Source organism: Herbiconiux sp. FW305-C-125, assembly GCF_058783455.1.
In genome coordinates this window covers 1-111,832 of record NZ_JBYSYO010000013.1, presented here as the reverse complement: position 1 = coordinate 111,832, position 111,832 = coordinate 1, and the positions used below count along the sequence as shown (strand labels likewise).

General features: G+C 69.8%; 107 protein-coding genes and 1 tRNA gene (1 of these 108 cut by a window edge). 63 read left to right on the top strand and 45 right to left on the bottom strand.

The window, feature by feature from the left end; all coding sequences use genetic code 11:
• The 4 genes in view from AC3WLB_RS22135 to AC3WLB_RS22120 are tightly spaced (at most 31 nt apart) and all read left to right on the top strand, a layout consistent with a single transcriptional unit that may run on beyond the window.
• Positions 1 to 681, top strand: the end of a protein-coding gene (locus AC3WLB_RS22135; protein ID WP_492509765.1) for a dipeptide ABC transporter ATP-binding protein. The gene continues 1,893 nt to the left of window position 1, outside the view; 681 of the gene's 2,574 nt are visible here — the last part of the coding sequence; its start codon lies beyond the left edge, outside the window; it ends in the stop codon at positions 679 to 681.
• 15 nt (positions 682 to 696) lie between these two features.
• Positions 697 to 2,274, top strand: coding sequence for an alpha-L-arabinofuranosidase C-terminal domain-containing protein (locus tag AC3WLB_RS22130; protein ID WP_492509763.1), 1,578 nt, complete (start codon positions 697 to 699; stop codon positions 2,272 to 2,274).
• Between the two features lie 31 nt (positions 2,275 to 2,305).
• Complete coding sequence (locus AC3WLB_RS22125; RefSeq protein WP_492509761.1) at positions 2,306 to 2,971, top strand: RraA family protein; 666 nt, start codon at positions 2,306 to 2,308, stop codon at positions 2,969 to 2,971.
• The gene (locus AC3WLB_RS22120) at positions 2,968 to 3,726 is read left to right on the top strand and encodes an SDR family NAD(P)-dependent oxidoreductase (protein WP_492509759.1); all 759 of its coding nucleotides are present in this window, start codon (positions 2,968 to 2,970) and stop codon (positions 3,724 to 3,726) included. The genes AC3WLB_RS22125 and AC3WLB_RS22120 overlap by 4 nt, the downstream gene beginning before the upstream one ends.
• Before the next feature lie 8 nt (positions 3,727 to 3,734).
• Here the strand turns inward: AC3WLB_RS22120 and AC3WLB_RS22115 are convergent, their stop codons facing one another.
• The 4 genes from AC3WLB_RS22115 to AC3WLB_RS22100 all read right to left on the bottom strand — a co-directional run bounded on the left by AC3WLB_RS22115 (position 3,735) and on the right by AC3WLB_RS22100 (position 7,000).
• Positions 3,735 to 4,481, bottom strand: a complete 747-nt coding sequence (locus AC3WLB_RS22115) for a FadR/GntR family transcriptional regulator (protein ID WP_022896205.1) — start codon at positions 4,479 to 4,481, stop codon at positions 3,735 to 3,737.
• A gap of 125 nt (positions 4,482 to 4,606) precedes the next feature.
• A complete protein-coding gene (locus AC3WLB_RS22110) occupies positions 4,607 to 5,467 on the bottom strand; it encodes an alpha/beta hydrolase (RefSeq protein WP_492509757.1) in 861 nt (286 codons plus the stop codon).
• A 16-nt stretch (positions 5,468 to 5,483) separates the two neighbouring features.
• A complete protein-coding gene (locus AC3WLB_RS22105; RefSeq protein WP_492509755.1) occupies positions 5,484 to 6,233 on the bottom strand; it encodes an alpha/beta fold hydrolase in 750 nt (249 codons plus the stop codon).
• Positions 6,234 to 6,367: 134 nt separating this feature from the next.
• A complete protein-coding gene (locus AC3WLB_RS22100; RefSeq protein WP_492509753.1) occupies positions 6,368 to 7,000 on the bottom strand; it encodes a TetR/AcrR family transcriptional regulator in 633 nt (210 codons plus the stop codon).
• Positions 7,001 to 7,143: 143 nt separating this feature from the next.
• On the opposite strand from AC3WLB_RS22100, the gene AC3WLB_RS22095 reads away from it, so the two are divergent.
• The gene (locus AC3WLB_RS22095) at positions 7,144 to 10,389 is read left to right on the top strand and encodes a BTAD domain-containing putative transcriptional regulator (protein ID WP_492509751.1); all 3,246 of its coding nucleotides are present in this window, start codon (positions 7,144 to 7,146) and stop codon (positions 10,387 to 10,389) included.
• 93 nt (positions 10,390 to 10,482) lie between these two features.
• Positions 10,483 to 11,370, top strand: a complete 888-nt coding sequence (locus AC3WLB_RS22090; protein ID WP_492509749.1) for an NAD(P)-dependent oxidoreductase — start codon at positions 10,483 to 10,485, stop codon at positions 11,368 to 11,370.
• A 15-nt stretch (positions 11,371 to 11,385) separates the two neighbouring features.
• On the opposite strand, the gene AC3WLB_RS22085 is transcribed toward AC3WLB_RS22090, so the two are convergent.
• From AC3WLB_RS22085 to AC3WLB_RS22010, 16 genes are all read right to left on the bottom strand, one after another.
• Positions 11,386 to 12,273: an NAD-dependent epimerase/dehydratase family protein gene (locus AC3WLB_RS22085; protein ID WP_492509747.1), complete on the bottom strand. Its 888-nt coding sequence runs from the start codon at positions 12,271 to 12,273 to the stop codon at positions 11,386 to 11,388.
• Positions 12,261 to 13,394 (bottom strand): mandelate racemase/muconate lactonizing enzyme family protein, encoded by a 1,134-nt coding sequence (locus AC3WLB_RS22080; protein WP_492509745.1) that lies wholly within the window; start codon positions 13,392 to 13,394, stop codon positions 12,261 to 12,263. The genes AC3WLB_RS22085 and AC3WLB_RS22080 overlap by 13 nt, the downstream gene beginning before the upstream one ends.
• The gene (locus AC3WLB_RS22075; RefSeq protein WP_492509743.1) at positions 13,391 to 14,551 is read right to left on the bottom strand and encodes a substrate-binding domain-containing protein; all 1,161 of its coding nucleotides are present in this window, start codon (positions 14,549 to 14,551) and stop codon (positions 13,391 to 13,393) included. Before AC3WLB_RS22075 ends, AC3WLB_RS22080 begins: the two co-directional genes overlap by 4 nt.
• Before the next feature lie 58 nt (positions 14,552 to 14,609).
• Positions 14,610 to 15,437, bottom strand: a complete 828-nt coding sequence (locus AC3WLB_RS22070; protein WP_022898538.1) for an ABC transporter permease — start codon at positions 15,435 to 15,437, stop codon at positions 14,610 to 14,612.
• A complete protein-coding gene (locus AC3WLB_RS22065) occupies positions 15,434 to 16,171 on the bottom strand; it encodes an ATP-binding cassette domain-containing protein (protein WP_022898537.1) in 738 nt (245 codons plus the stop codon). The genes AC3WLB_RS22070 and AC3WLB_RS22065 overlap by 4 nt, the downstream gene beginning before the upstream one ends.
• Before the next feature lie 95 nt (positions 16,172 to 16,266).
• On the bottom strand, positions 16,267 to 16,899 hold the full coding sequence (locus AC3WLB_RS22060; RefSeq protein WP_492509741.1) for a helix-turn-helix domain-containing protein: 633 nt from the start codon (positions 16,897 to 16,899) through the stop codon (positions 16,267 to 16,269).
• A gap of 25 nt (positions 16,900 to 16,924) precedes the next feature.
• Positions 16,925 to 17,905 (bottom strand): acetylxylan esterase, encoded by a 981-nt coding sequence (locus AC3WLB_RS22055; RefSeq protein WP_022898535.1) that lies wholly within the window; start codon positions 17,903 to 17,905, stop codon positions 16,925 to 16,927.
• A gap of 8 nt (positions 17,906 to 17,913) precedes the next feature.
• A complete protein-coding gene (locus AC3WLB_RS22050) occupies positions 17,914 to 18,864 on the bottom strand; it encodes a sugar phosphate isomerase/epimerase family protein (protein WP_492509739.1) in 951 nt (316 codons plus the stop codon).
• Positions 18,861 to 20,417, bottom strand: coding sequence for a GMC oxidoreductase (locus AC3WLB_RS22045; protein ID WP_492509737.1), 1,557 nt, complete (start codon positions 20,415 to 20,417; stop codon positions 18,861 to 18,863). The genes AC3WLB_RS22050 and AC3WLB_RS22045 overlap by 4 nt, the downstream gene beginning before the upstream one ends.
• Positions 20,414 to 21,718 carry a carboxylesterase family protein gene (locus tag AC3WLB_RS22040; protein ID WP_492509735.1) on the bottom strand — a complete coding sequence of 435 codons (1,305 nt, stop codon included), beginning with the start codon at positions 21,716 to 21,718 and terminating at the stop codon, positions 20,414 to 20,416. Before AC3WLB_RS22040 ends, AC3WLB_RS22045 begins: the two co-directional genes overlap by 4 nt.
• Complete coding sequence (locus AC3WLB_RS22035) at positions 21,715 to 22,875, bottom strand: ROK family transcriptional regulator (protein WP_492509733.1); 1,161 nt, start codon at positions 22,873 to 22,875, stop codon at positions 21,715 to 21,717. The genes AC3WLB_RS22040 and AC3WLB_RS22035 overlap by 4 nt, the downstream gene beginning before the upstream one ends.
• A 34-nt stretch (positions 22,876 to 22,909) precedes the next feature.
• Positions 22,910 to 23,758: a carbohydrate ABC transporter permease gene (locus AC3WLB_RS22030; RefSeq protein ID WP_492509731.1), complete on the bottom strand. Its 849-nt coding sequence runs from the start codon at positions 23,756 to 23,758 to the stop codon at positions 22,910 to 22,912.
• A complete protein-coding gene (locus AC3WLB_RS22025; protein WP_492509729.1) occupies positions 23,755 to 24,690 on the bottom strand; it encodes a carbohydrate ABC transporter permease in 936 nt (311 codons plus the stop codon). The genes AC3WLB_RS22030 and AC3WLB_RS22025 overlap by 4 nt, the downstream gene beginning before the upstream one ends.
• A 3-nt stretch (positions 24,691 to 24,693) precedes the next feature.
• Entirely contained in the window at positions 24,694 to 25,989 is a 1,296-nt protein-coding gene (locus AC3WLB_RS22020; protein ID WP_492509727.1) for an extracellular solute-binding protein, read from the bottom strand.
• Positions 25,990 to 26,180: 191 nt separating this feature from the next.
• On the bottom strand, positions 26,181 to 27,950 hold the full coding sequence (locus AC3WLB_RS22015; protein WP_492509725.1) for a sulfatase family protein: 1,770 nt from the start codon (positions 27,948 to 27,950) through the stop codon (positions 26,181 to 26,183).
• Between the two features lie 65 nt (positions 27,951 to 28,015).
• A complete protein-coding gene (locus AC3WLB_RS22010; RefSeq protein ID WP_492509723.1) occupies positions 28,016 to 29,038 on the bottom strand; it encodes an alpha/beta hydrolase in 1,023 nt (340 codons plus the stop codon).
• Between the two features lie 231 nt (positions 29,039 to 29,269).
• Here AC3WLB_RS22010 and AC3WLB_RS22005 point away from each other — a divergent pair, with 231 nt between their 5' ends.
• The 4 genes from AC3WLB_RS22005 to AC3WLB_RS21990 all read left to right on the top strand — a co-directional run bounded on the left by AC3WLB_RS22005 (position 29,270) and on the right by AC3WLB_RS21990 (position 33,235).
• Positions 29,270 to 30,712 (top strand): MFS transporter, encoded by a 1,443-nt coding sequence (locus AC3WLB_RS22005; RefSeq protein WP_492509790.1) that lies wholly within the window; start codon positions 29,270 to 29,272, stop codon positions 30,710 to 30,712.
• Between the two features lie 86 nt (positions 30,713 to 30,798).
• Complete coding sequence (locus tag AC3WLB_RS22000) at positions 30,799 to 31,467, top strand: nucleotidyltransferase domain-containing protein (protein ID WP_492509721.1); 669 nt, start codon at positions 30,799 to 30,801, stop codon at positions 31,465 to 31,467.
• Between the two features lie 11 nt (positions 31,468 to 31,478).
• Positions 31,479 to 31,874, top strand: coding sequence for a hypothetical protein (locus AC3WLB_RS21995; protein ID WP_022895549.1), 396 nt, complete (start codon positions 31,479 to 31,481; stop codon positions 31,872 to 31,874).
• Positions 31,875 to 31,915: 41 nt separating this feature from the next.
• Positions 31,916 to 33,235, top strand: coding sequence for an alpha-amylase family glycosyl hydrolase (locus AC3WLB_RS21990; protein WP_492509719.1), 1,320 nt, complete (start codon positions 31,916 to 31,918; stop codon positions 33,233 to 33,235).
• Between the two features lie 52 nt (positions 33,236 to 33,287).
• Here the strand turns inward: AC3WLB_RS21990 and AC3WLB_RS21985 are convergent, their stop codons facing one another.
• Positions 33,288 to 33,467: a hypothetical protein gene (locus tag AC3WLB_RS21985; protein WP_022898881.1), complete on the bottom strand. Its 180-nt coding sequence runs from the start codon at positions 33,465 to 33,467 to the stop codon at positions 33,288 to 33,290.
• A 108-nt stretch (positions 33,468 to 33,575) separates the two neighbouring features.
• Between AC3WLB_RS21985 and AC3WLB_RS21980 the strand changes: the two genes are divergently transcribed.
• The 4 genes from AC3WLB_RS21980 to AC3WLB_RS21965 all read left to right on the top strand — a co-directional run bounded on the left by AC3WLB_RS21980 (position 33,576) and on the right by AC3WLB_RS21965 (position 35,802).
• The gene (locus AC3WLB_RS21980; RefSeq protein WP_492509717.1) at positions 33,576 to 34,004 is read left to right on the top strand and encodes a tautomerase family protein; all 429 of its coding nucleotides are present in this window, start codon (positions 33,576 to 33,578) and stop codon (positions 34,002 to 34,004) included.
• A gap of 4 nt (positions 34,005 to 34,008) precedes the next feature.
• Positions 34,009 to 34,572 (top strand): TetR/AcrR family transcriptional regulator, encoded by a 564-nt coding sequence (locus AC3WLB_RS21975; protein ID WP_492509715.1) that lies wholly within the window; start codon positions 34,009 to 34,011, stop codon positions 34,570 to 34,572.
• Positions 34,573 to 34,669: 97 nt separating this feature from the next.
• Positions 34,670 to 35,074: a hypothetical protein gene (locus AC3WLB_RS21970; protein ID WP_492509713.1), complete on the top strand. Its 405-nt coding sequence runs from the start codon at positions 34,670 to 34,672 to the stop codon at positions 35,072 to 35,074.
• On the top strand, positions 35,071 to 35,802 hold the full coding sequence (locus tag AC3WLB_RS21965; RefSeq protein ID WP_492509711.1) for a DUF72 domain-containing protein: 732 nt from the start codon (positions 35,071 to 35,073) through the stop codon (positions 35,800 to 35,802). The genes AC3WLB_RS21970 and AC3WLB_RS21965 overlap by 4 nt, the downstream gene beginning before the upstream one ends.
• Positions 35,803 to 35,817: 15 nt before the next feature.
• Here AC3WLB_RS21965 and AC3WLB_RS21960 read toward each other — a convergent pair whose 3' ends face one another.
• Entirely contained in the window at positions 35,818 to 36,069 is a 252-nt protein-coding gene (locus AC3WLB_RS21960) for a hypothetical protein (protein WP_492509709.1), read from the bottom strand.
• Between the two features lie 14 nt (positions 36,070 to 36,083).
• Positions 36,084 to 36,635, bottom strand: a complete 552-nt coding sequence (locus tag AC3WLB_RS21955) for a Dps family protein (protein ID WP_492509707.1) — start codon at positions 36,633 to 36,635, stop codon at positions 36,084 to 36,086.
• A 129-nt stretch (positions 36,636 to 36,764) separates the two neighbouring features.
• Between AC3WLB_RS21955 and AC3WLB_RS21950 the strand changes: the two genes are divergently transcribed.
• The 3 genes from AC3WLB_RS21950 to AC3WLB_RS21940 are packed head-to-tail and all read left to right on the top strand — an operon-like array spanning position 36,765 to position 40,244.
• Positions 36,765 to 37,655 (top strand): SDR family oxidoreductase, encoded by an 891-nt coding sequence (locus AC3WLB_RS21950; RefSeq protein WP_492509705.1) that lies wholly within the window; start codon positions 36,765 to 36,767, stop codon positions 37,653 to 37,655.
• Positions 37,655 to 38,455 carry an SDR family NAD(P)-dependent oxidoreductase gene (locus tag AC3WLB_RS21945; protein ID WP_492509703.1) on the top strand — a complete coding sequence of 267 codons (801 nt, stop codon included), beginning with the start codon at positions 37,655 to 37,657 and terminating at the stop codon, positions 38,453 to 38,455. The genes AC3WLB_RS21950 and AC3WLB_RS21945 overlap by 1 nt, the downstream gene beginning before the upstream one ends.
• Complete coding sequence (locus AC3WLB_RS21940; RefSeq protein WP_492509701.1) at positions 38,442 to 40,244, top strand: glycoside hydrolase family 15 protein; 1,803 nt, start codon at positions 38,442 to 38,444, stop codon at positions 40,242 to 40,244. The genes AC3WLB_RS21945 and AC3WLB_RS21940 overlap by 14 nt, the downstream gene beginning before the upstream one ends.
• Here the strand turns inward: AC3WLB_RS21940 and AC3WLB_RS21935 are convergent.
• On the bottom strand, positions 40,156 to 41,301 hold the full coding sequence (locus AC3WLB_RS21935; RefSeq protein ID WP_492509788.1) for an NAD(P)-binding domain-containing protein: 1,146 nt from the start codon (positions 41,299 to 41,301) through the stop codon (positions 40,156 to 40,158). The two genes, AC3WLB_RS21940 and AC3WLB_RS21935, sit on opposite strands and share 89 nt — an antisense overlap.
• A gap of 148 nt (positions 41,302 to 41,449) precedes the next feature.
• On the opposite strand from AC3WLB_RS21935, the gene AC3WLB_RS21930 reads away from it, so the two are divergent.
• The 4 genes from AC3WLB_RS21930 to AC3WLB_RS21915 all read left to right on the top strand — a co-directional run bounded on the left by AC3WLB_RS21930 (position 41,450) and on the right by AC3WLB_RS21915 (position 44,127).
• Positions 41,450 to 41,734 carry a hypothetical protein gene (locus tag AC3WLB_RS21930; RefSeq protein WP_492509699.1) on the top strand — a complete coding sequence of 95 codons (285 nt, stop codon included), beginning with the start codon at positions 41,450 to 41,452 and terminating at the stop codon, positions 41,732 to 41,734.
• A 543-nt stretch (positions 41,735 to 42,277) separates the two neighbouring features.
• Positions 42,278 to 42,544 (top strand): hypothetical protein, encoded by a 267-nt coding sequence (locus AC3WLB_RS21925; protein WP_492509697.1) that lies wholly within the window; start codon positions 42,278 to 42,280, stop codon positions 42,542 to 42,544.
• Positions 42,545 to 42,784: 240 nt separating this feature from the next.
• Positions 42,785 to 43,276: a VanZ family protein gene (locus tag AC3WLB_RS21920; RefSeq protein WP_492509695.1), complete on the top strand. Its 492-nt coding sequence runs from the start codon at positions 42,785 to 42,787 to the stop codon at positions 43,274 to 43,276.
• Between the two features lie 41 nt (positions 43,277 to 43,317).
• Positions 43,318 to 44,127: a TrmH family RNA methyltransferase gene (locus tag AC3WLB_RS21915; RefSeq protein WP_492509693.1), complete on the top strand. Its 810-nt coding sequence runs from the start codon at positions 43,318 to 43,320 to the stop codon at positions 44,125 to 44,127.
• A 73-nt stretch (positions 44,128 to 44,200) separates the two neighbouring features.
• Here AC3WLB_RS21915 and AC3WLB_RS21910 read toward each other — a convergent pair whose 3' ends face one another.
• Positions 44,201 to 45,133 (bottom strand): Ppx/GppA phosphatase family protein, encoded by a 933-nt coding sequence (locus AC3WLB_RS21910; RefSeq protein ID WP_492509691.1) that lies wholly within the window; start codon positions 45,131 to 45,133, stop codon positions 44,201 to 44,203.
• 65 nt (positions 45,134 to 45,198) lie between these two features.
• Here AC3WLB_RS21910 and AC3WLB_RS21905 point away from each other — a divergent pair, with 65 nt between their 5' ends.
• From AC3WLB_RS21905 to AC3WLB_RS21895, 3 genes are read left to right on the top strand one after another with little or no spacing between them, the layout of a single operon-like run.
• On the top strand, positions 45,199 to 45,645 hold the full coding sequence (locus AC3WLB_RS21905) for a MaoC family dehydratase N-terminal domain-containing protein (RefSeq protein WP_022898868.1): 447 nt from the start codon (positions 45,199 to 45,201) through the stop codon (positions 45,643 to 45,645).
• Positions 45,642 to 46,076 (top strand): MaoC/PaaZ C-terminal domain-containing protein, encoded by a 435-nt coding sequence (locus AC3WLB_RS21900; protein ID WP_022898867.1) that lies wholly within the window; start codon positions 45,642 to 45,644, stop codon positions 46,074 to 46,076. Before AC3WLB_RS21905 ends, AC3WLB_RS21900 begins: the two co-directional genes overlap by 4 nt.
• Positions 46,073 to 47,239, top strand: a complete 1,167-nt coding sequence (locus AC3WLB_RS21895) for a UDP-N-acetylmuramate dehydrogenase (RefSeq protein WP_492509688.1) — start codon at positions 46,073 to 46,075, stop codon at positions 47,237 to 47,239. Before AC3WLB_RS21900 ends, AC3WLB_RS21895 begins: the two co-directional genes overlap by 4 nt.
• A 31-nt stretch (positions 47,240 to 47,270) precedes the next feature.
• Here AC3WLB_RS21895 and AC3WLB_RS21890 read toward each other — a convergent pair whose 3' ends face one another.
• On the bottom strand, positions 47,271 to 48,020 hold the full coding sequence (locus tag AC3WLB_RS21890; protein ID WP_492509687.1) for a GntR family transcriptional regulator: 750 nt from the start codon (positions 48,018 to 48,020) through the stop codon (positions 47,271 to 47,273).
• A 197-nt stretch (positions 48,021 to 48,217) separates the two neighbouring features.
• Between AC3WLB_RS21890 and AC3WLB_RS21885 the strand changes: the two genes are divergently transcribed.
• From AC3WLB_RS21885 to AC3WLB_RS21850, 8 genes are read left to right on the top strand one after another with little or no spacing between them, the layout of a single operon-like run.
• On the top strand, positions 48,218 to 49,297 hold the full coding sequence (locus tag AC3WLB_RS21885) for a substrate-binding domain-containing protein (RefSeq protein ID WP_492509685.1): 1,080 nt from the start codon (positions 48,218 to 48,220) through the stop codon (positions 49,295 to 49,297).
• Between the two features lie 35 nt (positions 49,298 to 49,332).
• The gene (locus AC3WLB_RS21880) at positions 49,333 to 50,886 is read left to right on the top strand and encodes a sugar ABC transporter ATP-binding protein (protein ID WP_492509683.1); all 1,554 of its coding nucleotides are present in this window, start codon (positions 49,333 to 49,335) and stop codon (positions 50,884 to 50,886) included.
• Positions 50,883 to 51,854, top strand: a complete 972-nt coding sequence (locus AC3WLB_RS21875; protein ID WP_492509681.1) for an ABC transporter permease — start codon at positions 50,883 to 50,885, stop codon at positions 51,852 to 51,854. The genes AC3WLB_RS21880 and AC3WLB_RS21875 overlap by 4 nt, the downstream gene beginning before the upstream one ends.
• Complete coding sequence (locus AC3WLB_RS21870; RefSeq protein ID WP_492509679.1) at positions 51,851 to 52,891, top strand: ABC transporter permease; 1,041 nt, start codon at positions 51,851 to 51,853, stop codon at positions 52,889 to 52,891. Before AC3WLB_RS21875 ends, AC3WLB_RS21870 begins: the two co-directional genes overlap by 4 nt.
• Entirely contained in the window at positions 52,884 to 53,786 is a 903-nt protein-coding gene (gene lsrF, locus AC3WLB_RS21865; RefSeq protein WP_492509677.1) for a 3-hydroxy-5-phosphonooxypentane-2,4-dione thiolase, read from the top strand. Before AC3WLB_RS21870 ends, lsrF begins: the two co-directional genes overlap by 8 nt.
• A gap of 5 nt (positions 53,787 to 53,791) precedes the next feature.
• Positions 53,792 to 55,438: a glycerol-3-phosphate dehydrogenase/oxidase gene (locus AC3WLB_RS21860; protein WP_492509675.1), complete on the top strand. Its 1,647-nt coding sequence runs from the start codon at positions 53,792 to 53,794 to the stop codon at positions 55,436 to 55,438.
• 18 nt (positions 55,439 to 55,456) lie between these two features.
• On the top strand, positions 55,457 to 56,950 hold the full coding sequence (locus AC3WLB_RS21855) for an FGGY-family carbohydrate kinase (RefSeq protein ID WP_022896521.1): 1,494 nt from the start codon (positions 55,457 to 55,459) through the stop codon (positions 56,948 to 56,950).
• Positions 56,947 to 58,914, top strand: coding sequence for a bifunctional aldolase/short-chain dehydrogenase (locus tag AC3WLB_RS21850; RefSeq protein ID WP_492509673.1), 1,968 nt, complete (start codon positions 56,947 to 56,949; stop codon positions 58,912 to 58,914). Before AC3WLB_RS21855 ends, AC3WLB_RS21850 begins: the two co-directional genes overlap by 4 nt.
• 34 nt (positions 58,915 to 58,948) lie before the next feature.
• Here AC3WLB_RS21850 and AC3WLB_RS21845 read toward each other — a convergent pair whose 3' ends face one another.
• On the bottom strand, positions 58,949 to 59,605 hold the full coding sequence (locus AC3WLB_RS21845; protein ID WP_492509671.1) for a PadR family transcriptional regulator: 657 nt from the start codon (positions 59,603 to 59,605) through the stop codon (positions 58,949 to 58,951).
• A 91-nt stretch (positions 59,606 to 59,696) separates the two neighbouring features.
• On the opposite strand from AC3WLB_RS21845, the gene AC3WLB_RS21840 reads away from it, so the two are divergent.
• Positions 59,697 to 60,662, top strand: coding sequence for an ATP-binding cassette domain-containing protein (locus AC3WLB_RS21840; RefSeq protein ID WP_492509669.1), 966 nt, complete (start codon positions 59,697 to 59,699; stop codon positions 60,660 to 60,662).
• A gap of 3 nt (positions 60,663 to 60,665) precedes the next feature.
• Entirely contained in the window at positions 60,666 to 61,418 is a 753-nt protein-coding gene (locus tag AC3WLB_RS21835) for an ABC transporter permease (RefSeq protein ID WP_492509667.1), read from the top strand.
• Positions 61,419 to 61,423: 5 nt separating this feature from the next.
• Here AC3WLB_RS21835 and AC3WLB_RS21830 read toward each other — a convergent pair whose 3' ends face one another.
• The 7 genes from AC3WLB_RS21830 to AC3WLB_RS21800 all read right to left on the bottom strand — a co-directional run bounded on the left by AC3WLB_RS21830 (position 61,424) and on the right by AC3WLB_RS21800 (position 68,069).
• Positions 61,424 to 62,089 carry a response regulator gene (locus AC3WLB_RS21830; RefSeq protein WP_492509664.1) on the bottom strand — a complete coding sequence of 222 codons (666 nt, stop codon included), beginning with the start codon at positions 62,087 to 62,089 and terminating at the stop codon, positions 61,424 to 61,426.
• On the bottom strand, positions 62,086 to 63,243 hold the full coding sequence (locus tag AC3WLB_RS21825) for a sensor histidine kinase (protein WP_492509662.1): 1,158 nt from the start codon (positions 63,241 to 63,243) through the stop codon (positions 62,086 to 62,088). Before AC3WLB_RS21825 ends, AC3WLB_RS21830 begins: the two co-directional genes overlap by 4 nt.
• Positions 63,244 to 63,306: 63 nt before the next feature.
• A complete protein-coding gene (locus AC3WLB_RS21820; protein ID WP_492509660.1) occupies positions 63,307 to 64,191 on the bottom strand; it encodes an ABC transporter permease in 885 nt (294 codons plus the stop codon).
• A complete protein-coding gene (locus AC3WLB_RS21815; protein WP_492509658.1) occupies positions 64,188 to 65,084 on the bottom strand; it encodes an ABC transporter ATP-binding protein in 897 nt (298 codons plus the stop codon). Before AC3WLB_RS21815 ends, AC3WLB_RS21820 begins: the two co-directional genes overlap by 4 nt.
• 123 nt (positions 65,085 to 65,207) lie before the next feature.
• The gene (locus tag AC3WLB_RS21810; protein WP_492509656.1) at positions 65,208 to 66,407 is read right to left on the bottom strand and encodes a pyridoxal phosphate-dependent aminotransferase; all 1,200 of its coding nucleotides are present in this window, start codon (positions 66,405 to 66,407) and stop codon (positions 65,208 to 65,210) included.
• A 10-nt stretch (positions 66,408 to 66,417) separates the two neighbouring features.
• Positions 66,418 to 67,038, bottom strand: coding sequence for a MarC family protein (locus AC3WLB_RS21805; RefSeq protein ID WP_492509654.1), 621 nt, complete (start codon positions 67,036 to 67,038; stop codon positions 66,418 to 66,420).
• Positions 67,035 to 68,069, bottom strand: a complete 1,035-nt coding sequence (locus AC3WLB_RS21800; protein ID WP_022896509.1) for an AI-2E family transporter — start codon at positions 68,067 to 68,069, stop codon at positions 67,035 to 67,037. The genes AC3WLB_RS21805 and AC3WLB_RS21800 overlap by 4 nt, the downstream gene beginning before the upstream one ends.
• Before the next feature lie 150 nt (positions 68,070 to 68,219).
• On the opposite strand from AC3WLB_RS21800, the gene AC3WLB_RS21795 reads away from it, so the two are divergent.
• The 8 genes from AC3WLB_RS21795 (at position 68,220) to AC3WLB_RS21760 (ending at position 73,971) form a co-directional block, all read left to right on the top strand.
• Positions 68,220 to 68,292 (top strand) — tRNA-Trp (locus AC3WLB_RS21795).
• Positions 68,293 to 68,320: 28 nt separating this feature from the next.
• A complete protein-coding gene (gene secE, locus AC3WLB_RS21790; protein ID WP_022896508.1) occupies positions 68,321 to 68,593 on the top strand; it encodes a preprotein translocase subunit SecE in 273 nt (90 codons plus the stop codon).
• Positions 68,594 to 68,635: 42 nt separating this feature from the next.
• A complete protein-coding gene (gene nusG, locus AC3WLB_RS21785) occupies positions 68,636 to 69,538 on the top strand; it encodes a transcription termination/antitermination protein NusG (protein WP_083890265.1) in 903 nt (300 codons plus the stop codon).
• A gap of 113 nt (positions 69,539 to 69,651) precedes the next feature.
• Positions 69,652 to 70,083, top strand: coding sequence for a 50S ribosomal protein L11 (gene rplK, locus AC3WLB_RS21780; RefSeq protein WP_022896506.1), 432 nt, complete (start codon positions 69,652 to 69,654; stop codon positions 70,081 to 70,083).
• 14 nt (positions 70,084 to 70,097) lie between these two features.
• Positions 70,098 to 70,787, top strand: coding sequence for a 50S ribosomal protein L1 (gene rplA, locus AC3WLB_RS21775; RefSeq protein ID WP_022896505.1), 690 nt, complete (start codon positions 70,098 to 70,100; stop codon positions 70,785 to 70,787).
• Between the two features lie 270 nt (positions 70,788 to 71,057).
• A complete protein-coding gene (locus AC3WLB_RS21770; RefSeq protein WP_492509650.1) occupies positions 71,058 to 72,200 on the top strand; it encodes a cell wall-binding repeat-containing protein in 1,143 nt (380 codons plus the stop codon).
• Positions 72,201 to 72,290: 90 nt separating this feature from the next.
• The gene (locus tag AC3WLB_RS21765; protein WP_492509648.1) at positions 72,291 to 72,833 is read left to right on the top strand and encodes a GNAT family N-acetyltransferase; all 543 of its coding nucleotides are present in this window, start codon (positions 72,291 to 72,293) and stop codon (positions 72,831 to 72,833) included.
• 118 nt (positions 72,834 to 72,951) lie between these two features.
• Entirely contained in the window at positions 72,952 to 73,971 is a 1,020-nt protein-coding gene (locus AC3WLB_RS21760) for a cell wall-binding repeat-containing protein (RefSeq protein WP_492509646.1), read from the top strand.
• A gap of 74 nt (positions 73,972 to 74,045) precedes the next feature.
• Here the strand turns inward: AC3WLB_RS21760 and AC3WLB_RS21755 are convergent, their stop codons facing one another.
• Positions 74,046 to 75,071 (bottom strand): NADP-dependent oxidoreductase, encoded by a 1,026-nt coding sequence (locus AC3WLB_RS21755; protein ID WP_492509644.1) that lies wholly within the window; start codon positions 75,069 to 75,071, stop codon positions 74,046 to 74,048.
• Positions 75,072 to 75,288: 217 nt separating this feature from the next.
• Here AC3WLB_RS21755 and AC3WLB_RS21750 point away from each other — a divergent pair, with 217 nt between their 5' ends.
• Positions 75,289 to 76,143, top strand: a complete 855-nt coding sequence (locus tag AC3WLB_RS21750; protein WP_492509642.1) for a DUF998 domain-containing protein — start codon at positions 75,289 to 75,291, stop codon at positions 76,141 to 76,143.
• Between the two features lie 34 nt (positions 76,144 to 76,177).
• Here AC3WLB_RS21750 and AC3WLB_RS21745 read toward each other — a convergent pair whose 3' ends face one another.
• Both AC3WLB_RS21745 and AC3WLB_RS21740 read right to left on the bottom strand, forming a co-directional pair.
• Complete coding sequence (locus AC3WLB_RS21745) at positions 76,178 to 76,951, bottom strand: alpha/beta fold hydrolase (RefSeq protein ID WP_492509640.1); 774 nt, start codon at positions 76,949 to 76,951, stop codon at positions 76,178 to 76,180.
• Positions 76,952 to 76,964: 13 nt separating this feature from the next.
• A complete protein-coding gene (locus AC3WLB_RS21740; protein WP_492509786.1) occupies positions 76,965 to 77,591 on the bottom strand; it encodes a YqaJ viral recombinase family protein in 627 nt (208 codons plus the stop codon).
• A 145-nt stretch (positions 77,592 to 77,736) separates the two neighbouring features.
• Here AC3WLB_RS21740 and AC3WLB_RS21735 point away from each other — a divergent pair, with 145 nt between their 5' ends.
• Both AC3WLB_RS21735 and AC3WLB_RS21730 read left to right on the top strand, forming a co-directional pair.
• Positions 77,737 to 78,504, top strand: coding sequence for a response regulator transcription factor (locus AC3WLB_RS21735; RefSeq protein WP_492509638.1), 768 nt, complete (start codon positions 77,737 to 77,739; stop codon positions 78,502 to 78,504).
• A 49-nt stretch (positions 78,505 to 78,553) separates the two neighbouring features.
• Positions 78,554 to 80,035 carry a sensor histidine kinase gene (locus tag AC3WLB_RS21730; protein WP_492509636.1) on the top strand — a complete coding sequence of 494 codons (1,482 nt, stop codon included), beginning with the start codon at positions 78,554 to 78,556 and terminating at the stop codon, positions 80,033 to 80,035.
• On the opposite strand, the gene AC3WLB_RS21725 is transcribed toward AC3WLB_RS21730, so the two are convergent.
• Entirely contained in the window at positions 80,013 to 81,515 is a 1,503-nt protein-coding gene (locus AC3WLB_RS21725) for an ArnT family glycosyltransferase (protein WP_492509634.1), read from the bottom strand. The genes AC3WLB_RS21730 and AC3WLB_RS21725 overlap by 23 nt on opposite strands.
• 150 nt (positions 81,516 to 81,665) lie before the next feature.
• Between AC3WLB_RS21725 and AC3WLB_RS21720 the strand changes: the two genes are divergently transcribed.
• The 3 genes from AC3WLB_RS21720 (at position 81,666) to rplL (ending at position 83,050) form a co-directional block, all read left to right on the top strand.
• Positions 81,666 to 81,830 carry a hypothetical protein gene (locus tag AC3WLB_RS21720; RefSeq protein WP_492509632.1) on the top strand — a complete coding sequence of 55 codons (165 nt, stop codon included), beginning with the start codon at positions 81,666 to 81,668 and terminating at the stop codon, positions 81,828 to 81,830.
• 266 nt (positions 81,831 to 82,096) lie between these two features.
• Entirely contained in the window at positions 82,097 to 82,612 is a 516-nt protein-coding gene (gene rplJ / locus AC3WLB_RS21715) for a 50S ribosomal protein L10 (RefSeq protein ID WP_022895933.1), read from the top strand.
• A 48-nt stretch (positions 82,613 to 82,660) separates the two neighbouring features.
• Positions 82,661 to 83,050, top strand: a complete 390-nt coding sequence (gene rplL / locus AC3WLB_RS21710) for a 50S ribosomal protein L7/L12 (RefSeq protein WP_022895934.1) — start codon at positions 82,661 to 82,663, stop codon at positions 83,048 to 83,050.
• Between the two features lie 50 nt (positions 83,051 to 83,100).
• Here the strand turns inward: rplL and AC3WLB_RS21705 are convergent, their stop codons facing one another.
• Entirely contained in the window at positions 83,101 to 83,667 is a 567-nt protein-coding gene (locus tag AC3WLB_RS21705; RefSeq protein ID WP_492509629.1) for a TetR/AcrR family transcriptional regulator, read from the bottom strand.
• A gap of 56 nt (positions 83,668 to 83,723) precedes the next feature.
• On the opposite strand from AC3WLB_RS21705, the gene AC3WLB_RS21700 reads away from it, so the two are divergent.
• Positions 83,724 to 84,113 carry a DUF952 domain-containing protein gene (locus AC3WLB_RS21700; protein WP_492509627.1) on the top strand — a complete coding sequence of 130 codons (390 nt, stop codon included), beginning with the start codon at positions 83,724 to 83,726 and terminating at the stop codon, positions 84,111 to 84,113.
• Here the strand turns inward: AC3WLB_RS21700 and AC3WLB_RS21695 are convergent.
• Positions 84,070 to 85,095 carry a LacI family DNA-binding transcriptional regulator gene (locus tag AC3WLB_RS21695; protein ID WP_022895937.1) on the bottom strand — a complete coding sequence of 342 codons (1,026 nt, stop codon included), beginning with the start codon at positions 85,093 to 85,095 and terminating at the stop codon, positions 84,070 to 84,072. The two genes, AC3WLB_RS21700 and AC3WLB_RS21695, sit on opposite strands and share 44 nt — an antisense overlap.
• 243 nt (positions 85,096 to 85,338) lie before the next feature.
• On the opposite strand from AC3WLB_RS21695, the gene AC3WLB_RS21690 reads away from it, so the two are divergent.
• From AC3WLB_RS21690 to AC3WLB_RS21640, 11 genes are all read left to right on the top strand, one after another.
• Entirely contained in the window at positions 85,339 to 86,658 is a 1,320-nt protein-coding gene (locus AC3WLB_RS21690; RefSeq protein ID WP_492509625.1) for an ABC transporter substrate-binding protein, read from the top strand.
• 129 nt (positions 86,659 to 86,787) lie between these two features.
• Positions 86,788 to 87,918: a carbohydrate ABC transporter permease gene (locus AC3WLB_RS21685; protein ID WP_022895939.1), complete on the top strand. Its 1,131-nt coding sequence runs from the start codon at positions 86,788 to 86,790 to the stop codon at positions 87,916 to 87,918.
• Complete coding sequence (locus AC3WLB_RS21680; protein ID WP_022895940.1) at positions 87,915 to 88,898, top strand: carbohydrate ABC transporter permease; 984 nt, start codon at positions 87,915 to 87,917, stop codon at positions 88,896 to 88,898. Before AC3WLB_RS21685 ends, AC3WLB_RS21680 begins: the two co-directional genes overlap by 4 nt.
• Before the next feature lie 67 nt (positions 88,899 to 88,965).
• A complete protein-coding gene (locus AC3WLB_RS21675; RefSeq protein WP_492509622.1) occupies positions 88,966 to 89,403 on the top strand; it encodes an SRPBCC domain-containing protein in 438 nt (145 codons plus the stop codon).
• Between the two features lie 84 nt (positions 89,404 to 89,487).
• Positions 89,488 to 91,359, top strand: a complete 1,872-nt coding sequence (locus AC3WLB_RS21670; RefSeq protein WP_492509784.1) for an ABC transporter ATP-binding protein — start codon at positions 89,488 to 89,490, stop codon at positions 91,357 to 91,359.
• Between the two features lie 86 nt (positions 91,360 to 91,445).
• A complete protein-coding gene (locus AC3WLB_RS21665; RefSeq protein WP_492509620.1) occupies positions 91,446 to 93,587 on the top strand; it encodes an adenylate/guanylate cyclase domain-containing protein in 2,142 nt (713 codons plus the stop codon).
• Between the two features lie 10 nt (positions 93,588 to 93,597).
• Entirely contained in the window at positions 93,598 to 95,031 is a 1,434-nt protein-coding gene (locus AC3WLB_RS21660) for a mechanosensitive ion channel domain-containing protein (RefSeq protein ID WP_022894988.1), read from the top strand.
• 151 nt (positions 95,032 to 95,182) lie between these two features.
• Positions 95,183 to 97,192 carry an LAVTG motif-containing sortase-dependent surface protein gene (locus AC3WLB_RS21655; protein ID WP_492509618.1) on the top strand — a complete coding sequence of 670 codons (2,010 nt, stop codon included), beginning with the start codon at positions 95,183 to 95,185 and terminating at the stop codon, positions 97,190 to 97,192.
• 247 nt (positions 97,193 to 97,439) lie between these two features.
• Positions 97,440 to 98,807 (top strand): cystathionine beta-synthase, encoded by a 1,368-nt coding sequence (locus AC3WLB_RS21650; protein WP_492509616.1) that lies wholly within the window; start codon positions 97,440 to 97,442, stop codon positions 98,805 to 98,807.
• 30 nt (positions 98,808 to 98,837) lie between these two features.
• The gene (locus AC3WLB_RS21645) at positions 98,838 to 99,998 is read left to right on the top strand and encodes a cystathionine gamma-synthase (RefSeq protein ID WP_492509614.1); all 1,161 of its coding nucleotides are present in this window, start codon (positions 98,838 to 98,840) and stop codon (positions 99,996 to 99,998) included.
• Positions 99,999 to 100,004: 6 nt separating this feature from the next.
• On the top strand, positions 100,005 to 101,273 hold the full coding sequence (locus AC3WLB_RS21640; RefSeq protein ID WP_492509612.1) for a D-arabinono-1,4-lactone oxidase: 1,269 nt from the start codon (positions 100,005 to 100,007) through the stop codon (positions 101,271 to 101,273).
• A gap of 22 nt (positions 101,274 to 101,295) precedes the next feature.
• On the opposite strand, the gene AC3WLB_RS21635 is transcribed toward AC3WLB_RS21640, so the two are convergent.
• Both AC3WLB_RS21635 and AC3WLB_RS21630 read right to left on the bottom strand, forming a co-directional pair.
• Entirely contained in the window at positions 101,296 to 101,877 is a 582-nt protein-coding gene (locus tag AC3WLB_RS21635; protein WP_492509610.1) for an adenylate kinase, read from the bottom strand.
• Complete coding sequence (locus AC3WLB_RS21630; RefSeq protein WP_492509608.1) at positions 101,874 to 102,626, bottom strand: TetR family transcriptional regulator; 753 nt, start codon at positions 102,624 to 102,626, stop codon at positions 101,874 to 101,876. The genes AC3WLB_RS21635 and AC3WLB_RS21630 overlap by 4 nt, the downstream gene beginning before the upstream one ends.
• A 122-nt stretch (positions 102,627 to 102,748) precedes the next feature.
• On the opposite strand from AC3WLB_RS21630, the gene acs reads away from it, so the two are divergent.
• Both acs and gabT read left to right on the top strand, forming a co-directional pair.
• Complete coding sequence (acs, locus tag AC3WLB_RS21625) at positions 102,749 to 104,815, top strand: acetate--CoA ligase (RefSeq protein ID WP_492509606.1); 2,067 nt, start codon at positions 102,749 to 102,751, stop codon at positions 104,813 to 104,815.
• 121 nt (positions 104,816 to 104,936) lie between these two features.
• Positions 104,937 to 106,298 carry a 4-aminobutyrate--2-oxoglutarate transaminase gene (gene gabT / locus AC3WLB_RS21620; protein ID WP_492509604.1) on the top strand — a complete coding sequence of 454 codons (1,362 nt, stop codon included), beginning with the start codon at positions 104,937 to 104,939 and terminating at the stop codon, positions 106,296 to 106,298.
• Positions 106,299 to 106,310: 12 nt separating this feature from the next.
• Here the strand turns inward: gabT and AC3WLB_RS21615 are convergent, their stop codons facing one another.
• The 3 genes from AC3WLB_RS21615 to AC3WLB_RS21605 all read right to left on the bottom strand — a co-directional run bounded on the left by AC3WLB_RS21615 (position 106,311) and on the right by AC3WLB_RS21605 (position 110,210).
• Entirely contained in the window at positions 106,311 to 107,402 is a 1,092-nt protein-coding gene (locus AC3WLB_RS21615) for an NADH:flavin oxidoreductase/NADH oxidase (protein ID WP_492509602.1), read from the bottom strand.
• 73 nt (positions 107,403 to 107,475) lie between these two features.
• Positions 107,476 to 108,807: a low temperature requirement protein A gene (locus tag AC3WLB_RS21610; protein ID WP_492509600.1), complete on the bottom strand. Its 1,332-nt coding sequence runs from the start codon at positions 108,805 to 108,807 to the stop codon at positions 107,476 to 107,478.
• 98 nt (positions 108,808 to 108,905) lie between these two features.
• Positions 108,906 to 110,210, bottom strand: a complete 1,305-nt coding sequence (locus tag AC3WLB_RS21605; protein ID WP_492509598.1) for an aspartate aminotransferase family protein — start codon at positions 110,208 to 110,210, stop codon at positions 108,906 to 108,908.
• Between the two features lie 105 nt (positions 110,211 to 110,315).
• On the opposite strand from AC3WLB_RS21605, the gene AC3WLB_RS21600 reads away from it, so the two are divergent.
• Positions 110,316 to 111,832: PucR family transcriptional regulator (locus AC3WLB_RS21600; RefSeq protein WP_492509596.1), on the top strand; the 1,517-nt coding region annotated here is incomplete at its 3' end.

Below are 111,832 nucleotides of genomic sequence, written 5' to 3'. Positions count from 1 at the left end.
ACCATCGGCCGCGCCATCCTCGGCCTAGCACCGGTCACGGGGGGTGGCATCTGGTGGGATGGCGAGAGCATCGCGCACGCCTCGCGCACCCGACGGCGGGCGCTCAGCTCGGACATCCAGGTGGTGTTCCAAGACCCCTACAGCTCGCTCAACCCCGCCATGGCGGTGGAGGACATCCTCGTCGAACCGCTGCTGATCGACCGGGGGGTCAGCCGCATCGAGGCGCTGGCACAGGTACGGAGCCTGCTCGGTGCCGTGCACCTGCCGCAGGACGCCGGTCGCCGCCGGGCACGGGAGTTCTCGGGCGGCCAGCGTCAGCGCATCGCGATCGCCCGGGCGCTGTCCCGGTCACCCCGACTGGTCATCTGCGACGAGGCGGTGAGCGCTCTCGATCTCTCGACTCAGGCCAGCGTGCTCGACCTGTTCGCCGAGCTCCAGGAACGCACCCAGGTTGCCTACCTCTTCATTTCGCACGACCTGGACGTGGTGCGGCACATCGCGGACCGCACGGCCGTCATCCAGCGCGGCGAACTGGTGGAGGTGGGCGACAGCGAAGACGTGGCCTCGAACCCCCGCGACCCCTACACCCGCCGGCTCGCCGCCGCCTCCCCCTACCCCGACCCGATCATCCAGGCCGAGCGCCGCGAACGGCGCAACGCCGACCTCGCCGGCACTCACTGACAGAAAGGCGCCTTCATGGCCGAGAACACAACCACCGCCACCGTCACCGTCGACGCCGCCGGTACCGGCTCAGCGATCTCACCGCTCATCTTCGGCGCGATGATCGAGCACTTCGGTCGCACCGTCGATCCGGGCATCTGGGATGCCGAGCGCGACATCCCTCGGTCCGACACCAAAGCCGCCATCGAGGCGATGGGCGTGCGTGCCCTGCGATATCCCGGTGGATGCTTCTCCGACACCTATCACTGGCGCGACGGCGTCGGCCCGAAGGCCGAACGCCCCCTCGTCTCGGAGACCTTCTGGACGACCGTGACCCAGCGGATCGGCGGTTTCGGCACCAGCTCGACCTTTGCCTCGACACCGGAGGACATCGGCCGGTTGATCGGTCCGCCCGAGCCGAACCTCCTCGGCACGGACGAGTTCCTGCAGTATTGCCTCGATGTCGACGCCGAGCCTTTCCTCGTCGTCAACATGGGCACCGGCACGCCCGAAGAGGCTGCTGAATGGGTGCGCTACTGCAACGTCGACCGCCACTCGCCGCGGCCCGTGACCTGGTGGTCGATCGGGAACGAGACCTGGGGCCCGCACGAGTTCGCGCACTCGGCTCCGGATCTCTACGGGCGCCGGGTGGTGGAGTTCGCGACGGCGATGCGTGCCGTCGATCCCGCGATCAAGCTCGTGGCCGTCGGGCTGCCGATGAACGAGGCCGGTGGCGTGCTGTTCGACGAGGAGCCCGGGGGCATGGCACCCTACCCCGCGAGGGAGTGGAACCGGGCCGTGCTCGAACAATGCGCCGAGGTGATCGACCTGCTCTCGGTGCACTGGTACTTCCCGGGCATGATCGAGCGACCACTGGCCTCCATCGACGACCTCCGTCAGCTCACCACCTCCCCGCAACTGCTCGCGGACGTGTTCGACACCACGATCCGCTTCATCGACGAGGTGGCCGGCTCGGACCGGCGGATCGACATCTCCTTCGACGAGTGGAACCGCATGGTGACCTTCGACGACCATCTCTCGACGAACCATCCGCTCGGCAACGCCGCCTTCTTCGCGGGCTGCTACAACGCACTCGTCGCCCACGCCGACCGGGTGCCGATCGCCATTCTCAGTCATCTGGTGAACTGCCTCGCGCCCATCCAGACCGATGACGACCGTCTGTTCGTGACCGTGTCGTTCCTGGTGGCGCAGCTGTACGAGAAGCATGCCTCCGGGCAGGCGCTGCCGATTGCGGTCGACAGCGCGCGCATGCGCGTTCCCGCGCTCGAGGGGGTCGAGAACAACGGCATGAACCCGCCGGTGCTGCGCACCGACCGCGAGGCCGACGTGATCACCGCCGCGGCCACCCGCGACGGCGACCACAGTGCCCTCTTCCTGGTGAACGCCGATCCCGAGGCCGAGCACGACGTGCGGGTGCGGGGTTGGGGCACAGGATCCGCACGGCTGCGGTGGATCAGCGGACCGGATGTCTGGGCGCAGAACGACCTCGATCACCCCGACGTGCTCCAGCTCCGGGAGAGCGCACTCGACATCGACGGCGACGAGTTCGTGGTGCGCGTGCCGCGCGCGGGCGTTCTGGCCGTGGTGCGATGAGACGCCGGAACACGCAGGAAGGACCAGCGCGATGACGATGGAACAACACGATCAGGAACGCTTGGACGCGATCCGGTCGGAGCTCTACACCCCGGTGGTCGGAGACATTCTGGATGAGCTCGGATACCGGCGGCAGTTCTTGCCGCCGGTGATCCACGCCATCCTTCCCGGAATGACCGTGGTAGGCCGCGCCATGCCGGTGCTCATCGCCGATGTCACCGGCCCTCAGCAGAAGCCGTTCGGCCGGCTCACCGAAGCGCTCGACCAGCTGGCGCCGGGCGAGGTGTACCTGGCGCAGAACGCCTCCATGCCGTGCTCGGCCTGGGGTGAGATCCTCACCGCGACGGCGCGCCAGCGCGGCGCCGTCGGCGCCGTGGTCGACGGCTACCACCGCGACACCCCGCGCGTGCTGCAGCAGGACTTCCCCGTATTCAGTCGCGGTGGCTACGCTCAGGATGCGGGCGTGCGCGCGTCGGTGCTCGACTACCGCTGCCGCATCCGGATCGGGGACGTGGAGATCGAGCCAGGTGACATCGTGTTCGGCGACATCGACGGCGTCGTCGTGATTCCTGCGGCAGTGGAGCAGGAGGTCGTCGAACGCGCTCTCGTGAAGGCGCGCACCGAGAACGTCGTGCGCGATGCGATCGAGGGCGGAATGAGTTCGACTGAGGCTTTCAGCACGTTCGGAGTGCTGTGACCGCGCCGACCTTCCCCGATCTCGAGGGCAGGACCGCGCTCGTCACGGGATCGACGCGCGGCATCGGCGCCGGGCTGGCGGATGCACTGCAGACGGCAGGTGTGCGCGTGCTGCGTCACGGTTCACCACAGCACGCGCCTCCCTACGGCGACGGCGTCGCCTCGATGCTCGTGGCCGACCTCGCCACGGCGGGGGGCGTGGCCGACCTGGTCACGGCGGTGCGGCAGCGCACCGATCAGCTGGACATCGTGGTCAACAACGCCGGCGTCGAGATTCCGGGCGATGCCGGTGCCGAGGCGCTTCTGCGCACCCTCGCCGTCAACCTGGTCGCCCCGGTTCTGCTGACCCGCGGCCTGGCGCCGCTGCTGAGCGCAAGCGGGCGCGGTTCGGTGATCAACATCACGAGCATCCACGACACCGTCGCCTACGCCGGCAACGTGGCATACGTGGCATCGAAGGCGGGCCTCGAGGCCGCGGGTCGCACTCTCGCCCTCGAACTGGCCGCAACGGGTATCCGGGTCAACTCCATCGCCCCGGGTGCGATCGAGACCGACATCAACCGGGAGGTCATCGACCAGATGGGCCGTGCCCGGTTCGAATCGTGGGTGCCGCTCGGGCGTGTCGGAGCCATCGACGATCTCGTCGGCGCTGTGCTCTACCTCGCCTCCGACGCGTCGCGATACGTCACCGGATCCCGCTTGCTGGTCGACGGTGGCTACAGTCAAGCGCTCTTGCGGTACCGTCTGGACGAGTAGCGGCGTCGTCAGGCGGCGGGGAATCCTGCTCGTGGGGCGAGGTCGCGTTCGCCGCCGCGAAGGGATTCTTCGAGGCCGATGCGAGCCTGCCCGAGGTGATCGGACATCGCTCGGGCGGCGGCGTCTTCGTCACCCTGTTCGATCGCCTCGAAGATGGCGCGGTGCGCGTCGACGATTGCGGTGAGCCCACCGCCCTGGCTCACCCAGCCGTTCCAGACCCTGCGCCGCAGCCGGGCCAGCAGGGGCTCGAGCGATTCGAGGGTGAGCTCGCACAGGTCGTTGTCGGCGCATCGCGCGACGGCGGCGTGGAACGCGACGTCGGCTTCGTGCAACTCGTCGGCCTCGCGCGACTTCGAGAGTACGTCGAGGGCGCTCTTCAGGGCGTCGACCGACTCGGCCGTGCGATTGCGAGCAGCCAGGCGGGCGTTCCCGACCTCCACGATCTCGCGGAACTGCTGCAGTTGCTGGTCGTCGATGGCCGCCCCCAGCACGCGCAGGCTGAAGAGCCGGCTGAGGTGGGACGAGTTCGGCGTGGCGATCGTGCTCTCGCGGCCCTGCTGTCGTTCGAGCAGACCGATGGCGGCAAGTCCGGCCACCGCCTCCCGCACCACGGGGATGCTCACGTCGAGCATCTCGGCCAGTTCACCGCTGCCGGGCAATCGGTCGCCCGCCTTGAGATTCCGCTCCGAGATCAGCTCGATGATGGCTTCCGTCGCTTGATCGGTGAGCGAGTTCCGCTTGATCGATTTAGGCATCGCCCGTCCTTGGTCAGCTCTGCGTGGGCACCCACCCCCTCAGGTTACCAACTCCTCAGATATCTTGTCGTCGGTTCTCGTTACGACGCCCAGTGCGCGCTGACGCCGCCGGTCGGCCGGCGCCCCTACTCCGCTCGGTGATCCGCTGACGCGAATCGGCGGATGAAGGCCAGGGCGGTGTCGGCGACCTCCCGCCATCCGGAGTCGATGATGAGCGAATGACCACGGCCGGGAATGATCGCGAGCTCGGTCGGGCCGACGTTCTTCTGCTGGAGGCGGTACTCGTTCTCCACGACCGCCTGTGGCACCGTGTTGTCCTCGGCGCCGGCGATCAGGAGCAGAGGTCCCCGGTCGTGATTGTCGGTGATCACCCTGGTCTCGGCGAACGGGTTGAGATTGGCCGTGGCCGCCTGGAAGATCGGCACACTCGACGCGGGCACATGGAACTCCTGGTAGAGGGCGCGCCCCTCCGCCTCGCTGATGGCGTTCGACCAGCCGTACGCGAACTGCTCCCAGGTGAGAGTGACACCGTGCCGGGTGTGGTTGAAGCGCAGCAACGCGGGCGCGGCCGCCTTCAGCGCGGCGGGCGGAAGGGCCGTCACGCCCTTGAACTGCGCAGGATCGATGGCTACCGTCACGGCATTCCTGGATTCGCCGGCGAGCTTCTGGGCGATGAGTCCGCCGAAGCTGTGGCCGATCACGACGGGCGCTTGGTCGAGGGCCGCGATCGCCTCCGCGTAGTGCTCGGTGACCTGCTTGACCATCTTGCCGGCGAACGCGTCCGGATCTGCCTTGGCTTCGGCGACGGTGTCGGGGTCGTCCGGCCAGCCGGGCGCGATCGTGGCGTAGCCCTGCTCCTCGAAGAGGTCGCGCCAGGCGCGCCAGCTGCTGGAGAGGAGCCAGAGACCGTGCACGAACATCACGGGTGTCTTGCGCGAGCTGTTCGCGGCGGCGACCTCATCGAGTTCGGCGGTGGTGAGAGGCATGTGCTCGTCCTCCCCGTCAGCTCTGCGCGGCGGTGCTGCTGGTCTGCGCGGTGAGGCTGCCGGCCAGGGCGCGCTCGATGACGTCGGCGACGTCCTGCGGGTTGGTCTGCATCACGAGGTGCGGCGCCGCGAGTTCGACGATCTCGGTGAAGTCGCCCCGCGTGTAGCCGAAGCGTTCGACATCGGGGTTGATGGTGTGATCGTTCGCCGACACGATCCCCCAGGCGGGCTTGGTCTTCCAAGCCGCCGCGGGAGCCTCTTCCGAGAAGACCGACGCGGCGAGCGGACGCTGGGAGACCGCGAGCACTTCCGTGATCTTCGTATCGAGGCCGGCCGCGAAGATGGCGGGGAACGCATCGATCTTCACCGAGACATCCGACCCGTCCTCCTGGCCGGCGATCGGGAACGGGGTGAAGACGAGGTTCGCGATGAGCTCCGAATCCGGGAAGCCGCCTTGGAGCTTCGCGATGGTCTCGCCGGCGTCGAGCGCGTACCCGGAGACGTAGACGAGGCCGACGACGTTGGCCGCCTCCCCGGCGATCGTGATGACCGCTCCGCCATACGAGTGGCCGGCGAGCAGCACCGGGCCGTCGATCTGCTCGACCAGCGCTCGGATGGAGGCGGCGTCGGCGATGAGGCTCCGGTTGTACGCAGGGGGTGCGAGGACGGTGTGTCCCCGGTCGAGGAGCAGGCGCGTGACCGGCGCCCAGCTGGCCGCGTCGGCGAATGCGCCGTGGACGAGAACGATGGTGGGGGTGGTGGACATGATGATCTTCTCTCGGTGATACCGCCGCGGCGGTGGTGGAGCCGGCGGACGACCTTCGTGCATCCGGGGCCGGTGGCCGACACCTGGAACGCTAGGAGGTGCCTGTTGACACCGAGTGATCGATTTGTTGACGTCTACTGTCGGGGCGTCAGGATGGCGGATTCGACCCGTTCGAGAAGCCACTGCTTCGCTCGATCGATTCCCCAGCCGAAGGTCTCCGACGCGAGCATGAGCTGGGGATTGCGGAAGTGGAAGTAGATCATTCTCGCCGCGTCGGTCACGGAGACACCGTCGGCGAGCTCCCCGACATCGGCGATGCCCTTCGTGATCGTCTCGAGGGCTTCGGTGTGCCGGCGGTCGGCGATGTCCAGGAACGTCTTCGCCGGTGTCGAGCTGGCCGCCGCGCGCTCGACGATTCGCATGATGTCGCCGGCCTCGGCAGCATGGGCGACGTACCCGTCGGCGAGAATACGCAGTTTCTCGCGACCGGTGCGGCCCGCTGCGGCGTCGCCGATGATGCGACCGACCGTGGGGCTCGTGGTCCAGATGTCCATCAACGTGTGCAGAAGACCTTCTTTACCGCCGCACTGCGCGTAGACCGTGGCCGGAGAGACCCGGGCTGCGCGGGCGATCTGGGCGACGGTGGTCTGCTCGTAGCCCTGCTCGGCGAAGAGCCGGCGGGCAGCGGCGACGACGTCGCGACGGGTCATCTCGGCGTACTCGTCGCGCCTGGTCTGAGCGGCGGCGGGTTCGATCGAGTCAGGCATCGTCGATCACCGCCCGCCCGTCTTATCGAAACTCCACTGGCTGGAGTCATGCTCCAGGCTTTAGAGTGTACCTTGACACCACGCCAGCGCGCACCCGGCCGAGGGTGATTGCGGACTGGACCGGTCCCACCAGGGAGACGTCGATGACCGTCGAGTTGATCACCGAAAGCATCGATGATGTGAATCGCGGCAGCGCGCCGACGACCCTGCGCCTGCAGGTTCTAGGCCCCCTCCGGCTCTGGCGGGGTGACACCGAACTGAGCGCCGGACCTCCTCAGCAGGCCGCTCTCCTCGGGATACTGCTCGCCCGCGAGGGCCGCCCCACCGGGACGGACGAACTCGTCGCCGTGCTGTGGGGGGAGCAGGCCCCGACGAGCGCGCTCAACGTGCTGCACAAGTACATCGGAGCGATTCGTCGCATCCTGGAACCCGATCTGCCTCCGCGTGCCCCCGGCAGGTACTTGACCAAGCTGGCGAGCGGGTATGTCTGTGCGTTCGGGCCGGGTGTTCTCGACCTCACCCGCTTCCGGCAACTCGCGGGTCGTGCTCGATCCGCACGTGCCGGCGGCCGGGCTCCGGCGGCGCTCGCCGGTCTGATCGACGCGGTGGCGCTGTGGAACGGTCCGGTCGGCGACGGGTGGGCGCAGGGTATCGATGCCGCCCCCATCTTCTCCGCGCTGAACGAGGAGTTCTTCGAGGCCTGCGTCGAGCTTGCGGCCACCGCCGATTCGCTCGACGAATCCGCTCGCGCGCTGCCCGCGTTGCGGAGGGCCGCCGCCATGGCTCCCCTGCACGAACCGGTCCAGGCCGCACTCGTGACGCTCCTCGGGCGGGTCGGGCGGAGAGCCGAGGCTGTCGAGGTGTTCGGCACCGTGCGCCGGCGGCTCGCCGACGAACTGGGTATCGACCCGGGCGCCGACCTGCGGACAGCGTTCCAGGGAGTGCTCGGTCCCACGTCGAACCGACGCGGCGGGGAGCCGGCCGTGGCATCACCCGCGGTCGCGCCGGTGCGGCCGGATCCGGCGGACCCGGCGGATTCGGGCAGCGGGGACAGGGGCGCAGAGCCCCGCCTCGTCGGCCGCACTCAGGAACTGCTCACCCTGCGGAGCGCCCTGCGACCGGCCTGGACCGGCGGCCGGGCGGTGATCGTGGTCGAAGGCGACGCCGGAGTGGGTAAGAGCCGAATCATCGAATCGCTGGCGCAGGACGCGTCGGCGCAGGGTGCCCTGGTCGTCTGGGGCCACTGCCTTCAGGGCGACGGTGCGCCGGCGATGTGGCCGTGGGTGCAGCTCGCCCAGGGATTGCTGGATGCGCTCCCCGAAGCCAGAGGCGCGCATTGGCTCTCCCAGGGGCTCGGTCCGCTTCTCGGGGCACAGCTGGGCGACACCGGTGCCGGCCCCGACAGAAACGCGAGACGACGACTCATCGAGCAGATGGTCGGCGTGATCGGCGAATGCGGCGCCGACCGTCCCGTGGTGCTCGTGCTCGACGACATCCAATGGGCGGAAGCCAGCTCGCTCCAGGTACTCGACTCGGTCGTGGAACGGCTTCCGGGCGGCGTCGCCGTCATCGCTGTTCTGCGAGCCCGGTGCGCGGCCCCGAGCCACGAGCTGATCCGCACCCTGGCGACGATGAGTCGAACCTCCGGACACCGGCGGGTGTCGATCGGCGCATTCACGCCGGCCGAGGTCGGTGAGCTCCTGCACAACGAGACCGGGATCCGGCCGGCGGACCACATCGTCGATGCGATCCATCAGCGCACCGCGGGCAACCCGTTCTTCGTTCAGGAGCTGGCGCGACTGCTGGGCGCTGCAGGCGTGGGCAGCATCGAGGCGGCGACCGGCAGCGGCGTTCCGCTCACGGTCCGCGATGTCGTGCGCGATCGTCTCGCCGCGGTGAGTGCCGACACGATCGCGCTGCTCGAGGTTGCAGCGCTGATCGGACGTTCGGTCGAACTTCTCCTCCTGGCCCAGGCGACCTCCCTCGACGTCGCGACCTGCCTCGAGCGGCTCGAACCGGCGCGCGAGCTCGGTCTCATCGAACCGGTGGCCGACGATCCGTTCTGCTACCGCTACACCCACGACCTCGTGCGCCAGGCGGTGTCGGAGGGAATCGCGGCCTGCCGCCGCTCAGCCGTTCACGGGGGCATCGCCGACGCGATCGAAGCCGGGGCGTTGCGCGACGAATCCGCCGTCGAGCGGCTGGCCCACCATCTCTGGGCCGCCGGGCCCGTCACCGACCCGGAGCGCACTGTCTCCGCGCTCCTCGCCGCCGGCACCAAGACCCTGACCAAGACCTCGCTCCAGGCCGCCGAGCGCCACCTCACGGCCGCGGTGGAGATGGCGCGCAAGTCGTCACTGCCCCGGCTCGAGCTCGCCGGTCTGTCGCAACTGATCGCGGTCGTCGGCATGCGCTCGATGTACGGCGTCGCGTCCGTCAGCCTGCTCGAGCGGGCGGAGCACGTGGCGCGGAGCCTCGGGGATGAACGGCTGGCGACCGGATTCCTCTACTCGCGGTGGGCGGCGTACGGGCAAGACCTCCAGCTCGAACAGAGCGCCGTGCTCGCCGAGCGGCTCGAGCGGCTCGCTTCGACCTCGAACGACCCTGTCGCCGTCACGTTCGGCGTGGCCGCCGCCGGTATTCATCGTTGGTGCGTCGGCGAGATCGGGGAGTCGTTCCGACGCCTGGACACCATCAGCCATGCCCTCGTCCCGAAGACCGATCCGGGTGCCGGGGCGCCGGTCACGGACGGTGTGCAGCTCATGGCCGCCGGTATGTTCGCCGAGATCGCCGGGTATCACGGAGACCTGGAGCGCGCCGACCACCTGTTCGCGAGCATCCGGGCCGCCGCCGGGCACGACCCGTACACGCTCACCGTTGCCACCGCTTTCGAAGCGAGAACCGCGGCGGTCGCGGGTGATGCGCTCGGCGCCCTTCGGGCAGCCGAACAGGGCATAGCGGCGGATCCGGAGTTCTCGTTCGTCTCTCTCGGCACCTACCTCAGGCTCGCGCGCTGGTGGGGGCGGGCGATGACCGGACTCGATCCGGCCGACGCCGCGCGCAACGCCGATCAGCTCATCCGCAGCAACCTCAGCAAACCGGCACGGACGTGCATCTCGACCTGGCTCGCCCTGCTCGCCGAGATGCATCTGGCTGCGGGCTCACCGTCCGCGGCTGCCGCCGCACTCGACCGTGCGGATGATGCGCTGAACGCCTATGGGCAGAGGTCTGCTGAGGCACTCGTCGTTCTGGTCCGGGCCGAGCTCGCGAAAGCGGTGGGCGATCGCCGCTCGGCCGGCGAGGCGGCTCGCCGGGCGTACGCGCTGGCTCGGCGCCGGGAGGCGAACCTCTTCGCCGATCGCGCCGAGCGGCTCCTCACCGAGCTGTAGACCTCGCGGGGTCTCGCAGGCCCACCGGACGGCGATCGCACCCGCCGACGTGAACTATATTGATGATGTCAATATTTTCGACGAGGGTGGCGCATGAGGAACGAGACGGTGGCGGTTCTGGGACTGGGGACGATGGGGCGCGCGTTCGCGACGAACCTCGCGGCCGCCGGGTTCGCCGTGTCCGGGTACAACCGCACCCGTCGCGCCGATCTCGAGGGGCTCGACCTGCCCGTGAGCACCGAGGCGGCGACCGCCGTCGCCGGCGCGAACGTGGTCATCTCGATGCTGACGGATGCCGCGGCAACCTCGTCCGTGCTCCTCGCCGCCGACACGCTCGCGGCGCTGGCGCGGGGTGCGATCGTCGTCAACACCGCCACCATCGGGGTCGCCGAGGTGGGCGAGCTCGCCCGCGCACTTGCCAAGGCCCGACCGGATCTCGTGTTCGTCGATGCACCGGTCTCCGGGAGCAAGGGACCGGCCGAACAGGCGGCGGTCACCATCCTGGCGTCGAGCAACGCCGACGACGCGACGCTCCGGGCCCGTCTGGCGCCCGTCTTCGGCGCGATCGGCCGGCGCACCGTCTGGCTCGGCGCCACGGGCGCCGGCAGCGCGATGAAGATCGTCGTCAACACCTGGCTCGTGCACGTCATGCAGGGTGTCGCCGAGACCGCGCTGCTCGGCGCGAAGCTCGGCATCGACCCGGAGGCGATCGCCGACACCCTGCGCGGCGGACCCCTCGACACCCCCTACGCCGCCGCGAAGCTCCGCAAGATCGGGGCGGGCGACTACTCGGCCGAGATGGCCCTGAGCCTGGGCGCCAAAGACGCGCGCCTGGCCACGGCGGCGGGGGCGGGACTCGACCTGCCCGCCTCCGAGCTCATCGCGGCGTTGTGGAGCGAAGCCGGCGCATCCGGAACCCCGCTCGCGGGGCGGGATGTCTCGGTTATTTACGAGGCCCTGCGCACCAACCCGAAGCGATGAAGCGGATGCGGGCGCTCAGCCCCGCGCCCGCCCGTCGTCGTCGAGATGGTCGCGCCACGACCTGGTCGGCACCCAGCCGAACAGCTCGCGCGCCTTGCGCGAGCTGATGCCCGACGCGTCGACACGATCGAGCTCGCCGACCGGCACCTCGGGGTGCAGCCGGGCCATCGCGGCGGCGAGGTCGCGGCCGCCGATGTTGTCGGCCGCTGCCGCATAGACCACCTCGTGCCCTGGCGTCTCGGCCGACACGGCGAGCACGATCAGGTCGGCGAGGTCGGCCACGTCGATGTACGCCCAGAACACCGCCGTCGGCAGGTCGGGGTCGTCGAAGAAGGGGCGCAGGTTCGCCTCGTAGCTCGAGGGCGTGAGCACCCAGGTCGGCCGGATCGAGACCGCCGTGGCATCCGACCGCCCGACGAGCCCGTCGCAGAGCACTTCGGAGACACGCTTCGAGAGGCCGTAGGCGTCGTGCGCGAGATCCGGATGCGTCTCGTCGATCGGGCAGGCGAGCCCTGTGAACGGGCGGGTCGCCCAGGTCATGCCCGACACCGAGTCGCTCGAGAGGTTGACGAAGCGGCGCACCCCCGAGTGCGCGGTCGCCTCGACGACGTTGAAGGCCGCGGTGACGTTGGTGAGGAAGACGGTGTTCGGGGTGTTCTTCGACGGCTCGGGGATGCCGGCCGCGTGCACGACCGCATCCATGCCGCGCACGACGGCGAAGGCATCCGCCCCGTTCGTGAGGTCGGCCTGCACATAGGGCACGGCGTTCGACTCGTCGGCGTCGTAGACCGGGCGCACGACGTCGGTCGCACGCACCTCGTGACCCGCCGCCACGAGCGCGGCGACGGCGGCACGGCCGACCTTGCCGCGCGCTCCGGTGACGAGGACTTTCAGGCCTGCCATGCGCGATGCGCCTCCTCGATCACGGACTCGTCGACCTCGATGCCGAGGCCGGGCCCCGATGGTACCGCGATGCGGCCGTCGACGATGGCGTCGATGCCGAAGCCGGCTTCGGCCGCGACGCGGTTCATCACGGGCGACAGGTGGAACGGGTACTCGATCACGTCGACCCCGGCGACGGATGCCGCGACATGCAGGTTCGCCGCGAACGAGATCGGGCCGCCGTGCAGGTGCATCACCACCCGCGCCCCCTTGAGCCGCGCGGTGCGGGCGAGCAGGTGCGCCTCGCCGATGCCGCCGCAGATCGAGGCGTCGGGCTGGATGACCGAGATGCCGGTGAGCTCCATCGCGTCGAGTGCGTACTCGGTGCCGAAGAAGTGCTCGCCATAGGCGACGGGCACGGGAGAGGAGCGCACCACCTGGGCGATCGCGCCCAGTCGGTAGCTCTGCACCGGCTCCTCGAACCAGCCCACCCGCAACTCGCCGAGCCGCGCTGCGATCTCGATCGACTCGGCCACGGTGAAGAACTCGCTGCCGTCGACCGTGATCTCGATCGTCTCGTCGATGCGGTCGAGCTCGCGGCGAAGATCGCGGAGTACCCGCAGGGAGTTCCGCCAGTCGGTGCCGATCCGCATCTTCACGATCGAGACGCCGCGGGCGAGCAGTGGCGAGAGCAGCGAGAGGTGCTCCGACGCCTCGCGCGAATCGAGGAAGTGGCTGTTGCCGGCGTACACGCGCACCGAGTCCTTGACCCGGCCGAGCATGCCCGAGACGGAGAGCCCGCGCGATCGCCCCTCCAGGTCCCGGAGCGCGATGTCGATCGCGCTCCGGGACTGGGCGGCACTGAACTGGTCGCCGAGGGTGCGCCGGGTGGCCCAGTGCACCTCGTCGAGTGCGCTCACCGCCTCACCGAGCTCCTTGCCGACGACGGCCGGCGCGTAGATGTCGTCGACGATGGCCTGCAGGATCGACGGATGCGAGATGCCGAAGCAGTCGCAGCTCTCGCCCCAGCCCACCAGGCCGTCGTCGGTCTCGATCTTCACCACGAAGTACGACATCGACGAGTAGTCGGTCGTCATCCGGAGCGGGAGCGAGGTGAGGGAGGTGATGCGCACGGGGGTCACTTGCCTTCTGCGTAGCTGATCGAGGGGTCGAGGAACTCGTTGGTGTAGATGTCGTCGGCGGTGAGTCCGTCGGCGACCTCCACGTCGGTGCCGGCGTAGATGCCCTCGAGCAACTCGGTCATCCGGGTCATCCGGTCGGCGTCGAAGGAGCCGAAGACTCCGTCGGTGCCGTCGGTCACGAGGGCGTCATTCTGCATCACGTCGTGCACGTAGGCCGCGGCCTCGGGCGAGATCTGGAAGAACTGGTCGATCTGCACCAGGTAGTCGGAGATGGCCTTGTTGAGCGCATCCGGCGATTCCATGTAGTCGATCTGGGCGCGCTGCATGGCCGGCACGAGCTGCGCCAGGCAGTCGGACTGGGCCTCGACCACGTCGGGCTTGCCCGACCAGGCTGCGGGGTAGATGTCGTAGCCCGAGTCGGCGATCAGCAGCGAGTCGACGTCTCGGCCGTAGTCGGTGAACTCGTGCTTCAGGCGATAGGGCTCCTGCGTGATGTAGCCCTGCAGCACAACCGGCTCCCCGGCGACCAGGCGCGTGACGGAGCCGTCGAACGAGCCGTCGACCTGGTCGGCGCGCACATCGCCCTGGGCGATGAGGTAGTCCATGTAGGTGGCGCCCTGGAAGTAGAGGACCGTGGCGTCGCTCTTGCCGACGGCGGCGAGGTCGGCGAAGTCGTACTTCGTCGGGTCCCAGAGCAGGATCTGCGGGTTCTTCTGCAGGGGGGTGAAGACCGCCTTGGTCGGCTGATCCTTCGAGAGTTTGACCGACTCATCCGTGTCGATCATCGCGAGCATGATCGAGTCGTCGGAGTAGAGCAGCGCGGTCGACTGCTGGAAGCCGATGAACGGCCCGCCCGCGCGAACCTCGATGGTGATGTTCGGATCGGCGATGGCCGGGCCGGAGTAGATGCCGGCATCCGCGTCGATCGTGGCCTTCGCGGGGTCGATGAGGGCGTAGGCGGCCGAGTGCTCGGGCTCGGGGAACCAGTTCGTCTGGAGCACGACGGTGGACGGGCAGGCGCTCAGCGCGCCGTCGCCGCCGGCCGCCTCGGCGTCCTGCGCCGCGGGGGCTGAGCTGCTGCAGGCCGAGAGCAGCAGCAGACCGGATGCGGCTGCGGCGGCCAGGGCCGTGACGCGGGTTCGAGTGCGCTGGGGCATGGGTGTCTCCTTGGAGGGTGTCGGGATTGCAGGGGGTGGTGCAGGGAAAAGGGTTCGGCTAGCGGCCGTCGGGCCGGTACCAGGAGCCCACGAAGAGGCGGCCGAGCAGCCCGAAGACCCAGAACGCGACGAGCCCGAGCAACGAGGCCAGGATGATCGCGCCGTAGAGCATCTCGCCGTTCAGCTGGTTGCGGTAGGTGTCGATCACGAGGCCGATGCCCGAGTCGCCCTTGCGGAAGAAGAAGTCGGCGACGATCGACCCCACCACCGCCATGCCGGCCGAGATGCGGAGGCCCGTGAACAGCGCGGGCAGCGCCGCCGGGAACTGAAGCTTGGTGAGCACCGTCCAGCGGCTCGCCCGCTTCAGCGTGAACAGTTCGCGCATCTGCGGGCTCGTGGACTGCAACCCGAACAGGGTGTTGGTGATGATCGGGAACAGGCTGATCAGCACCACGACGAGGATGCGCGACTCGAACCCGTAGCCGATCGCGAACGCGATGAGCGGCACGATCGCGAGGATCGGGATGCTCTGCAGCGCCACCGCGTAGGGGAAGAGCGTGATCTCGACCCACTTCGCCTGGCTCATCAGCACCGCGGTGACCACGCCGATCGCGGTCGCGATGGCGAGTCCGACCATCGCGATCACGGTGGAGGTCCAGAGCGGTCCCAGCAACGCGAAGAGGTTCTTCGGGGTGAGGAAGGCGTCGATCAGCACCTCGTGCGGCATCGGCAGGATGAACTGCCGGCTCGGCGAGAGCAGGAAGGCGCTCGTGACGTACCAGAGCGCGATGAAGACGAGCGCGAAGGCGATCGGCAGGATGACGGTGAGCGAGCGGCGGCCGGTGCGGGGCCGGCGCGGCACGGGTGTTCCGACTCCGGCGGTCATGCCATCGCCCCTTTCAGGCAGTGCGAGATCTCGGCGGCCAGCTCGGCGAACTCGCTCGAGTAGCGCACCTCCTCGCCGCGTTCGTCGCCGAACGGCACGGCGAACTCGCCGATCACGCGACCAGGGCGGGCGCCCATCACGATCACCCGCGTCGCCATGTAGACGGCCTCGGGGATGGAGTGCGTGACGAACACACCGGTGAAGCGCTCGCGCACGAAGAGATTCCGCACGTCGTCGTTGAGGCGCTCGCGGGTGAATTCGTCGAGCGCGCCGAACGGCTCGTCGAAGAGGAAGAGCTCGGGCCGGTTCACCAGGGCTCGGGCGAGGGAGACGCGCATCCGCATGCCGCCGGAGAGCTGGTGGGGCCGGTGGCCCTGGAACTCGGTGAGCCCGACCACCCCGAGCGCGTGGTCGACTCGGGTGCGCGTCTCCTCGGCGGTCAGGTGGTCGAGTTCGGCGAACAAAGCGACGTTCTTGCGCACGGTGCGCCAGGGCAGCAGGGTGGCGTCTTGGAAGACGTAGCCGATCTGGCGGGTGTCGACCGTGGTGCGGCCGCCGGTGGAGGCTTCGAGGCCGGAGGCGAGGCGGAGGAGGGTCGACTTGCCGCAGCCCGAAGGCCCGAGCAGCGCGATGAACTCGCCGCGGTCGATCGTGATGTCGACATCGCTCAGGGCGACGGTCCCGTTCGGGAACGTCATCGAGACGTCATCGAATGTGACGATGGGCTGGGGCACAGATCCTCCGAAAAATATTGATGTGCTCAATATCCTGAGGGTGTTGTGTTACCCAGACGTTACGCGGGCGTGAAGAAATATTGCCCGCATCAACATTACGCGAGCGTGTCCCGATGCAGATCGGGCGCGTCGCCGGCCTGGGTCACGAGCAGTCGCGCCGGCCACAGCCCCTTCACGCGCCAGCGGTGCTTCACGCCTCCCGCGAAGTAGAGCGTGTCGGCGGGACCGAGCACGTGCATCCCGTCGGCGGCGAGGTCGACCTCGATCGACCCCGCGATCACGTAGATGAACTCCGGATGCGGATGCTCGTAGTACTCCTCGAAGTCCGGCAGCCGCGTCACGAACTCCATCGGGTACATGGCGCGGGCGCCCGCGACCAGGGCCTTCGCCTGGCCGGTGTCCTGGCTCACCATGGCCCCCTCGTCGGCGCGCACGAGACTCACCCGCTCGGACTCGATCTCGGCGTGCTGCGCCTGATCCGCCGATCCGCCCGGCGAGGACAGCAGCACCGGGGTGGCGGTCTCGAGGGCCTGCGCAATGCGGTGCAGCGACGCCATGCTCGGGCGTGCGCGACCGCGCTCGATCTGGCTGAGGAAGGGCTGCGACAGCCCCGTCAGGCTCGCGAGCTTCACGAGCGTCAGCCCGTGCTCCTTGCGCCGGGCGCTGATCTTGCGCCCCAGCTCGGCCATCATGCCGGCGTCGGCGGCCTCCGGGTCGATTTCGGGCATAGCCCCACGATAGCCAAGGAGGCCACTACACTCCGGCGTGCTCGTCGCCGAAGAACGTGCGCAGCCAGCGCTCCTGCACGACCCAGTGGTGCTCGCCGCCGCCCTCGTGCTCGTTGAAGGGGTACTCCACCATCTCCATCGGCCCGCCCCAGGCGTTCGCCGCGGCGAAGACCGTCGAGGGCGGGCAGACCGGGTCCATCAGGGCCGACGCGAACAGCGCCGGGTTCGTCGCGCGGCGCGCGAAGTTCACGGCGTCGAAGTAGGAGAGGGTGCGGAACGCCTGGGTCTCGTGGCCGCGGTGCACCGCGAGGTAGCGCACGATCTCGGCGTAAGGGTCGGTCATCGCCATGCCCACGGCTCGCTCGAAGTGGCAGAGGAAGGGCACGCTGGGGAGGGTGGCAAGGATGCCGGGCACCAGTCCCGAGACCGCGATCGCGAGACCGCCGCCCTGGCTGCTGCCGACCAGGGCGACGTCGGCGGGGTCGACCAGGTCGAGGCTCCGCAGGGCGTCGACCGCCCGCACGGCGTCGGTGTAGAGCCGGCGGAAGTAGTAGAGGTCGGGGTCGAGGATGCCGCGGGTCATGAACCCGGGCACCGCGGCCGGCATCTCGCCCCGGTCCGGGGTCTCGCCGCCGCTGCCCCAAGCGCTGCCCTGGCCGCGCACGTCCATGAAGAAGTGTGCGTACCCCGCCGCCGCCCAGCGCAGGCGCTCGTGCGGAAGCCCTCGGCCGCCACCGTAGCCGTTGTACTCGATGATCAGCCCCCGCGCCGTTCCAGGTGGCAGGTTCAGCCAGCCTTTGATCGGCTCACCGCCGAACCCGGGGAACGAGACGTCGTAGGTGTCGACGAGCGACATGCCGGCGTCGACCCTGGTGGACACCACGGCGGCGTCCACCGCGCGCGACTCGGCGAGGGTCGTCGCCCAGAAGTCGTCGAAGTCGGCGGGCTCGGCGACGTCGGGCCGGTACTGCCGGAGCTCGGCGAGGGGCAGATCGAGAAAGGGCATCGTTCTCCTCAGCTGAGTGTTTCTGCGGCCCACTGCCGCGACCGGCGGGCGCTGTCCCGCGGTGACATCGTCGGCCGGTCGATCTCGATGATCAGCCAGCCGTCGAACGACGACGGGAGCGCATCGAGGATGCCGGCGAGATCGAGCCGGCCGAGGCCGGGCTCCCGTACGATTCCGCGTTCCATGGTCGCCGCGTAGGGAGCAGGATGGGCTCGGCTGTCGGCGGCGACGGCCAGATCGATGTCCTTGAGGTGCAGGTCGACGATGCGGCCGGAGTGCCGGGCGATCATGGCGGCCGGATCGATGCCCGCCCAGGCGAGGTGACCGACGTCGAAGGAGGCGCCGAGCATCCGCTCGTCGATCGCTCCGAGCATGTGCTCGATCTCGGCCTCGGTCTCGATCCAGGTGCCCACATGACTGTGCAGTCCCGCGCGCACGCCCTCCTGCTGCAGGATGCCGGCGGCCTCGGCGAGCACCTCGGTCACGCGGTCGAGCCGGTCGGCACGGAAGTCGGCCCCCACCGCCGCGCTCCGCATCGTGCGCGCCAGGTGCGGCGCCCACACCAGCTCGGGCGCCAGGAAGACCGTGGCGAGGCCGAAATAGTTCGTCTCCTCGGCTTTGCGGCGGATGCCGTCGAACCAGCGCACCCACTCCGGGTTGCCGGGGCGCAGCGTCAGCCCGTGGTCCTCGGGCAGGCGCGCCACCGCGTAGCCCGGCGCCGGGCGGAGCCGCGCGGCGGCGAGCATCCGTTCGTAGTCCTGCAGTGTCTGGTGCGGGAGCACCTCGAGCATCACGTTCTCGAACCCGGCGTCGCGGATCTCGGCCAGCACCCCCGGGTAATCGTCACGGAACCCGGGTTCGTTCAGGAGCCAGCGGTCGATGCTCGCCGGATCGGTGGGGTCGCGGGGGATGTTGAACCACGGGATCGCGTTGAACGCGACGCGCGCCGGCCGCCTCACGCCGGCACCTCGGCCTCGATTCGGCCGGCCGCTGCCCCTGACCCGAGTCGCTCGGCGATGGCGCGCGCGGCGCGCACGGCCGTGATCACACCGGTCAGGGTGGCGTTGCAGACGACGGGCGTGGGGATGACGCCGTTGCCGGCCAGGTAGAGGTTCTCGAACCCCCACACCCTGCCTGCCGGGTCGACCACGCTCGCGCCGTCGTCGACCGGCCCCGAGCGAACGGTGCCGGTCTGGTGCAGCGACGAGCCAGGGGGCAGCACAGCGAGCTCCGTCTCCGGGTCGAAGTCGCCGAAGCCTCGGGCGATCTCCTCGGCCCGCGCCTTCGCGCCGTCGATGAGGGCGCGGTCGGCCGGGGAGTACGTGAACTCGACGGCCACGCGCGGCAGGCCCGCCGCATCCGTCTCGGTGTCGGAGAAGACGAGCCGGTTCGCGGGGGAGGACTCGACGGGGGAGTACACCGAGATGCCGAGCGAGTAGGCGAGCGGCCGGTCGCCGTCGTCGCGGAAGACCGTGCCGGTGAGCTGGCCGTGGAACGGCTGACGAGCGTCGTCGTGCGGCAGCCACAGCGCGTCGGTGGCGAACTCGCCCGGCCGTGCCTGCGGCAGCTCGTCGAGGCTCAGCCCGAACCGATCGAGGTCGATCAGCACGCGGCTCGTGATGAAGGCGTGCTCGTTGAGGTAGCGGCCGAGCGCGGCCGGGCGGATGCCCGACGCGAACAGCAGCTGAGGAGTGCGGATGGCATCGGCGCACACGACGGTGACGCGCGCCGTCAGCTCCCGTTCGGTGCCGTCGCGCGGGTCGCGCACCCGAACGCCCCGCACCTCGCCGTCGGCGTGCAGCAGCTGCGTCGCGAGGGCGTTGTCGAGGAGGGCGAAGCCGTCGTCGTCGCCGGTGGCGAGCGGCGGGAAGATCTCGCTCGGCCCGATGCGGAGCGCCGAGCCGTCGGCCTGCGACCGCACCGCCATGGGCATGGGCTGCGCCGGGCGCGCGCCCTCTGCGTCGAACTGCGCCCGGAGCATCCGCAGCACCTCGGTTCCGACCCGGGTCGGGCCGATCGCCGCCGGGCTGACCGCGAGGATGCGGCGGGCCGTGTCGAGGTTGGCCGCCCACTGCACCGGGTCGCCGTCATCGAAGCACTCGTCGCCGGCCGGCGACGGGGTGGCGGCGGTCCAGTGCACCCCCATGCCGCCCACGTTCCAGGAGAGGGCGGCGGCGGGCATCGCGGCGGCGTCCTCGCCGAAGGCGGCGAGGCGGTAGATGCCGGGTTCGGCCGAGGCGATGCCGTCGTCGAACCCGGCTGCGAGCTCGGCGCCGGCGTACATCGCCTGGATGCCGGAGGACACCCGCGCGTTGTACCGGCCCCACACCGCGGGGTCGGGGCTGTCGTGCAGGTGCAGGCCCGGCACGTCGCCCACCTCGGGTGCGCCGTCGATCATCAGGATGCGCGCGCCCGGGAGCGCTTCGCGAGTGAGGCGAGCGACGCTCGAGCCCATGATCCCGCTTCCGACGATGAGGAGGTCGACGTCGGAGTCGTTCGGATGCGTGGTCATGCGGGTGGTACCTCGGAACTCTCGGTGGGGCTGGATGACGAATAGACGTGGATGGAGTCGGCTGCGGCGGAGCTGCGCGCCCAGCCGGGGTCACGCCCTTGGACGAAGCGCGCGAAGTCGTCGAGCATCCGGCGGGCCGGTCCCGCCGGAACATCGCGGCCGAGAGCGGACTGCGCCGCGCCGGTGGTGCCGAGGAAGAAGGGCACGTCGATGCAGTGCCCGGCGGTGCCGCGCACGGGGCTCACCCAGTCGAAGCGGTACCGCCAGGTGCCGGCCGGGGCGGCGGCGCGGGCCAGCACGGCGCGGGTGCAGGAGGCGTGGATGAGCGCATCCGACAGCGGGTCGTCGGCGTCGGTGGTCGGGACGGGCGAGAACTCGTCTCGCGTGCTGCCGAGGAGGAGCGGCTTGTCGAGGCCGTGCGCGGCGAGGCCCGCCGGGATCGGCAGGGGGAGGAGTTCGTCTCCGTGCACCGGGGCGAAGGCGAGTTCCGCGCGCCCGAACGTCTCCGCCGCCAGGGCGACCGCCGCGGATTGCAGGTCGAGCGCAGGTACGCCGGCCAGGTCGTCGAGGGGCACCCCGCACCGCTCGGCCACGCGGCGGGTGCGCTCCGCTGCCTGACCCGGCGTCGCGGTGTGATCGACCGGCGACAGCGCGATTGCCCGGGCGAACAGGGGCTCTGCCGCGGGAGCCGCGAGGAGCGTCAGCACCGCGCCCGCACCGGCGGACTGCCCGGCGACGGTGACCCGTTCAGGGTCGCCGCCGAAGGCGCGGATGTTCTGCTGCACCCAGCGGAGGGCGCAGAGCCAATCCGACAGGGCGGCGTTGGTTCCGGATGCCGTGCGCCCGAACCCCTCGACGCCCAGCCGGTAGGCGATCGACACGAACACGATGCCGCGGCGGGCGAGCGCCGATCCGTCGTACCAGGGGCTCGCCGCGGAGCCGGCGACGTAGCCGCCGCCGTGGATCCAGACGACCACGGGCGCGCTCGGGCCGGGCCGGTTCTCGCCCAGCGGGGTGAAGACGTTCAGGGTGAGGATGTCGTCGCCGCTGTCGATCGACGGCTCCGGGATGACGGTTTCGGCGTAGGGCCGCCCGCGCTGCGGAGTGGCGCCCCACCGCGTCGCTGCGAACTCGCCCGGAAACGGCGCTCGCGGGCGCGCGGGCGTGAAGCGGAACTCGCCCGCCGGTGTCTCGGCGTACGGGATGCCCCGGAAGACGCCAACCTCGTTGTCGCCGTCGCCGTCGCCGACACGGACACCGCGCACGGTTCCGGCGGCGCAGCTCACCACTGGATCGTTCATGATGCGCCGAACAGGCTCTCTTCGATGGTGTCGAGCGAGGTGCGCATGGCGCCGAGGAGTACCGCCTTGTCGCCGAGCTCGGTCAGCCGGATCTGGGTGTCGGGACTCGTGCGCGCCGCGAACTCCTGCTCGAGGGCGGTGACGAGCGGCAGTCCGATCTCGCTGAAGGCGCCGCCGACCACGAGCACCTCGGGCGACAGCAGACAGGCGATGGCATGGAGCCCCGGCGCGAGGGAGGCCGCGAGCTCGCGCACCTGCACCAGGGCGTCCTCATCGCCCGTTCGAGCCCGCTGGGCGAGATCGAAGGCGCGGATGCCGTCATCCGACCGAGGCGAATCCAGTGCGAGGAGCGGATTGGGGGCCATCGACTCGCCCAGCCCGTAGACCGGCTGCGCCCAGTAGACCTCACCGGCCTGCCCGTGCAGACCCCGGTAGAGCTTGCCGCCGATCACGATACCCACACCCACCCGGCGGCCTTCGGCGAGCACGTACACGTAGTCCGAGGCGGCCTGAGCGCCGCCGCGCCAACCCTCGCCGATCGCCGCGAGCTTGGCGTCGTTCTCGGTCATCACCGCGCACGGGAAGAGATCGGCCAGGGCGCCGGAGACCGAGAACCCCGACCAGTCGACGACACCGGGACCGGTCGCGCCGACGGCGCCCTTCAGCTCGACGATGCCGTCGTCTTTCACGACGCCCATCGTGGAGACCGTGGCGGCCGCGACCTTGCCCCCGTCGATGCCCGTGGTGCGGTACAGCGCGGTCACCGCGTCGCGCACACGCTCGAGGCGTTCGGAGCGGGTCGTCGCGGCACTCACGCGTTCGGTCCACGAGCCGAGCGGCCGGCCGTAGAGGTCGCAGACCATGACGTCGACGCTGTCCTGCGCGATCTGCACCGCCACGCCGTAGGCGTGCTGCGCCTCGAACGCGAAGGTGCGGGCCGGGCGGCCGGCTCCGCCCGCCTTGGTTCGGGCGATCTCCGAGGCCTGCCCGTTCGCCACGAGCTCGTCGAGGATGAGTTCGACGGTGCGCCGCGACAGACCGGTGCGCTCGGTCAGCTCGGTCAGGGTGGCCGACCGGTGCCGGTGCAGCTCCCGCAGGGTGGTGGCCGTGTTGAGTCGTCGCATGGTGGCGGGGTCGACCGGTCCGACTGTGCTCATGACGCTTCATCCCTTCGTTCGAGGCGGTGCCCGATCATTTCAGCCCGACCGATGCAATGCCCTGGATGAAGTATTTCTGCAAAGCGAGGAACAACAGCAGCACGGGCAGCAGCACGAGCAGCGAGCCGGCGAGCAGGATGCCGTAGTCCACCGTCTCGGTGCCCTGGCTCATGGCCGACAAGGCGACCGGGAGGGTGTAGCGATCGGAGGTCTGGGCGACGATCAGCGGCCAGAGGAAGCCGTTCCAGGAGGCGAGGAAGGCCAGCAGGGCCTGGGTGGCGATCGCCGGGCGCGACAGCGGCAGGAAGATGGTGTGGAACAGGCGGAACTCCCCGGCGCCGTCCAGCCGCGCCGCCTCGAACAACTCGTCCGGGATCGACTCGGCGAACTGCCGCATGATGAAGACCTGGAGGGGCAGGACGAGCATCGGCAACGCGATGCCGGCCAGCGTGTCGATGAGTCCGAGTTTGGCGACCACCACGAATTGCGGCACGAAGATGGCGGTGAACGGGATCATCATCGACGCCAGGATGGCGCCGAACACGATCCGCTTGCCGGAGAAGTTCAGCTTGGCCAGGGCGTACCCCACCATCGAGGCGAGCACCACGTTGCCGAGCACGACGGCCGCGGCCACGATGACGGAGTTCAGTCCGTAGCCGAGGAAGCTTCCGTCGGCGAGCAGGGCCGAGAAGTTCTCGAACGTCGGATTGCTCGGGAACCACGCGCCCGGATCGGCGAGAATCTCGCCCGTGCTCCGGAAGGCGCCGGCGAGCACCCAGAGGAAGGGCGCCAGCACCACCACGAGAGCCACGCAGAGGACGGCGTAGAGCGCCCCGACGCGGAAGCCGGAGGCGAGTTTTCGAGTCGATGTCGTCGCGCTCATCGGTCCTTGTTTCTCAGGAGGCGGAACTGCACGACGCTCAGGACGGCGACGATCAGCACCATGACGTAGGAGGACGCGGCGGCCAGGCCCAGGTTGCCGAACCCGAACTGGTCGAAGGTGAACAGTCCGAGCGTCACCGTCGAGTCGAGCGGTCCGCCGTCGGTGAGGAGGTAGGGCACCTCGAACACCTGCAGGAAGAAGATGCACAGCAGCACCGACACGAGCAGTGTCGTGGGCCGCAACATCGGCCAGGTGATGGAGACGAGGGTGCGCCACCGGCCGGCGCCGTCGAGGGCGGCCGCTTCGTAGACATCCTCGGGGATGGCCTGGAGGCCGGCCAGGTACAGCACCATCGCCGTCCCGAAGTTCAGCCAGATGCCGAGCAGGAGGATGACGGCCAGCGCGACCGAGGGATCGCCGAGCCAGTTGGGACCCGCGATGCCGACGAGTTCGAGCATCGAGTTGACCGGGCCCCGGGCGTTGAAGGCGTACTGCCAGATGGTGGCGACGGCCACGATGTTCGTGACGACGGGCACGTAGAACGCGGCGCGGAAGAAGCGTCGGAACTTGGGGATGCCGCTGTTCAGGGCGACCGCGAGGAGGAAGCCGATGACGAGGGTGATCGGCACCCCGACCACCACGTAGATCGCCGTGTTCGCGATGGAGCGGAGGAACCGCTGATCGCCGAACAACTCGACGAAGTTCGCCAGCCCCACGAAGCTCACCTGGAACGGGTTGCGGAGATCGGTCGAGCGCATGTCGGTGAACCCGACCACGAGCGAGATGAGGATGGGGGCCGCCGTGAAGATGAGGAACACCGCTATGAACGGCAGGCTGAGTATCCAGCCGGCGGAGTTCTGCCGGCCCGTCACGCCCTGCTGGGAGCGCCGGCGGGCCGGCGCTCCCAGCAGGGGTCGGTGGGACTGGAGCATCGACTACCGTCCGACGCCGATGCTGTTCGCCTGCGACTGGGCCTCGGCGAGCACGTCGTCGACGGAGGCTCCGCCTCGGATCAGTTTCTCGGCCTGACCACCGAGCATCTTGGTGATCTGGTCCCAGGTCGAGACGCTCGGCGATGCGCCGGCCGTGGCCATCTGGGTGAAGAACGGCTCGAGGTACGGGTCGCTCGTGAGCCCGCCCTTCTCCCAGGCGGAGGTGCGCGGCGGAAGGCTGCCGAATCCGGCGTACTGCTCCAATTCGGTGTCGACCTGGCCGAGGTAGCGCACGACCTTCCACGCGGAGTCGGCGTTGTCGGAGGACTCGGAGACCGTCCATCCGCCACCGACCAGCGTCCCGATGCTTCCGCCCGGGCCGGCCGGCAGCACGGAGACCCCGAGGTGCTCGTCGACCCACTGCTCGCTGGCCGCCTGCTTGAGCTGGGTCAGCACCCACGGTCCGGTGACGAGGGAGCCGACCTGGCCGGAGATGAACGTCGACACCTGGTCGAGGAAGGCGGGACCGTCGGGGGAGGTCAGCCCGTCTTGGAACAGGTCGCGGTACTGCTCCAGGGCGGCGTGCATCTCCGGCGTGTCCATCTGCCACTCCGTGCCGTCGTCGGAGAGCAGCTGGGCTCCCGCACTCAGCCCGAGGGTCGAAAGGAACAGGCCGGTCTCGCTGCCCCAGGAGACGTCGCTGCCGAAGGGCTGTGCTGCGCCGCCGGCGCGGAGGCCCTCCAGGAACGGCACCCAGTCCTGCCAGGTCTCCGGTGCCTGCACGCCGCCCGCCTTCGCCAGGTCGGCGCGGTACACGATGAGTCGCACGTTGTTGTACCAGGGCACCAGGTACTGCGTGCCGTCGATCTGGCCGAGTGCCAGCGTGCCGGGGAAGAAGTCGCTCTCATCGACCAGGCCGTCCGGCACCGGCGACCAGGTTCCGCTCAGGAGGCTGCCGTCGGCCTTCACCAGCGCGATGTCGGGCAGGGTGTCGGAAGCGATGGCGGCCTGGATCTTCTGGGAGTACTCGTTCACCGGGATGAGGGTGACGGTGATCTCCGCGTCGGGGTTGTCGGAGCGGAAACCGTTCAGCAGCGTGTCGAGATAGTTGGCGTCGCCGCTCGGCGCCCAGATGTCGATGGTGCCGGTCGCCGGGCTGTCGTCGATCGCTGCCGCCGCCGTGGCCGCCGGACTCGCCGGGGCGTCGGCGCGCCCGCACGCCGTGAGCACGAGCGCGGCCGATGCCACGGCGAGTATTCCGACCACCCGCATCGGCAATCGGCTTGAGAGTCTGACCATTCGGGTTCTCCATCGTTCAATCGGGAATGTGACGTTGTGGGAACATTATGCGAGAACCGCCCGTAATACAATCATGGAAATCGGGATTTAGCATTCTCGAAACATGCGCGCAAAATAAGGCCATCCGGGGCGGACTTGGTCCAGCGCTGTTCGCGGGCCCGGGGGCGCGCTCTGGTTTCAGGATTAACGCCCTAAATTGCGGATGCGCGGGCCGCGAGCAGGGCGCGGTTGAGCTCCACCAGCTCGGCCTGCCCCACTGCCGGGCCGAGCGCCGCGGCGGCCACCGGTGGCAGGGGATCGGCTTGGTAGCTGATGAACGGACTGACCAGAAACGGCAGGGCGGCGAGCAGAAGACCGCTGGTACGTGGATCGTCGAGCAGGGAGCGCACGCTGTCCGCGACGACCGGGTCATCGGGCGCGAAGCCCGCCCTGCTGGGGGCGGCGAGCAGTCCGGCCTCGCGTTGGGTTCGCTGGTGCGCCACCGCCAGGTGCTCGCGGCCGACCGGGCCGTCGACCGGGAGGCCGAGGCGCGTGAACTGCTCGGCCGGGGCATCGGTGTCGCGCATCGCCTCGACGAGGAGACCGAGCATCCGCAGTTCGAGCTCGTCGTCGTCGAGCGGCGAGAGCTGCTGCGGATCGTTCTGCAGATCGAAGAGCAAGGTGCCGAACACCCACGGGCTCCCGGTCGACACGGCCGGGATGCGCAGCACGGGTGCTCCCTTGGTGAAGGGCAGTGGTTCGACGAGCTCGGCGCGCGCGAGCTCCGCGGTGGTGAACGCCCCCTGCAGGCGGGTGGGCATCAGCGTGTACTCGGCGAGCGGCTGGTTCTCGCGGGTGGCCGACGAGCGCATGTAGACGTAGCGGCCGTCGGTGACGTTCACGTGGCCGCCGTGGTTGCCGAACAGGGCGACGTCGTGCGCCGGGGCCGATTCCCGCCCGCCGAGCATCGGACCGATCGGCCGCCCTTGCATGTCGGCCGTGAGCGGCACGTCGAAGAACTCGAGCAGGGTGGGGCCGAGGTCGATGGTCTGCACCAGGCCGTCGAAGCGCTGTCCGGCGCCGCCGTGCCTGGGGTCCCAGACGAACAGGGGCACGTGGATGTTCTCCTCGTACCAGGGCTGCACCATCTTGCCCCACCACTCGTGCTCGCCGAGCAGCAGGCCGTGGTCGGTGCAGACGATGAGCATCGTGTCGTCCCAGAGCCCGAACTCGTCGAAGGCGTCGAGGACGCGGCCGAGCGAATCGTCGCACTGCCGCACCAGCGCGCGGTAGGCACTCGTGTAGTCGAGCGAGGGGTCGTCGTCGGAGACGCGCTTGTAGCTCGGCCAGTCGTTCGCCGGGTCGGTGCCGGAAGCGCCGGACGCGTCGGCATCGCTGCTGCGGAAGCGCGGGGCGGCCGTGAACGGCTCGTGCGGGTCGAAACCCTCCAACTGGAGGAACCAGCGGTCGTCGCCGTGGTTCGCGGAGATGAACTCGAGCCCGGCGTCGAAGGTGAGCGTCTGCGGGTGATCCTCTTCGCGGGCCGTGTAGCGGCGGTTGATCTGATCGTGCCGCCAGAGGGTGCCGCCGCGCGAACCCGCGACCGGGTCGGGGTCGCGCACGATCCCCTTCCAGGTGTCGCCCTCCTGCCCGCGGATGAACTCGTACGACCGGAACCGGCCGTGGTAGGTCGCTCCGCCGTCGCCCCAGTAGTGCTTGTGATCGGTCACTAGGTGCGTGTACACCCCGGCCGCGCCGAGGAGGGCCGGGACCGAGTCGTCGAACGGCTCGAGCGGCCCCCAGGCGCGATGCAGGAAGTTGTACCGCCCGGTGTGCAGCTCGCGCCGCGCCGGCATGCACGGCATCGAACCCGCGTAACAGCGGTCGAACGTCACCGACCGGGCCTGCAGCCGGGAGAAGTTCGGCAGCTCATCCGCTCCCCCGTAGGCCGGCAGGTACCGCCGGTTCAACGTGTCGAACATGACCATGACTGCTCTCACGACGCGGGGCCCCTCCGGTGATGGAATTTAGGGCGATGGTAGCGTAATTACGGATTCGAGGTGACCTCGTCGAGGAACGCGACGGTGTCCTCCAGTGCGCTCTGCGCATCCGCGTAGTCGAGATGGAACTGGTATTCGTGCGGCAGCGCGGGCTCGTGGTCGTGCGGCCAGAACACCGGCGTCACCGGAACGTCGAGCGACTGCAGGCGCTGCGCCATCGGCACCGACTGCAGCCAGGTGAGGTCGTCGCCGTTGCCGCCGCTGATGTAGGTGGGCGGGAAATCGCTCGTGACGAAGTCGATCGTCGACATGGTCGAGCCGGCGTAGGTCGCCGACCAGTCCTTCGTTCCGGTGTAGGCCCAGAGCGCGGTCTTGAAACCCCAGGATGCGATGCCGGTGAGATCGGCCATCCGCTGCAGGTCGTACACGCCGCAGTTGAGCACCATGCCCCGCACGTTCTCGGGAGCGAGGGCGGGAGTGATGCCGAGCAGCCCCGCGTACTGCGGGTTGGTGATCAGTGCGCCGAGCTGACTGGCCAGCTGAGCGCCGGCGGAATCGCCCGCGAGCACGATGCGGTCGGGGTCGACGCGCAGCTCGCCGGCGTGATCGACGATGTAGCCGAGCGCCGTGTTGAGCTGGGTCACCGCCGTGGGGTAGGTCGCCTCGGGGCCGACGGTGTAGTTCAGGGCGATCGTGGTGTAGCCCCGTGCGGCGAGGATCTGGAGGTACGGCTCGACGTTGCTCGCCTGCCCCGAGATCCAGGCGCCACCGTGAATCCACACCACCGTGGGCAAGGCGTCGCCGCCGCCGGTGGGCGAGTAGGCGGCAAAGGTGGTGTCGGGGGAGCCGTCGGCATACGCGAAGTCGCCGAGCGCATCCACACCGGTCGACGGCACGTACGGTGTCATCTCGGCGACGGTGTCGGCGGCTCCCTTGGCGAAGACGCTGCGGATGAGCAGCGCCGCCGGCCAGGGCGTCGCCTGCACCACCACCGCGACGGCGAGCGCGACCACCACCACCGCGAGCACCCACCGCAGCCACCGCTGCCCGAACAGGCTCTGACGAACCATGCCACCCTCCCCCGAAAGTGTCGTCGACGACAGTTCCGACTCTAGGGGGAGGCGGGCCGGATGCGCGTGCGAAATCGTTGACGAAGGCGTACGTTCGATCGCGCCGCCGGCGTCGCCCGCTTCCGCTCGACCGAACGACCGGCGATATGGAGGTGCGACGTGGCAGACAAGACCGATACGGCGCAGGGGGCGTCCTCGCCCAAGAGCGTCCGGAGCCTGGTCCCGGCAAGGATGGACCGGTTGCCGTGGACGAGGTTCCACTGGATGGTCGTGTTCGGGCTCGGGGTGTCGTGGATCCTCGACGGACTCGAGATCCAGATCATCGCCTCGAACGGGTTCCAGAAGTCGCTCGAGATGGACTCGGCCCAGGTCGGGCTCGCCGGAACCATCTACCTCGTCGGGCAGGTCGTCGGCGCACTCGTGTTCGGCCGGCTCTCCGACAAATGGGGCCGCAAGAAGCTGTTCATCATCACCCTCGCCATCTACCTCGTGGGTTCGGCGGCGGCGGGCTTCTCGCCGAACATGGAGTTCCTGTTCGTGATGCGGTTCATCGCCGGCCTCGGCATCGGTGGTGAGTACGCCGCCATCAATTCGGCCATCGACGAGCTCATCCCGAGCCACTACCGCGGCCGGGTCGACATCGCCATCAACGGCACCTACTGGGCCGGCGCCGCGCTCGGCTCGGTGGCGAACCTGTTCTTCCTGAACCCCGACAACTTCGCCGAGAACATCGGCTGGCGGCTCGCGTTCTTCATCGGCCCGGTACTCGGTCTGGTGATGATCTACATGCGCCGGCACATCCCGGAGAGCCCGCGCTGGCTGATGACGCACGGCAAAGAGGATGTCGCCGAGAAGACGGTCGACGACATCGAGGCCCGGGTGGAGAAGGAGTCGGGCAAGAAGCTCGACCCGGTGCCCGAGGACCAGTCGATCGAGGTGCAGCCACTCGACCGCATCCCGTTCAAGAAGATCGCCAGCGTGCTCATCCGCGACTACCCCAACCGCACGGTGGTGGGGCTGACGATGATGATCACGCAGTCGTTCCTCTACAACGCCATCTTCTTCACCTACGCGCTGGCGCTGCAGAACTTCTACGGGGTCGAGAACGACGCGGTGCAGTACTTCTTCTTCCCGTTCGCCATCGGCAACCTGCTCGGGCCGCTCGTGCTCGGGCACCTGTTCGACACCATCGGGCGGCGCAAGATGATCCTCGCCACCTACGGGCTCGCGGGCATCATCCTCACCATCTCGGGCTTCCTGTTCCAGGCCGACGTGCTGAACGCCACCACGCAGACCGTGTTCTGGTGCGTCGCGTTCTTCTTCGCCAGCGCGGGCGCGTCGAGCGCCTACCTCACGGTGAGCGAGCTGTTCCCGCTCGAGATGCGGTCGCAGGTCATCTCCTACTTCTTCTCGATCGGGCAGATCGCCGGATCGGTGGCGCCGCTGCTGTTCGCGTCGCTGATCGGCGACGGGGAGGATCGCGGGCCCATCACCATCGGCTACATCGGCGCGGGCCTGCTGATGCTCGCGGGCGGGATCGTGGCCTTCATCTTCGGTGTCAACGCCGAGCGCAAACCGCTCGAGGCCATCACGAGCCCGCTCTCGGCCGTCTCGCCCGGCAAGGTCAAGGTGGAGGGGGAGCGCACCACCCGCGAGCGCGCCTCCCGCACCTGACCCGCGGTCGCCCGTCGGCAACAATTCTTACCATGGAGAAACAATAGTTTCACTATGCGTGTTATTGTTGCCGTCGGGAGGTGCCGATGGATCTGTCGATGGGCGTAAAGGCCATCATCCCGAGCCTCGAAGGCGACGTCTACCGCGTTCTCGCCCGCACCACGACTCCGCTTTCCGGGCTGCGCGTGGCGGAGCTGGCGGGAACGGCTTCGGCGCCGGGCATCCGCAATGCGCTGGCCCGACTGCTCCGCCAGGGCACGGTTCTCGCGACCCGGGCAGGATCCTCGACGATGTATGTGGCAAATCGCGACCACATCCTCTGGCCGGCCATCGAGCAGGCGATGGCCGCGGCCGAGCATCCGGTCGCCGCGCTGGCCGAGCGGATGGTGCGACTGGCGAGAACGCATGACGAACCGGGGCGTGAGGTGCCCGCAACGATCGCGATCTATGGGTCGGTGGCGCGAGGGACGACTGGGCCCGACAGTGATGTCGATGTTGTGGCGGTCTTCCCGACGCCCGGAATCACCGCGGCCGATCAGGAACTCGTCGATGAAATGCAGGCCAGGGTTCCGCTCTGGACGGGCAACGACTGCAACGTGTACGCCATTTCCGCCGAAGGTCTAGCCGAGCTGGTCGATCGTGGAGACCCGATCGTCGATTCATGGCTGACCGAATCGATGACAGTGTCCGGCCCCGACCTCGGTGACCTGATCCGAAAACTGACCGGCCGACGCGACCGGTCGACGCGCGCATGAGAACCACGCGGATGAGCCTCAGCGACTGCCGTGAGCGAGCGGCGACGGCTCGGCTGCACGTCGAGCTCGCGGGGCTCGCGCTGCCGGACCCTGCCGTCACGCAGCCATCAGAGGGAGCTCAGGTGGCGGCATCGAACGCGATCCTCGGTGGCATCGCCGCGGCCGACGCGATCTGCGGCCATGCAATCGGCGAGCGATCGAGCGGTCAGGGTCACAAGGAGGCGGTGGATCTGCTCGCAACGGTTCTTCCGGATGGGCCCGCACTGGCTAAGAAGCTCGGCCGGCTTCTCGCGGACAAGACCCAGCTCCAATACGGCGGATTCTGCACGCGGGCGACGGCGGTGCAGATGCTCGGGTACGCCACCGACCTGGTTGCAGCGGTCGACAAGCGTCCGACCCTGCGGTGATGCGAGCGCCGCGGCGCGGTGCGGTGGGGTTGACTGGGGTGGTGAGCGACTGGGTCGAGAGCGTGATGTGGTGGCAGGTATATCCGCTCGGCTTCGTGGGGGCGCCGATCCGGCCCGAGCAGGCGGAGACGGACGTGGTGCACCGGCTCGGGCGCATCGAGGGGTGGCTCGACCACCTCGTCGAGCTGGGCCTGAACGGGCTGCTGCTCGGCCCGGTGTTCGCGTCCGAGACCCACGGCTACGACACGGTCGACCACTTCCGCATCGACCCGCGGCTCGGTGACGACGGCGACTTCGACCGGCTCGTGGGCGCGGCACACGAGCGCGGCATCCGGGTGCTGCTCGACGGCGTGTTCAACCACGTGGGGCGCGGGCATCCGGCGTTCCAGCGGCTCGAGCGGGAGGGGCCGGGCGCGGAGACCGCGCAGCTCTTCCGGGTGCGCTGGGACGACTGGGCGCCGGGCCGGGAGGTCGACGCCGACGTGTTCGAAGGGCACCGCGAACTCGTGGCGCTCGACCACTCCTCGCCGGCGGTCGACGATCTCGTGGTCGACGTCATGACCCACTGGCTCGACCGCGGCATCGACGGCTGGCGCCTCGACGCCGCCTACGCGGTGCCGCCCGCGTTCTGGGCGCGGGTGCTGCCGCGGGTGCGGGAGGCGCATCCGGAGGCCTGGATGCTCGGCGAGGTCATCCACGGCGACGCGACCGCCATCGTGCGGGAGTCGACCATCGACTCGCTCACCCAGTACGAGCTCTGGCAGGGCACCTGGCACGCCATCGCCGACCGCAACCTGTTCGAGCTGAAGCACGCCATCGAGCGGCACGACGAGCTGCTCGCCGCATTCGTGCCGCAGACGTTCGTCGGCAACCACGACGTCACCCGCATCGCCTCGGCGGTCGGCGCCGAGTTCGTGCCGCACACCCTCGCGGTGCTGTTCGCGGTGGCCGGCGTCCCCTCGGTCTACGCGGGCGACGAGTACGGTTACACCGGCGTCAAGGAGCAGCGCCTCGGTGGCGACGACGCCGTGCGCCCCGAGTTCCCGTCGGCGCCGCCCGCCGTCGAGACGCTGTCGGCGGATGCGCGGCGCATCCTCGACGCCCACCGCACCCTCATCGCGGCGCGACGGCAGCGGCCGTGGCTGTGGCGGGCGCACACCGACGTGCTGCACGTCGCCAACACGGCGCTCGTGCTGCGCACCGGCACGGGCAGTGGCGCGGTGGTGGTGGCGCTCAACCTCGGCGACGACGCGGTCACCCTGCCCGTCGCCGACGCGCGGGAGCTGCTCGCGGGCGAGGCCGAGCTGCAGGGCGGCCGGGCCACGCTCGGCCCGCGCGGTCACGCCGTCTGGGCTGCCTGACGGCCTACGACTTCATTCGTGCCGCCCCGTGGGCGGTCGGGTTCGGGCGGTACTAGCCGGCGTCCGCGTCGGCGCCCCGACCCGGCCGGAAGGCGGCGTCGTCGCGCACGTCGATCCGCTTCGTGCCCTCGGCGGTCTCGGAGACCTCGATGCGCGGTGCGGCATCCTCAGGCCCCGACTTCGGGGCGGTGGTGAGTTGCTCGGTGCGCTTGCGCTCGTCGTCGCTGTCCATGGCTCCATCCAACTCCCCATCGACGTGGTGAGCTTGACTATGACGATCGTCATAATGCATGATCGAGCCAGCGGACACGCCGCCCGCACACCAGCCGAGGAGACCGCCATGCCCATGATCGACGTCTACGCCACCACCGGAACCTTCGCCGACAAGCACGGCCTCGCCGCCCTCCTCGCCACGACGCTGAAGGGCATCGAGCAGGTGCCCGACATTCCGCTGTTCCGCAAGAACACGGCCGCGTTCGTGCACGAGCTGCCGGCCGGCGACCTGTCGAACGTCGAGGGCGACAGCGACTACGTGCGGGTTCAGGTGCTCACGAACGCCGGTGCGCTGAACCGCGAGCGGCAGCTCGCCGTGGTGGAGCAGTTCACCCGCATCGTCGCCGACGCCGCGGGGGACGAGGCGCTCGCCGAGCGCACCTGGGTGCTGCTCACCGAAGCCGTCCCAGGCGGCTGGGGTCTGGCCGGCCGTGCCCACACCAACGACGAGCTCGTGCAGGCGGCCCGGGCCGAGATCGCCGCTCTGCAAGACTGAACCGGTGACGGATGCGCGCAACAAGATGATCGAGGGCGCCGCCCGGCTGCTCGCCGAACGCGGACTGCAGGAGACCTCGTTCTCAGAGGTGCTCGCCCTCACCGGCGCCCCGCGCGGCTCGATCTACCACCACTTCCCCGACGGCAAGGAGCAGCTGGTCGGCGAGGCGCTCGAGCTCGCCGGCGGCCGGGCCCTGGCCCTGCTCGAGTCGACGCGGGGGCGGAGCGCCGTCGAGGTCGCGGAGTACTTCTTCGAGATGTGGCGCACGCTGCTCGTGCGCGCCGATTTCCGCATCGGCTGCTCGGTCGTGGCGGTGACGGTCGCCACCGACTCGGCCGACCTCGGCGCCGCGACCGCGGCCGTGTTCCGCAGCTGGCGGGTGCTCCTGGCCGAGCTGCTGGCGGTCGGCGGCGTGCCCCACGCCGAAGCCCCAGGGCTTGCGGCCGCGATCATCGCCGGCTCGGAGGGCGCCGTGGTGCTGAGCCGCGCCGAACGCTCGATCGAACCGTTCGAGCTCGTGGCGGCGCGGCTCGTGGCCGACGTGCGCCGCGCATCCGCGCCCGCCTGAGCCACCGCTACCGCACCACGGGCGTGCTGTCGAGCCCCTGCCCGGTGTCCCGATCCGCCGTACGGTGGGGCGCGGGGAACGACGGAAGGGCGAGCGGATGCGCGGCGACAGCACGGCGAACACGGCCCGGCCGTCCGTGCCGGCCGATGAGGTGCTCCGGAACGCCGAGTACGACCGGCAGCGGCGCGCCGAACTCGAGCGGCACGCAGCCGTGCTGCTGCTCACCGGAGCGCTCACCATGGCGATCGCCTGCGGCGCCATCATCGTGTCGGGCTGGTTCGCCGGGGTGCTGATCGACCGCTGGGAGCGCCTGTTCTGGGCCGGTGGTCTGCTCGGCGGCCTGATGGTCGTGACCTTCGCTGCGGCGGCCGCGCCCGGCGGCACGGATGCGCGCCGCGCGTGCATCCGCATCTCCTGGCTGCTCCGGGTGGGCCTGGTGCTGCTCGTGCTCGCGCCGGCGTGCTGCATCGTCGCCCTGGTGGGCGACTACTACCGCCTGTGAGCATCCACGTCGGCACCTCGGGCTGGAGCTACGAGCACTGGAACGGCGTGCTCTACCCGCACGGCACGCCACCCTGGGACAGGCTCGGCCACTACCTCGGCCGCTTCGGCACCGTCGAACTGAACGCCAGCCACTACCGCTGGCCGCGCGACGCGAGCTTCGCGGCGTGGCGCCGTCGGCTGCCCGACGGGTTCCGGATGTCGGTGAAAGCTCCGCGCGGACTCACCCACGCCAAGCGGCTCTACGCCCCCGAGGCGTGGGCCCGGCGCATCGCCCGCGGCTGGCACGAGCTCGGCGACAAGCGGGGCGTGCTGCTCGTGCAGCTGCCGCCCACCTCGGAGCGGGACGACGCACGCCTGGACTACTTCCTCTCGGCCCTGCCCCGCTGGCTTCGCGTGGCGGTCGAGTTCCGGCATCCCAGCTGGCAGGTCGAGGAGGTCTTCGGGCTGCTCGAACGGCATGGCGCCGCCTACTGCGTGATGAGCGGGGCGGGGCTGCCGTGCATCCTGCGCGCCACCAGCGACATCGTGTACGTGCGCCTGCACGGGCCCGACCACGGGTATCTCTACGCCGGCTCCTACTCCGACACCGATCTCGGCTGGTGGGCCGATCGGTGCCGGGAGTGGGAGCGGGCGGGGCGCGAGGTGTACCTGTACTTCAACAACGACGGCGGCGGCAACGCGGTGCGGAACGCCGACACCCTTCAGCGGCTCCTCGCCGCCGAGTGAGCGCCGCCCGGTCGATCAGACCTCGCCAGGCTGCCGGCGGGCGATCAGCTCGCGGATGGCCTCGTCATCGACGTCGACGTCGCCCGCGTCGTCGGGGCCGCCCTCACCCGGCACCGACTTCACGGCCGAGGCGTCGATGTCGGGGTCGTCGAAGTGGGCGGAGTCGCGCGGCGCCGCTTGGGCCCGCTCGGTCTCCCGGCCGCTCGCCGGGCTGTAGGACATGTCCTTCTGCACGGTCTCGTCGTCGTTACCGCTCTGCACCGCCATGATCGCCGCCCCGCTCAGCGCTTCGCCGGCTTGCGGTTCTCGGCGCTGACCATCCAGGCGTACTGCTCGAGCCGCTCGATGATGCCGTGCAGGATGTCGGCGCTCGTCGGGTCGGCCTCGTCGACGTCGTCGTGCACGTCGCGCATGGTGCCGACCGCGGCTTCCAGGCGCTCCGTGATGAGGTCGACGGTCTCGGCCGTGTCGACCTCGCCGTTCGGGTACTCGGGCAGCGTCGTGGTCGCGGCGACGGTGTCGCTGCGGCCGTCGGGCACCGCGTGCAGCGCGCGGAGGCGCTCGGCGACGACGTCGCTGAACTCGCGCGCGGCGTCGATGATCTCGTCGAGCTGCAGGTGCAGGTCACGGAAGTTCTTGCCCACCACGTTCCAGTGCGCCTGCTTGCCCTGCAGGTGCAACTCGATCAGGTCGACCAGCACCTTCTGCAGGTTGTCGGTGAGCTCTTTGGAAGCCTTGAATCCGCGCTCGGCGTTCTGCCGGCGAGTGGTGCGGGCGCCCGCATCGGCCGGAGCGGTCGTGGTGGTCTTGGGGTTCTCCATCGTTGTGGTCATCGTCTGACTTTCTGTGTGCCTTGATCGGTTGTGATCGGTCTGTCGGAAGAGACGCCATCGACGCTACGCCTCTTGCCGCTGTTCGCCAGGGGGGTGCCAGGTATCCGGATGCGGCATACGGTGAGCCGCATGTCGACCATGTACACACCCCAGGACCCCACCACCCAGTACCCGGCCCCGCCGTTCCCGCCCCAGCAGCAGAGCGGCCCCGGCGACATCCACGAGATGACCCCGCGGCCCGATCACGGCGAGGAGAGCTACGTCGGCAACAGCCGCCTGCCGGGCCGCAAGGCCATCGTCACAGGCGCCGACTCGGGCATCGGGCGCGCGGTCGCCATCGCCTACGCCCGCGAGGGGGCGGATGTCGCGCTCTCCTACCTGCCCGAGGAGCAGACTCAGGCCGAAGAGGTCGCCGCGCTGGTCGAGGCCGCCGGCCGGAAGGCGTTGCTCTTCCCCGGCGACCTGCAGGACGAGGCCACCAACGCCGCGCTCGTCGAGGCGACGGTCGAGGCGTTCGGCGGCGTTGACATCCTCGCCATCATCGCCGGCACCATGCCCACCGTCGACTCGATCGACGACTTCGAGACCCACACCCTCGACCACGTGCTGAAGACCAACATCTACCCCCTGTTCTGGCTCACCAAGGCGGCCTCGCCGCACCTCGAGCCCGGGGCCGCCATCATCACGTGCTCGAGCATCCAGGGCTTCGTGCCCTCGCCCTCGCTCGCCGAGTACGCCGTGTCGAAGGCGGGCATCGCGAACTGGACCAGGGCGATGGGCCAGCAGCTGGCCGAGCGCGGCATCCGCGTGAACGGGGTGGCACCCGGGCCGGTGTGGACCCCGCTGCAGCCCGCGTTCGTGCCGAACGAGAAGATCGAGTCGTTCGGTGAGGACACCCCGCTCGGCCGCCCCGGTCAGCCCGCCGAACTCGCGCCGCCCTTCGTGCTGCTCGCCTCGCAGGAGGCCAGTTTCATCGTGGGCGAGACCATCGCGGTCACCGGCGGAACCCCCGCCCACTGATGGACCTCGGAATCGCGGGCAAGACCGCGCTCGTCACCGGCGGCGATTCGGGCATCGGCTGGCACACCGCGCGGCTGCTGCTCGAGGAGGGCGCGACGGTCGTCATCACCGACCTGCAGCAGAAAGAGCTCGACGAGGCGGCTGCCAAGCTGAAGGCACCGAAGGGTCGGCTGTTCGCCTTCGCCGCCGACATCACGAGCGTCGACTCGCTCGCCGCGCTGCACGCGAGTGTGGCGGATGCGGTGGGCGAGATCGACATCCTGGTGCAGGCGGCCGGTGTCACCGGTGCGCAGGGCCGCTTCGACGAGATCACCGACGAGGGCTGGCTGACCACCCTGCAGACCGACCTCGTGGGCCCGGTGCGGCTCACCCGCGAGTTCCTGCCCGACCTGCGCAAGGGCGGTTGGGGCCGGTTGGTCTACCTCGCGTCGGAGGACGCCGTGCAGCCCTACGACGACGAGCTGCCGTACTGCGTGGCGAAAGCGGGCATCCTCGCGCTCGCGAAGGGCCTGTCGCGGTCGTACGCCCTCGAGGGGCTGCTCGTGAACGCCGTGTCGCCCGCCTTCATCCACACGCCCATGACCGATGCCATGATGCAGAAGCGCAGCGCCGAACTCGGGGTCACGACCAAGCAGGCGATCGAGTCGTTCCTCGACGAGGAACGCCCCTACATGGAGCTGAAGCGGCGCGGCGAGCCCGAGGAGGTGGCGGCCGTCGTGGCCTTCCTGTGCTCCGAGGCCGCGTCGTTCGTGAACGGGTCGAACTACCGCGTCGATTCGGGGTCCGTTGCCACGATCTGACGGGTACGCGGCGCTCCGCGACTACGCGTTCATCGGCGACGGGCGCACCGTGGCCGCGGTCGCGCTCGACGGGCGCATCGACTGGCTGCCGGTGCCCGCGCTCGACACACCGCCCGTGTTCGCGGCGCTCGTCGACGAGCGGAACGGCGGGTACTTCGCGCTGCAGCCCGAGGGCGAGTTCCGCTCGCGCCGCGAGTACCTGCCGGGCACCAACGTGCTGCGCACGACCTTCACCACGGCGGCCGGTGAGGCGACGGTGACGGATGCGCTCGTCACCGGCGTCGCCGGCCGCCTGCCCTGGGCGGAGCTCGCCCGACGCATCGACGGGGTGCGCGGCTCGATGACGTTCCGCTGGGCGGTCGTGCCGGGCGACGTCCTCGGCGCAGCGCCGCGGCGCCACCGCGGCGACCGGCCGGTGCGGCGCATCGAAACGGTGCACAGCCCACTGCTGCGCATCGGCACGGTCGACCTGGTGCTCGTCGGCTTCGGCCACGGCCGCAGCGACGCCGCGGGCTCGCAGCGTTTCGAGGGGGCGTTCACGACCACGCCCAGCTCCCGGCACCTGCTGGCGCTCTGCGCGACCGACGACGAGCCCATCCACCTGCCCGATCCGCACATCGTCGACCAGGGCATCGACCGCACCATCGACAACTGGGCGCACTGGTCGGCGGTGTTCGACTACGAGGGCCCATTCGCCGAGGCCGTGCAGCGCAGCGCGCTCGCGCTCAAGCTGCTCATCCACTCGCCGACCGGCGCCATCGCCGCGGCCGCGACCACCGGTCTCCCCGAGGCGCCGGCGGGCGGCAAGAACTACGACTACCGCTACGCCTGGGTGCGCGACCTCTCCTACGCGGTCGGCGCGCTCACCCATTTCGGGCTGCGGGAGGAGACCCATGCCGCCGTCTCCTGGGTGCTGCAGACCCTGAAGCGGCACGGCGACGAGCTCGGCATCCTCTTCACCCTGAACGGCGCGACGCCGGGCGGGGTGCGCACCACCGCCGCCGAGGGCTGGCGGGGCATCGGCCCGGTGGTCGTCGGCAACCAGGCCGCCGGCCAGCTGCAGCTGGGGGTCTACGCCGACGTGCTCGGCATCATGCGGCAGTACGTCGAGGCCGGCAACATCCTCGACGGGGCGTCGGCCGAACTCCTCGTCGGTTTCGCCAACAGTGCCTGCCGGATGTGGCCGAAGAAAGACTCTGGCATGTGGGAGCTGCCCCGCCGCCGGCACTACGTGACGAGCAAGATCGGCTGCTGGCGGGCCCTCCAGGATGCCTGCCGGCTCGCCGAACTCGGCGAACTGCATCCGGGCGCCGACGACCTCGAACGTTGGCAGCGCAACCTGCGGCTGCTCGAGAAGTGGATCGGCAAGCACGGCTGGTCGCGCCGACGCAACGCCTACGTCGCCTACCCCGGGGCCGACGCGCTCGACGCGTCGATCCTCCTGCACGCCGGCAGCCCGTTCGGGCCGGAGGAACGGATGCGCGCCACGGTCGACCGCATCCGCTCGGAACTCGCGGTGGGCCCGCACGTCTACCGCTACAGCGGCGCCGAGCGGGAGGAGGGGTCGTTCGTGGCCTGCAGCTTCTGGTTCGTGCAGGCGCTCGCCGAGCTCGGCCACGTCGACGAGGCGACGGAACGGATGACCGAACTCGTCGACTCGGCCAACGACGTCGGGTTGTTCGCCGAGATGATCGATCCGGTCAGCGGGGAGTTCCTGGGGAATCTGCCGCAGGCGCTGAGTCACCTGGCCCTGGTGAACGCGGCGCACGCGATCCGCTCGGCGCGCTGAGGTCGCGCACGATCTCGGCCACCGCGTCGCGTCCGGCCCGGTTCGCGCCGACGGTCGACTGCGACGGGCCGAAGCCGATGAGGTGGATGCGGTGGTCGGCCGCCACCCGCGTGCCGCGGAGCGCGATCCCGCCTTCGGCGTTCACGAGGTGCAAGGGTTCGAGGTGCGCGAGGGCCGCCCGGAAGCCGGTGGCCCAGAGGATGACGTCGACGGAAGTGAAGCTGCCGTCGGCCTCGCGCACGCCGTGCGGCTCGATGGCGGTGAACATCGGGCGGCGCTCCAGCACGCCGCGGTCGCGGGCCGCGAGCGCGTACGGAGTCCAGGCCAGCCCGGTGTACGACACCACGCTGCCGGTGCGGTGGCCGGCCTCGACATCCGCGGTGACGCGCGCGATGGTGTCCCGCCCGATCGTCTCGTGGTCGAACTCGCCGGCGAGGAAGACGGGTTCGCGGCGGGTGTACCAGGCGGTGGGGGCGACCCGGGAGATCTCCTCGAGCTGTTGCACCGCCGAGATGCCGCCGCCCACCACCGCGACACGGTGCCCCACGAACTCGTCGGGCCCCTGGTAGTCGCGGGTGTGCAGCTGCCGGCCGAGGAACGTCTCCTGGCCGGGGTAGGTGGGGAGGGTCGGGTTGGTCCAGGTGCCGGTGGCGTTGATCACGGACCGCGTGAGCCAGCGGCCCGCGCTCGTCGTCACGGCGAGCAGCCCGTCGGGGTCGTCGTCGACGCGCTCGACCGCGGCGACCTCGACGGGGCGCAGCAGCGGAAACGCGAATCGCCGCTCGTAGTCGGCGAAGTAGCGCGGGACCGCGGTGCGGCTGGGCTCGGTGTCGTCGATCGGCGGTTTCGCAAGGCCCGGCAGGTCGAAGATGCCGTTCACGGTGGCCATCCGCAGCGACTCCCAGCGGTGCTGCCACGCCCCGCCGGGTGCCGGGGACGCGTCGAACACGACGAAGCTCCGGTCTGCATCCGGATGCTCGAGCGCGCTCACGAAACCGCGTCGCTGCAGGTGGTAGGCCGCCGACAGGCCCGCCTGCCCGGCTCCCACGACCACCATCGTGGCGAACCGCTTCACCTCGTCATCCACACCGAGTGCAACACCGCCCGGCGGTTCTTGTTCCCGTAACACCCCGCTTCAGGGGGTGCCGAATGCGACGAATCCCGCTACATTCATGTCGGAACACTCAACCTTGGAGGGAATCACCATGACCGCATCACCCGCAAACACCCCGCAGGCCGCCCCGGCCGGGCAGGACTTTCCGGGCAAGACCCTCGGGATCGTCGGCCTGATCCTGGCGATCTTCTTCAACCTCATCGGCCTCATCATCTCGGCCGTCGCGCTCAGCCAGTCGCGCAAGGCCGGTTACAAGAACACTCCGGCACTCGCCGGCATCATCGTCGGCGCGGTGCTCCTCGTGCTCGGCATCATCATCTCGATCATCGTCGGCATCAGCACCGCAGCTGCTGTCAGCAACATGACGACCTACTGATCGCACCTCACCGAGGGCCCGTCGAGCACGCTCGGCGGGCCCTCAGCCGTCCCGGCGACCTCCAAGCCACACCATGGCCCAGAGTCGGCTAGAGCGTTCGAGCTTTAGGGGTGTTCTCGCTGGATCTGGCAGCTCACCTGGTGGTGTCGGCGCGCTCCGACGATCCTGTCGGAAAACGTTGCGGGCTGCCTTCACGGCCCTTCACCGTCGATTAGCACGGCATCAAACCTCTCTTGCATCCAGCACGATATTGATCTAATTTATGAGTAACACTCATTAATAAGAACTGTTCAGCTAGGAGACAGATGGTCTGCCGAATGTCCATTCAGCGAAATGCGCGAGGCGTCCGCGCCATTGTCGGCGCCACGGCATTGATAATCACGATCGGTCTTCCATCAATCGTGGGGTGCAAGTGTGGCGCACGCAACTGGGGCTCCTAGTGCATCGTTCGATTCGCAGGTGCCGTTCGTTGTTCCTGCGTCACCTGCAGGAACATCGCGGATCGAGACCATCTTCGCGACCATCTCTGACGTCCCTTTAGACATGACCGAGGGCGACTTTGCCGCATGGACCACATGCATGGGCAAAACAGTGCCAGCTCTCTATCCAACGGCGAAGAGAATTTACGCATCGTTTGGACGTCACTTGCTGCGACTTAGCGCAGCTATCGATGTGTCGGATGTCGCGAAAGAATGCACTCTCAACGCCGTGAGTCTCCGCATCGACACTTCAGTCGCCTTCTATCCCCAGGATCGCAATCCGCGCTGGGATTCGATCGAACTGCAGGGCCTGGTGTTGCCCAGCCCCTAATCGGTGGTCGCAGCCTTCCGACCAACTAGCACCTTTGCCGGGTGGGGAGGACTGTGATGTCGCTTCGCGCACGGGGGGACTGCATGAGGCTGGCGTCTGAGTCCTCAAGACCGTGAAGAGTCGTCTTACTTCGGCATGTCGTCTTAGCCGCTTCAGCCAAGAGTCACGCGGTGCACGCGGGTCCTGCTGAGCGGATTTCCTCAGGAGGCAGTGACGCGCGGGTGGGAGGATGCGTGCACGATGCTCACCTCCGTCTTGTACCTGCTCTTCGCCGGGCTGCTCTGCACGCTCTGCGTGGTGGCGCTCGTCGTTGCGGTGAGCGGGCGGCGGCTGAACGCGCGGGTGCTGGTGCCGCTCGCCGGCGCGTGGCTGGTCGCGCTCGCGGTGATGACGCTGCGGCCCGGTTCCGGGCTCGGGGTGCGGCTGAACCTCGTGCCGATCGTGGTCGACGGGCCGGCTTCCGCCGTCGACGCGGTGCTCAACGTCGCCGTGTTCGTGCCGTTCGGGCTGCTGCTCGGCGCCGCCGTGGTGCGGTTCCGCACCGCCTTCCTCCTGGCGCTCGCGATAACGGTCGCGATCGAGGTGACGCAGTACGTCTCCGACGTCGGGCGCACCGCCGACATTAACGACATCCTCACGAACGTCGTCGGTGCGTGCCTCGGCTGGGGGATCGCCCGGGCCATCGTCGCAGCGCGTGCCTCCGGCCCGGCTCGCGCCACCGCGGCGCCCTGACGGCGACGCCCGGCCTGCGGTCGCAGCCCTAGGCTCGGGGTATGCCCGTCATCCCTGTCGAGCGGCTCGACGACCCGCGCCTGGCCGATTACGCGCACGCGACCGACGTCGCGCTGAAGAAAGCCCGCGGCACCGAGCACGGTCTCTACCTCGCCGAGTCGCTGCTGGTGCTGCAGCGGGCGCTGCGCGCCGGGCACGTTCCGCGCTCGGTGCTCGCGCTGGGTTCGAGCGAGCAGGAGGCGCTCGCGACGCTGGCGGAGGCCGGGCATCCGGACGTTCCGGTGTTCGTCGGCCCGGGCGACCTGCTCGCCGAGCTCACGGGTTACCTGCTGCATCGCGGCTTGATTGCCTCGATGAACCGTCCACCGCTGCCCGAACCCGCAGACCTGCTCGCCGGGGCTCGCCGCGTGGTGGTGATCGAGAACGTCGTCGACCCCACGAACGTGGGCGCCATCTTCCGCTCGGCCGGCGCGATCGGGGCGGATGCGGTGCTCGTCACCCCGCGCTGCAGCGATCCGTTCTACCGGCGCGCCATCCGCGTCAGCATGGGCACGGTGCTGCAGGTGCCCTGGACGCGGGCGCCGGAGTGGCCGGTGCTCGCGCCGCTGCTCCGTGACCACGGCTTCCATGTGGCGGCGCTGGCGCTCACTCCGGATGCGGTCAGCCTGCGCGAGTTCGAACGCCGCGTTCCCGAGCGGGTCGCCCTGGTGCTCGGCACCGAGGGCGAGGGGCTCACCCCCGAGGCCGTCGGAGCGGCCGACACGGTGGTGCAGATCCCGATGCTGCACGGCATCGACTCCCTCAACGTCGCGGCCGCGAGCGCCGTGGCGATGTGGGCGGTCTCGCGCTGACCCTCCTCGCGACCCGTCGATTTTGGCCCTAAACCGCAGGTTTTAGGGCCAAAATCGACGGGTCGCGAGGAGGTCAACCCAGGCCGTCGAGGTAGCGCAACAGGATGCCCTCGCGGAGCGCCCAGGGCGAGACCTCGAGCTCCTCCACGTCGTAGAGCTTCATCACCGAGTGCAGCACCACGGCGCCCGCCACGATCTGGAAGGTGCGGTCGGGGGTGATGCCGGGCAGCGCCTGCCGGGCGTCGGCGGGCAGCTGGCCGAGCCGCGGGATCCAGTCCTTGAGGTCGGCCCGCCGCAGTGTCACGGTCGGTTCGCCGCCGCCCGGGTTCGGCCGCGTCGACCCGGCCAGCCGGGCGAGCGAACGGATCGTCTTCGACGAGCCCACCACGTGCTGGAACGGCGGCAGCGTCTCGAACAGCGGGAGGGCATCCGCCCGCATCACGGCTCGGGAGTACGCCCGCAGCTCGAGCATCTGCTCGGGCGTCGGCGGGTCGTCGGGGAAGAACTGAACCGTCGTGCGCCCGGCGCCGAGCGGCAGCGACACCGCCACCTCCGGGTACTCGTCGGAGCCCGCCGCGATCTCGAGCGAACCGCCGCCGATGTCGAAGAGCAGGATGTTGCCGCTCGACCAGCCGTACCAGCGCCGGATGGCGAGGAAGGTGAGCCGCCCCTCATCCGCCCCGCTCAGCACGCGCAGCGCGACACCGGTCGACGCTTCGATCTCGGCGAGCACCGCCTCGCCGTTGGTGGCCTCCCGGAGAGCCGACGTGGCCATCGGCAACAGCTCTTCGATGCCCTCGCGGCGCGCGACCTCCATCGCGGCCGAGATGGCCTCGACGATCGCGGTCACCCCCGCCTCGCTGATGCTGCCGTCGGGCTCGAGGTAGCGCATGAGCCGCAGCACCGACTTGTGCGAGGCCGCCGGCACCGGGCGTGCACCGGGATGCGCGTCGACGACGATGAGATGGACGGTGTTTGAGCCCACGTCGAGCACTCCGAGTCGCACGTTCCGAGACTAGTGGACCGGGCCTCGGCGGGCGGATGCGCAGTGCCCCTCCGTAGACTGGGAACGTGGCAGTGAACCCAGACCTGGTCGGACGCGCGTTCGAGAAGACCAACTCCTACCTCGTGGGGCGTGAGAAGGTGCGGGAGTTCTCGCGCGCCGTGCTCTCGTCGAACCCCATCAATCTCAACGTCGAGGCGGCCCGCGCTGCCGGGTACGACGACCTGGTGGCACCGCCCACCTTCGCGATCGTGGTGCAGGAGCTCACGCTCGCCCAGCTGCTCGCCGAGGACGACGCCGGCATCGAACTCACGCACGTGGTGCACGGCGAGCAGCGCTTCGACTACTCGCGGCCCATCGTGGCCGGCGACGAGCTGAGCGCGCAACTGACCGTGACGAGCGTCAAAGCGCTCGGTGGCAACGCGATGGTGGTGGCCGAGTCGGTCGTCACCGACGCCGAGGGGGAGCACGTCGTCACCGCCGTCTCCACCCTCGTGGTGAGGGGGGACGCATGAGCGAGCAGGATCACGAAGTCGTGCACGCCTACGCGGTGGGCGACCAGGTGGCCGCGGCGAGCTACCACCTCACCCGCGATTCGCTCGTGCGCTACGCGGGCGCCTCGGGCGACTTCAACGCCATCCACTACCGCGACGACGTCGCCGCCGAGGTGGGCTTGCCGGGCGTGCTCGCGCACGGGATGCTCACCATGGGCCTCGCGGTGCAGCCGGTGATCGACTGGCTCGGCGACCCCACGCTCGTCGACGGCTACCAGGTGCGGTTCACCCGGCCCGTGGTCGTCGACCCGGTCGCGGGGGCCGACCTGACGGTGACGGCGAAGATCGGCCAGATCGACGAAGCCGCGGGCACCGCACGCATCGACCTCACGACCACGGTCGGCGACGACACGGTGCTCGGCAAGGCGCAGGTGCGCGTACGGCTGCCATGACCGACCCCACCGAGGAGGCGGCGTCGGTCTTCGATGCGCCGCTCGCCCCGCTGACGACGCTGCGGGTCGGCGGCCCGGCGGCCCGCCTGGTCACGGCGACCACGGAGCCACAGCTGCTCGAGGTCGCGCGCGACACCTGGGCGTCGGGCGACGACTGGTTCGTGCTCGGCGGCGGGTCGAACGTCGTGGTCGCCGACGAGGGCTTCGTCGGCACGGTCATCCGGGTCGCCAGTCGTGGCATCGCGCAGCTCGTGGCGAAGACCGGCTTGGTGCGGCTCCGGGTGCAGGCGGGGGAGTCGTGGGACGACCTCGTGCGCCACACCGTCGAGCACGGGTGGAGCGGCATCGAGGCGCTGTCGGGTATCCCGGGGTCGGTCGGGGCGGCGCCGATCCAGAACATCGGCGCCTACGGCCAGGAGGTGGCGCAGGCCGTCGTGTCGGTCGACTTCCTCGACTACGGCACGGGCGCGGTGCGCCGGATGCCGCGCGAGGAGCTCGAGCTGTCGTACCGCTCCAGCGTGTTCAAGCGCGGCCTCCGCGGCGTCATCCTCTCGGTGACCTTCGAGCTGCACGACGGCGGCGGGCTCGGCGAACCGGTCGACTACGCGCAGCTCGCATCCGCTCTCGGCGTCGAGGTCGGCGACCGGATGCCCGTGGCCGACGTGCGGGCGGCGGTGCTGTCGCTCCGCGCGAGCAAGGGCATGGTGCTCGACGCCGCCGACCCCGACTCGGTGAGCGCCGGCTCGTTCTTCACCAACCCGATCGTCGACGAGCACTTCGCCAGGAGCCTGCCGCAGGCCGCGCCGCGCTGGCCGGTCGAGCCGGAGGAACCCGACCTCGTGGTGCCGCTCGACGACGAGGCGGCGGCAGCCGCGCTCCTCTCGGCCCGCGCCGTCGAACCAGAGCCGCGGGAGTACCACGTGAAGCTCAGCGCGGCGTGGCTGATCGAGAACGCCGGCGTGCGCCGGGGCTTCGCGCTGCCGGGCTCGACCGCCGCCATCTCGAGCAAGCACACCCTCGCGATCGTGAATCGTGAGGGCGCATCCGGGGCCGGTGCTGCGGCCGACGTCGCCGAGCTGGCGCGTTATGTGCAGGGCCGCGTGCTCGCCGAGTTCGGCGTGCTGCTGCAGCCCGAGCCCGTATTCCTCGGGCACGAACTCTGACGAGCGGTCCGGCCGGCTGCCGGCGGTGCGGTCAGCGGATGCCGACGTAGAACCGCGACTCGTCGCTGCGGTGCAGTCCGCGGTAGAACTCGAACGGGCGCCCCTCCTGGTCGAAGGCGACCGATTCGATGCTGAGCGCGGGGGCCCCCGCAGCCAGCTCGAGCAGGTCGGCGGACTCGGGCTCGGGAATCACGGCGCGGAGCCACCGGTCGGCGTTGCCGGGCACGATGCCGTGGGTGCGGCGCAGGTAGTCGTAGAGCGAGCGGTTCTCGAGCGGTGCCCGTTCGAGCCCCGGTGCGATGGCCTTGGGCAGCACGGTGTCGACGAGGAGCCACGGCGTGCCGTCGACCACGCGGAGCCGGCGCAGGTGGGTGACCTCGTCGCCCTCGGCGATGCCGAGCATCTCGGCCTGCTCGGCGTCGGCGCGGGCGGACTCCTGCTGCAGCACCCGGGTGCTGACGTTGCGCCCGCTCGCGACCAGGTCGGCGGCGGAACCGCCGGATGAGCCCACGAAGCGCAGGTCACGGGTGGGGGGCGAGACGAACGACCCCTTCGCCCGGATCTTGTAGATGAGTCCGGCACGCACGAGCTCGGACAGCGCCTCGCGCACGACGGTGCGACTCACGCCGTAGCGTGCCACCAGCTCGCTCTCGGAGGGGAGTGCCTGGTCGGGGCGCAGTTCGCCGTCGCGGATGGCGCTGCGCAACTCCGCGGCCAACTGCGCCCAGAGCGGTTCGACGGCATCCCGGTCGAGCGCGAAGCGCTCCCCGTCGTTGTTCATCCTGCTGCTCCGCTCCTCCGGCCGACCTCGCTCACCCAGCGGCTTTCGGCACCCGGCGCCGATCTCACCCTAGCGACATCGCTTGTGTTGACAGCCAGGACTCTACCGTTTACAGTCCTGTAACTACAAGTCAGTAATGACGAGTTTGTCATGACCGGCACCACAGTCCGCAATGACGCGATCCCAGGAGGCAGACGATGAAGTTGACCCGAGTACGCATGATGGCGGTGGGGGCCGTGGCCGCCGCGGCCCTGGCCCTGACCGGTTGCGCCGGAGCATCCGGGGCAGGTGAGAGCACCGCATCCGGAAGTGGCGAAGGCCTGTCGGTCGCCCTGAGCAACGGCTTCGTGAACGGCTGGCGGCTCACCCTGATCAACAAGTTCGAAGAGGCCGCCGACGCCCTCAAGGCCGACGGCAAGGTCTCCGACTACACGGTCGTGAACGCTCCGGGCGAGAACAGCGCCACCGAGCAGGCCTCGCAGATCCGCTCGCTCATCCTGCAGAAGCCGGATGTGCTGATGGTCATCCCGGCTTCCTCCACCGCGCTGAAGCCCGTCATCGAGGAGGCCTGCTCGGCGCAGATCACCGTGATCATCCTCGACGCCGACATGGAGACCTCCTGCGGCACCGTGGTTCGGAACGCCTACGACCAGTGGGGCGAGGCGTCCCTCATGCCGGCCCTCGACGCGATCGGCGGCAAGGGCAACATCATCATCAACCGTGGTGTGGTCGGCTCGCAGCCCGAAGAGGAGTTCAACAACCGCGAGCAGGAGATCCTCAAGGACTACCCCGACGTCACCGTGGCGGCCGAAGTGAACGGCTTCTGCGACAGCAGCACCGCCCAGAAGGAGATCGTGGGCGTGCTCGGTTCACTGCCCGAGATCGCGGCCGTGCCCGGCTGCATCGGCGGCATGGGCGTGGTGCAGGCCTTCGAGTCGGCCGGGCGCCCGCTGCCCGTGGTGGTGTTCGACACCGACGGCAAGTCGCTGAAGTTCTGGCAGGACTCCGGCATCGACAACGGTTCGTTCGCAGCGCTGACCGATCCCGGCCAGGCCGTGGCCGCGCTCTACATCGCCACGAAGATCGCCGCCGGTGAGGACGTGCCGAACGAGGTCGTTCTGCCGCTCCTGCAGATCTCTAAGGACCAGCTGGCCGACTACGCCGACCTCGGAGCCGACGAGTACGCCTCGCTGCCGTGGGACGAGGAGAGCGTCGACGCCGCCCTCAAGGCGATCGCCGCCGGCGAGGACGCTCCGGCGCCCACCGCCGCGGGCTGATCCGACCTGTGACCGACGAGTACCGAGGAGGAGCCATGGGCACCACCACTGCAACGCGCCCGTGCCCTGCGGATGCCGCCCGTCCGGGCGACGCGCACGACGGCGCCGCCCGCATCCGGGTGAGCGGCATCGTGAAGGACTACGGGGTGACCCGTGCCCTGAGCGGGGTCGACCTCGTGGTGGCTCCGGGCGAGATCCACGGGCTCGTCGGTCACAACGGTGCCGGCAAGAGCACCCTCATGCGCATCCTGAGCGGGCTGGAGAAACCGAGCGCCGGGTCGATCGAGTTCGACGGCGCCGACGTGAGTGCGCTCTGGTCGGCCCGCCGGGCGGAGTCGGCGGGTGTGCGCATGGCCTACCAGGAACTCTCGCTCGCGCCCGAACTCACGGTGGCCGAGAACGCCTTCCTGAGCGACCGTCGCCGCATCCGCTCGCTCGGCTGGCGTCGCGCCGCCGAGACGCGCATCGCCGCCGTGCTCGACGAGGTGTTCCCCGGCCACGGCATCGAGCTGCCCCGCTTCGTGGGGGAGCTGGCGATGGCCGAGCGCCAGGTGGTGGAGATCGCGCGCGCACTCTGCTCCGTGCCGCCCGCGCTCCTCATCCTCGACGAGCCGACCGAGTCGCTCGGGGTGGATGCGATGCGCCAGCTCTACCGGTACCTCCACGTGCTCGCGGGGCGTGGTGTGAGCATCCTGCTCATCTCGCACCGCATGAACGAGGTGCTCGAGCACTCCGACCGCATCTCGGTGCTGAAGGACGGACGCACCGTGCTCACCCGCGCCGCCGCCGACACCGACGAGGACGAACTGCTCGTCGCGATGGGCGGCGAGGTGCGTGGCGAGAGCTCCCGCGTGCACGACGTGCCGGAATCGGCGACGTCGCTCGGTGCGGGCGCGGTGGTCGCATCCGCCGCCCTCCCCGGCAGCTCGCTGCCGTTCCAGGCGCGGGCGGGCGAGATCGTCGGCCTGGCCGGGCTCGCGGGTCAAGGTCAGGACGAGCTGCTCGACCGGCTCTGGTTCACCCGGCTCTCGCGCCGCATCACGGTTCCGCGCCGACGTGCCTACGTGCCCGGCGACCGGCAGACCAGCGGCATCTTCCCGCTCTGGAGCGTGGCCGACAACCTCGCCGTGGCGGCTGCCCGGGAACTCGCCCGGGTGGGCTTCGTGCCGCGTGCCCGACGCCGGGCGCTCGCTGACGGCTGGGTGCAGTCCCTCTCCATCAAGGGCGGGGCGCGAGCACCGATCACGAGCCTCAGCGGCGGCAACCAGCAGAAGGTGCTGGTCGCCCGGGCCTTCGCCACGGATGCGCCGCTGGTGCTCCTCAACGACCCGTTCCGCGGCGTCGACGTCGCCACCAAGGACGAGCTCTACACGCTGATGAAGACGGAGGCCGCGCGCGGCCGCTGCATCGTCTGGTACTCGACCGAGAACAAGGAGGTCGCCCACTGCGACCGGGTGTACGTGTTCCGCGCCGGGCGCATCGTCGCTGAACTCGCCGGGGCCGACATCACCGAGGAGCGCGTGATCGCGGAGTCCTTCGACGAACACCAGCCCACCCCTGCCCGAGGCGACCGAGGAGACCGATCATGAGTGCCATCGCCACCACCCTCCCCGGCCTCCGCCGGCGAACCGTGATCGGCGCGCGGCACAGCGTGCCCGGCGCCCTCTCGCTCGTGGCGATGATCGTCATCTTCGTGATCGCCGCGGTGAACCAGCCGGGCATCCTGAGCGTCTACGGCATCACGCTGATGCTCACCGCCGCCGTGCCGTTGCTCCTGGCGGCGCAGGCGCAGATGCTGATCATGTCGGTCGGCGACATCGACCTCGGCATCGGGCAGCTGGTGGGCCTCGTGACCGTCATCGCCGCGACCCTGCTGAGCACCGACCCTGCGCTCGGTGTGCTGGCGCTCGTCGGCATCGTCGCGGTCTACGGGCTGCTCGCGGTGATCGTGCAGAAGCGCAACGTGCCCTCGATCATCGCCACGCTCGGCATGTCATTCGTGTGGCTCGGGCTCGCGCTGCAGCTGCTGCCGACGCCGGGCGGTGCCACCCCCGAGTGGCTCGGCCAGCTCAGTGCCTGGCGCCCCACCTGGATCCCGGCGCCGGTGGTGTGGATCGTCGCCATCACCCTGGTGGCCTGGCTGATCGCCAAGCGGAGCCGATTCGGCACCCGGATGCGCGCACTCGGCTCGAGTCCTGCCACCCTCGGCCGGGCGGGGGTCTCGCTCATCAGAACCCGCGTGCTGACCTACGTGGCCGCCGCGGTGCTCGCCGTGCTCGCGGGGCTCGTGCTGGCCTCGCAGACGCAGTCGGGCGACGCCAACTCGGCCTCGAACTTCACCCTGGTCACCATCGCCGCGGTCATCCTCGGCGGCGGCAACTTCTCGGGTGGCCAGTCGTTCCCGATCGGCACGACGTTCGGCGTGGTCACCCTCGCCCTCATCACCGTGCTGCTCGGCCTCATCAACCTGTCGTCGAGTCTGCAGTCCGCGGCCCAGGGAATCATCGTGCTCGCCGTGCTGGCCGGGCGCATCATCACCGAGAGGTTCGTTCGATGACCACGCTGCGTTCTCTCCGTTGGCCCGCCTGGGGCTGGTCGATGCTCGGCGTCGTCGGCATCTGGCTCTGCATCCTCACGGTCTCCGGCGGCAATCCGGGCGGACCGGTGGTGCAAGCACTCACGCTCGCGCCGTATCTCGTGCTGGTGTCGATCGGGCAGATGCTCGTCATCACGCTGGGCCCGGGCAACATCGACGTCTCGGTCGGTGCCATCGTCTCGATGAGCTCCTACGTCGCCGTCGCGGTGGGCAGTGCCGCGGGCCCGGTGGCGGGCATCGCGGCCGCCGTGCTGGCCGGTGTCGCCGCAGCCGCGTGCAGCGTGATCGCCATCATGCTGCTGCGCGTCCCGCCGATCATCGCGACCCTGGCCACGAGCCTCGTCGTGGCGAGCGCCACGCTCCTGCTCGCCGACGCCAACCGAGCCGGAGCGGATGCGGCGCTCCGCGGTTTCGTGAACGCCCGCGTGCTCGGCGTCCCGATCATCGCCGTCATCGTGGCCGCGATCACCGTGCTGGTGGCCGTGGTGCTCACCCGCACCGTCTACGGGCTCTCCGTCGCGGCGATCGGGCAGAGCGCTCCGGCCGCGCGCAAGGCGGGCCTCGGCGTCACCTCCACCATCGTCACCACCTATCTGCTCTCCGGCGCCTTCGCCGGACTCGCCGGCGGGCTGCTCTCGGCGTTCATCTCTCCGAGCACGGTGCTCGGCGACTCCTACCTGCTCGACTCGATCGCCGTCGTCGTGCTCGGCGGAACCCTTATCGCCGGTGGCCGGCCGGTGGTGACCGGACTGTGGACCGGCGCGGTGTTCTTCGTGCTGCTGTCGAGCCTGCTCACCCTCGTCGGCTGGAACCTCGGCATGCAGAACGTGCTGAAGGGTCTGCTCGTCGTCGCCGTGATCGTCATCTCGAGCTCCGTCACCAAGACGGGTCGCAGCTCCCTCGCCCGCTTCCTCGACTCGCTGCGGCGGCACCCCTCGGGGCACGCCGACCCGGCTGCCATCCCCACCCCCCAGATCAAGGAGAACATCCATGCCTGACCTCGACGACCTCCGCGAAGCCTCCGACTTCTCCGCCGCCGAGCCGGCCGCGCGCAGCGGGTTCCACCTCAAGGGCCTCGGCGGCCAGGACTGGGGCATGCGCAGCCGGCTGTCGCGCATCTTCCGGCCCGACACCGGCAAGACCGTCATGCTCGCCTTCGATCACGGCTACTTCCAGGGCCCCACCTCGGGGCTCGAGCAGCTCGACCGCTCCATCCTGCCGCTCGCCCCCTCGGCCGACGCGCTCATGCTCACCCGCGGGGCGCTCCGCACGACCATCCCGGCCGAGAGCCCGGCGGGCGTCGTGCTCCGGGCCAGCGGCGGCCCGTCCGTGCTGAAGGAGCTCTCCGACGAGGAGATCACCCTCGGCATCGACGAGGCGGTGCGTCTGGATGCTGCGGCGATGGCCATTCAGGTCTTCGTCGGCGGCGAGCACGAGACGCGGTCGATCCGCAACATGTCCACCCTGGTCGACCAGGGGCAGGCGGCCGGCATCCCGGTGCTCGCGGTCACGGCCGTCGGTCGCGAGATGGTGCGTGACGCCCGGTACTTCCGGCTCGCCACCCGCATCCCGGCCGAGCTCGGCGCCCAGTTCGTGAAGACCTACTTCGTCGAGGAGGGGTTCGAGACCGTCACCGCCTCCTGCCCCGTGCCGATCATCATCGCCGGCGGCAAGAAGGTGCCCGAGCGTGAGGCGCTCGACGTGGCCTTCAAGGCGATCGACCAGGGCGCGGCCGGGGTCGACATGGGGCGCAACATCTTCCAGTCCGAGCATCCGCTGGCCATGATCACGGCCGTGCGCGCCGTGGTGCACGACGGGCTGGGCGCCGAGGACGCGTTCGAGCTGTTCCGCAGCCTCGCCGCCGACTCGCAGCTCGCGCCGGCCGGAGTCTGATCGCCGTGACCCTGCTCAACACCGACCACCTCGGCGTTCAATCGGTCGACGTGGCCGTGATCGGCGCCGGCATCAACGGCCTCGCCGTGGCCCGGGAGGCCGCCGCGCGCGGTCTCAGCGTGGCGCTGTTCGACCGCGACGACATCGGGGCGCGCACCTCCAGCATCTCGACGAGACTCATCCACGGCGGCCTGAAGTACCTCGAGCGCTTCCAGCTCAAGCTGGTCTTCGAGTCGATCCGCGAGCGAAACCGGCTGCTCGCGCACGCACCGCACCTGGTGAAGCCCTACCCGATGCTCATCCCGTTCTCGGCGTCGCAGAGCCGGCCGGGCTGGATGCTCGTCTGCGGTCTGCTCCTGCACGACGTGCTCTCCTTCCCGAAACCCAAACCGTTGCCGGCCAACCGGGTGGTCTTCCGGCGCGGCCTCAAGAAGCGGTGGCCCTCGCTCGAGGCCGCCGGGCTGCGCTGGGGCGGACTGTTCTACGACTCGAGCGTGGAGCTCACCGAGCGCCTCTGCGTCGAGATCGCGGCCAGCGCCCAGGAACACGGCGCCCTCGTCTTCACGCACACCCCCGTCACGGGTCTGCTGCGCTCGGGCGGGCGGGTCACCGGGGTGCGCTACGAGAGCCGCGACGGCGGCAGCCACGAGCTGAACGCGTCGGTCGTGGTGAATGCGGCGGGACCGTGGGTGGATGCGGTGCTCACCCTCGCCGGAGACGGCACCCGGCGCATCGGGCCGACGAAGGGCAGCCACATCGTGGTCGACCCCTTCCCCGGCGCCCCCGACACCTGCATCTTCTTCGAGGCCACCGACACCCGGCCCATGTTCATCCTCCCGTGGGCCGGCCGGTACATGCTCGGCACCACCGACATCCCGTTCGACGGCGACATCGAGGAGATCGTCACCGACGACGACGAGGTGCAGTACCTCTTCGACGCGGTGAACGGGCTCATCCCCGAGGCGAAGCTCGTGCCCGAGGACGTGCTGTGGTCGTATTCCGGCGTGCGCCCGCTGCCCTACGTGGGCGATGTCGACGACCCGGCATCCGTCACCCGCGAGCACCAGTTCGTGCAGCACGACAAGGCGGAGCAGGGCCTCATCACCATCGTCGGCGGCAAGCTCACCACGCACCGGGCGCTCGGCGAGCAGATGGGTGCGCTGCTGGTGAAGGTGCTCGGCCGCGGCGCCACCTCATCGCCCACCCGAGACGAGGCTCTGCCCGGCGCGCCCGAGGGCGACTGGGAACAGTATCGTGCGCGCTTCCTCGCCTCCTCGCCGCTCGGCCGGGCCGCGGCCACCCGGCTCGTCGACACTTACGGCGTCATCGCCGAGCGCGTGCAGGCGCTCGCCGTGGCCGACCCGGAGCTCGCCCGCGTGGTCGACCCCGACACCGGCGCCCTCGCCGCCGAGGTGGTGCACGCCGTCCGTGAGGAGGGAGCGCTCACGCTCGAGGACATCATCCTGAGGCGCACCGCCATCGGCGTGAACGGCGATGTCGGGCTGTCGGCCGCCGAACCCGTGGCGGCGATCTGCGTGTCGCACGCCGGCTGGCCCGAGGAGTACGCCCGGGAGCAGGTGGCCCGGTATTCTCGGTCAGCGCAGCGGTTCCGGCCTCGTGCCGCTCGCTCCCTGCCCGACACGACGAAGTAACGCGAAGCGGAACGATCAATGACGACCAGCTGTTTCATCGGGATCGACGTCGGCCTCACCTCGGCCAAGGCGGCCGCGTTCGGGCCGGCCGGCGACGAGATCCTGACCGTCTCGGCGGCCAACCCGCGCATCGCGTCGCGCGGCGGGCGCCAGGAGATCGACATGGATGCCCTCTGGAGCGTCGTCTCCGGAGTGCTCTGCGAACTCACGGCCAAGCTGGCCCGCCTCGGCGTGACCCCGGCGGCCGTGGGCGCGACCGGGCACGGCAACGGGCTCTACCTCGTCGACGCCGACCTGCGGCCCGCCCGGCCGGCGATCGCGTCGAACGACAACCGGGCCGAGAGCATCGTCGGCCGGCTCGACGCGGCCACGATCGACCGTGAGCAGCGGGTGACGGGCTCGGTGCCGTGGGCCGGCCAGCCCGCGGTGCTCCTGGCCTGGCTCGCCGAGAACGAGCCGGAGTCGGTCGACCGCGCCGCCTGGGTGCTCACCTGCAAGGACTGGATCACGCTCAACCTCACCGGCACACCGAGCGCCGACCTCTCGGATGCGTCGGCCTGCGGTCTGGTCGACCTCGAGCACCGCGTCTACGCCCCCAGCACGCTCGACAACCTCGGCCTGTCGCGGGCGTTGCGGGAGAAGTTCCCACCGCTGTTCGCCTCGGGCGACGTGGTCGGCTCGGTCACCGCGGCGGCGGCGGCCGCCACCGGCCTGCCGCTCGGCATCCCCGTCGTGGCCGGCTGCATGGACTGCGTGGCCAGCCCGCTCGGCGCGGGCAGCACCGATCCCACCGATGTCACCGTCATCGTCGGCACCTGGGCCATCAACTCGGTCGTGGTGCCCGCCGCGGGTCCACCGCCGCGAGTCACCCTCAACGCGCTGCTGCCCGACCCCCGGCACATGCTCGCGCAGGAGGTCGCGCCCACCTCGGCGGCGAGCATCGAGTGGTTCGCTTCCATCATGTCCTCGGCTTCGGTGGAAGGACTCTCCCCCCGCGACCTCCTGCACGCGGCATCCACCGTGCCCGCCGGCGCCGACGGTCTGCTCTTCCTCCCCTTCATCAACGGCGCTCCCGACCACCTCGGCGCCACGGGCACCTTCCTCGGCGCCCAGGCTCACCACGGGTACCGCGAGTTCGCCCGCGCCGTGGCCGAGGGCATCACCCAGTACCACCGGGTGCAGCTCGAGAAGCTGCAACGGGGCGCGGCGGTGACGGATGCGCCGTGGACGCTCGCGGGCGGCGGCGCGAAGAACCCGGTGTGGGCCCAGATGTTCGCCGACATCATCGGGCACCCGGTGCGTCGCCAGCTCGGCACCGAACTGGGTGCGCGGGGTGTCGCGTGGCTCGCCGCCGGAGCCGTGGGGCACGACGTCGCGGGATGGCGGAGCGACCCGGATCCGGCACTCGTCGTGCGCCCGGGCACCGACCGGCTCTCCTACCTCACCCAGAACCGCCGCTTCGACGCGGCGCTCACCGCACTCGACGCGGTGTGGACGGCGGCGGCGCTGTGAACGGATCGACCGCGACGGATGCCGGTTCTCCGCTCGCCGACATCGTCCGCGTCTCCCGGCTGCTCGGCAGCGACCCCGCGCTCGTACTGCACGGCGGCGGCAACACCTCCGTGAAGGGGTACCAGCGCGACGTCACCGGCGAGGAGGTCGAGGTCGTGTGGGTGAAGGGCAGCGGCTGGAACCTCGCGAGCATCGAGCAGCCCGGCTTCGCGCCGCTGCGACGGGCGCGGCTGCTCGAGCTCGCCCGGCTCGACACCCTCAGCGACACGGCGATGGTGAACGAGTTGAAGCAGGCGTCGCTCGATGCGGCCGCGCCCGCAGCCTCGATCGAAGCGATCCTGCACGCGGTGCTGCCCGCACGGGTGGTGCTGCACAGTCACGCCGACGCCGTCGTCGCCGTCACCAACACCGAGCGCGGCGAATCCTTCGTGCGCGAGGTGTTCGGCGACGACGTGGCCGTGCTTCGCTACGTCAAGCCGGGCTTCGACCTGGCGCGGGCCGTGGCGCAGCTGCCCGAGGTGGCCCACGGCCGGGTGGATGCGCTGGTACTGATGAACCACGGACTGTTCACCTTCGCCGACAGTGCCGACGAGGCGCTCGAGCGGCACCGCGAGCTCGTGAGTCGTGCCGGTGCGGCGCTCGGTGCGCCCCTCGACGCGCCCGCGGGAGACGACGGCGAGGGGGAGGGCGGTGGTGCCCGGCCGGGCTCCGCTCGCGACATCGCGGCACTTCGGCGAGAGCTCTCCCGGGCCGCGTCGCGCCCGATGATCCTCCGGCAGAGCGGATCGGCGCGGGCGCGGCGCTTCGCGAGCCGTCCCGATCTCGATGCGGTGACGTCGAGGGGCACCATCACGCCGGAGCACGTCATCCGCACCAAGCGGCTGCCGCTGCTCGGCCGCGACGTCGCCGGCTACGCCGAGGCGTACCGTGCCTACGTCGAACGCAACCGTCCCCGGGTCGTGGGCGAGCTCGAGCCGCTCGACCCGGCGCCCCGGGTGGTGCTCGATCCCGAGCTCGGGCTCCTGACGGCGGGCGCGACCGTGTCCGACGCCAGGGCGGTGGAGGACCTCTACCGCCACACCATCGCGGTGGTCGACGCGGCCGACGCCTCAGGCGGCTACCGCTCCCTGGGCGAGGCGGAGACCTTCGACATCGAGTACTGGGAGCTCGAGCAGGCGCGCATCCGGCGCCTCGGTGCTGAACCCCCTCTGCGGGGCGAGGTCGCGCTGGTCACCGGAGCGGCGTCGGGCATCGGCCGAGCGGTGGCGGAGCGTCTGCTCGCCGCCGGGGCAGCGGTGGTGGGAGTCGACCTCGCCGCCTCCGTGCGGGAGGTCTTCGCCGGGCCGGCCTGGATCGGCGTGCCGGGCGACGCGGCCGACCCCGAGGTGTTGGAGCAGGCCGTCGAGCGCGCCGTTCGCGCCTTCGGCGGGGTGGACGTGGTCGTGGCGGCTGCGGGCATCTTCGCGAGCCCGGCGCCCGTGCACGAGGTCTCGGATGCCGACTGGGAGCGGAGCCTCCGGGTGAACAGCGCGGCGGTGCTGCGCTGCATGCGCGCCACGCATCCGTACCTGGCGCTCGCACCCCGCGGCGGCCGCTTCGTGCTCGTCTCGACGAAGAACGTCGCGGCGCCCGGTCCGGGTGCGGCGGCGTACTCGGCCAGCAAGGCGGCGGCGGCGCAGTTGATGCGGGTGGCCGCACTGGAGTGGGCGGCCGAGGGCATCCGGGTCAACGCGGTCGAACCGGATGCCGTGTTCGACACCGGCATCTGGACACCGGAACTCCTGCGCGAGCGCGCTGCGAGCTACGGCCTCACCGAGGAGCAGTACCGCACGCGCAACCTGCTCGGTGTCGAGGTGACCAGTGCCGACGTGGCCGAGGCGGTGCTCGCGGTGGCGAGCACGACGCTCGGCGCCACCACGGGTGCCCGGCTGACCGTCGACGGCGGCAACGAGCGCGTGATCTGACCCGCTCCGGCGCGGCGGGCGGTTTGCGCTACGCTCAGTGCTTCTCGCGGGCGATGAGCGCGCGGTAGCGCTGGGAGTCGTTCACCATCTGCCAGCCGGCGTCGTCGGCCGGCGGCACCCAGGCCGGGTCGCTCTCGCCGGCGAACACGAGCCCGCCGGCCGCGATGGTCTCCGTGTATTCGCGCGCCCAGCCGCGTTCGGTCTCGATCAGCCGAAGTTCCAGCTCGAGCGTGTGCGCCACGTGCGGCGGAGCCAGTCCGCGCGCCACATCCGCGATGCGGTCGAGCAGTTCCGCGCTCCGCACGGCCGCCCGCCGCTCGCGCTCCCCGAGGGCGTCGAGCATGGTCTCACGGGCGAGCAGGGGCGACAGGCTGATCGCCACCCTGAAGCTCGACGGATGCATGGCGTTCACCGTCACCACCGCCTCGCGCAGCAACCGTTCGAGTTCGGAGCGGCCCGCATCCGCCATCGTGTAGACCGCGACGGTACGGTCGCCCTCGGTGAGGTCGTGGCGCTCGATGAAGCCCTGCTTGGCGAAGGTCGAGAGCATCGAGTAGATCGACCCGGGCTTGATGTTGGCCCAGTCCTCTACACCCCAGGAGAGCAGTTCGCGCCGCAGCTGGTAGCCGTTCGCGGGCTCGAACAGGCTCACCACCCCCAACAGGAGGGCGCGGGTGGTGAGGCTGGCCATGAGCCGAGTATATGAGCGTGCATCGACCTCGAGAATGGCTTGACAGCGGCGTGTTCAAGTTTGAATAATGGTCGCGACACGAGGGAGATCCATGATTCACGCACGAGGGCTCGCGCGCACCTTCGCCGGGCGCGGCCGGGGCAAAGAGAAAGAGGAGGTGACGGCTGTCGCCGGGGTCGACATCGACGTCGACGAGGGCGAGATCGTCGGCTTCCTCGGGCCCAACGGTGCCGGCAAGACGACCACCTTGCGCATGCTCACCACGCTGCTGAAGCCCACCGCGGGCACCGCGACCGTGGCGGGCTACGACGTCGCGACGCAGTCGCAAGAAGTGCGGCGCAGCATCGGCTACGTCTCGCAGAGCGGCAGCACCTCGCCCGAGGCCCGCGCCGGCGAAGAGATCATGGATCACGGGATGCTCTACGGCATCAGCCAGAAGCAGGCCGAGGCCCGGGGCCGCGAGCTCTTCGAGCAGCTCGACCTCGACGGGCTGTGGAACCGCGAGCCGCGCGCCATGTCGGGCGGCCAGCGCCGCCGGCTCGACATCGCGATGGGTCTGGTGCACGACCCGACCCTGGTCTTCCTCGACGAGCCGACCACGGGCCTCGATCCGCAGGCTCGCGCCAACCTCTGGACGCACATCTCCGACCTGCGCGTCCGGCTCGGCTCCACCGTCTTCCTCACCACCCACTACCTCGACGAGGCCGACGCGCTCTGCGACCGCATCCTGGTCATCGACCACGGTTCGATCGTCGCGAGCGACACACCGGATGCACTGAAGCGCCAGATCTCGGGCGACCTGGTCGAACTCGTGGTGAGCGACCCGGCGCAGGCACCGGCGGCGGCCGCCCTGCTCGAGCGGATCGCCGACACCGACGTGGAGACCGACGCCACGAGCGTCAGCGCCCGCGTGCGCGGGGCCGGGCGCGAGATCCCCGGGCTCATCCGGGCCCTCGATGCGGCTTCGATCGCGCTCGAGTCGATCGAGGTGCGGCGGCCCACGCTCGACGACGTCTTCCTCACCCTCACCGGCCGTTCCCTCCGAGAGGACGCTTAGCTCATGTTCTGGCGCGAAACCTACATCGTCTTCCGGCGGCAGCTGCGCATGGCGCTGCGCAACCCCGCCTGGGTCATCATCGGGCTCGTGCAGCCCATCCTCTACCTGTGCCTGTTCGGGCCGTTGCTCGAGCCGCTGGCCGGTCAGCTCGGCGCGCAGAACGCGTACACGTTGTTCGTGCCGGGCCTGCTGGTGCAGCTGGGCCTCTTCGGTGCCCTGTTCGCAGGCTTCGGGCTGATCGCCGAATGGCGTGCCGGGGTCATCGAGGCCGAGCGGGTGACGCCGGCGAGCCGCACGGCGCTCCTGCTCGGGCGCATCCTGCGCGACGTGCTGCAATTGTTCGTGCAGGGCATCGTGCTGATCGGGCTCGCCTTCCTGTTCGGGCTCACGGGTTCGGTGCCGGGCATGAACCTCGGGCTCGTGCTCACGGTGCTGCTCGGTGCGGCCTGCGCCGCCGCGTCGAACGCGCTCGCCCTCACCACGAAGAGCGAAGACGTGATGGCGCCGGTGCTGAACAGCATCGCGTTGCCCGTGCTGCTGCTCTCGGGCATCCTGCTGCCGATGACCATCGGGCCGCAGTGGCTGCAGGTGGTCTCGGACTTCATGCCCACGAAGTACATCGTGAACGCCATCCGCGAGCTCTTCCGTGGCGACTTCCTGACCATCACCACGATGTGGGGTGTCATCTGGACCATCGTGCTCTTCGCCGCCGGCCTCTACGTCGGCACCCGCACCTTCCGCAAAGAGAACGCCTGACGAGGTCAGAGCAGGGAGAGCTCCATCGCGCGGGTGACGGCGCGGGTGCGGTCGGAGACGCCGAGCTTCTCGAAGACGTGCTGCAGATGCGTCTTCACCGTCGCCTCGCCGATGAACAGGGCCCGCGCGATCTCGGGGTTGCTGCGGCCCGCCGCCACGAGCCGCAGCACCTCGGTCTCGCGGGCGCTGAGCGCCGGGGGAGGCGGCGACGAGGTCGTGCCGCCGCGCATCCGCTGCACCAGCTTCGTGGCGATGGAGGGGGCCAGCACCGTCTGCCCGGCCGCCACCGAGCGCACGCCCGCGATGATCTCCTCCTGCGGCGCCGCCTTTAAGAGGTACCCACTGGCTCCGGCCTCGATGGCGCCGAGGATGTGATCATCGCTCTCGTAGGTCGTCAGCACGAGCACGCGGATGCGCGGATCGGCGGCCAGGATGGCCGCGGTCGCCTCGGCGCCGTCGAGCACGGGCATCCGCAAGTCCATGAGCACGACGTCGGGCCGGGCGTCAGGCGCGGCGGCACCCGCGAGCGCGACCGCCTGCGCGCCGTCGGCCGCCTCGCCCAACACCTCGATGCCGGGCGCTGCACCGAGCAGCGCGACGATGCCGCTGCGCACGATGGGGTGGTCGTCGGCCACGAGCACGCGGATGGGTGCCGACGGGTCGGCGCTCACGCGGCCTCCTCCCGCACCGTCGCGACGAGTTCGGTGCCGGCGCCCGCGAGCGATGCGACGCGCAGGTCGCCGCCGACCAGCGCGAGGCGCTGGCGCATCCCATCGAGCCCGAAGCCGGTGCTGGCGGGCGGCGCGTCACCGATGCCTACCCCGTCGTCGCTGATGGCGAGCGCGATCGCGCCGCCGTCACGCCGCTCGAGCACCAGCCGCACGTGGGATGCGCCCGCGTGCTTGCGTACGTTCGCCAGGGCCTCCTGGGCGCAGCGGAGCAGCACCACCTCGAGCTCGCGCGACAGCGCCCCCACGTCGTCGAGCTGCGTCTCGATCTCGATGCGGGTCTCCCGCTCGAACGTCGCGACGAGCCGCTCGATCGCGGCGCGCAGACCGCCGTCGACGGCGACGGATGCGGTCGACGCCACGAGCGCGCGGGCTTCGGTGAGCGCATCCCGGGCCACCTGCTCGATCAGCTCGAAGTCGTCACGCATTCCGGCCTCGTCGGCGCCGCGATTCCGGCCGCGCTGGGCGAGCATCACGAGGCTGGTGAGGTTCTGGGCGATGGTGTCGTGGAGCTCGCGGGCCAGGCGTTCGCGCTCGGCGCCCGCTCCGGCCTCGCGGTGCATCGCGGCCAGCTGGCCCTGGGCGGCGGTGAGCTCGGCGAGCAGGCGCGTGTTCTCGTCGCCCGCACGCATCTCGGTGGTGAACCACACGCCGATCCCGATGCCGAGCGCCACCGAGACCGATTCGATCACGACGCCCTGCACCAGCGCGTCCGGCCCACCGCCGAGGCGGATCCAGAAGCCGGCCGCGACGGCCGCCGCCATCACGATGCAGGTGAGGATGGGCCGCCGCATCGAGCCGCCGGGGCAGAGGGCCCAGATCATCGGGAACGCGATGCACTGCAGGGTCGCCACGTTCGGCGAGAGGGCGGTGCCGGCCGCCACGGTGACGACCACGGCGACGATCAGGGGCATCGCCCACCGCCGGTCGTCGAGTGCCCGGCGCGCGGCGACGGCGTAGAAGAGGCCGAAGGCGGCCAGCACCGCGATGGCGGTGGGGGTCGTCCAGGCGGGCGGCATCGGTGTGGCGGCCACCAGTGCCGCGACCACCACAAGGGAGCCCGCCACCGCCAGATGCCACCAGCGCGTGCGAGTCATGGCCCAACCCTAGTCACGACGGCGGGTGCGCCGAAGGGCGTCGCGGGGGCGCGCATCCGCTCGTCAGCTGTCCTTGCGAATCCAGCGGAAGGTCACCCGGCACACCACGAGACCGACCACGAGCCAGATGCCGAGGGCGATCGCGACGCCGGGGAGGTTCCAGCTGCCGCCCGCCTCGGCCGAGGCGAACGAGTCGGGGAGCAGTGCGGCGCGCATGCCCTGTGCGATCCACTTCAGCGGGAAGATGCTCGCGATGTTCTGCAGCCACGTCGGCAGCAGCGTGAACGAGAGGTAGACGCCCGAGATGAACTGCAGCACGAGCAGGGGCGGGATGATGACGGCCGAGGCGCTCTTGCCCGAGCACGGCAGCCGGGAGATGGCGATGCCCAGAACGGCGGCCGTGGTGATGCCGAGGAGGTAGACCCACACGAAGGTGAGCCACTTCGCCGGCTCGGTCGGCAACGCGACCCCGAACGCGACGCGGGCGAGGAGCAGCAGCAGGATCACCTGGGCGAGGGAGGTGACGAGCACCTGGCCCATCTTGCCGATGAAGTAGGAGATGACGGGCAGGGGGGTCCCGGCGAGCCGTTTGAGGGTGCCGTCGCCGCGTTCCACCGCGATGTCGACCCCGAGGTTCTGCACGCCGCTCAGCAGGATGCCCGCCGCGATCATGCCGGGGAGGTAGTAGGCGGCCTGGCTGACGCCGCCGGTGCCGTCGGGGTTCGCCCCCACCGGGCCGAGGGCGTCGAAGGCCACCGAGAAGATGCCGAGCAGCACCACCGGGAAGAGGAAGGTGAAGAAGACGGTGTCGCCGGCCCGGAAGTAGGTCTTGGTCTCGTAGCCGATGCGACGGAGGCCGAGGCGGAGGGGCCGCAGCGGTCCGAACGCGGTGCCGCGCGGGCGTTTGGCGGTCGGGATCGTGGTCCTGGTCAGGGTGTCGGTGCTCATGCTGCGTTCTCCGTTCCGATGTGAGCCTCGGCGGAGCCGACGAGCTCCAGGTAGATGTCCTCGAGCGAGGGGCGGATGACCTCGAGCTCGGCCGGTTCGCCGTGCCGGGCCACGAGGTCGGCGACGAAGCGCGCGGGTTCCTGGGTGCGCTGTTCGCGCACCCGGTTGCTGTCGAGCGGGTCGCGCCAGCGCACGAGGGGCACCCTGGCATCCGGTGAGCCGAGTTCGTCGACCGGGCCGATGTCGATCAGCTTCCCGCCCGCGATCACGGCGGCCCGGTCGCTCAATTGCGCGGCCTCGTCGAGGTAGTGGGTGGTGAGCACGATCGTGGTGCCTTCGCGGGAGAGCGAGCGGATGAGCTCCCAGAACTGCCGCCGCGCCTCCGGGTCGAAACCCGTGGTCGGCTCGTCGAGGAAGAGCAGTTCGGGCCGGCCGATGACGCCGAGCGCGACGTCCACGCGCCGCCGCTGACCGCCGGAGAGCGAGCGGATGCGCGTCTTCGCCTTCTGCTCCAGGCCGACCGCGGCGATCACCTCGTCGACGTCGCGCGGGTTCGGGTAGAGGCCGGCGAAGTGGGTGAGCTGCTCGCGCACGCTGACGTTGCCGCTCTCCCCGGTCTGCTGCAGCACGATGCCGATGCGTGCCTTCCACTCCAGGGTCGCGTGGTGGGGGTCGGTGCCGAGCACGTTCACCTCGCCGCCGCTGCGGTCGCGGTAGCCCTCGAGGATCTCGACCGTCGTGCTCTTGCCGGCGCCGTTCGGCCCCAACAGGGCGAAGGTCTCGCCGCGCTCGATCTCGAAGCCGATGCCGTCGACGGCGGTGAAGGCGCCGTAGCTCTTGCGGAGTCCGTCGACGGTGATCGCCGGTGCGGAGCCGCGCTGCGAAGAAGTCATGGCACCATGCTCGTCGCTCCACCGGCCCGGCACCAGCCGTCGGTGGCCGGACCCGCGCATCCACCGATCGGGGGATGCCCGGGCTCACCGGGCCCGGGCAGCTGACGGGCTACGCGCTACGCGCTACGCGAAGAGCTTCTGCAGGCGGACGACGCCCTCGGCCAGCGCGTCGTCGCCGAGCGCGTACGACAGGCGCAGGAATCCGCTCGGCCCGAACGCCTCGCCGGGCACCGTCGCCACCTCGACCTGGTCGAGGATGAGGTCGGCGAGCTCGAGCGAGGTCTGCGGCGTCACGCCGCCCCAGGTTCGGCCGAGCAGCCCGGTCACGTCGGGGTAGACGTAGAAGGCGCCCTCCGGCAGCGGTGTGTGCACCCCGTCGATGGCGTTCAGGCCGGCGACGATCTGCTTGCGGCGCCGGTCGTAGGTGGCGCGCATCACGTCGACCGTGTCCTGCGGGCCGGTGAGAGCGGCGATGGCGGCGCGCTGCGACACGTTGGCGACGTTCGAGGTCATGTGCGACTGCAGGTTCGACGCGGCCTTGATGGCGTCGAGCGGGCCGACCATCCAGCCCACCCGCCATCCGGTCATGGCGTAGGTCTTCGCGACACCGTTCACGAGCAGGGTGCGGTCGGCGAGCGCCGGCACGGCCTCGACGATCGACACGGCTTTCAGTCCGTCGTAGACGAGGTTCTGGTAGATCTCGTCGCTGACCACCCAGAGCCCGTGCTCCTCTGCCCACTCGCCGATGGCCTTCGTCTGCTCGGGGTCGTAGACGGCGCCCGTGGGGTTGGACGGCGAGACGAAGAGCAGCACCTTGGTGCGCCCGGTGCGGGCGGCCTCGAGCTGCTCGACCGTGACGAGGTAGTCCTGGTCGCTGCCCGCGAAGACCTGCACCGGCACGCCGCCGGCGAGGGCGATCGCTTCGGGGTAGGTGGTCCAGAACGGGGTGGGCACGAGCACCTCGTCGCCCGGGTCGAGCAGCGTGGCGAAGGCCTCGTAGACGGCCTGCTTGCCGCCGTTGGTCACGATCACCTGGGCGGGGGAGACCTCGATGCCGCTGTCGCGGAGCGTCTTGGCGGCGATCGCCTCGCGCAGCTCGGGCAGGCCGGCCGCGGGGGTGTAGCGGTGGTTCTTCGGGTCGTGCACGGCGGCTGCCGCCGCCTCCACGATGTGCTCGGGCGTCGGGAAATCGGGCTCGCCCGCGGCGTAGCTCACCACGGGCCGCCCTGCGGCCTGCAGCGCCTTGGCCTTGGCGTCGACCTTGAGGGTCGCCGACTCGGCGATGGATGCGATTCTGTGCGAGATGCGAGCGTGTTCCGTCACGCGAAGCAGCCTACTTGGTCAGCACCGGGAACACGTCGGTGAGCGCGCTCAGGATGGACTGGATCGCGATCGAGAGCAGGAGCAGTCCGAAGATGCGGGTGACGATGCTCATGCCCGTCGGCTTCACCACCCGCGCGACCTGCGGCGCGAAGAAGAGCACCACGGTGATCGCGACGGCCACGAGCAGGTTGATGCCGACGCCCGCGAGCAGGTCGAGCGGCGACGAGTAGTCGTCGGCGAAGGTGATGACCAGGCTGATCGCCCCGGGCCCCGCGATGAGCGGGATCGCGAGCGGCACGACCACGGGCGACTGCGTGTCGGACACCGTCACCACGTTCTGCTTGGCGGTCAGCATCGCCCACCCGATGGATGCGACGAGCAGGTTCCCCGCGATCCGGAACGACGTCAGATCGATCCCGAAGGCCTGCAGGATGTACGTGCCCGCGAGCAGCGACACCGTCAGCACGGCGAACACCGCCAGCCCCACCAGGAAACCGATGCGGCGCTGCCGGGCGCGGTCGTAGTCCTTCGTGAGGTTGAGGAAGATCGGCAGGCTGCCGATCGGGTTGGCGATGGTGAGCAGCGCGATCGCGCTCGTCACGATCGTCGGCGCGCTGATGACGTCGCTCACGCGAGCGCCTGACGGGGCACGACGACCTGCTTGATGATGATGAGCAGCGACGCCACCACCGGCACCGCGATGAGCGCCCCGAGCACGCCGAGCAGCGTGCCGCCGACCAGGGCGCCGATGACGACGAGGATGCCCGGGACATCCACCGCCTTGTTCATCACGCGCGGGCTGAACACGTATGCCTCGACCTGCATGTAGACGAGGAAGTAGATGCCGATCGCGATCGCGGTGACCGGCGACACGGTGAGCGCGATGAAGGTGATCAGCACGGCACTGATGATCGTGCCCACCAGCGGGATGAGCGCCAGCAGGAACGCCACCACCGCCAGCGCCCCCGCGTACGGCACCCCGGCCAGCAGCATCGCGATGAAGCCGAAGATCCCGTTGGTGGCCGCGAGGATGACCTGCCCGCTCACGTACTTGCCGATCGAGCGCACGATCTGCTCGCTGATCGCGATCACACCCTCCCGCCGCGACATCGGCACGAGCACGTAGAAGCTGTTCTTCACGGCCTCGAGCGAGCCGAGGAAGAACAGTGTCAGCACGAGCACCAGGATGCCCGCCGACAAGCCGTTCAGCAGCGCCATGCCCACCTTCAGCACGCCGCCGCCGAGCGTGGCGAGGTTGTTGGGGTCGGAGAGGAAGTTCTGGAGGTCCTGAACGAGCTTCTGGGTGTCGACCGAGTCGCCGAACACGCGGGTGAACCACGCTTCCTGCGTGACCGCTTTCACGGCATCCGGGAGCCCCGCGATCATCTCGCTCGTCTGGTCGACCACCGCCGGGATGACGAGGAAGAAGACGGCCACCGCGAAGGCGATCACGAGCACGAAGACGATGACGATCGCCCAGCCCCGCGGGATGTGCCGCCGGGTGAGCCACCGCACCAGCGGATCGAGGCCGAGCGCCAGAAAGAGCGACGCCAGGATGCAGATCACCACCGTCGACAACTGGGTGAACGCGAAGCCCAGCGCGATGGCCACGAGGCCGCCCAAAGTCGCGATGAATCCGATCCGGAAGGCGCCCGCACTCATCCGTTACCCCATTTCGTTCGCCTTTGCGGTACCACCGGATGTGACCTACACTGTCTGTCGGTGGTTGATTCTGCCAAGCTTTTCTATGCCTATTTTCTGGCGCTGAATCCTCAGAGTGAGTGTAGCGAAGCTGCGCGGTGTTCAATGCTTAGGGCGGTGGCTCAATTGGTAGAGCAGCGGTCTCCAAAACCGCAGGTTGCAGGTTCGAGTCCTGTCCGCCCTGCTCGAAGTTTCTGAAAGGTACTGACACGGTGGCACGAAAAGTAATCGACGAACCTTCCGAGGACGTCGTCGAGAACGCCAAAAAGGAGCGGGCTGCCCGGCGCAACCCGTTCGCCCGTATCGTGCTGTTCATCCGGCAGGTCATCACCGAACTGAAGAAGGTCGTCACCCCGACGCGGCGCGAGCTGATCAGCTACACGCTGGTCGTGCTGGTGTTCGTCGTCATCATGATGGCGATCGTGGTGGGGCTGGACACGTTGTTCGGCTGGCTCGCCATCGTCGTGTTCGGCACCCCGTCCTGATTTCTCCGCAGGTTCCTGCGATCCCTATCCCGAAGCTAAGAAGTGGAAGCTGATTCAGTGTCTGACGCAAAGCCCGAAGAAGCCGGTGTCCCGGCTGACCTCGACGCCCTCCTGGAGGCGATCGACGAGGCAGCCGACCCCGAAGCCGACGCGGTGGTCGACGACGCGCTGAATATCGACGACTTCGACGAAGCCGCCGCGGTGCTCGACGTGCTCGAAGACGACGAGGCGGATGCCGCCGACCAGCCCGTCGCCGACGCCGAAGAGGCCGAGGCCGCGCAACTCGACGAGGTCGACGCCGAGCTGGGCGACGACGAGGCCGAGGTCGACCCCTACGAGGCGTTCCGCGCCGAGCTGCGGTCGCTGCCCGGCAAGTGGTACGTCATCCACTCCTACGCCGGCTTCGAGAAGCGCGTGAAGTCGAACATCGAGAGCCGCAAGACCTCGATGGGCATGGAGGACTTCGTCTTCCAGGTCGAGGTTCCGATGGAAGACGTGGTCGAGATCAAGAACGGCCAGCGCAAGCTCGTCACCCGCGTCCGCATCCCGGGCTACGTGCTGGTGCGCATGTTCCTCAACGAGGACAGCTGGTCGGTCGTGCGGCACACGCCGGGCGTCACCGGGTTCGTCGGCAACTCGCACAACCCCACGCCGCTGCGCTTCGAAGAGGCCTTCAACATGCTGAAGAGCCTGGTCGAGGTGAAGGATGTGCCGGCCGCCAAGTCCGCCGGCGCGAAGGGCGGCAAGGCCGTTTCGCGCACCATCCCCGCCGAGGTCGACTTCGAGATCGGCGAGACCATCACCATCAAGGAGGGCTCGTTCGCCGGCCTTCCCGGTTCGATCAGCGAGATCAAGCCCGAGAGCGGCAAGCTCACCGTGCTCGTCTCGCTGTTCGAGCGCGAGACCCCGGTCGAGCTGTCGTTCGACCAGGTCACCAAGCTTTAGCCTTTTCGGCTAAGATATTTCGGTTGCCTTCACGGGCATCCGTCATACCACTGCAGGGAGAAGCCCTGTCGTGGGAGCGCCGCATTCGTGCGGCTCGATAGAGAAGAGAAGAAATGGCACCGAAGAAGAAGGTCACAGGTCTGATCAAGCTTCAGATCCAGGCCGGCGCCGCCAACCCCGCCCCGCCCATCGGCCCGGCGCTCGGTCAGCACGGCGTCAACATCATGGAGTTCTGCAAGGCGTACAACGCGGCGACCGAGTCGCAGCGCGGTAACGTCATCCCGGTCGAGATCACCGTCTACGAAGACCGCTCCTTCACCTTCATCCTGAAGACCCCGCCGGCGGCGGAGCTCATCAAGAAGGCGGCGGGCGTAGCCAAGGGTTCCTCCACCCCCCACACCGTCAAGGTCGCGAAGCTCACCCGTGAGCAGGTGCGTCAGATCGCCGAGCAGAAGCAGGTCGACCTGAACGCCAACGACATCGAAGCGGCAGAGAAGATCATCGCCGGCACCGCCCGTTCCATGGGCATCACGGTCGAGGCATAAGGAGGAGGCTGGAAATGGCACAGAAGTCAAAGGCCTACCGGGCCGCGGCCGAGAAGATCGAAGCCGGCAAGTACTACACCCCGTCCGAGGCCGTCTCGCTCGCTCGTGAGACCGGCTCGTCGAAGTTCGACAGCACCGTCGAGGTCGCGCTGAAGCTCGGCGTCGACCCGCGTAAGGCCGACCAGATGGTGCGCGGCACCGTCATCCTCCCGCACGGCACCGGCAAGACCGCCCGCGTCATCGTGTTCGCGACCGGCCCCGCGGCCGAGGCTGCGATCGCGGCGGGCGCCGACGAGGTCGGTGGCGACGAGCTGATCGAGAAGGTCGCCGGTGGTTACACCGCGTTCGACTCGGCCGTCTCGACCCCCGAGCTCATGGGCAAGGTCGGTCGTCTCGGTAAGGTGCTGGGCCCGCGCGGTCTCATGCCGAACCCGAAGACCGGCACCGTCACCCCGAACGTGGCCAAGGCCGTCGAGGACATCAAGGGCGGAAAGATCGAGTTCCGCGTCGACAAGCACGCCAACGTGCACTTCGTCGTGGGCAAGGCGGGCTTCACCCCCGAGCAGCTCGACGAGAACATCAAGGCCGCCCTCGAAGAGGTCGTGCGCTTGAAGCCGAGCGCTTCGAAGGGCCGGTACATCCAGAAGGGCGCCGTCTCGACGACCTTCGGCCCGGGCATCCCGCTCGACGTCAACGCGATCTAGTTCGCTGCACCTCCCGGAAAGGGCTCGCCTCGCGGCGGGCCCTTTCTGCGTTTGTGAGTAGAAATTGCTCATAACGGGGCCTGGGTGGTTCCGGTGAGACTGAGGAGTTCTTGTCTCTACTCATTAGGGAAAGCAATGACCCGCCTTTCGTCGTTTGTCCACCGTGCCGCCCTAGCAGGAGCAGCTGCCCTCCTGGTCGCGGCTCCCGTTGTGCCTGCTATATCAGCCTCCGCGGAGGTGCTCGCAGTCCCGCCTGCGTGCCCTGAGGAGGTGGCAATTGTCGGCTTCCCGGTCGGGTTCGGAAAGCTCGCCGCCGACGGTGTCTCGCTCACCGTGACGGCGGGGGCACTCCCCTCTGGCCTCTCGATCAATCCCACCGCGCCCGCACTCATCGGCGAGCCGGGGACAGCCGGTGTCGCGCACTTCACGCTGACCGCCAAGGACGGCACCGGCCAGACCTCGTCGGTCGACTGCACGATGACCGTTCGCAAAACTCCGACGGTCACTCGAGTCGCTGGTTCCGACCGGTTCGCTCAGGCGTTGGCCGTGTCGAAGCTGAAGTTCGCCACGGCCGACACGGTGTTCGTGGCCAGTGGCGAGAAGTACGCCGACGCCCTCAGTGCAACAGCCATCGCCGCTGCGAATCGGGCCCCTCTGCTCCTCACTTCGCAGGGGAGCCTGCCCGACGGTGTTGTGGCTGAGATCAACCGCCTCGGTGCAAAGGATGTCGTGGTCGTCGGAGGCCCAGCGTCCGTGTCTGAGGATGTCGTGAAGGCTCTGACGGCGAGTCGCGAGGGAGTGCACGTCACCCGCATCGGCGGTGCCGACCGCTACGAGGTCTCACGCAACCTGATCACTGATCCGAACTTCGGTCCCGGGACAGCGCCGAAGGTCTTCATCGCGACCGGCACGAACTTCCCGGATGCGCTTACCGCAGCACCGGCGGCAGCACTCACGAAGGCGCCGGTGCTGCTCGTCAACGGTGCCGAGTCTGCGCCGACCGCAGCAGAGGCGGCACTGCTCACGCAGCTGAAGGCCACCGCGGTAGTCATCGCCGGTGGACCAGCCTCTGTCAGCCGGTCCCTTGAAGCCAATCTGAAGCCGTCGTTGACGGTGACCCGTTACGAAGGCGCCGACCGTTACGAGGTGGGTGCTTCGGTGAACCGGGCGTCGTTCGCAAATGGCATCAAAGAGATGTCCCTCGCCAGCGGCGCGGTATTCCCCGATGCGCTGAGTGGTGGCGCCGCAGCCGGCGTGAGCGGTTCGCCGCTATACGTCACGCAGTCGAACTGCCTGAGCTCCGCGGTGTACTTCGAAATCGGTCGAGTCGCACCCGAGACCATCTACGTGCTCGGTGGCACCAACACGATCAGCAAAGACGTCGAGGCGCTGACTCCCTGCGGAATCGACTGAACAATTCCGCTTCGAGCACTGTGACGTGAAAGGGCTCGCCTCGCGGCGGGCCCTTTCTGCGTTTGGGTGGGAGGCCGGTAGCGTGGCGGGATGGTCACCAGGGTTCGGCGGGCACGCATCGAGGATGCGGGCATCGTCGCGGCCGTCGCGGCCGAGACCTTCGAGATGGCCTGTCCGCCGGGAACCACGTCGGCGTCGATCGCGGCGTTCATCGCCGAGCACCTCGCCGAATCGCGCTTCGCGGCCCATCTCGCCGACCCCCAGCGCGTCGTGCTGCTCGCCGACGTCGACGGCGAGATCGCCGGATACACGATGGTCGTGGGCGGTGAACCGGCTGACCCGATGGTTTCGAGTGTGGTGGTGAACCGACCCACCGTCGAGCTCAGCAAGTGCTACGTGCGCGCGAACTTCCACGGCCATGGCGTGGCCGCAGCGCTCATGGCTGCGTCGCTGTCGGCCGCCGCCGAGCTCGGTGCGACCAGCGTGTGGCTCGGCGTCAACCAGCAGAACGCGCGGGCCATCCGCTTCTACGAGAAGAGCGGGTTCCGGCGTCGAGGAGTTAAGCACTTCTACGTCGGTGAGGAACTGCAGGACGATTTCGTGCTCGAGCGGGACCTGGCGCCGAACGAGTAGGGATTACTCATAACCCGGCAGGCACGCCGCCGCCGATGATGGGTGCACCGAAACCCGAAAGCCGGTACCCATGTCCCTCGACTCACCGCTCCACCCTGTCCGTCGGCATCGATCACGGATGCTCCTCCTGCTGTTCTGCTGCATCGCCACCGCCCTCATGACGACCTCGGGCGGTCTCACCGGTGTCATCATTGCCCGGGCGAACGGCCTGCCCGCCGCGCCTTCCTCTCTCCCTGCACCGTCCCGCGTGCAGGGCGCCGACCGCTATGAGCAGGCGGTCAAGGCTGCCGCCACCTTCTCCGGCTCGTCGATCGTCTATGTCGCGAGCGGGGAGAAGTTCGCCGACGCGCTGAGCTCGGCAGCGGTCGCGGCACACCACGGCGCTCCGCTGCTCCTCACCCCGCGCGATGCCGTTCCCGACGCCGTGCTGGGGGCGCTCGCCCGGTTGCGGCCGGCGACGATCGTCATCGTGGGCGGCGAGTCGTCCGTCTCCGAATCGGTGGTCGAGCAGGTCTCGCAACGCGTCGTGGGGGCGACCGTCGTGCGCATCGCCGGAGCCGACCGCTATGAGGTCTCGCGCAACCTCCTGGCCGACCCGGCAGTGGGGGCGATCCATGCTGCGACCGTCTTCGCCGTGACGGGTGCGACCTTTCCCGACGCTCTCACGGCGGCACCGGCGGCCGCACACGATGCTTCGTCACCCGTGCTCCTCGTCGACGGCTCCGCGGGATCGGTGTCCGCTGCCGAGCTCGACGTAGTGCACGGTCTCGGCGCACTCGCTGTCCGCTTGGTCGGTGGCGAGAATTCTCTCTCGGCACCTCTGGAGGCTTCGCTCGGCGAACGATTCCTGGTGGCGCGTTCTGCCGGTGCCGATCGATATGAGGCCGGAGTCGCCGTGAACCACGCCGTCTTCGCGTCGGCGACCCGGGTCTACCTGGCCAGCGGGGTGTCGTTTCCGGATGCGCTGAGCGGCGGTCCGCTGGCGGCCCACTTTGATGCTCCCCTGTACGTGGTGCAGCCGAACTGCGTGCCGGGGTCGGTGCTTGCCGAGCTCGATCGGCTGCATCCGGCAGAGATTGTCATCCTCGGTGGTCCGAAGACGCTCGGCCCCGGCGTCGACGCGCTGGCGCGATGCTGACCACCACACCTCCCCGTCCCCGGCCCGAGCCGTCTCGGCAGGTCAGATCGCGGCTGGTCAGGTCGCGGCGCGGGTCAGAACGGAAGGTCGCCGACCTGGAGCACGAGCTTGCCGCGGGTGTGGCCGGCCTCGAGGTCGCGATGCGCGTCAGCCGCTGCCGCCAGCGGGTAGGTGCGGTCGACATGAACGCGCACATCGCCCGAGTCGATCAGGCGAGCGATCACGGCGAGGGTGGCGGCGTCCGGGGCGACCTTGTACGTCGTGGCCCGCATCCCGGCTGCCGTGGCCTCGTCTTCGAACTCGGGCCAGCTGCCGGTCGGAGCGTTGATGATCAAGCCCCCCGGCCGGAGCACCGACAGCGAGCGGGAGCCGGTGTCGTCGTGCACGTTGCCCACGAGGTCGATCACCACGTCGAGGTCGGAGAGCTGGTCTTCGAAGCGGCCGGCGGTGTAGTCGATCACCGTCGAGGCACCCAGCTCGCGCAACCAATTCACGTTGCGGGTCGACCCCGTCGCGGCCACGCGAGCTCCGAAGTAGGTGGCGAACTGCACCGCGAAGTGCCCCACCCCACCGGCGGCCGCGTGGATGAGCATCCGTTGGCCCTCGTGCGCCTTCGCGATCTCGACCACCATGCCCCATGCGGTGAGCGCGGCCAGGGGCACACCGGCCGCCTCGATCAGCGAGAGCGACTTCGGCGCCCGGGCCACCTGGAGGCTCGGCACGGACACGTACTCGGCATACGATCCGGCGCCGCGCGGCACCGACATCATGCCGAACACCTCGTCGCCGACGTTCAGCGGATGCGCGGCGTACGGCGTCTCCACCACCACGCCCGAGAAGTCGTAGCCGAGGATGCAGGGCCATCCCTCGAGGGCCGCGGCAACGCCCCGCCCCGCGCGGGTCTTCGCATCGAGCGGGTTCACACCCGCTGCGGCGACTTTCACCAGCACCTCGGAGTTCACGCGCACCGGCGTCGGCACGGTGGAGGCTTCGAGCACCTCCGGCCCGCCGGCGGTCGTCGCGACCGCTGCCCGCATGGTGCTCGGGTGAGTGAGAGTCGGACTCGAGGTCGCCGTCGATCCGCTGCGGTGCTCGATCATCCCTGTGTGCCTTCCGTCGATCTTGTTGACACGCTCCGGGGCTCGGGAAACCCGCTGCACTGCGTCACCTGCTGGCTGATCCCACGGTAAGCCGTGAATGATTCGCCGGTGTTACGGTCAGGTCACTGGGGTGCAAACTCACCCGGACGGCGTTAACATTCAGTAACTTCGACACCCGCCGCGCGCATCGTCGGCCCGCAGGAAAGAGACCCGATCCATGAGTCCAGCCCGTCGGCGCCCGTTGCCGGTCGCGCGCCTGATCGGGTTGATCGCCGCGGCGCTGCTCGCTGCCGATGGGCTCGCTCTGATCTGGGCCGCCCGGCTCTCCGCCACACGGTTCCTCTACGTCAGCGAACTTGGCGCGAGCGGCGAACCGACCGCTGAGGTGTTCCGCTGGGGGATGGTGCAGGTGGCGGTCGCGGCCCTGCTCGTCGCCGTGTGCGCCCCGCCGCTTCGGCCCCGCATCCGCTGGCTCGCGTCGGTGCCTCCGGTCGCCGTGCTCGCCGGTGCGGCGGCCGCCTTCGGGGTCGCGTCGCAGGTCACCTGCACGATCGGCTGCCCGCTCCCGGTCGGATCGGCGTTCACCTGGCAGGACTTCATCCACACCGGATGCGCCGTGATCGGATTCGCGGCCGCCGCCTTCGTGATGCTGCAAGTCGCCACCGACCGGCGCTTCCGCGCTCTCGCCCGCTTCTCGTTCGGAGCGGCCGTCGCGGTGGCGGTGATCGCGGGTGCCGGTGGTCTGTTGTCGCTGCTGCGGTTCGGCACCCAGGTCGGCGGCGTGCTCGAGCTCGTCGCCACCACGATCGCGCTGCTCTGGCTCGTCGGGCTGGCGGCCTTCCTCGCCGTGGCCGTAGGCCGCGACCTGGCCTGGGCCGCGCTCCGCGATACGCGGCCTGTGGCTGCGCCTGGGGCTGCGCCTGCAGCCGGTGACGTCTCGTTGTCCGCGCTCCGTGGTCGTGCATCCGCCTCGGCGCCCGCGCGGCGCACGAAGCGGGTGTTCGAGGCCGAGGCGGCCGCGCGCGCATCGATCTCGAGCCCACGGGGCCCGTCCCTTCCTGTCGGCGATTAGACGCCGACACCGCGGGACCGCCGAGCGTTTCGTCTCAGGCCCAGCCGAGCCAGGTGGCGACACCCGCGCGGGTGGCAGCGACGTGCTGCGGGTAGCCGTCATCGCGGGCCGGCAGCGGAATGCTCGCGGCTCCGGCCAACTCATCCATCCACAGCTCCGCCACCGACACCGGATGCACGGGGTCGACCGGCGCCCAGGCGATCGCGACGTCGATCTCGTCCGCAAGCGCGCCGAGGTCCTCGTCGTCGCTGAACGCAGCCGACCGCGGGATCTCGATCAGTCGCGCCGACCGCTCGGCCGCGCGCGCGGAACGGAACTGCTGCACGAGCCCGGCCGCCCCGAGCCGGGACTCCGCGAGCGTCTCGGCGTAGAGCTCGGTGCGCAGGAACGCCGCCTCACCCGCGGTCGGGCCGCGGTCGGCGAGCAGCTCGCCGATGACGGGGAAGGCGCGCAGGTTGTGGGGGAGTGGCACATCGGTGAACGACGGGCGCACGAAGACCGCGCGGTCGATCTCGACCAGCCCGCGGAGGGCCAGTCGCAGGGCGATCGCCGCTCCCATCGAGATGCCCACGACAGTGACCGGCTCGCCCCGGTGCCCATCCGCATCCTGAGCCCTCGTCACGAGCGCGGCGATGTCGTCGGCGAGAGCGTCGAGGGTGAAGGCCGCCACCGGGCCGGTCTCGTTGCGTTCCCCATGACCCCGCACGTCCGGGGCGAGCACGTGGGTGCCGGGCGGCACGATCGGGCCGAACAACGACAGGGGCTGCGCGCGGTCGCCTCCGAGCCCGTGCAACAGCAGCAGTGTCACGGAACGCCGACCGCTATCGCTCGCCGCGCATCCACGCCAGCACCCGGTCGGCCCGGCGCACGAGCAGCTCGATCTGCGACTCGTCGCGATCGACCCACTGGCACCGCGGCTCCTCGCCGAGCGGCACGAAATCGCGATGCTGCTCCCACACCACGAGCGTGCGTTCAGCACCCAAGACGTACTGCTGCCACCAGACCTGACGGAGGTAGCCGCGCGGGATGCGCGACCACGGCTTCGAGGTCGTCTTGATCTCGGCGAGTTCGAGCGCGCCATCGGCGGCCACCCGGATGCCGTCGGGCGTGGCCAGGTGCCGCCGCTCGCGCTCGGCGTGGAACAGCGCGAAGCTCGGCTCGATCGCGTGCTCCTGCTGCACCCAGGCCGCGATCGCGGGCTCCCGCGCCCGCCCGTGGTCGGTGAACGCGTTGCCGGTGAAGCCGGTGCCGTTCAGCTTCTCCCACGCGACCGTCGCGACGGCGCCCTCGCTCGAGAGCCGCGCGACATCCGTCGCCGTGATGCCACGACTGCGGGCGCGCAGCCAGGCCACCCGGTTCGTCGATTCCGCGACGACGCGCGCGAGGTGCGCGGGCCGGGCCGGCTCGGGCGCGACGTCGTCGTCGGTCTCCCAGGGGAAGGAGAGCATGAGATCGGTCACCGACCCATTGTCCCTCGTCGCGCCGACATCGCTGCCCGCCACGCGCCGCGTCCCCGCGCACGCGTGCCGGGATTCACAGCGGCCGTATCGACGCCTCATAGCTTTCTCATAGCCGGCTATCAATACTGGAAGAGTGACCATCGACCGATCCCTCATCTCCGGCACCTCCTCCGCCACCGCGAAGCAGCCCAAGCTGCGCCGAGCCGACGGCTCGCCGGTGCGTGCCCTGGTCGTCGACGACGAGAACACCCTCACCGATCTGCTCTCGATGGCGCTGCGTTACGAGGGCTGGGAGGTCAAGACGGCGAGCGAGGGCCGCCAGGCCATCACGATCGCGCGCGAGTTCCGCCCCGACGTGATCGTGCTCGACGTCATGCTCCCCGACATCGACGGCCTGCAGGTGCTGCAGCGGGTGCGCAACGACGGTCACGAGACCCCGGTTCTCTTCCTCACCGCGAAGGATGCCCTCGACGACCGCATCGCGGGCCTCACCGCCGGTGGCGACGACTACGTGACGAAGCCGTTCAGCCTCGAAGAGCTCGTGGCGCGGCTGCGCGGTCTCATCCGCCGCTCCACCCTCGTCGTGGCCGACGCCGACGACCCGGTCGTCACCGTCGGCGACCTCGAGCTGAACGAGGACAGCCACGAGGTGTTCCGGGCCGGCGAGCCGATCGAGCTCACGGCGACCGAGTTCGAATTGCTGCGCTTTCTCATGCGCAATCCGCGTCGGGTGCTGAGCAAGGCGCAGATCCTCGACCGGGTGTGGAGCTACGACTTCGGCGGCAAATCGAGCGTGGTGGAGATCTACATCTCCTACCTCCGCAAGAAGGTGGATGCGGGGCGCCCCGCCATGATCCACACCGTCCGCGGCGCGGGCTACCTGCTGAAGCCCGCGCTGTGAGCGCCCGGCCCGGCACGCCCGGCGCGCCCGGCGCACCCGAGGCGACGCCGTGACCATCCGGCGCACGCTCATCCTCAGCGTGCTCGGGCTGATCGCGCTGGCGGGTCTGGTGATCGGCGTGGTCAGCACGATCGCCCTGAACGGCTTCCTGCTCGACCGCCTCGACTCGCAGGTGAACGAGGCCTCCGATCGCGCCGTCTTCTCTCTCACGACTCAGGCTCAGGGTTCCGGTCCGCAGCCGGGGATCTCGCTCGGTCAGGCAGCGGGCACCGTGGTCGCGCTGGTCTCGGCCGGCGTCGCCACCAACGGCTACGTGCTCGACGACGCTGGTCAGCTGCAGCAACTCACCTCTGCGCAGCTCGCGGCCCTCGACGGGGTGGCCGGCGAATCGACCACCCAATCGGGGCCGGTCGGCGGCGGCGGTTTCAGCCTGGCGCCCACTGCTCCGACGAGCGTCACCATCGACGGGCTCGGCGCCTACCGGGTCGAAGGCCGCACCGTCACGTCGGCTGGCGACATCCTCGTCACGGGGCTGCCGCTCGCCGACGTCGACAGTACGGTCACCCAGCTCGTGATCGTGATCGTGCTGGTCACGGCGGGTGCGATGGCGCTCGCGGGAGTGGCCGGTCTCCTCATCATCCGGCTCGCGCTGCGCCCGCTCGACCGGGTCGCCGCCACCGCGACCCGCGTGGCCGAACTGCCGCTCGATCGGGGCGACGTCGCCCTGGCAGAGCGAGTCCCGGCCGGCGACACCGATCCCCGCTCCGAGGTGGGCCGGGTGGGTCTGGCCTTCAACCGGATGCTCGAACACGTCGCCAGCGCGCTGACCTCCCGTCAGCGCAGCGAGCACAGGGTGCGACAGTTCGTGGCCGATGCCAGCCACGAGTTGCGCACGCCGCTCGCGAGCATCCGTGGCTACGCCGAGCTCACCCGCCGCACCGCGCCCGAGCTGCCTGAGGAGGTCGCGCATTCGCTCAACCGCATCGAGTCCGAGGCGACGCGCATGACCACTCTCGTCGAAGACCTGCTGTTGCTGGCACGCCTCGACGCCAAGCCTGAGCTCGACCTCACCGAGGTCGACCTCTCGCTGGTGATCGTCGACGCCGTGAGCGACGCGCACGTGGCGGGGCCTGATCACGCCTGGGAGCTCGACCTGCCGGAGGAGCCCGTGCTGGTGGCCGGCGACGCGCACCGGCTGCACCAGGTGTTCACGAACCTGCTCGCCAACGCCCGGGTGCACACGCCGGCGGGCACCACGGTGCGCGTGGGCGTGGGGGCGGAGGCGCGGGAGGGCGGATCCGTCGCCGTGGTGACCGTCGCCGACGACGGCCCGGGCATCGCGCCCGAGCTCCTGCCGACGTTGTTCGAGCGGTTCGTGCGCGGCGATGCGTCGCGGTCGCGGCACGCCGGCAGCACGGGGCTGGGGCTTGCGATCGTGTCGGCGGTGGTGGCGGCGCACAACGGTGCGGTGACGGTGCGGAGCGACCCGGGCGAGACCGTGTTCACCGTCACGATCCCGTTGCAGGGCTGAGCACCGCACGCTCGTCGAGGTAGAGCGTGACGTCGTCGAGCCGGATGCGCCGGTAGTGCCCACCCGCGGCGTGCAGCAGTGCCGTCACGGCCGGGTCGACCGGGAAGCGCAGCTCGTGCTTCAGCGCGATCGCCACGACACCCGGGCTGTCGGCGGCGGTCACCCCGCGGCCGTCGAGGTAGGGCAGGTACTCCCAGTCGGCCATTCCGCCCACCAGCACGGCTCCCGTCGGCACCCCCAGTCGCTTCAGCTCCGGGAGCACGAGCGCCATGTCGCGCGGGCGCTCGGCTGCGATCGCCTTCGAGGTGAAGGCCGCAGCACCGAGCGCCAGGGCGACGGATGCGACGACGAGCACGCGCGCCCCGGCCCGGGCTGCCCGCCGCTGGGCCCGGGCGAGGCGGACCAGGTTGGCCATGCCGAGCCCGAACAGGGCGCAGAGCGGCCAGACCCAGGCGTAGTAGTAGTGCGGCAGCGCCACGGACGACACCGCGAACTGGAACACCCACTCGAGCAGCACGGCACCGCCGAGCAGAACGGGCAGCGCCAGCGCGGCGCGAGACCCGGCGAACGCGGCAACGGCACCGATGGCGAGCGCGACCACAGCGGCCACGCCCATGCCGTCGACCGCGAAGACGAGGTTCGCCCACCAGGGCGGATGCGTCGTCGCGAGCCCGGCGAACGCGACCAGGTGCCCAGCGGTGTTGTGTGCCGTCTGGAAGCGCAGCATGGTGAGGAACGAGTCGACGAAGCCGGCCGGCAGGTACACGAGGGTGACCACCGCGAGCATGACCGTGGTGAAGACGGCGATGGCAGCCGCGGCGGCTCGAACCGCCCGCGCCCGCCGCATCCGCTCTCGCCGGAGTGTCGGTCGAACGCGCGGGCGGCGGAGCGCCGGCAGAGCGCGTAACACGGGAAGCAGGACGAGCGCGGGCACCATCGCCGCCGATGGCACTTTCGAGGTGACCGACAGTGCCATGGCGAGCGCGGAGAGCGTCAGCCAGAGCCACGAGCCGGTGCGGTACCACCGCCACGCCGCAGCGAACGCCGCGAGGGCGAACACCGCCATGAACGGGTCGAGCAGCGCGAACCGGTCGATCCGCACCCCGCTCGTGACGCCGTGCGGCAGCAGCAACCAGGCTCCCGCGCCGCAGAGCGCCCCGGCCCATCCGATCTCCGCACGGAGCCAGAGGTAGAGCAGCACGCCACCCGCGATCACCGCGATGCCGACGGCGACGCGCGCCGGGACGACGCCGGGGCCGAGGGCGAGTTGGGCCAGGCCGATGATGAGCTTCGCGGTGGGCGGATGCTCGGGGTTCGACCCGAAGTCGCCGTGCACATAGGCCCACCCGGCAGGGATGTAGACGGGCTCGTCGGCATTGAGGTTCGCGGCGCCGAGGTTGCCGAAGGCCTGGTACAGGGCCCAGATCCCGATCGCGCCCAGGAGCACCGGTTCGAGGGCTCGGGGTGGGGCGGCGGACATCGCGTCCAGTGTGGGCGCAGAGCGCGCTCTAGCCGCCTGAGCAATTTCTACTCAAATCACGAATCCGTTTGTGCCCCGATCGGGGTACGTTCGAATTCAGGTCGAATTGGCCGAGGGTCGTGTGCCCGAGTCCCGAAAGGTATGGAATCCATGAACATCCTGCTCATCATCATCGCCATCATCGCGGTGATCCTGCTGTTCACCGGCGGTTTCGTGCAGACCCTGAACTTCCTGCTCTGGATCGGTCTGATCCTCCTGGTGTTCGCGGTGATCGTCTTCATCGTCCGCGCCATCACCGGCAACCGACGGGTGTAGCACCCGGCGCACCGGCGGCCCGCGTCCCTGATTTGCATCGGGGGCGCGGGCCGTTTAGTCTGTACGAGGCCAAAGACCGCCGGTCATTCGGGTGCCCGCATCCGAATCGAAGTTTCGCGAGAGCGAAGACCTGCGCAGGTGTACGTAGTCAGTTCCACGCTCGCGTGTGTTCCCAGCTCCGGCCTCCTGCGCCGGAGCTTTTTTCGTTCTCGCCTCGCGTCGCACGGTGGTCACTCCGGCCGAAACCAATCATCACTAGGAGCGCCATGGCGAACAAGGAAGCCTCGGTTGCCGAGCTCACGGAACTTTTCCAGAGCTCGACCGCCGTTCTGCTGACCGAGTATCGCGGTCTCACGGTCGCCCAGCTCAAGCAGCTGCGCGGAAACATCCGTGAGCACGCGTCATACGCCGTGGTGAAGAACACGCTGACCAAGATCGCGGCGAACAACGCCGGCATCTCGTCGTTCGACGACGAGCTCGCCGGTCCGTCCGCGATCGCTTTCGTCCACGGTGACCCCGTGGCCGTCGCCAAGTCGCTGCGTGACTTCGCCAAGGCTAACCCTCTGCTGGTCGTGAAGGGTGGTTACTTCGACGGTAACCCTCTCTCCGCCGAAGAGGTCACCAAGCTCGCCGATCTCGAATCCCGTGAAGTTCTGCTGGCGAAGCTCGCCGGTGCCTTCAAGGCTTCGCTGTTCGGTGCCGCATATCTCTTCAACGCACCGCTGTCGAAGGCCGTTCGCACGGTCGATGCGCTGCGCGAGAAGCAGGAGTCCGCTGCCTGAGCCCCGGCTCATCAGCGGTTGTACTAACTACCAAACAAGGAGAACATCATGGCAAAGCTTTCCACCGAGGAACTGCTTGACGCGTTCAAGGAGCTCACGCTCATCGAGCTGAGCGAGTTCGTCAAGGCGTTCGAGGAGACCTTCGAGGTCACCGCGGCCGCCCCCGTCGCCGTTGCCGGCCCCGCCGCTGCCGGCGGTGGCGCTGCTGCTGAAGAGGTTGAGGAGAAGGACTCCTTCGACGTCATCCTCGAGGCTGCCGGCGACAAGAAGATCCAGGTCATCAAGGAGGTGCGCGCCCTCACCAGCCTCGGCCTCGGTGAGGCGAAGGCTCTCGTTGACGGCGCTCCCAAGGCCGTCCTCGAGGGCGCCAACAAGGAGACCGCCGAGAAGGCCAAGGCTCAGCTCGAAGAGGCTGGCGCCACCGTCACCCTCAAGTAGTCTCGCGGTACAGACGGATGCCCCGGGCCACTGGCTCGGGGCATCCGCCGTTAAGGCGCGAGGAGTTGGGCGAGGGCGGTCGTCGCCAGGGCACGGGACTCGAGGCGCGTGGGCGCCGGGACGAGGCCCAGGAGGCGGCGGCGGTGCGGCTCGCCGAGCAGGAGTGAGTAGAGCGCGGTCGCGGTGGCCGTGATCGCCGGCGAATCGGGCAGGTAGCGCGACAACAGGTCGATGGAGTGCTGCGGGCCCGTCTCGTAGAAGGTGCGCGCCAGGGCGGGGAAGCGGGGCGCTTCGGCGATCACCGAACGGTGGAGCGCCACCGCGCTGTCGGAGTGCAGCACCACGACGAGCTCGGTCGCCACGTCGGCGAGGGAGCCGGCATCCGTCGCCACCGCCCGGATGCGGTCGTGCTCACGTTCGACGGCCGCCGCGAACAGCGCGGCCTTGTCGCCGATGTCGACGTAGAGGGTGCGCTTGGTCACCCCGGCGGCGGCGGCGATCTCGTCGAGGCTCGCGGCGCTGAAACCCCGGAGCGCGAAGGCCGTGACGGCGGCGTCCAGGATGCGTTCCCGCCGCTCGGCGCGCTCGTCGGCTGTCGCCCGCCCCCGCTTCGCCATCCGCTGTCCTTTCCTCCAGCTCAATGATACTGTGAAGTGTCAATAAGGAGGAGTGGATGGCTCTGATCGCACACGTCGCAATCGTCGACGACTGGGAATCGGCACGCAACCTCGGCGAATACGTCGTCTCCACGCGCGGCGTGAGCCTCGACGAGGCCGGATTCGTGCACGCGGTGCGGCTCGACGGGGTGCGCGGTGTGCTCGACGAGTTCTACTCCGACATCCGTTTCGGCCTGCTGCTGATCGTGCTCGATGCCGACGCGCTGCGCGCCGACGGGCTCGAGATCACCGAGGAGACGCCGGGGTTCCCGCACATCCACGGCGCCATTCCGACGGACGGGGCGGCGGTCGTGGCCGAACTCCCGATCGAGCGCGACGGCGGCGAATTCGTGCTGCCCGACCTCAGCCGCTTCGCGGACGGGGGCGCGCCGTCGACGAACGCATGATGAGGGTTGCCGGCAGCACGGTGTGACTGGCCGGGGGAGACCAGCCCGGCTCCTCCAACTGCCGGATGACCCACGCCACCACTTGCTCACCCTGCAGATCGGGTCGCTGCTCGATCGAGGTCAGGCCGAACATCTCCGCCAGCGGATGGTTGTCGATGCCGATCACCGAGAGGTCGTCGGGCACTGAGATGCCGAGCTCGCGGGCGGCGAGGATGACGCCGATCGCGACCTCGTCGGCCGCCGCGAAGATCGCCGTGGGCCGCCGTCGCGGGTCGCCCAGGATCTGCTTGCCGACGCGGTACGCGCTCGGGATGTCGAATCGGGTCGCCACGTAGGAGTCCTGGTCGTAGGCGACACCCGCCGCGGTGAGCGCCTCCATGAAGCCCTTCAGCCGCTTCGAGTGCACATGGAAGTCCATCTGCTCGTCGATGTCGCCGCCGACGTGCATGATGTCGCGGTGGCCGAGCAGCAGCAGGTGCTCGGTCGCCAGGCGGGCCGCCGCGACGTCGTCGATGCTGAGCGTGGGCACGCCTTCCAGGGCGCCCCCGATGCCGGCGATCGGCTTGCCGAGCGCGAGCAGGCGCTGCGTCTCGTCGGGGGTGATCTCGAGGGTCACCGCGATCACCGCGTCGACCCGCTTGCGCACCAGGAAGTACTCGAAGACGCGCGCGCGTTCCTCGTGCGACTTCGTGAGGTTGTAGAGCATCATGTCGTAGCCGCGGTCGACCAGCGCGCGCTCGACCCCCTCGAGGATGCTCCCGAAGAACCACTGGTTGATGACCGGGATGATCACGCCCACGTTGTTGGTGCGCCCGGTGACGAGGCTCGATGCGCTGGAGGACACGACGTATCCGAGGCTCGCCGCGGCCTGGGACACGCGCATCCGTGTATCGGCGGAGACATAGCCTCGACCGCTCAAGGCGCGGGAGACCGTGGCCTTCGACACCCCGGCCAGATTGGCCACGTCCTCGATCCCCGACACGCTCGACCTCCTCGTCTGCAAACGCTTCCAGAATCATAGCCCGCGGTGGCCGTCGCGATGGAAATCCGTTCCACAGCGATGATCGCCCGAATGTCGAGTGAGAGCGCTCTCTGCAACCAAATCGTTACCTTCGGGGGAAGTCGTGCGAGTGGGTTGAGATTTGCTGTGAGTTATGGAAAGGTTTCCCTACACAACGCCCCGGCTGGCACCACAACAGGGGCAACCACTCAACGAGGAGGAGAAATGCGGGCAACCTTGCACCGCCGGGTCACAGCACCCATCGCAATCGCGGCGGGCCTCGGCCTCGCTCTCGCCGGCTGTTCCGGCGGCGCGGGAGGGGGCAACGCAGGCGACTCCGGTAAGGCTGACGGAGTCGTGACGGTCTACGGCACCATCGCCGACACCGAAGCCGAGCTTCTCGAACAGTCCTGGGCGGACTGGGAGAAAGAGAACAACATCGACATCCAGTACGAATCGTCGAAGGAGTTCGAGTCGCAGATCGGCATCCGGGCCCAGGGTGGCAACCCGCCCGACCTCGCGATCTTCCCGCAGCCGGGTCTGCTCGCCGACCTCGCCTCGCGCGGCTTCATCAAAGAGGCTCCCGACGGCGTCGAGAAGAACGCCGACGAGTACTGGTCGAGCGACTGGAAGGCCTACGGCACCGTCGACGACAAGTTCTACGGCGCCCCGCTCATGGCGAGCGTCAAGGGCTTCGTGTGGTACTCGCCGAAGCAGTTCGCCGACAACGGCTGGGAGGTCCCGAAGACCTACCAGGAGATGCTCGACCTCACCGCGAAGATGCAGTCCACCCTCGGCAAGCAGCCCTGGTGCGCCGGCTTCGGCTCGGGCGACGCCACCGGCTGGCCGGGCACGGACTGGGTCGAAGACCTGGTGCTGCGGCAGTCGGGCCCCGACGTCTACGACCAGTGGGTGAAGAACGAGGTCAAGTTCACCGACCCGAAGATCTCCGAGGCCTTCGACTCGGTCGGCGACATCCTGCTCGACCCGAACTACGTCAACGCGGGCTACGGCGACGTGAAGTCGATCAACAGCACCGAGTTCGGTGACGTGGCGACCGGCATGGCGCAGGGCACCTGCTCGCTCACCCACCAGGCCTCGTTCTTCGACGGCTTCCTCACCGACGCCGGCGCCACCGTCGGCCCCGACGCCGACATCTGGGCCTTCATCACCCCGCCGGTCACCTCCGGTGAGAACGCCGTCACGGGTGGTGGCGAGATCGTCGGCGCCTTCTCGAACGACGCCGACACCGTCAAGGTGCAGGAGTACCTCTCGAGCCCCGAGTGGGCGAACAGCCGCGTGTCGCTCGGTGGCGTCATCTCCGCGAACAAGGGTCTCGACCCGGCCAACGCGAAGAGCCCCATCCTGCAGCAGGCCATCAAGATCCTCCAGGACCCGGACACCACGTTCCGGTTCGACGCGAGTGACCTGATGCCCGGTGCCGTCGGCGCCGGAACCTTCTGGAAGGGCATGGTCGACTGGATCAACGGCACCCCGCAAGAAGAGGTGCTGACGCAGATCGAAGCGGGCTGGCCTACCGAGTAGCGCCCCCTCTACGTCGAGGCCGCCCGAAAAGTTCTTTCGGGCGGCCTCGGTGTACCGGTACGGTGTCAGGCACGGCGCCCAGGTGCGCCGGACCTGCACTGAGTTCACTGTCGCACTCGAAAGGTTGTCATGTCAGAGTTCTTGCTCTGGGTCGGGGGACTACCGCCACTCGCCCAGATTCCCATCGTCATCCTGGCCTTCGCGGCCGTGGTGGCGCTGCTCCTGTTCTTCATCGAGATCGCGCCGCGCAGCGGCCGCATGTACACGATCATCCGGCTCGCCGTCTGCATCATCGCGCCGTTCCTGGCGCTGGTGTTGATCGGGTCGGTCTGGTGGGCGGCCCTCATCGCCGCGGCCCTGGGCCTGCTGTTCTATTGGCTCGACAAGCGCTCCAAGCAGGGTGCGGGTTACCTGTTCCAGCTCTTCGGATTCCTCGCTCCCGCGATCATCCTGCTGCTGGTCGGCCTCATCTACCCCACCATCAAGACCGCCATCGACTCGCTGTTCTCCAGCCGCGGCAACTTTGTCGGGTTCGACAACTTCGTCTGGGTGCTGACCAGCCCGCAGAACCTCCGCGTCATCCTCAACACCATCATCTGGGTGCTCGTGGTACCGACGCTCTCCACCATCTTTGGTCTCGCCTACGCGGTGTTCATCGACAAGAGCCGGGGTGAGAAGTTCTTCAAGATCCTCGTCTTCATGCCGATGGCCATCTCCTTCGTGGGCGCGTCGATCATCTGGCGGTTCGTGTACACCTACCGCCCGGAGGACCAGAACCAGATCGGTCTGCTCAACCAGGTCGTGGTGTGGCTCGGCGGTCAGCCGCAGCAGTGGCTGGCGGGCTCGCCCTGGAACACCTTCTTCCTCATCGTGGTGCTCATCTGGATCCAGACCGGATTCGCGATGGTCGTGCTCTCCGCGGCCATCAAGGGGGTGCCCACCGAGCAGCTGGAGGCGGCGGAACTCGACGGCACCAACGCGTGGCAGCGCTTCATCAACGTCACCGTGCCGGGCATCCGCTCGTCGCTCATCGTGGTGATCACCACGATCTCGATCGCGTCGCTCAAGGTGTTCGACATCGTGCGCACCATGACCGCGGGCGCCAACGACACCAGCGTGCTGGCGAACGAGATGTACACCCAGTTCAAGAACTTCGAGTACGGGCGGAGCGCGGCGTTCGCCGTGATCCTGTTCATCCTCGTGATGCCGATCGTCATCTACAACGCCCGGCAGATCAAGAAGCAGAGGGAGATCCGATGAGCGCCGTGCAGCCGATCGACCTGCCGGTCGACCCGACCACCAAGAAGCAGCTCCGCGGTGGCGAACGCGAGATCGAGCGTGAGGAGACGGCCGCCCGGCGCACCAAGCGCCGGCTGACCAGCCGCGGGGCCACGATCGCGGCGCTCATCATCGCGATCCTGTGGACCATCCCCACCTTCGGTCTGTTCATCTCGTCGTTCCGCGAGCGGAACGACATCCAGACCACCGGCTGGTGGACCATCTTCAGCAACTGGGGCTTCACGCTCGACAACTACGCCGACGTGCTCCAGGCCGGTAACTCGCAGGTCACGATCGCCTCGTCGTTCGTGAACTCGATCGCCATCACCATTCCGGCCACGCTCATCCCGCTGGTCATCGCCTCGCTCGCGGCCTACGCCTTCGCGTGGATCGACTTCAAGGGCAAGGACTGGCTGTTCATCGGGGTCTTCGCGCTGCAGATCGTGCCGATCCAGATGGCGCTCGTGCCGCTGTTGTCGCTGTTCTCGCGCGGTGTCGCGGTGGGCGACGACTGGATCTTCTCCGGCATCCCGTCGGCGGGCACCTTCTCGCAGGTGTGGATCGCGCACTCGATCTTCGCGCTGCCGCTCGCCATCTTCCTGCTGCACAACTTCGTGTCGGAGATCCCGCGCGAGGTCATCGAGGCGGCGCGCGTCGACGGCGCAGGGCACGGGCAGATCTTCTTCCGCATCATCCTGCCGCTCACCATGCCGGCGCTGGCGTCGTTCGCGATCTTCCAGTTCCTGTGGGTGTGGAACGACCTGCTCGTGGCGCTCATCTTCGCCGACGGCTCGGTGGCGCCGATCACCAAGCTGCTGGCCGAGATCACCGGGTCGCGCGGTCAGGACTGGTACCTGCTCACGGCGGGTGCGTTCGTGGCCATCGTGGTGCCGCTGATCGTGTTCTTCGCCCTGCAGCGATTCTTCGTGCGCGGCCTCCTGGCGGGCTCGACGAAGGGGTAGTTGTCGCGTTCGTTCAAGCATCGCGCGGGCATCGTGCCGACGATGGATTCGAGGGAAGGAAACGACCATGCAGAATCCTGACGACACGATCGCCCGCGCGAGCGTCGTGGTGGAGGCGACGCCCGCCGAGGTGTGGCGGGCGCTGACCGACCCGGCGATCGTGAAGGAGTACTTCTTCGGCACCACCGTGTCGACCGACTGGCAGGTGGGCAGTCCCATCACCTACGCGGGCGAGTGGGAGGGCAAGACCTACGAAGACAAAGGGCAGGTGCTCGAGGTCGACGAACCGCGGCGGCTCGTGACCAGCTTCTTCAGCCCGATGAGCGGCAAGGCGGATGCGCCGGAGAACTACCAGACGGTCACCTACCTGATCGAGGAGGTCGAGAGCGGCACGCGCGTCTCGGTCGAGCAGGACAACAACGCCGACGCGGCGGCCGCCGAGCACTCCTCGGGCAACTGGCAGATGATCCTCGACGGGCTCGCGGGGGTGCTCGCGAAGGGGTGAGTTCCGCCGTGCGCGAAGCGCGGCGAGGGTGTCGGCGGCCGGGCGTAGGGTGAGCCTGTGAGCGGAGTGGGCGGCGGCGGCCGGATGAGCGCGGTGGCGGCCGCCGGCGGCGTCGCGCGCGCGGGCGGTGGCGGCCGCGTGTCGGGCGGCGACGCCCGGGCGCAGCGCGCGGCCAACGCCGAGGCGCCGAAGATCCCGCACCTCCTTCAGCGCATCTCCACGCTGTTCCTGCCCTACCGCGCGGCACTCATCACCACGGGCATCCTCGTTCTCATCACCGCGGGCCTCACGGTGCTGCCGCCGCTGCTCACCCAGCAGGCCTTCGACCTCGGCCTCTTCCCGCCGGCCGGCACGCCGAACATCCCGGTGCTCGTCGAGCTCGTCGGCCTGATGGTGCTGATCTGGATCGTCTCGGCCGCGCTCGGCGTCTGGCAGACCTACCTCACCGCGAAGGTCGGCAACCGGGTGATGGGCGATCTGCGCATCCGCCTGTTCAGTCACCTGCAGCGCATGGAGCTGGCGTTCTTCACCCGCACGAAGACCGGCATCATCCAGTCCCGGCTGCAGAACGACGTCGGCGGTGTGGCGAGCGTGCTCACCAACACCGTGTCGAGCGTGCTCGGCAACACAGTCACCGTCATCGCGGCGCTCGTGGCGATGCTCCTGCTGAGCTGGCAGCTGACCGTGGTGGCGGTCGTGCTGATGCCCTTGCTCGTCTTCGTGCAGCGACGGGTCGGCCAGGTGCGGGCGCGCATCGCGGCGCAGACCCAGGAGTCGCTCTCGGACATGACGGCCATCACGCAGGAGACGCTGAGCGTCTCGGGCATCCTGCTGGCCAAGAGCTTCAACCGGCAGGCCACCGAGGTGGCGCGCTACTCCGACGAGAACGACAACCAGATCCGCCTGCAGGTGCGGCAGCAGATGAGCGGTCAGCGGTTCTTCGCCATCGTGCAGATCTTCTTGTCGATCGTGCCGGCCATCGTCTACCTCGTGTCGGGCTACCTCATCAACGGCGGCGTCGACATCACCGCCGGAACGATCGTGGCGTTCACCACCGTGCAGGCCCGGTTGATGTGGCCGCTCCTCGGCCTCATGCGGGTGGGGCTCGACCTGCAGACGAGCGGCGCACTGTTCGCCCGCATCTTCGAGTACCTCGACCTCAAGCCCGCCATCACCGACCGGGCGGATGCGATGACGCTGCCACCCTCGAGCGAGGCCGGCCGGGTGGAGTTCGAGCACGTGAGCTTCGTCTACCCCGACGGTGAGCCCGAGCATCCGACGCTCGACGACGTCTCGTTCACCGTGCAGCCCGGCCAGTTCGCCGCCTTCGTGGGGCCGTCGGGCGCCGGCAAGACGACGGTCTCCTACCTCGTGCCGCGGTTGTACGAGGCGAGTTCGGGCGCCGTGAAGATCGACGGCTTCGACGTGCGCGACCTGCAGCACCAGTCGCTCATCGACCGGCTCGGCATCGTGAGCCAGGAGACCTATCTCTTCCACGCCACCATCGCCGAGAACCTGCGCTACGCGAAGCCCGGCGCGACCCTCGAGGAGCTCGAGCAGGCGGCGCGGGGCGCCAACATCCACGACCGCATCATGAGCTTCCCCGCCGGGTACGACACGGTGGTGGGGGAGCGCGGCTACCGGCTCTCGGGCGGCGAGAAGCAGCGCATCGCGATCGCGCGGGTGCTGCTGAAAGACCCGGCCATCCTCATTCTCGACGAAGCGACGAGCGCGCTCGACTCCATCTCCGAGCGCGTGGTGCAGGATGCGCTCGACGCCGCGGCGCACGGCCGCACCACCATCGCGATCGCGCACCGGCTCTCCACCATCGTCAACGCCGACGTCATCTTCGTCGTCGATGCGGGCCGCATCGTGGAGTCCGGCACGCACGCCGAACTGCTCGCCCGCGGCGGCACCTATGCGGCGCTCTCCGCGCAGCAGCTCGCCAACGCGTGATCTCGCGCTTCCCGCGCGTGACGGATGTGATTAGAGTTACCCCTTAGTCATCGAGGGGATGACGCTGAGCGTGCGGGGGCACATCGATGGCGCGGAGTCGTCTCACACTGTCGGCGGCGAAAGCCGCGGGTTCCGGCCGACGAGGGCTCGGCATCCAGTCGAAGCTGCTCATCATGCTGCTCGCGGTGAGCATCGGCTCGACCCTGGTGGTCGGCTACGTGGGCTACGTCTCGGGCCGCGACAGCCTGCGTGACGCGGCGTTCGACCAGTTGGTGAGCGTGCGCGAGGCCAAGACCACGGCCATCCAGTCGCTGTTCCAGAACATCCAGTCGAGTCTCGTGCTCGACTCGAGCGGAGCCACCGGCAATCAGGCCGCCGCCGAGTTCGCGGCGGCGTTCGCCGAGCTCGACGGGCAGCCGGTCGACCCCGCGAAGAAGGCGACCGTCGATGCGTATTACGCCGACTCGTTCATTCCCGCGCTCGAGGCGCGCACCGGTCAGGAGTCGGCACCTGACGTGTTCGAGCCGACGAGCGCGGCCCAGGTCTACCTGCAGAACTTCTACACGGCCCCGCCGGCCGGCGACTACGACGCGGCGGCGCTCGTCGACGACGCCGGCGACGGCAGTGCCTGGTCGGCCGTCGCGGCGAAGTACAACCCCTACTTCCGCGAGCTGGTCGACCGGTACCAGTTCGAGGACGCCCTCATTCTCGACACGGACGGCAACGTGGTCTACTCGGTCTTCAAAGGCGTCGACCTCGGCACCAACCTGCTCGACGGGCCGTACAAGGGGTCGATCCTCGCCGACGCGTACTCCGCGGCGCTCAACTCCAACACCGTCAACTACGCCGCCATCACCGACTTCGACCGGTACCAGCCCTCGTTCGGCGTGCCCACGGCGTGGGGTGTGTCGCCCATCGGCGACGGTGGCACCGTGAACGGCGTGATCGCGGTGCAGCTGCCGATCGACGCCATCAACGCGGTGATGACCGGCGACGAGGGGTGGCAGCAGGACGGCCTCGGTCAGACCGGCGAGTCGTACCTGGTCGGGCCCGACCGCACCATGCGCTCGATCTCCCGGCTGCTCGTCGACGACCCCGAGTCGTTCCGCGAGCTCACGATCGCGGGCGGTTCGGCACCCGATCTCGCCCAGCGGATGGTGGACGTGGGCGGCACCGTGCAACTGCAACGGGTCGACACCCTGCCCGTGCAACTCGCCCTCTCGGGGAAGACCGGCACCGTCATCGCCCCCAACTACCTCGGTCAGGAGACGCTGAGCGCCTACGCGCCGGTCGATATCAACGGGGTGCAATGGGTGATCGTCTCGAGCATCACGACCGCCGAGGCCTTCGCGCCCGTCGACGACTTCACCCGCAACCTCGCGTTGGCCATCCTGGCCATCATCGTCGTGGTCTCACTGCTCTCGCTCCTGCTGGCGCAGGTCTTCGCGCGCCCGGTGCGCACGCTGGTCGGTGCCGTGCGCCAAGTGGCGGGCGGCGACCTCGGTGTGGAGGTGACCTCGAAGACCCGCGACGAGTTCGGTGACCTCTCGGTCGCGTTCAACGACATGAGCCGGAGCCTGCAGGTCAAACAGCAGCTGATCGACGAGCAGAAGGCGGAGACCGACCGCTTGCTGCTCAGCATGATGCCCGAGAAGGTGGCGCGGCGCTATCGCGAGGGCGAGGAGACGATCGCCGAGAACCATCAGGACGTCACGGTGATCTACGCCGACCTGATCGGCTTCGACGAGTTCGCGGACTCGCTCGACTCCGAGCGGGAGCTCGCCATCCTGAACGATCTGATGCGGCAGTTCGACGACGCCGCAGCGGCAGCGGGAGTGGAGAAGGTGCGCACGCTCCGCACCGGGTACCTGGCCAGCTGCGGTTTGATCGTGCCGCGGGTCGACAGCGCTCGCCGCACGGTCGACTTCGCCGTGCAGCTCACGCGCATCGTCGAGCGGTTCAACGCCCAGTTCGACGCGGCGGTCTCGATCCGCGCCGGCATCGACAGTGGAACGGTGACCTCGGGGCTCGTGGGCAAGGAGAGCATCGCCTACGACATGTGGGGCGACGCGGTGAGCGTGGCGAACCGGGTGCAGGAGCTCGCCGGCAAACCCGGCATCTTCCTGACCCAGCGGGTGCGCGACCGACTGGCCGACACCAGCGGGCTGGTCGAGGTGGCCTCGGTCGAGATCAAGGGCGCACCCCAAGCGGTGTGGCAGATCTCCTGAGAGGGATGCGATGACCGAGATCTGGAAGGAAGCCTGGTTCCCCTGGGCGGTGGGCCTCGCGATCGGGCTGCCGATCCTGCTCGTGGTGCTCACCGAGATCCTCGGGGTGCTCGTGCGCCGGGGCAACCCGGCGGCCAAGCCGGTGCGGCTGCTGCGCAACCTGGTGCTGCCCGTCTTCGCGCTGTTCGTGCTGCTGACCCTCGCGTCCGACCAGAAGTTCGATCTCAACTGGGTGCGGGTGGTGGGCACCGTGCTCGGGTTCCTCCTCATCCTGCTCGTACTGTCGGCCTTCAACGTGGCGCTGTTCGCCAACGCCAGCGAGGGCAGCTGGCAGAAGCGGCTGCCGTCGATCTTCATCGATCTGGCGCGCCTGGCCCTCATCCTGGTGGGCCTCGCCATCCTCTTCTCGTGGGTCTGGGGAGCGGATGTCGGTGGCTTGTTCGCCGCCCTCGGTGTGACCTCCATCGTCATCGGCCTCGCACTGCAGAATGCCGTCGGCTCGGTGATCTCGGGCCTCCTGCTGTTGTTCGAGCAGCCGTTCAAGCTCGGCGACTTCCTCGACACGCCATCGGGGCGCGGCCGCGTGGTCGAGGTCAACTGGCGGGCTGTGCACATCGACACCGGTAACGGCATCCAGATCGTGCCGAACGCGTCGCTCGCGGATGCCTCGTTCACGAATCTCAGCCAGCCCGCCGGGGCGTACGTCGCGACGGTGACCGTGAAGTTCAGCACCGACGATGCCCCGCATCGGGTCTCCGCCGTGCTGCAGTCGGTGGCGGCGGAGCTGCCCATGCTGGACGAGAACGATCGCCCGGGGGTCAGCTACGAGGGCAACGCCACCTACGCGGTGAGCCTGCCGGTGGTGAGTCCCGCCCGCGAGGCCGAGGCGGTCTCCCTCTTCTACGCCTGGCTCTGGTACGCGGCGCGGCGCAACGACCTCGCGCTCGACGGCGACGCCACCGATCCGGTGAACACCCCCGAGACGGTGCGCGAGGCCTTGGCCTACGTCGGGCCGTTGTTCGGCCTCGAGGGCGACTACCTCGACCAGATCGCCCCGGGCTGCCGGATCGAGCAATGGGGCGCCGGGGAGGTCGTGCAGCCCATCGGCGCGGTGCCCGACAGCCTCCGGATCGTGCTCGACGGCACCCTGCAGCTCTCGACGCCGTACGGCAAGGGCCGGCTCGACTTCGCGCTCGTGGAGCGCGGCGAATCGGTGGGCCTGACCGCCCTCACCCGGCAGGCGACCACCGATGTCGCCACGGCCACGCGGGCCGTTCGGGTGCTGCGGGTGCCGCGCGATGCGGTCGACGCGGCGGTGCGCCGCAATCCCGCGCTCGCACGCCGGATCGGTGAGCAGCTCGACAACCGCCGGGTGCTCTCGGGCCAGGCGGTGGCGGCGGCGCAGGCGGCCGCGGGCGTCCTGTCGATCGGCGACGCCGCATAGCGCCTTTCCAACTCCCCATGCAAGGGGGTTAACTCCCCATGTGCTGTGAGTGACGGATTGTGTATGGTCGGTGTCGGCTGGGGGGAGCCGTCTCCGTTCCGAGGAGCACCACGCGCTTCGCCCCCCGCCTTTCACAAGGGACCAGGGGTATATGACGAACACATGGAAGAGGATGGCGTACCTCGCCATCGGAACCGTCACGGTCGCGGGTATGACCGGAGCCTTCGGCTCGGCAGCCTTCGCGGCCGGCGACGACGAGCTCGCTCCGCTCTCGGGCGCCGCATTCGACGCCTATGCGCAGTCGCTGCTCAGCGACGACGAGGTGCAGGCCGTGGCCAAGGACGGCAACGGAAACGTCGTGGTGTACACCACGGCAGCGGCCGACCAGCTTGACGACGACGGAGCGCGGTTGCTCGTCGAGTCGAAGAGCAACGTGGTCGTGAAGGTGCTGAGCGGGCCGCTGGAGGCCTACAGCGCCGATGATGTCGTGGGTGGCGCGGGCTACATCGCCTACGAGACGCCCACGTCGCCGACCGCCGGACTGTGCTCGATCGGCTTCAGCGGATGGAGCCCTGAGGGTGACCCGGCCTTCATCTCGGCGGGTCACTGCGTCGGCAACGGCGAAGCCGCCCCGCTCGGACTGAGCTCCCTCACGCTGCCGAGCAACGACCAGGCCGGTGGTGCATCCTCCCCCAACGACGCCACCCCCACACAGGAGCTCGGCGTGGCACAGTTCAGCCAGTTCGGCGGCCCGGGCAACTCGGCCGGCACGGAGGGTGACGTGAACAGCGTCGACATCTCGGCCTGGGACATCGACAACAACGCCCTGACCACGCTTCCCGAAGTGACCAACTGGACGACCTTCGCGAGCGAGGACCTCTCGCAGGCCACCCTTCCGGTGCGCTCGGTCGGCAGCGCCACGGTCGGCTCAAGCGTCTCCAAGAGCGGCCGCACGACCGGCTTCACCTCCGGCACCGTCGAGGCGGTCAACGGCTGGGCCAACGTCAGTGGCCACCTCGTCTACGGCTTCATGACGGATGTCGACAGCGATGAGGGCGACTCCGGCGGAGCGATTCTGCAGGGTGACAGCGCTGTCGGCGTGGTCTCCGGCGGCCGGCGCGCAGACGGCATCATGTGGGGTGCAGATCTTCAGGCCGGCCTCGCGCTGACCAACGGCTACACCGTCGCTCTGTACCTCGATGCACCCGTGCTGACCTCGCCCGCCGACGGCGGCGACGTCTACACCGGCGGCACCATCAGCGGCACCGGCCCGGCCGGCGCCACCCTCATGATCGACCCGAGCCAGGGCGACAGCTTCGAGGTGACCGTCGACGGCAGCGGCAACTGGTCGTTCCCCGCTCCCGGCCAGGCCGGCACGGTTTCGTACTCGGTGTTCGCCAAGCGCGGCTTCGACACGTCCGACGCCACCACCTTCTCGGTGAAGGTCGTTCCGGCGCCGCTCAAGGCTCCGGTCATCACCTCGCCGTTCTCGGGTCAGACTGTCGAGACCTCGATCAGCGCGATCTCCGGCACCGGTGAGCCCGGCGCCACGGTCACGCTCTCGGGTGACGTCGACGACACCGCTCTGGTCAGCCAGTCCGGTACCTGGAGCGTTCCGGTCGACCTCGGCTACGGCAGCTACACCGTCTCGGCCCTGCAGAACCGAGCGGATGCCTCCACCTCGCCGAGCGTCAGCGTGAAGTTCAGCGTCGTGCCGGTCGCCCCGGCGATCACGAGCCCGGCCAACGGCTCCGAGTTCGGTGCCGGCAACGGCCCGACCCAGGTGACCGGCACCGGCATCGACGGCGCCAGCGTCACGATCTGGGTCAACGGCCAGATCGCCGGCCCGGCCACCGTCGCCAAGGGCACCTGGGCCATCCCGCTCAGCGCCCAGCTCGCCTCGGGCACGGTGACGATCACCGCCGTGCAGACGATCGACGGCGCCACCAGCGCGGCCGCGACCTCCACGGTCACGATCGCTGCAGCAGGCAACGGCGGCGGTGGCGGCGGTTCCGCTCCGGCCGGTGGCCCGGGCACCCCGCTCGCGAACACGGGTGCGCAGGTCGCGCCGCTCCTCGGCGGCGGCGTGCTGCTGCTGCTCGCGGCCGGCGGACTGCTGCTGGTGGCTCGCCGCTCGCGCTTCGCGCACCGCGGTAACTAAGCACCACCACGAATGAGGGGTGTCCGGCCGTGAGGCCGGGCACCCCTTCGTCGTTCTCGGAGGGCCTGCCCTGCGTGGAGGGGCTAGAGTGGAGGGGTGTTCGTGAATCCCACCTGTTGTCGTCGCTGAGCGACGACCCTCCCTTCACAGACTGGCTCGTCACCGCCCCCAGCCGCCGCTCTCGCAGCGCGCCGCATCCGTCGCCGGGTGCGATCCGGTGCGAGGCCCATCCAAGGACACCAGAGACATGAAGTACGCGAACAGCGTCATCGACCTCGTCGGCAACACCCCGCTCGTGAAGCTCACGAGCGTGACCGAGGGCATCGCCGCCACCGTGCTCGCCAAGGTCGAGTACCTCAATCCGGGCGGATCGTCGAAAGACCGCATCGCCACCCGCATCATCGACGCGGCCGAGGCCGAGGGCCTGCTGAAGCCCGGTGGCACGATCGTCGAGCCCACCTCGGGCAACACCGGCATCGGACTCGCCCTCGTGGCGCAGCAGCGCGGCTACCGCTGCGTGTTCGTGCTCCCGGACAAGGTGGGGGAGGACAAGCGCAACGTGCTCACCGCCTACGGCGCCGAGATCGTGGTGACGCCGACGGCCGTCGCGCCCGAAGACCCCGACTCCTACTACTCGGTGTCGGACCGGCTGGCCCGCGAGATCCCGGGCGCCTTCAAGCCCAACCAGTATTCCAACCCGAACGGCCCGCTCAGCCACTACGAGACCACCGGGCCCGAGATCTGGCGCGACACCGAAGGGCAGATCACGCACTTCGTAGCCGGCGTCGGCACCGGCGGTACCATCAGCGGCGTCGGCCGTTACCTCAAGGAGGTGTCGGGCGGCTCCGTCCAGGTGATCGGCGCCGATCCCGAGGGCTCGGTCTACTCCGGCGGCACCGGGCGGCCCTACCTCGTCGAGGGCGTGGGCGAGGACTTCTGGCCGTCCGCCTACGATCCCAGCGTGGTCGACGAGATCATCGCGTCCAGCGACGCGGAGTCGTTCGAGCTCACCCGCCGCCTCGCCCGCGAGGAGGGCCTCCTGGTGGGCGGGTCGAGCGGGCTCGCCGTGTCGGTGGCGCTCAAGGCCGCCCGCGACCTGCCGGCCGACGCCGTCGTCGTGGTGCTGCTGCCCGACGGCGGCCGCGGCTACCTGGGCAAGATCTTCAACGAGAAGTGGATGCGCTCTTACGGCTTCGCCACGGAGAGCGAGGGCTCCACGGTGCGCGACCTCCTGGCGGGCAAGAGTCACGGCCTGCCGGCGCTCGTGCACGTGCATCCGAGCGACACCGTGCACGACGCCATCGAGATCATGACCACCTTCGGCGTGTCGCAGGTGCCCGTGCTCTCGGCCGAACCGCCCGTCGTGATGGGCGAGGTGGTGGGCTCGCTCGACGAGCAGACGCTGCTCGACCAGGTGTTCGGCGGCAAGGCCGCGATGACCGACAAGGTGGGCGACTTCGTCTCGGCGCCCCTGCCGCTCATCGGCGTCACCGAGCCGGTCTCGGCCGCGCGCCAAGCGCTCACCGCCGCCCCCGCCCTGCTGGTCAGCGACGACGGCAAGCCCGTCACCGTCATCACCCGGCAAGACCTCCTCACCTTCCTCAGCGAAGCCTGACGGCTCGCATCCGACAGCGAAAGACAGCACATGGCAGCCAAGAAGACCGAGCAGTTCGAGACCCGGGCCATCCACGCCGGGCAGGACTTCGACCCCACCACCGGCGCGATCATCCCGCCCGTCTACTTCACCTCGACTTTCGTGCAGGACGGCATCGGCGGATTCCGCAACGGCTACGAATACACCCGTGGCGGCAACCCGACACGCACCTCGCTCGAAACCCTGCTCGCCTCGCTCGAGGGGGCGAAGCACGGGCTCTCCTTCGCCTCCGGCCTTGCCGCCGAGGATGCGCTGCTGCGCGCGCTGCTCGAGCCCGGCGACCGCATCGTGCTCGGCAACGACGTCTACGGCGGAACGCACCGCCTGATCGAGCGGATCCACGGCGCCTGGGGCGTGGAGAACGTGGTGGTGGAGATGAGCGACCTGGCGGCGGTCTCGAAGGCGGTCGCCGGCGGCACGACCAAGCTGCTCTGGCTGGAGACCCCGTCGAACCCGTTGATGAAGATCAGCGACGTCGCCGAACTCGCCGAGATCGGGCACGCGGCCGGAGCGCTCGTGGTGGTCGACAACACCTTCGCCTCGCCCTATCTGCAGCAGCCGCTCGCGCTCGGCGCCGACATCGTGGTGCACTCCACCACGAAATACCTCGGCGGTCACTCCGACGTGCTCGGCGGGGCGGTCGTGCTGAACGACGACGCGCTGGCCGAGAAGATCCGCTTCCTGCAGTTCGCCGCCGGCGGTGTCTCCGGCCCGATGGATGCCTGGCTCACCGTGCGCGGCATCAAGACCCTGGCGGTGCGGATGGACCGGCACTCGGCCAACGCGCAGGCCATCGCCGAGCACCTGGTGGGCCACCCCGCGCTCGAGGCGGTGTACTACCCGGGCCTGCCGACGCATCCGGGGCACGAACTCGCGAAGCGGCAGATGAAGTCGTTCGGCGGCATGATCTCGGTGGCGCTCAAGGGCGGCCCCCGGGCGGCGCGGAAGTTCGCCGAGTCGACCGAGGTGTTCCAGCTCGCCGAGTCGCTCGGCGGCGTCGAGTCGCTGATCGGCTACCCCTCCGAGATGACGCACGCCTCGGTGAAGGGCACGGCGCTCGAGGTGCCCGAGAACGTCATCCGGCTCTCCGTGGGCATCGAGGCGGTCGACGACCTGCTGGCCGACATCGACCGCGCCCTGCCGCGCCGGTAACGCGGCATGAGCAGCGTGGGCCCGAACTGGGCCGGTACCTACGAGTTCGGCGCCCGCGAGCTGCTGCGCCCCCGCGAGGTGGAGGAGGTGGCGACCATCGTCGCCGGCGCCACCCGCGTGCGGGCGCTCGGCACCCGTCACTCCTTCAACGACCTGGCCGACAGCCCCGGCGACCTGCTGACCCTGGTCGATCTGGAACCGCATCCGGAGATCGACCCGGTCGCACGCACGGTCACCGTCGCCGCCGGCACCCGGTTCGCGGTGCTCGCCGCGCACCTGCAGTCGCACGGCTGGGCCCTGCACAACCTCGGCTCGCTGCCGCACATCTCGATCGGCGGCGCGATCGCCACCGGCACGCACGGCTCCGGCGTCGGCAACGGCAACCTGTCCACCGCCGTCGCCGCGCTCGAACTCGTGACCGGCCGGGGCGACGTGCTGCACATCTCGCGCGCCGACCCGCGATTCGAGGGGGTCGTGGTCGGGCTCGGGATGCTCGGCATCACCACCCGGGTGACCCTCGACATCCAGCCCAGCTATCAGGTGCAGCAGGACGTGTACGTCGACCTGCCGTGGGAGGCCGCGCTCGGCGCCTTCGCCGAGATCGTCTCGGCGGCCTACAGCGTGAGCCTGTTCGGCGGCTGGGCGGATGCGACGCTCAAGCAGGTGTGGCTGAAGTCGCGTCTGCCCGAGGGCTCGGTGACACCCCTGACGATGCCCGCCGAGTTCCACGGGGCCGTGGCGACCGGCGACAAGGTGATGTCGCCCGCGGGCGACGACCTCGACAACACCACGGTGCAAGGCGGCGTGCCCGGGCCCTGGTCGGAGCGGCTGCCGCACTTCCGGGCCGACGTCACGCCCTCCAACGGCGACGAGATCCAGACGGAGTACTTCGTGCCGCTCGAGCACGCCGTCTCCGCGCTGACGGCCGTGCGTGCGCTGGGCGAGCGCATCGACCCCCACCTGCTCGTCACCGAGCTCCGCACGGTCGCGGCGGATGCGCTCTGGCTGAGCCCGGCGAACGGCCGCGATTCCCTCGCCATCCACTTCACCTGGCACAACGACCCCGAGCCGGTGCACGCGCTGCTGCCCGAGATCGAGGCGGCTCTCGCCCCGTTCTCGCCGCGGCCGCACTGGGGCAAGTGGTACACCCTGACCGCCGAGGAGATCGCGGCGCAGTACGAGCGCATGGCCGACTTCCGCGCGCTCGCCGACGAGTTCGACCCGCGCGGGGTCTTCCGTAACGCCTACTCGGAGCGCGTGCTCGGCCTGGCGTGACGCGTCAGGCGGCGCGGTCCGCTCAGGCGGCGCGCGCCTCGCTGAGGGCCGCGTGCAGTCGGGCGGTCACCTCGTCGAGGGTGCCGGTGCCGTCGACCCGGGTGAGGAGGCCGCGCTCGGCGTACGCCCCGGCGAGCGGCGCGGTCTCCGACTCGTAGACCTCGATGCGGTGGCGCACCACCTCAGGCGTGTCGTCGGCGCGGCCCTGCTGCTCGGCGCGGAGCACGAGGCGGGCGACGATCTCGTCGACCTCGGCCTGGAGCAGCAGGACGGCATCGAGGGGCCCCGCCCCGTCGGCCGCGAGGAGGGCGTCAAGGGCGCCCACCTGCGCGAGCGTGCGGGGGTAGCCGTCGAGGATGAAGCCCTGCCGCGCATCCGCCTCGCTCAGTCGTTCGGCGACCATCGTGTTCGTCACCTCGTCAGGCACGTACCGGCCCGCCGCGAGCAGCGCGCTGACCGAACGCCCGAGCTCCGACTGGGTGCGCACGTGCTCGCGGAAGAGGTCGCCGGTGGAGACGGCGGGCACTCCGAGGGCGACGGCGAGGCGGGCAGCCTGGGTGCCCTTGCCGACGCCGGGTGGTCCCATCAGGATGATGCGGGTCATGGGCGTGCTCCTTCGATCAGGTGGGCGATCTGGTCGGCCGTGAGGGGTGAGTTGATGACGACGACGCCGGTGCGCTCCGGATGTGCGGCGCCGGGCCCGCGCCCGCGCAACCCCGATTCGCCCATCGACTCGGCGATCTCGTCGACGAGTTCGGCGAACAGGGCGCGCGGGTCTTCGGTGGCGGGCGCGGCGAGCCAGCGGTCGATCACCTGGCTGAGCGCGGCGAGCAGGGCCGCGGCCACGATCTGCGCGAAGATGTCGCTGCGGGCGCCGAGGTCCTGCTCGGCGAGGAAGCCGGCGAGGAGCCGCTGGTACTCCCGCAGCCACAGCACCTCGCGGTCGCGCAGGGCCACGGTGTCGCGGGTGAGCGCCGCACGGCGCCCCACGAAGCCGGCGTCGGCGACCAGGCCGTCGATCAGCGGACCGAGTGCGACCCCCGCGACGCGGATCGGTTCTCCGCTCGACGCGCGCAAGCGCTGCTCCACGAGGAGCAGGTAGTCGGCGTGGTCGGAGAAGAGCACGTCCTCGCGCACCGGGAAGTAGCGGAAGAAGGTGCGCCGGCTGATGCCCGCCGACTGAGCGATGTCTTCGGCGGTCGTGGCGTCGAATCCGCGGGTCTCGAACAGCTCGAGGGCGCCGAGCCGGAGCCGGGCGTTCAGGCCGGCGCCGCCGGCGGCCGGGCCGGCCGGGCCCGCGTGCCCCGCCGGGCTCGCCGCAGCTCCCGGCGGGGGCACGCGGCTCGGGGTCATGGTGGCTTCCTTGCGCTGGGTGGCCGTCCTTGCGTCGGATGGCACTGAGTGACAGGATACTGGCACAGGATGCAAAGGGGAAGCGGCGACGCCTCCCGGCATCACCCACCGTCAGAGTTTCAATGAGGAGATCTCCTGTGGCCGACGAAGCGCGCACCACCGCCCCCGAGGGGCCCCGCATCACGCTCGAGGACGCGCCTCTGGGTGAGCACGGCCACGTGTTCGACAACCTGCTGCACGAGACCCGCACCTTCCCGCCGAGCCCGGAGTTCGCGGCGCAGGCGAACCTCGGCGCCGAGGCCTACGAGCGCGCGGCCGCCGACCCGGAGGCGTTCTGGGCCGAACAGGCGCGGCAGCTCAGCTGGGCCGCGCCGTTCACCGAGGTGCTCGACTGGTCGAATCCACCGCACGCCCGCTGGTTCGGCGACGGCACGCTCAACGTGGCCTACAACTGCGTCGACCGGCACGTCGACTCCGGGCACGGTTCGCAGATCGCGTTGCACTGGGTGGGCGAGCCCGGCGACACCCGCGACATCAGCTACGCCGAGCTGAAGGACGAGGTCTCGCGGGCGGCGAACGCGCTGAGCTCGCTCGGTCTGGTGGCGGGCGACCGCGTCGTCATCCAGCTGCCGATGATCCCCGAGGCCGTCATCTCGATGCTCGCCTGCGCCCGGCTCGGGCTCGTGCACAGCGTGGTGTTCGGCGGATTCTCGCCGGCCGCGTTGCGCGCCCGGGTCGACGACGCCGAGGCGCGACTCGTCATCACCTCCGACGGGCAGTACCGGCGCGGCGCGTCGGCCCCGATGAAGGCGAACGTCGACGAGGCGCTCGAGGGCGCGAGCACGGTCGAGCACGTGCTCGTGGTCGAGCGGGTCGGCGGCGCCACCACCGACCTGGTGCCGATGACCGAGGGCCGCGACCTGTGGTGGCACGAGGTGGTCGACACCCAGTCGGCGGAGCACGAGCCCGAGGCGTTCCCGGCCGAGCATCCGCTCTTCATCCTGTACACCAGCGGCACCACGGGGAAGCCGAAGGGCATCCTGCACACGAGCGGGGGCTACCTCACCCAGACCTCGTACACCCACCGCTCGGTGTTCGACCTCAAGCCCGACACGGATGTCTACTGGTGCGGCGCCGACGTCGGCTGGATCACCGGCCACAGCTACATCGTCTACGGGCCGCTCGCCAACCGGGTCACCCAGGTGATGTACGAGGGGACGCCGAACACGCCGCACGAGGGGCGGCACTTCGAGATCATCGAGAAGTACGGCGTGACGATCTACTACATCGCGCCCACGCTCATCCGCACCTTCATGAAGTGGGGCCGGCAGATCCCGGCGGCCTACGACCTGTCGTCGCTGCGGCTGCTCGGGAGCGTCGGCGAGCCGATCAACCCCGAGGCCTGGATGTGGTACCGCAGCCACATCGGCGGCGACCGGGCGCCGATCGTCGACACCTGGTGGCAGACCGAGACCGGCGCCATCATGGTTGCGCCGTTGCCCGGGGTCACCGCCACGAAGCCGGGCTCGGCACAGCGCGCGCTGCCCGGTCTCTCGGTGCAGGTGGTCGACGAGCAGGGCGCTCGGGTGGAGCCGGGCGAGGGCGGCTACCTGGTGATCGACAAGCCGTGGCCGGCCATGAGCCGTGGCATCTGGGGCGACCCCGATCGTGCCCGAGAGGTGTACTGGGCCCGCTTCGCCGAGCAGGGCTACTACTTCGCCGGCGACGGGGCGAAGTACGACGAGGACGGCGATGTCTGGCTGCTCGGCCGGGTCGACGATGTGATGAACGTGTCGGGTCACCGCATCTCCACGATGGAGGTCGAGTCGGCGCTCGTGTCGCACTCCGCCGTCGCCGAGGCCGCCGTCGTGGGCGCGGCGGACGAGACGACGGGGCAGGCCATCGTGGCGTTCGTCATCCTGCGTGAGTCGAGCGAGGGCTCAGGCGCGACTCAGGATGCGATCGTCGCCGCTCTGCGCGAGCACGTCGCCACCGAGATCGGGCCGATCGCGAAGCCCAAGCGCATCCTGGTGGTGCCGGAGCTGCCGAAGACCCGCTCGGGCAAGATCATGCGACGGCTGCTGCGCGACGTCGCCGAGAACCGCGCCGTGGGTGACACCGCGACGCTCGCCGACACCTCCGCGATGCGCGTGATCACCGAGAGCCTCCGGGGCAAGACGGAGAGCTAGCGGGTCGCGGGGCGGGTTCTGCCAGTGCGTCCCGGGTCGCGGATGATCGTGCCGATCTGGCACTCGTGAGGGCGCGCATCCGCCCGTAGCCTCGTGGCATCGCACCCCACAGGAGGCACTCGTGAGCATCGCACCGTCCACCGAACCGGCCGTCGTCGGGGGGCCATCGCTGCCCCAGCGGCGGGAACTGGTCACCGAGATCCCGGGCCCCCGCTCCCGTGCCCTGCACGCCCGCAAGTCGGCGGCGGTCGCCTCGGGCGTCGGGGTCACCCTGCCGGTCTACGTCGAGGCGGCGGGCGGCGGCGTCGTGCGCGACGTCGACGGCAACACGCTGATCGACTTCGGCTCGGGCATCGCCGTCACGGGCGTCGGCAACGCGGCCCCCGCCGTGGCGGAAGCCGTGCAGCGGCAGGTGGCGGCGTTCACGCACACCTGCTTCACCATCACCGGCTACGCGGGCTACGTCGAGGTGGCCGAGGCCCTGAACGCGCTCACCCCGGGCGACTTCGACAAGCGCACCGCGCTGTTCAACTCCGGTGCCGAAGCGGTCGAGAACGCGGTGAAGATCGCACGCCACCACACCGGCAAGCAGGCGGTGGTGGCCTTCGACCACGCCTACCACGGGCGCACCAACCTCACCATGGCGCTCACCGCGAAGTCGATGCCCTACAAGTCGGGCTTCGGGCCGTTCGCGCCCGAGGTCTACCGCGCACCCCTGTCCTACCCCTATCGCGACGGCGGGCTCTCCGGTGCCGAGGCCGCCGCCCGCGCCATCTCGGTGATCGAGAAGCAGGTCGGTGCCGACAACCTCGCCGCGCTCATCGTCGAGCCCATCCAGGGCGAGGGCGGCTTCATCGTCCCCGCGCCCGGCTTCCTGCCCGCGCTGCTGGCCTGGGCGCGCGCGAACGACGTCGTGTTCATCGCCGACGAGGTGCAGACCGGGTTCGCCCGCACCGGAGCGATGTTCGCCAGCGAGCACGAGGGCATCGAGCCCGACCTCATCGTCACCGCCAAGGGCATCGCCGGTGGCCTGCCGCTGTCGGCGGTGACGGGGCGCGCCGAGATCATGGATTCCGCGCATCCGGGCGGTCTCGGCGGCACCTACACCGGCAACCCGCTCGCCTGCGCGGCAGCCCTCGCCACCATCGAGACGTACCGCCGCGACGACCTCGCCGGGCGCGCCCGCGAGCTCGAGACGCTCTTCCGGGGCCGGCTCAATGCGTTGCGCGCCGCCGATCCCCGCATCGGCGACGTGCGCGGGCGTGGCGCGATGATGGCGATCGAGCTGGTCGACCCCGCGACGGGTGCGCCCGACGCCGCACTCACCGGGCGGGTCGCCGCGGCGGCGCACGCGGCGGGCCTCATCCTGCTCACCTGCGGCACCTACGGGAACGTGATCCGCTTCCTGCCGCCCCTCGTCATCTCCGACGAGCTGGCGCGCGAGGGACTCGACGTGCTGCGCGACTCGCTGGCGGCGTCATGACCCTCGTCGGCGTCAAGCGGGACGGGCGCGACGGTACTGCGGTGGCCAGAGCTCCTCGTCGGGCGCGCCGAGCTCCCGCGCCCAGCGGATCGGTGTGTTCGGGTCGCGCAGGGCTTCCCGGGCGATGAGGACAGCGTCGGCCTGACCGCTCGCGACGATGTGCTCCGCGTGCACGGCATCGGTGATCAATCCGACCGCGCCCACCGGCACCCCGGCGGCATCCTTGACGTACTGCGCGAACGGGACCTGATAACCGGGGGCGACCGGGATGTCCGCGTGCAGGTTGCCGCCGGTCGAGATGTCGAAGAAGTCGACGCCGGCATCCGCCGCCCAGCGTGCGACCGTCGCCGTGTCGGCTTCGTCCCATCCGCCGGGAACCCAGTCGGTGGCCGAGAACCGGACGAACAGCACCACGTCGGGCGCGGCAGCCTTGACCTCGCCGATGATGCGGAGCAGAAGGCGTGCGCGGTTCTCGAGCGAGCCGCCGTACTGGTCGGCGCGCCGATTCGACGCGGGGGAGAGGAACTGGTGGAGGAGGTAGCCGTGGGCCCCGTGCAGCTCGAGCACGCGGAACCCGGCACGGGCGGCGCGTTCGGCGCCTGACCGGAAATCCGCGACGATGGCGTCGATGTCGGCCACCGTGAGTTCGACCGGCGTGGCGTACGCCGACGACTCGTACGGGATCGCCGAGGGGGCGACGGTGACCCAGCCGCCCTCGCTTTCGGGCACCGTGCCGTGACGACCCGGGAAGCCCCAGGGCGCGAACGTCGACGCCTTGCGGCCGGCATGACTCAGCTGCATGCCCGGGATCGCCCCCTGGCTCGCCATGAGGGCGGCGATGCGCGCCCAGGCGGCCGCCTGCTCCTCGTTCCAGATGCCCACGTCCTGCGGGCTGATCCGCCCGTCCGCGTTCACCGCGGTGGCCTCGGTGATGACCACCCCCGCCCCGCCGGCGGCGAGCCGGCCGAGGTGCGCCAGGTGCCAGTCGGTGGGCATGCCGTCGCGCCGGAGTGCGGAGTACTGGCACATCGCCGCGATCCAGAGCCGGTTGCGCGCGGTGAGGCCGCCGACGGTGAGGGGAGTGAAGAGCTTCGAGGAGGACACTGCGGTTGCGGCTCCGAATCGGGATGGTGGGCGGGGAGTGAGGCGGAGAGGCCCGACCCGCCCACGGCCGCACTCAGGAGGTGGCGCCGGGGCCGGCCAGACCGGGGTCCTTCCGCCAGGCCTCCAGCGTATGCCGGAACCCCACCCGCTCGTGGCCGACCACCTCCACGATCGCGCCGAGCGCCACGAGCCCGATGATGGCGCTGAGCGCCGTGGTCGCGCCCGGCTGCTCGAGGTCGAGCGCCTCGCCCGGGAACGCGACGGCGCCGAGCACCACCGCTGCGGCGAGCGGTGTGAGCGTCAGCAGCAGGAGCGGCAGATGCGTGGCGTCGAAGGAGCGCAGCAACACGCTCCAGACCAGGAAGATGAGGATGATCGTGGTGGCGAGCGGCACCGCCAGCGCCAGCGCGATCCCGAGCAGCGAGACCTCGCCCTCGTTCACGGCGATGGTGGTGAGGTGCAGCCCCGCCCCGATCGCGGCGATCGACCCGAATAACGCCAAATGCACGTAGCGCCAGGCGAAGGCGCGTTCGGGGCGTCGCTCCAGGATGAGGCGCGATGGCACCAGGAAGTAGGTCCACCAGACCGCCGCGGCGATGAGGAGACCGGATGCGGCGATCAGCACGGCCTCGATGGTCCAGCCGGTCTCGCCGGTGAGCGCGCCGACCGCGGCCGTGGTGCCGGCGATGACCTCGCCGATCGTGATGAGGGTGAGCAACGAGAACCGCTCGGCCAGATGGCCGGCGTTCCACGGCGTGCGGCCGAAGCGACGGTTGGCCACCACCGGCGCGATCATCTCGGCGAAGGCGAGCAGCACCAGGGCGACGACCGTGACGACGGTGGGCAGGGGCAGCACGGCCGAGAGCACCCAGCCGATCTGCGCGATCGAGGTGATGATGACGAACGAGATCGCGTTGTCGCGGTGCTCGGGGTCTTGCTGCGCCGCCCGCAGCCACAGTGCGATCAGCGGGATGCGCATGACGACGTAGCCGATCACCATGAGCAGATTGTTCGGGCTCTCGCCGTGCGCGGCCGACTCGAAGCTCACCGGCAGCCCGTAGGCCAGCACGATGACTCCGATCATCTGCACGATGGTCGCCAGGCGCAGGAAGACGTCGTCGTTCTCGTACGCCGACGAGAACCAGGTGAAGTTGAGCCACGCCCAGCTCACCGCCCAGATCGCGAACAGGTAGGCGCCGATGGCCGGCCAGACGTCACCGTGCGCCAGTTGCTCGGCCAGCTGGTCGGATGCGACGGCGAAGGCCACCACGTAGGTGAGGTCGTAGAGCAGCTCGAGCGGTGTGGTGGTGCGGTCGCGCTCGTTCGGGTCTCTGCCCCGCATCGGCCGGATGCGGTGCCGGAGTTCGCGCCGCAGTTGCGCCGTGAGGTCGGTGGAGTCGGTCACGCGGTCCCCCTCACCCGGGTCGGTCACTGTCCGCCCGCGCGCAGGCGCCGGCGTTCCTCCAGACAGTAGCGGGCGCCGGCCGGTCAGGGAACAGGCTGTCAGCCCGCGGCGATCTCGGTGAGGGCTTGGCCGATGAGGTCGATCCCGCGGCGCGTCTCGTCGGCGGTGATGACGGCCGGTGGCACCACGTGGATGCGGTTCTCACTGAGGAAGGGCAGGAGTCCGCGCCCGAGCAGTGCGCCCTTCAGCCGGGCCATGGTCCGGGCATCCAGCGGCTCGCGGGAGCCGCGGTCGGCCACCAGTTCGATCGCCCAGAACACGCCGGTGCCGCGCACCTCGCCGATCAGCTCGTGCTGCTCGGCCAGGCGGGCGAGTTCGGGTGCGATGACCTCCGCGCCGATACGGCGCGCGTTGCCGACCACGTCCTCGTCGGCCATCGCGGTGAGGGTGGCCACGATGCTGGCCGCGGCGAGCGGATGCCCGGAGTAGGTCAGCCCGCCCGGGAACACCCGCTCGTCGAACTGCCGCGCGATCGGCTCGGAGATGAGCACGCCGCCGACCGGCACGTAGCCGGAGTTCACGCCCTTCGCGAAGGTCACGAGGTCGGGCACCACGTCGAACGCGTCGAAGGCGAACCACTCGCCCGTGCGCGCGAAGCCGGCCATCACTTCGTCGAGGATGAGCATGATGCCGTAGCGGTCGGCGATGGCGCGGACACCCGGGAGGTAGCCGGGCGGGGGAACGAGGATGCCGGCGGTGCCCGGGATGGTCTCGACGAGGATCGCCGCGACGGTGTCCGGCCCCTCGGACTGGATGACCCGCTCGAGGTGGTGCAGCGCGCGCTCCGCCTCCTGCTCGGGGGTCTCGGCCCAGAACTCGGAGCGGTACAGGTACGGCCCGAAGGCGTGGACGTGCCCGCGCGCGTACTCGTTGGGCATCCGTCGCCAGTCGCCGGTGGCCACGATGGCCGCGCCGGTGTTGCCGTGGTACGAGCGGTAGTGCGAGACGACCTTGTCGCGGCCGGTGACGAGCCGCGCGAGGCGGATGGCGTTCTCGTTGGCGTCGGCGCCGCCGTTGGTGAAGAACACCTTCTGGAAGGAGGCGGGGGCGTGGTCGAGGATCATGGCCGCCGCCCGCGCTCGGGTCTCGTTCGCGTGCGCCGGCGCGATGGTCGTCAGGCGCGCGGCCTGCTCCTGGATGGCGGCGACGACGGCCGGATGCTGGTGGCCGATGTTCACGTTGACCAGCTGGCTCGAGAAGTCGAGGTACTCGTTGCCCTCGAAATCCCAGACGGTGGTGCCGGAGCCGCCGGCGATGGCGAGGGGATCGAGGCTCCCCTGTGCCGACCAGGAGTGGAAGACGGTCGAGCGGTCGGCGGAACTGACGGACTGGTTCGTGGGCATGGCACCAGTCTCGGCCGCGCAGACCCACCCGTCGCTGTCGGGTCTGTCGACCTCTATGCTGAATTCTCGACGAATTGATGAATGTGCTGCGACCGAGGAGGAACCGTGCCGGCGACGCTTCGCGAGCTGCTCGGGCAGGACGAGTTCCGGCTCCGGCTCGTGGCCGGCGGCGGTGACGACCTCGCCTTCCTCGACCGGCCACTGGTGTGGGCGCACAGCTCCGATCTCGCCGACCCCACGCCGTGGCTCGAGGAGGGGCAGCTGCTGCTCACCGACGGCGCGCAATTCGTGGCGGTGGACGACCCCTTCATCGACCGGTACGTCGGCCGCCTGATCGGGCGCGGGGTGATCGCACTCGGGTTCGCCACCGGTATCGTGCACGACGGCATCCCCCCGGCGCTGCTCGAGGCCTGCGACCGTGCCGGGCTCCCGCTGTTCGAGGTCGACCAGCGCACACCGTTCATCGGGATCATCCGGTACGTCGCCGACGTGCTCGCCGAGGAGCGCCGGGCCCGGCTGCAATGGTCGCTCGACGCCCAGCGCGCCCTCGCCCGGGCGGCACTGCGGGTCGACGGGCTCGGCGCGATCCTGCTCGAACTCTCCGGCCGGCTCGACTGCTGGGTCGCCCTGTACGACTCGGCGGGCAACGTGGTGCGGGTGCCGGGGCTGGCCGCGGTGCCGGCCGAGCTCGAACGCACCGTGCAGGATGCGGTCGATCAGGTGCTCGGCCGCGGCTCCCGGGCGGGCCTCAACCTCGTCGACGTGGGCGGCGGCATCTCCCTGCAGACCATCGGCCAGCGCGGTCAGCTGCGCGGCGTGCTCGCGGTCGGCGCCTCGGCGCCACTGGACGCGGCCGGCAACGATGTGGTGGGCAGCGTGATCGGGCTGGCGAGCATCGCGCTGGAGCAGCGCCGCACCCTGGATGCGGCGAGGCGACGCCTGCGCACCGGCCTGTTCGAGCTGCTGCTGGCCGGTGTCATCGACGTGGCCGACCGCACCGCGGGGTCGCTCTGGGGCGCGCTGCCCGCCGAACCGGTGCGGCTCAGTGTGGTGGTGGGCGATGTGCACGGCCAGGCGCTGCTCGACGAACTCGAACTGCAGGCCGACGAGAACAGCGGACAGCTGTTCTTCGCCGAGCGCGCCGACCAGATCGTGCTGATCACCCACAGCGACCAGCTGGCGCCGTCACGGGTGCTGCTGGAGCGTCACGGGCTGCGCTCGGGGTCGTCCGGCCCCGTCTCGTGGAGCGAGTTGCCCCGTGCGCTCGCCGAGGCACAGCACGCCGGGCGGGCGACCTCGCGCGAGCACCCGTTCGTGAATTTCGAGCGGCTGGCGCAGGAGGGCCTGCAGGGTCTCCTGGCCGCGAGCGGCGGCGAGGCGGTGGCCCGGCGCCTGCTGCAACCGCTGTTCGACCTTCCGTCGCGGGAGCGAGCGGCGCTCACGCGGTCGCTGCGGGTGTGGCTCGAGCACAACGGTGCCTGGGACCCGGCCGCGCGGGAACTCGGGGTGCACCGGCACACCCTGCGCAGCCGGGTGGCGGCCGCCGACGAACTGCTCGGCCTCGACCTCGAGCAATTCGGAGCCCGCGCCGAGCTCTGGAGCGCGTTGCAGCTGGCCTCCCC

Excerpts from the sequence above, each read along its gene's own strand:
- AC3WLB_RS22130 (WP_492509763.1), top strand. The coding sequence starts at position 697 with ATGGCCGAGAACACAACCACCGCCACCGTCACCGTCGACGCCGCCGGT.
- AC3WLB_RS22125 (WP_492509761.1), top strand. The coding sequence starts at position 2,306 with ATGACGATGGAACAACACGATCAGGAACGCTTGGACGCGATCCGGTCG.
- AC3WLB_RS22115 (WP_022896205.1), bottom strand. The coding sequence starts at position 4,481 with ATGCCTAAATCGATCAAGCGGAACTCGCTCACCGATCAAGCGACGGAA.
- AC3WLB_RS22110 (WP_492509757.1), bottom strand. The coding sequence starts at position 5,467 with ATGCCTCTCACCACCGCCGAACTCGATGAGGTCGCCGCCGCGAACAGC.
- AC3WLB_RS22105 (WP_492509755.1), bottom strand. The coding sequence starts at position 6,233 with ATGTCCACCACCCCCACCATCGTTCTCGTCCACGGCGCATTCGCCGAC.
- AC3WLB_RS22100 (WP_492509753.1), bottom strand. The coding sequence starts at position 7,000 with ATGCCTGACTCGATCGAACCCGCCGCCGCTCAGACCAGGCGCGACGAG.
- AC3WLB_RS22095 (WP_492509751.1), top strand. The coding sequence starts at position 7,144 with ATGACCGTCGAGTTGATCACCGAAAGCATCGATGATGTGAATCGCGGC.
- AC3WLB_RS22090 (WP_492509749.1), top strand. The coding sequence starts at position 10,483 with ATGAGGAACGAGACGGTGGCGGTTCTGGGACTGGGGACGATGGGGCGC.
- AC3WLB_RS22085 (WP_492509747.1), bottom strand. The coding sequence starts at position 12,273 with ATGGCAGGCCTGAAAGTCCTCGTCACCGGAGCGCGCGGCAAGGTCGGC.
- AC3WLB_RS22075 (WP_492509743.1), bottom strand. The coding sequence starts at position 14,551 with ATGCCCCAGCGCACTCGAACCCGCGTCACGGCCCTGGCCGCCGCAGCC.
- AC3WLB_RS22070 (WP_022898538.1), bottom strand. The coding sequence starts at position 15,437 with ATGACCGCCGGAGTCGGAACACCCGTGCCGCGCCGGCCCCGCACCGGC.
- AC3WLB_RS22060 (WP_492509741.1), bottom strand. The coding sequence starts at position 16,899 with ATGCCCGAAATCGACCCGGAGGCCGCCGACGCCGGCATGATGGCCGAG.
- AC3WLB_RS22055 (WP_022898535.1), bottom strand. The coding sequence starts at position 17,905 with ATGCCCTTTCTCGATCTGCCCCTCGCCGAGCTCCGGCAGTACCGGCCC.
- AC3WLB_RS22045 (WP_492509737.1), bottom strand. The coding sequence starts at position 20,417 with ATGACCACGCATCCGAACGACTCCGACGTCGACCTCCTCATCGTCGGA.
- AC3WLB_RS22040 (WP_492509735.1), bottom strand. The coding sequence starts at position 21,718 with ATGAACGATCCAGTGGTGAGCTGCGCCGCCGGAACCGTGCGCGGTGTC.
- AC3WLB_RS22035 (WP_492509733.1), bottom strand. The coding sequence starts at position 22,875 with ATGAGCACAGTCGGACCGGTCGACCCCGCCACCATGCGACGACTCAAC.
- AC3WLB_RS22030 (WP_492509731.1), bottom strand. The coding sequence starts at position 23,758 with ATGAGCGCGACGACATCGACTCGAAAACTCGCCTCCGGCTTCCGCGTC.
- AC3WLB_RS22025 (WP_492509729.1), bottom strand. The coding sequence starts at position 24,690 with ATGCTCCAGTCCCACCGACCCCTGCTGGGAGCGCCGGCCCGCCGGCGC.
- AC3WLB_RS22020 (WP_492509727.1), bottom strand. The coding sequence starts at position 25,989 with ATGGTCAGACTCTCAAGCCGATTGCCGATGCGGGTGGTCGGAATACTC.
- AC3WLB_RS22015 (WP_492509725.1), bottom strand. The coding sequence starts at position 27,950 with ATGTTCGACACGTTGAACCGGCGGTACCTGCCGGCCTACGGGGGAGCG.
- AC3WLB_RS22010 (WP_492509723.1), bottom strand. The coding sequence starts at position 29,038 with ATGGTTCGTCAGAGCCTGTTCGGGCAGCGGTGGCTGCGGTGGGTGCTC.
- AC3WLB_RS22005 (WP_492509790.1), top strand. The coding sequence starts at position 29,270 with ATGGACCGGTTGCCGTGGACGAGGTTCCACTGGATGGTCGTGTTCGGG.
- AC3WLB_RS22000 (WP_492509721.1), top strand. The coding sequence starts at position 30,799 with ATGGATCTGTCGATGGGCGTAAAGGCCATCATCCCGAGCCTCGAAGGC.
- AC3WLB_RS21995 (WP_022895549.1), top strand. The coding sequence starts at position 31,479 with ATGAGCCTCAGCGACTGCCGTGAGCGAGCGGCGACGGCTCGGCTGCAC.
- AC3WLB_RS21985 (WP_022898881.1), bottom strand. The coding sequence starts at position 33,467 with ATGGACAGCGACGACGAGCGCAAGCGCACCGAGCAACTCACCACCGCC.
- AC3WLB_RS21980 (WP_492509717.1), top strand. The coding sequence starts at position 33,576 with ATGCCCATGATCGACGTCTACGCCACCACCGGAACCTTCGCCGACAAG.
- AC3WLB_RS21970 (WP_492509713.1), top strand. The coding sequence starts at position 34,670 with ATGCGCGGCGACAGCACGGCGAACACGGCCCGGCCGTCCGTGCCGGCC.
- AC3WLB_RS21960 (WP_492509709.1), bottom strand. The coding sequence starts at position 36,069 with ATGGCGGTGCAGAGCGGTAACGACGACGAGACCGTGCAGAAGGACATG.
- AC3WLB_RS21955 (WP_492509707.1), bottom strand. The coding sequence starts at position 36,635 with ATGACCACAACGATGGAGAACCCCAAGACCACCACGACCGCTCCGGCC.
- AC3WLB_RS21950 (WP_492509705.1), top strand. The coding sequence starts at position 36,765 with ATGTCGACCATGTACACACCCCAGGACCCCACCACCCAGTACCCGGCC.
- AC3WLB_RS21945 (WP_492509703.1), top strand. The coding sequence starts at position 37,655 with ATGGACCTCGGAATCGCGGGCAAGACCGCGCTCGTCACCGGCGGCGAT.
- AC3WLB_RS21935 (WP_492509788.1), bottom strand. The coding sequence starts at position 41,301 with ATGGTGGTCGTGGGAGCCGGGCAGGCGGGCCTGTCGGCGGCCTACCAC.
- AC3WLB_RS21930 (WP_492509699.1), top strand. The coding sequence starts at position 41,450 with ATGACCGCATCACCCGCAAACACCCCGCAGGCCGCCCCGGCCGGGCAG.
- AC3WLB_RS21925 (WP_492509697.1), top strand. The coding sequence starts at position 42,278 with ATGACCGAGGGCGACTTTGCCGCATGGACCACATGCATGGGCAAAACA.
- AC3WLB_RS21920 (WP_492509695.1), top strand. The coding sequence starts at position 42,785 with ATGCTCACCTCCGTCTTGTACCTGCTCTTCGCCGGGCTGCTCTGCACG.
- AC3WLB_RS21915 (WP_492509693.1), top strand. The coding sequence starts at position 43,318 with ATGCCCGTCATCCCTGTCGAGCGGCTCGACGACCCGCGCCTGGCCGAT.
- AC3WLB_RS21900 (WP_022898867.1), top strand. The coding sequence starts at position 45,642 with ATGAGCGAGCAGGATCACGAAGTCGTGCACGCCTACGCGGTGGGCGAC.
- AC3WLB_RS21895 (WP_492509688.1), top strand. The coding sequence starts at position 46,073 with ATGACCGACCCCACCGAGGAGGCGGCGTCGGTCTTCGATGCGCCGCTC.
- AC3WLB_RS21890 (WP_492509687.1), bottom strand. The coding sequence starts at position 48,020 with ATGAACAACGACGGGGAGCGCTTCGCGCTCGACCGGGATGCCGTCGAA.
- AC3WLB_RS21885 (WP_492509685.1), top strand. The coding sequence starts at position 48,218 with ATGAAGTTGACCCGAGTACGCATGATGGCGGTGGGGGCCGTGGCCGCC.
- AC3WLB_RS21880 (WP_492509683.1), top strand. The coding sequence starts at position 49,333 with ATGGGCACCACCACTGCAACGCGCCCGTGCCCTGCGGATGCCGCCCGT.
- AC3WLB_RS21875 (WP_492509681.1), top strand. The coding sequence starts at position 50,883 with ATGAGTGCCATCGCCACCACCCTCCCCGGCCTCCGCCGGCGAACCGTG.
- AC3WLB_RS21870 (WP_492509679.1), top strand. The coding sequence starts at position 51,851 with ATGACCACGCTGCGTTCTCTCCGTTGGCCCGCCTGGGGCTGGTCGATG.
- lsrF (WP_492509677.1), top strand. The coding sequence starts at position 52,884 with ATGCCTGACCTCGACGACCTCCGCGAAGCCTCCGACTTCTCCGCCGCC.
- AC3WLB_RS21855 (WP_022896521.1), top strand. The coding sequence starts at position 55,457 with ATGACGACCAGCTGTTTCATCGGGATCGACGTCGGCCTCACCTCGGCC.
- AC3WLB_RS21845 (WP_492509671.1), bottom strand. The coding sequence starts at position 59,605 with ATGGCCAGCCTCACCACCCGCGCCCTCCTGTTGGGGGTGGTGAGCCTG.
- AC3WLB_RS21840 (WP_492509669.1), top strand. The coding sequence starts at position 59,697 with ATGATTCACGCACGAGGGCTCGCGCGCACCTTCGCCGGGCGCGGCCGG.
- AC3WLB_RS21835 (WP_492509667.1), top strand. The coding sequence starts at position 60,666 with ATGTTCTGGCGCGAAACCTACATCGTCTTCCGGCGGCAGCTGCGCATG.
- AC3WLB_RS21825 (WP_492509662.1), bottom strand. The coding sequence starts at position 63,243 with ATGACTCGCACGCGCTGGTGGCATCTGGCGGTGGCGGGCTCCCTTGTG.
- AC3WLB_RS21820 (WP_492509660.1), bottom strand. The coding sequence starts at position 64,191 with ATGAGCACCGACACCCTGACCAGGACCACGATCCCGACCGCCAAACGC.
- AC3WLB_RS21815 (WP_492509658.1), bottom strand. The coding sequence starts at position 65,084 with ATGACTTCTTCGCAGCGCGGCTCCGCACCGGCGATCACCGTCGACGGA.
- AC3WLB_RS21800 (WP_022896509.1), bottom strand. The coding sequence starts at position 68,069 with ATGAGTGCGGGCGCCTTCCGGATCGGATTCATCGCGACTTTGGGCGGC.
- rplK (WP_022896506.1), top strand. The coding sequence starts at position 69,652 with ATGGCACCGAAGAAGAAGGTCACAGGTCTGATCAAGCTTCAGATCCAG.
- rplA (WP_022896505.1), top strand. The coding sequence starts at position 70,098 with ATGGCACAGAAGTCAAAGGCCTACCGGGCCGCGGCCGAGAAGATCGAA.
- AC3WLB_RS21765 (WP_492509648.1), top strand. The coding sequence starts at position 72,291 with ATGGTCACCAGGGTTCGGCGGGCACGCATCGAGGATGCGGGCATCGTC.
- AC3WLB_RS21760 (WP_492509646.1), top strand. The coding sequence starts at position 72,952 with ATGCTCCTCCTGCTGTTCTGCTGCATCGCCACCGCCCTCATGACGACC.
- AC3WLB_RS21755 (WP_492509644.1), bottom strand. The coding sequence starts at position 75,071 with ATGATCGAGCACCGCAGCGGATCGACGGCGACCTCGAGTCCGACTCTC.
- AC3WLB_RS21750 (WP_492509642.1), top strand. The coding sequence starts at position 75,289 with ATGAGTCCAGCCCGTCGGCGCCCGTTGCCGGTCGCGCGCCTGATCGGG.
- AC3WLB_RS21740 (WP_492509786.1), bottom strand. The coding sequence starts at position 77,591 with ATGCTCTCCTTCCCCTGGGAGACCGACGACGACGTCGCGCCCGAGCCG.
- AC3WLB_RS21725 (WP_492509634.1), bottom strand. The coding sequence starts at position 81,515 with ATGTCCGCCGCCCCACCCCGAGCCCTCGAACCGGTGCTCCTGGGCGCG.
- AC3WLB_RS21720 (WP_492509632.1), top strand. The coding sequence starts at position 81,666 with ATGAACATCCTGCTCATCATCATCGCCATCATCGCGGTGATCCTGCTG.
- rplJ (WP_022895933.1), top strand. The coding sequence starts at position 82,097 with ATGGCGAACAAGGAAGCCTCGGTTGCCGAGCTCACGGAACTTTTCCAG.
- rplL (WP_022895934.1), top strand. The coding sequence starts at position 82,661 with ATGGCAAAGCTTTCCACCGAGGAACTGCTTGACGCGTTCAAGGAGCTC.
- AC3WLB_RS21705 (WP_492509629.1), bottom strand. The coding sequence starts at position 83,667 with ATGGCGAAGCGGGGGCGGGCGACAGCCGACGAGCGCGCCGAGCGGCGG.
- AC3WLB_RS21700 (WP_492509627.1), top strand. The coding sequence starts at position 83,724 with ATGGCTCTGATCGCACACGTCGCAATCGTCGACGACTGGGAATCGGCA.
- AC3WLB_RS21690 (WP_492509625.1), top strand. The coding sequence starts at position 85,339 with ATGCGGGCAACCTTGCACCGCCGGGTCACAGCACCCATCGCAATCGCG.
- AC3WLB_RS21685 (WP_022895939.1), top strand. The coding sequence starts at position 86,788 with ATGTCAGAGTTCTTGCTCTGGGTCGGGGGACTACCGCCACTCGCCCAG.
- AC3WLB_RS21680 (WP_022895940.1), top strand. The coding sequence starts at position 87,915 with ATGAGCGCCGTGCAGCCGATCGACCTGCCGGTCGACCCGACCACCAAG.
- AC3WLB_RS21675 (WP_492509622.1), top strand. The coding sequence starts at position 88,966 with ATGCAGAATCCTGACGACACGATCGCCCGCGCGAGCGTCGTGGTGGAG.
- AC3WLB_RS21670 (WP_492509784.1), top strand. The coding sequence starts at position 89,488 with ATGAGCGCGGTGGCGGCCGCCGGCGGCGTCGCGCGCGCGGGCGGTGGC.
- AC3WLB_RS21665 (WP_492509620.1), top strand. The coding sequence starts at position 91,446 with ATGGCGCGGAGTCGTCTCACACTGTCGGCGGCGAAAGCCGCGGGTTCC.
- AC3WLB_RS21660 (WP_022894988.1), top strand. The coding sequence starts at position 93,598 with ATGACCGAGATCTGGAAGGAAGCCTGGTTCCCCTGGGCGGTGGGCCTC.
- AC3WLB_RS21655 (WP_492509618.1), top strand. The coding sequence starts at position 95,183 with ATGACGAACACATGGAAGAGGATGGCGTACCTCGCCATCGGAACCGTC.
- AC3WLB_RS21650 (WP_492509616.1), top strand. The coding sequence starts at position 97,440 with ATGAAGTACGCGAACAGCGTCATCGACCTCGTCGGCAACACCCCGCTC.
- AC3WLB_RS21645 (WP_492509614.1), top strand. The coding sequence starts at position 98,838 with ATGGCAGCCAAGAAGACCGAGCAGTTCGAGACCCGGGCCATCCACGCC.
- AC3WLB_RS21640 (WP_492509612.1), top strand. The coding sequence starts at position 100,005 with ATGAGCAGCGTGGGCCCGAACTGGGCCGGTACCTACGAGTTCGGCGCC.
- AC3WLB_RS21635 (WP_492509610.1), bottom strand. The coding sequence starts at position 101,877 with ATGACCCGCATCATCCTGATGGGACCACCCGGCGTCGGCAAGGGCACC.
- AC3WLB_RS21630 (WP_492509608.1), bottom strand. The coding sequence starts at position 102,626 with ATGACCCCGAGCCGCGTGCCCCCGCCGGGAGCTGCGGCGAGCCCGGCG.
- acs (WP_492509606.1), top strand. The coding sequence starts at position 102,749 with ATGAGGAGATCTCCTGTGGCCGACGAAGCGCGCACCACCGCCCCCGAG.
- AC3WLB_RS21605 (WP_492509598.1), bottom strand. The coding sequence starts at position 110,210 with ATGCCCACGAACCAGTCCGTCAGTTCCGCCGACCGCTCGACCGTCTTC.